The sequence below is a fragment of the Pseudoalteromonas luteoviolacea H33-S genome, assembly GCF_001625695.1.
GTDB lineage: Bacteria > Pseudomonadota > Gammaproteobacteria > Enterobacterales > Alteromonadaceae > Pseudoalteromonas > Pseudoalteromonas luteoviolacea_B.
This window is the reverse complement of the sequence record NZ_AUXY01000122.1, coordinates 57,672-173,014: the sequence shown is the minus strand read 5'-3', so window position 1 is coordinate 173,014 and position 115,343 is coordinate 57,672. Positions and strand designations below refer to the sequence as shown.

Annotated in this window: 94 protein-coding genes, 1 tRNA gene, 1 pseudogene and 1 riboswitch (2 of these 97 cut by a window edge); of the genes and pseudogenes, 76 read left to right on the top strand and 20 right to left on the bottom strand. The window is 40.5% G+C overall.

Features of this window, described 5'->3' with window-relative positions; all coding sequences use genetic code 11:
- From N477_RS23140 to lpxC, 11 genes are all read left to right on the top strand, one after another.
- Nucleotides 1-1,323, top strand: partial view of a UDP-N-acetylmuramoyl-tripeptide--D-alanyl-D-alanine ligase gene (locus N477_RS23140; RefSeq protein ID WP_063361407.1) — the 3' portion only. It extends 60 nt beyond the left edge of the window; only the last 1,323 of its 1,383 coding nucleotides appear in the window; its start codon lies off the left edge, out of view; its stop codon occupies nucleotides 1,321-1,323.
- Complete coding sequence (gene mraY / locus N477_RS23135; protein WP_063361408.1) at nucleotides 1,323-2,405, top strand: phospho-N-acetylmuramoyl-pentapeptide-transferase; 1,083 nt, start codon at nucleotides 1,323-1,325, stop codon at nucleotides 2,403-2,405. The genes N477_RS23140 and mraY overlap by 1 nt, the downstream gene beginning before the upstream one ends.
- On the top strand, nucleotides 2,406-3,725 hold the full coding sequence (murD, locus tag N477_RS23130; RefSeq protein ID WP_063361409.1) for a UDP-N-acetylmuramoyl-L-alanine--D-glutamate ligase: 1,320 nt from the start codon (nucleotides 2,406-2,408) through the stop codon (nucleotides 3,723-3,725).
- Entirely contained in the window at nucleotides 3,726-4,901 is a 1,176-nt protein-coding gene (gene ftsW, locus N477_RS23125; protein ID WP_063361410.1) for a cell division protein FtsW, read from the top strand.
- A complete protein-coding gene (gene murG / locus N477_RS23120; protein ID WP_063361411.1) occupies nucleotides 4,898-5,962 on the top strand; it encodes an undecaprenyldiphospho-muramoylpentapeptide beta-N-acetylglucosaminyltransferase in 1,065 nt (354 codons plus the stop codon). The genes ftsW and murG overlap by 4 nt, the downstream gene beginning before the upstream one ends.
- Before the next feature lie 37 nt (nucleotides 5,963-5,999).
- Nucleotides 6,000-7,409: a UDP-N-acetylmuramate--L-alanine ligase gene (murC, locus tag N477_RS23115; protein WP_063361539.1), complete on the top strand. Its 1,410-nt coding sequence runs from the start codon at nucleotides 6,000-6,002 to the stop codon at nucleotides 7,407-7,409.
- The gene (locus N477_RS23110; protein ID WP_063361412.1) at nucleotides 7,406-8,314 is read left to right on the top strand and encodes a D-alanine--D-alanine ligase; all 909 of its coding nucleotides are present in this window, start codon (nucleotides 7,406-7,408) and stop codon (nucleotides 8,312-8,314) included. Before murC ends, N477_RS23110 begins: the two co-directional genes overlap by 4 nt.
- A gap of 1 nt (nucleotide 8,315) precedes the next feature.
- Nucleotides 8,316-9,095 (top strand): cell division protein FtsQ/DivIB, encoded by a 780-nt coding sequence (locus N477_RS23105; RefSeq protein WP_063361413.1) that lies wholly within the window; start codon nucleotides 8,316-8,318, stop codon nucleotides 9,093-9,095.
- A complete protein-coding gene (ftsA, locus tag N477_RS23100) occupies nucleotides 9,092-10,324 on the top strand; it encodes a cell division protein FtsA (RefSeq protein WP_039608215.1) in 1,233 nt (410 codons plus the stop codon). Before N477_RS23105 ends, ftsA begins: the two co-directional genes overlap by 4 nt.
- 21 nt (nucleotides 10,325-10,345) lie before the next feature.
- Nucleotides 10,346-11,602 carry a cell division protein FtsZ gene (gene ftsZ / locus N477_RS23095; RefSeq protein WP_063361414.1) on the top strand — a complete coding sequence of 419 codons (1,257 nt, stop codon included), beginning with the start codon at nucleotides 10,346-10,348 and terminating at the stop codon, nucleotides 11,600-11,602.
- 77 nt (nucleotides 11,603-11,679) lie between these two features.
- Nucleotides 11,680-12,603, top strand: coding sequence for a UDP-3-O-acyl-N-acetylglucosamine deacetylase (lpxC, locus tag N477_RS23090; RefSeq protein ID WP_063361415.1), 924 nt, complete (start codon nucleotides 11,680-11,682; stop codon nucleotides 12,601-12,603).
- Between the two features lie 51 nt (nucleotides 12,604-12,654).
- On the opposite strand, the gene N477_RS23085 is transcribed toward lpxC, so the two are convergent.
- Nucleotides 12,655-13,128: a DUF721 domain-containing protein gene (locus tag N477_RS23085; RefSeq protein ID WP_063361416.1), complete on the bottom strand. Its 474-nt coding sequence runs from the start codon at nucleotides 13,126-13,128 to the stop codon at nucleotides 12,655-12,657.
- 482 nt (nucleotides 13,129-13,610) lie between these two features.
- On the opposite strand from N477_RS23085, the gene secA reads away from it, so the two are divergent.
- The 5 genes from secA to nagP all read left to right on the top strand — a co-directional run bounded on the left by secA (nucleotide 13,611) and on the right by nagP (nucleotide 23,288).
- Nucleotides 13,611-16,319, top strand: a complete 2,709-nt coding sequence (gene secA, locus N477_RS23080) for a preprotein translocase subunit SecA (RefSeq protein ID WP_063361417.1) — start codon at nucleotides 13,611-13,613, stop codon at nucleotides 16,317-16,319.
- A gap of 61 nt (nucleotides 16,320-16,380) precedes the next feature.
- Nucleotides 16,381-16,776, top strand: a complete 396-nt coding sequence (mutT, locus tag N477_RS23075) for an 8-oxo-dGTP diphosphatase MutT (protein ID WP_063361418.1) — start codon at nucleotides 16,381-16,383, stop codon at nucleotides 16,774-16,776.
- A gap of 87 nt (nucleotides 16,777-16,863) precedes the next feature.
- On the top strand, nucleotides 16,864-18,927 hold the full coding sequence (locus tag N477_RS23070; RefSeq protein WP_063361419.1) for a M13 family metallopeptidase: 2,064 nt from the start codon (nucleotides 16,864-16,866) through the stop codon (nucleotides 18,925-18,927).
- Between the two features lie 268 nt (nucleotides 18,928-19,195).
- Nucleotides 19,196-21,793, top strand: a complete 2,598-nt coding sequence (locus N477_RS23065; protein WP_063361420.1) for a family 20 glycosylhydrolase — start codon at nucleotides 19,196-19,198, stop codon at nucleotides 21,791-21,793.
- A gap of 208 nt (nucleotides 21,794-22,001) precedes the next feature.
- Complete coding sequence (gene nagP, locus N477_RS23060; protein WP_369122107.1) at nucleotides 22,002-23,288, top strand: N-acetylglucosamine MFS transporter NagP; 1,287 nt, start codon at nucleotides 22,002-22,004, stop codon at nucleotides 23,286-23,288.
- Nucleotides 23,289-24,316: 1,028 nt separating this feature from the next.
- Here nagP and N477_RS23055 read toward each other — a convergent pair.
- Nucleotides 24,317-24,392 (bottom strand) — tRNA-His (locus N477_RS23055).
- A gap of 184 nt (nucleotides 24,393-24,576) precedes the next feature.
- Here N477_RS23055 and N477_RS23050 point away from each other — a divergent pair.
- From N477_RS23050 to N477_RS22890, 33 genes are all read left to right on the top strand, one after another.
- Entirely contained in the window at nucleotides 24,577-25,398 is an 822-nt protein-coding gene (locus tag N477_RS23050; RefSeq protein ID WP_063361421.1) for a mechanosensitive ion channel domain-containing protein, read from the top strand.
- Nucleotides 25,399-25,411: 13 nt separating this feature from the next.
- Nucleotides 25,412-26,212: a DUF481 domain-containing protein gene (locus tag N477_RS23045; protein ID WP_063361422.1), complete on the top strand. Its 801-nt coding sequence runs from the start codon at nucleotides 25,412-25,414 to the stop codon at nucleotides 26,210-26,212.
- A 126-nt stretch (nucleotides 26,213-26,338) separates the two neighbouring features.
- The gene (locus N477_RS23040) at nucleotides 26,339-28,954 is read left to right on the top strand and encodes an SLBB domain-containing protein (RefSeq protein WP_063361423.1); all 2,616 of its coding nucleotides are present in this window, start codon (nucleotides 26,339-26,341) and stop codon (nucleotides 28,952-28,954) included.
- 14 nt (nucleotides 28,955-28,968) lie between these two features.
- Complete coding sequence (locus tag N477_RS23035; RefSeq protein WP_063361424.1) at nucleotides 28,969-29,889, top strand: Wzz/FepE/Etk N-terminal domain-containing protein; 921 nt, start codon at nucleotides 28,969-28,971, stop codon at nucleotides 29,887-29,889.
- Nucleotides 29,886-30,959 (top strand): UDP-N-acetylglucosamine--undecaprenyl-phosphate N-acetylglucosaminephosphotransferase, encoded by a 1,074-nt coding sequence (wecA, locus tag N477_RS23030; protein WP_063361425.1) that lies wholly within the window; start codon nucleotides 29,886-29,888, stop codon nucleotides 30,957-30,959. Before N477_RS23035 ends, wecA begins: the two co-directional genes overlap by 4 nt.
- Nucleotides 30,952-32,151 carry an oligosaccharide flippase family protein gene (locus N477_RS23025; RefSeq protein WP_063361426.1) on the top strand — a complete coding sequence of 400 codons (1,200 nt, stop codon included), beginning with the start codon at nucleotides 30,952-30,954 and terminating at the stop codon, nucleotides 32,149-32,151. Before wecA ends, N477_RS23025 begins: the two co-directional genes overlap by 8 nt.
- A 2-nt stretch (nucleotides 32,152-32,153) precedes the next feature.
- On the top strand, nucleotides 32,154-32,948 hold the full coding sequence (locus N477_RS23020; RefSeq protein WP_063361427.1) for a hypothetical protein: 795 nt from the start codon (nucleotides 32,154-32,156) through the stop codon (nucleotides 32,946-32,948).
- A gap of 5 nt (nucleotides 32,949-32,953) precedes the next feature.
- Nucleotides 32,954-34,084, top strand: coding sequence for a glycosyltransferase family 4 protein (locus N477_RS23015; RefSeq protein ID WP_063361428.1), 1,131 nt, complete (start codon nucleotides 32,954-32,956; stop codon nucleotides 34,082-34,084).
- Between the two features lie 248 nt (nucleotides 34,085-34,332).
- Nucleotides 34,333-35,496 carry a glycosyltransferase gene (locus tag N477_RS23010; RefSeq protein ID WP_063361429.1) on the top strand — a complete coding sequence of 388 codons (1,164 nt, stop codon included), beginning with the start codon at nucleotides 34,333-34,335 and terminating at the stop codon, nucleotides 35,494-35,496.
- The gene (locus N477_RS23005) at nucleotides 35,493-36,812 is read left to right on the top strand and encodes a hypothetical protein (protein ID WP_063361430.1); all 1,320 of its coding nucleotides are present in this window, start codon (nucleotides 35,493-35,495) and stop codon (nucleotides 36,810-36,812) included. Before N477_RS23010 ends, N477_RS23005 begins: the two co-directional genes overlap by 4 nt.
- Nucleotides 36,813-36,926: 114 nt before the next feature.
- On the top strand, nucleotides 36,927-38,099 hold the full coding sequence (locus N477_RS23000) for a glycosyltransferase family 4 protein (protein WP_063361431.1): 1,173 nt from the start codon (nucleotides 36,927-36,929) through the stop codon (nucleotides 38,097-38,099).
- Between the two features lie 13 nt (nucleotides 38,100-38,112).
- On the top strand, nucleotides 38,113-39,531 hold the full coding sequence (locus N477_RS22995; RefSeq protein WP_063361541.1) for a mannose-1-phosphate guanylyltransferase/mannose-6-phosphate isomerase: 1,419 nt from the start codon (nucleotides 38,113-38,115) through the stop codon (nucleotides 39,529-39,531).
- The gene (locus N477_RS22990; protein WP_081216419.1) at nucleotides 39,531-40,946 is read left to right on the top strand and encodes a phosphomannomutase; all 1,416 of its coding nucleotides are present in this window, start codon (nucleotides 39,531-39,533) and stop codon (nucleotides 40,944-40,946) included. Before N477_RS22995 ends, N477_RS22990 begins: the two co-directional genes overlap by 1 nt.
- A 364-nt stretch (nucleotides 40,947-41,310) precedes the next feature.
- A complete protein-coding gene (locus N477_RS22985; protein WP_063361433.1) occupies nucleotides 41,311-42,477 on the top strand; it encodes a nucleotide sugar dehydrogenase in 1,167 nt (388 codons plus the stop codon).
- Between the two features lie 833 nt (nucleotides 42,478-43,310).
- A complete protein-coding gene (locus N477_RS22980) occupies nucleotides 43,311-44,435 on the top strand; it encodes a polysaccharide export protein (RefSeq protein WP_063361434.1) in 1,125 nt (374 codons plus the stop codon).
- Nucleotides 44,436-44,446: 11 nt separating this feature from the next.
- On the top strand, nucleotides 44,447-44,881 hold the full coding sequence (locus tag N477_RS22975) for a low molecular weight protein-tyrosine-phosphatase (protein ID WP_063361435.1): 435 nt from the start codon (nucleotides 44,447-44,449) through the stop codon (nucleotides 44,879-44,881).
- 14 nt (nucleotides 44,882-44,895) lie between these two features.
- Nucleotides 44,896-47,133 (top strand): polysaccharide biosynthesis tyrosine autokinase, encoded by a 2,238-nt coding sequence (locus N477_RS22970; protein WP_063361436.1) that lies wholly within the window; start codon nucleotides 44,896-44,898, stop codon nucleotides 47,131-47,133.
- Between the two features lie 171 nt (nucleotides 47,134-47,304).
- On the top strand, nucleotides 47,305-48,423 hold the full coding sequence (gene wecB, locus N477_RS22965) for a non-hydrolyzing UDP-N-acetylglucosamine 2-epimerase (protein WP_269200119.1): 1,119 nt from the start codon (nucleotides 47,305-47,307) through the stop codon (nucleotides 48,421-48,423).
- Entirely contained in the window at nucleotides 48,420-49,367 is a 948-nt protein-coding gene (locus N477_RS22960; RefSeq protein ID WP_063361438.1) for a hypothetical protein, read from the top strand. The genes wecB and N477_RS22960 overlap by 4 nt, the downstream gene beginning before the upstream one ends.
- A 1-nt stretch (nucleotide 49,368) precedes the next feature.
- A complete protein-coding gene (locus N477_RS22955; RefSeq protein ID WP_063361439.1) occupies nucleotides 49,369-50,709 on the top strand; it encodes a hypothetical protein in 1,341 nt (446 codons plus the stop codon).
- On the top strand, nucleotides 50,710-51,606 hold the full coding sequence (locus tag N477_RS22950) for a glycosyltransferase (RefSeq protein WP_063361440.1): 897 nt from the start codon (nucleotides 50,710-50,712) through the stop codon (nucleotides 51,604-51,606).
- Between the two features lie 2 nt (nucleotides 51,607-51,608).
- Nucleotides 51,609-52,808 (top strand): hypothetical protein, encoded by a 1,200-nt coding sequence (locus N477_RS22945; RefSeq protein WP_063361441.1) that lies wholly within the window; start codon nucleotides 51,609-51,611, stop codon nucleotides 52,806-52,808.
- Nucleotides 52,805-53,917 (top strand): glycosyltransferase, encoded by a 1,113-nt coding sequence (locus N477_RS22940; protein WP_063361442.1) that lies wholly within the window; start codon nucleotides 52,805-52,807, stop codon nucleotides 53,915-53,917. The genes N477_RS22945 and N477_RS22940 overlap by 4 nt, the downstream gene beginning before the upstream one ends.
- On the top strand, nucleotides 53,907-55,028 hold the full coding sequence (gene gmd / locus N477_RS22935; RefSeq protein WP_063361443.1) for a GDP-mannose 4,6-dehydratase: 1,122 nt from the start codon (nucleotides 53,907-53,909) through the stop codon (nucleotides 55,026-55,028). The genes N477_RS22940 and gmd overlap by 11 nt, the downstream gene beginning before the upstream one ends.
- 8 nt (nucleotides 55,029-55,036) lie before the next feature.
- Nucleotides 55,037-55,963 carry a GDP-L-fucose synthase family protein gene (locus tag N477_RS22930; protein WP_063361444.1) on the top strand — a complete coding sequence of 309 codons (927 nt, stop codon included), beginning with the start codon at nucleotides 55,037-55,039 and terminating at the stop codon, nucleotides 55,961-55,963.
- On the top strand, nucleotides 55,956-57,128 hold the full coding sequence (locus N477_RS22925) for a DegT/DnrJ/EryC1/StrS family aminotransferase (RefSeq protein WP_063361445.1): 1,173 nt from the start codon (nucleotides 55,956-55,958) through the stop codon (nucleotides 57,126-57,128). The genes N477_RS22930 and N477_RS22925 overlap by 8 nt, the downstream gene beginning before the upstream one ends.
- Before the next feature lie 83 nt (nucleotides 57,129-57,211).
- A complete protein-coding gene (locus N477_RS22920; RefSeq protein WP_063361446.1) occupies nucleotides 57,212-57,685 on the top strand; it encodes a GDP-mannose mannosyl hydrolase in 474 nt (157 codons plus the stop codon).
- A 5-nt stretch (nucleotides 57,686-57,690) separates the two neighbouring features.
- Nucleotides 57,691-59,100 (top strand): mannose-1-phosphate guanylyltransferase/mannose-6-phosphate isomerase, encoded by a 1,410-nt coding sequence (locus N477_RS22915; protein WP_063361447.1) that lies wholly within the window; start codon nucleotides 57,691-57,693, stop codon nucleotides 59,098-59,100.
- Between the two features lie 3 nt (nucleotides 59,101-59,103).
- Nucleotides 59,104-60,522 carry a phosphomannomutase gene (locus tag N477_RS22910; RefSeq protein ID WP_063361448.1) on the top strand — a complete coding sequence of 473 codons (1,419 nt, stop codon included), beginning with the start codon at nucleotides 59,104-59,106 and terminating at the stop codon, nucleotides 60,520-60,522.
- Nucleotides 60,523-60,601: 79 nt separating this feature from the next.
- Nucleotides 60,602-61,828, top strand: a complete 1,227-nt coding sequence (locus N477_RS22905; protein WP_063361449.1) for a glycosyltransferase family 4 protein — start codon at nucleotides 60,602-60,604, stop codon at nucleotides 61,826-61,828.
- Nucleotides 61,821-62,420: a sugar transferase gene (locus N477_RS22900; protein ID WP_155732007.1), complete on the top strand. Its 600-nt coding sequence runs from the start codon at nucleotides 61,821-61,823 to the stop codon at nucleotides 62,418-62,420. Before N477_RS22905 ends, N477_RS22900 begins: the two co-directional genes overlap by 8 nt.
- Nucleotides 62,413-63,051, top strand: a complete 639-nt coding sequence (locus tag N477_RS22895) for an acetyltransferase (RefSeq protein ID WP_063361450.1) — start codon at nucleotides 62,413-62,415, stop codon at nucleotides 63,049-63,051. Before N477_RS22900 ends, N477_RS22895 begins: the two co-directional genes overlap by 8 nt.
- A 38-nt stretch (nucleotides 63,052-63,089) precedes the next feature.
- Complete coding sequence (locus N477_RS22890; RefSeq protein WP_063361451.1) at nucleotides 63,090-64,268, top strand: DegT/DnrJ/EryC1/StrS family aminotransferase; 1,179 nt, start codon at nucleotides 63,090-63,092, stop codon at nucleotides 64,266-64,268.
- Nucleotides 64,269-64,321: 53 nt separating this feature from the next.
- Here the strand turns inward: N477_RS22890 and N477_RS22885 are convergent, their stop codons facing one another.
- Complete coding sequence (locus N477_RS22885; RefSeq protein WP_063361452.1) at nucleotides 64,322-64,516, bottom strand: integrase core domain-containing protein; 195 nt, start codon at nucleotides 64,514-64,516, stop codon at nucleotides 64,322-64,324.
- Between the two features lie 557 nt (nucleotides 64,517-65,073).
- On the opposite strand from N477_RS22885, the gene N477_RS22880 reads away from it, so the two are divergent.
- The 4 genes from N477_RS22880 to N477_RS22865 all read left to right on the top strand — a co-directional run bounded on the left by N477_RS22880 (nucleotide 65,074) and on the right by N477_RS22865 (nucleotide 73,416).
- Nucleotides 65,074-67,032 carry a polysaccharide biosynthesis protein gene (locus N477_RS22880; RefSeq protein ID WP_063361453.1) on the top strand — a complete coding sequence of 653 codons (1,959 nt, stop codon included), beginning with the start codon at nucleotides 65,074-65,076 and terminating at the stop codon, nucleotides 67,030-67,032.
- Nucleotides 67,033-67,532: 500 nt separating this feature from the next.
- Nucleotides 67,533-68,696, top strand: a complete 1,164-nt coding sequence (locus N477_RS22875) for a nucleotide sugar dehydrogenase (protein ID WP_063361454.1) — start codon at nucleotides 67,533-67,535, stop codon at nucleotides 68,694-68,696.
- Nucleotides 68,697-69,147: 451 nt separating this feature from the next.
- Nucleotides 69,148-71,097 (top strand): polysaccharide biosynthesis protein, encoded by a 1,950-nt coding sequence (locus N477_RS22870; RefSeq protein ID WP_063361455.1) that lies wholly within the window; start codon nucleotides 69,148-69,150, stop codon nucleotides 71,095-71,097.
- Nucleotides 71,098-71,274: 177 nt separating this feature from the next.
- A complete protein-coding gene (locus N477_RS22865; protein ID WP_063361456.1) occupies nucleotides 71,275-73,416 on the top strand; it encodes a YjbH domain-containing protein in 2,142 nt (713 codons plus the stop codon).
- A 232-nt stretch (nucleotides 73,417-73,648) separates the two neighbouring features.
- On the opposite strand, the gene N477_RS25825 is transcribed toward N477_RS22865, so the two are convergent.
- From N477_RS25825 to N477_RS22850, 3 genes are all read right to left on the bottom strand, one after another.
- Entirely contained in the window at nucleotides 73,649-73,870 is a 222-nt protein-coding gene (locus N477_RS25825; protein ID WP_081216414.1) for an integrase core domain-containing protein, read from the bottom strand.
- Between the two features lie 694 nt (nucleotides 73,871-74,564).
- Nucleotides 74,565-76,487: a hypothetical protein gene (locus N477_RS22855; protein WP_063361457.1), complete on the bottom strand. Its 1,923-nt coding sequence runs from the start codon at nucleotides 76,485-76,487 to the stop codon at nucleotides 74,565-74,567.
- A 236-nt stretch (nucleotides 76,488-76,723) separates the two neighbouring features.
- Nucleotides 76,724-77,380 (bottom strand): Crp/Fnr family transcriptional regulator, encoded by a 657-nt coding sequence (locus N477_RS22850; protein ID WP_063361458.1) that lies wholly within the window; start codon nucleotides 77,378-77,380, stop codon nucleotides 76,724-76,726.
- A 316-nt stretch (nucleotides 77,381-77,696) separates the two neighbouring features.
- Here N477_RS22850 and N477_RS22845 point away from each other — a divergent pair, with 316 nt between their 5' ends.
- Nucleotides 77,697-77,915 (top strand): YgjV family protein, encoded by a 219-nt coding sequence (locus tag N477_RS22845; RefSeq protein ID WP_063361459.1) that lies wholly within the window; start codon nucleotides 77,697-77,699, stop codon nucleotides 77,913-77,915.
- On the opposite strand, the gene N477_RS22840 is transcribed toward N477_RS22845, so the two are convergent.
- Nucleotides 77,912-79,555 carry an amidohydrolase gene (locus N477_RS22840; RefSeq protein WP_063361460.1) on the bottom strand — a complete coding sequence of 548 codons (1,644 nt, stop codon included), beginning with the start codon at nucleotides 79,553-79,555 and terminating at the stop codon, nucleotides 77,912-77,914. The two genes, N477_RS22845 and N477_RS22840, sit on opposite strands and share 4 nt — an antisense overlap.
- A 124-nt stretch (nucleotides 79,556-79,679) precedes the next feature.
- The gene (locus tag N477_RS22835) at nucleotides 79,680-79,856 is read right to left on the bottom strand and encodes a hypothetical protein (RefSeq protein ID WP_419555252.1); all 177 of its coding nucleotides are present in this window, start codon (nucleotides 79,854-79,856) and stop codon (nucleotides 79,680-79,682) included.
- A 240-nt stretch (nucleotides 79,857-80,096) separates the two neighbouring features.
- Between N477_RS22835 and proB the strand changes: the two genes are divergently transcribed.
- The 4 genes from proB (at nucleotide 80,097) to gltX (ending at nucleotide 84,296) form a co-directional block, all read left to right on the top strand.
- On the top strand, nucleotides 80,097-81,215 hold the full coding sequence (gene proB, locus N477_RS22830) for a glutamate 5-kinase (protein WP_063361462.1): 1,119 nt from the start codon (nucleotides 80,097-80,099) through the stop codon (nucleotides 81,213-81,215).
- Nucleotides 81,216-81,263: 48 nt separating this feature from the next.
- Nucleotides 81,264-82,217, top strand: a complete 954-nt coding sequence (locus tag N477_RS22825) for a GGDEF domain-containing protein (RefSeq protein ID WP_081216415.1) — start codon at nucleotides 81,264-81,266, stop codon at nucleotides 82,215-82,217.
- Nucleotides 82,218-82,350: 133 nt separating this feature from the next.
- Nucleotides 82,351-82,716: a glutaredoxin family protein gene (locus tag N477_RS22820; RefSeq protein ID WP_063361463.1), complete on the top strand. Its 366-nt coding sequence runs from the start codon at nucleotides 82,351-82,353 to the stop codon at nucleotides 82,714-82,716.
- Between the two features lie 92 nt (nucleotides 82,717-82,808).
- The gene (gltX, locus tag N477_RS22815; RefSeq protein WP_063361464.1) at nucleotides 82,809-84,296 is read left to right on the top strand and encodes a glutamate--tRNA ligase; all 1,488 of its coding nucleotides are present in this window, start codon (nucleotides 82,809-82,811) and stop codon (nucleotides 84,294-84,296) included.
- A 22-nt stretch (nucleotides 84,297-84,318) separates the two neighbouring features.
- On the opposite strand, the gene N477_RS22810 is transcribed toward gltX, so the two are convergent.
- The 3 genes from N477_RS22810 to N477_RS22800 all read right to left on the bottom strand — a co-directional run bounded on the left by N477_RS22810 (nucleotide 84,319) and on the right by N477_RS22800 (nucleotide 86,316).
- Nucleotides 84,319-84,762, bottom strand: a complete 444-nt coding sequence (locus N477_RS22810; RefSeq protein ID WP_063361465.1) for a MarR family winged helix-turn-helix transcriptional regulator — start codon at nucleotides 84,760-84,762, stop codon at nucleotides 84,319-84,321.
- The gene (locus tag N477_RS22805; RefSeq protein WP_063361466.1) at nucleotides 84,759-85,241 is read right to left on the bottom strand and encodes a glutathione peroxidase; all 483 of its coding nucleotides are present in this window, start codon (nucleotides 85,239-85,241) and stop codon (nucleotides 84,759-84,761) included. Before N477_RS22805 ends, N477_RS22810 begins: the two co-directional genes overlap by 4 nt.
- Before the next feature lie 73 nt (nucleotides 85,242-85,314).
- Nucleotides 85,315-86,316, bottom strand: a complete 1,002-nt coding sequence (locus tag N477_RS22800; RefSeq protein WP_231098085.1) for a LysR family transcriptional regulator — start codon at nucleotides 86,314-86,316, stop codon at nucleotides 85,315-85,317.
- A 13-nt stretch (nucleotides 86,317-86,329) separates the two neighbouring features.
- Here N477_RS22800 and N477_RS22795 point away from each other — a divergent pair, with 13 nt between their 5' ends.
- The 3 genes from N477_RS22795 to N477_RS22785 all read left to right on the top strand — a co-directional run bounded on the left by N477_RS22795 (nucleotide 86,330) and on the right by N477_RS22785 (nucleotide 89,176).
- Nucleotides 86,330-87,484 (top strand): iron-containing alcohol dehydrogenase, encoded by a 1,155-nt coding sequence (locus N477_RS22795; RefSeq protein ID WP_063361467.1) that lies wholly within the window; start codon nucleotides 86,330-86,332, stop codon nucleotides 87,482-87,484.
- A gap of 170 nt (nucleotides 87,485-87,654) precedes the next feature.
- Entirely contained in the window at nucleotides 87,655-88,293 is a 639-nt protein-coding gene (locus N477_RS22790; RefSeq protein ID WP_063361468.1) for a cytochrome b/b6 domain-containing protein, read from the top strand.
- A 187-nt stretch (nucleotides 88,294-88,480) separates the two neighbouring features.
- The gene (locus N477_RS22785) at nucleotides 88,481-89,176 is read left to right on the top strand and encodes a DUF3581 family protein (RefSeq protein ID WP_063361469.1); all 696 of its coding nucleotides are present in this window, start codon (nucleotides 88,481-88,483) and stop codon (nucleotides 89,174-89,176) included.
- A gap of 15 nt (nucleotides 89,177-89,191) precedes the next feature.
- On the opposite strand, the gene argE is transcribed toward N477_RS22785, so the two are convergent.
- On the bottom strand, nucleotides 89,192-90,370 hold the full coding sequence (gene argE / locus N477_RS22780) for an acetylornithine deacetylase (RefSeq protein WP_063361470.1): 1,179 nt from the start codon (nucleotides 90,368-90,370) through the stop codon (nucleotides 89,192-89,194).
- Nucleotides 90,371-90,537: 167 nt separating this feature from the next.
- Here argE and argC point away from each other — a divergent pair, with 167 nt between their 5' ends.
- The 6 genes and pseudogenes from argC to N477_RS22750 all read left to right on the top strand — a co-directional run bounded on the left by argC (nucleotide 90,538) and on the right by N477_RS22750 (nucleotide 97,072).
- A complete protein-coding gene (argC, locus tag N477_RS22775; protein ID WP_063361471.1) occupies nucleotides 90,538-91,545 on the top strand; it encodes an N-acetyl-gamma-glutamyl-phosphate reductase in 1,008 nt (335 codons plus the stop codon).
- Nucleotides 91,542-92,330, top strand: coding sequence for a hypothetical protein (locus N477_RS22770; RefSeq protein WP_063361472.1), 789 nt, complete (start codon nucleotides 91,542-91,544; stop codon nucleotides 92,328-92,330). The genes argC and N477_RS22770 overlap by 4 nt, the downstream gene beginning before the upstream one ends.
- An 8-nt stretch (nucleotides 92,331-92,338) precedes the next feature.
- Complete coding sequence (locus N477_RS22765; RefSeq protein WP_063361473.1) at nucleotides 92,339-93,256, top strand: ornithine carbamoyltransferase; 918 nt, start codon at nucleotides 92,339-92,341, stop codon at nucleotides 93,254-93,256.
- 15 nt (nucleotides 93,257-93,271) lie between these two features.
- Complete coding sequence (locus tag N477_RS22760) at nucleotides 93,272-94,483, top strand: argininosuccinate synthase (protein WP_063361474.1); 1,212 nt, start codon at nucleotides 93,272-93,274, stop codon at nucleotides 94,481-94,483.
- A 21-nt stretch (nucleotides 94,484-94,504) separates the two neighbouring features.
- Nucleotides 94,505-95,863 (top strand): annotated as a pseudogene (argH, locus tag N477_RS22755) (argininosuccinate lyase); the annotation flags it as partial.
- A 744-nt stretch (nucleotides 95,864-96,607) separates the two neighbouring features.
- Nucleotides 96,608-97,072 carry a hypothetical protein gene (locus N477_RS22750; RefSeq protein WP_155732005.1) on the top strand — a complete coding sequence of 155 codons (465 nt, stop codon included), beginning with the start codon at nucleotides 96,608-96,610 and terminating at the stop codon, nucleotides 97,070-97,072.
- Between the two features lie 39 nt (nucleotides 97,073-97,111).
- Here the strand turns inward: N477_RS22750 and N477_RS22745 are convergent, their stop codons facing one another.
- Nucleotides 97,112-98,467, bottom strand: a complete 1,356-nt coding sequence (locus tag N477_RS22745; RefSeq protein WP_063361477.1) for a capsule assembly Wzi family protein — start codon at nucleotides 98,465-98,467, stop codon at nucleotides 97,112-97,114.
- Nucleotides 98,464-98,946 (bottom strand): pantetheine-phosphate adenylyltransferase, encoded by a 483-nt coding sequence (coaD, locus tag N477_RS22740; protein WP_063361478.1) that lies wholly within the window; start codon nucleotides 98,944-98,946, stop codon nucleotides 98,464-98,466. The genes N477_RS22745 and coaD overlap by 4 nt, the downstream gene beginning before the upstream one ends.
- Nucleotides 98,947-99,116: 170 nt before the next feature.
- Here coaD and N477_RS22735 point away from each other — a divergent pair, with 170 nt between their 5' ends.
- Both N477_RS22735 and thiI read left to right on the top strand, forming a co-directional pair.
- The gene (locus N477_RS22735) at nucleotides 99,117-99,773 is read left to right on the top strand and encodes a TetR/AcrR family transcriptional regulator (RefSeq protein WP_046355665.1); all 657 of its coding nucleotides are present in this window, start codon (nucleotides 99,117-99,119) and stop codon (nucleotides 99,771-99,773) included.
- A gap of 171 nt (nucleotides 99,774-99,944) precedes the next feature.
- Nucleotides 99,945-101,402 (top strand): tRNA uracil 4-sulfurtransferase ThiI, encoded by a 1,458-nt coding sequence (gene thiI, locus N477_RS22730; RefSeq protein ID WP_063361479.1) that lies wholly within the window; start codon nucleotides 99,945-99,947, stop codon nucleotides 101,400-101,402.
- A gap of 12 nt (nucleotides 101,403-101,414) precedes the next feature.
- Here the strand turns inward: thiI and N477_RS22725 are convergent, their stop codons facing one another.
- A complete protein-coding gene (locus N477_RS22725) occupies nucleotides 101,415-102,311 on the bottom strand; it encodes a ketopantoate reductase family protein (protein ID WP_063361480.1) in 897 nt (298 codons plus the stop codon).
- Complete coding sequence (locus N477_RS22720) at nucleotides 102,308-102,661, bottom strand: VanZ family protein (protein WP_063361481.1); 354 nt, start codon at nucleotides 102,659-102,661, stop codon at nucleotides 102,308-102,310. Before N477_RS22720 ends, N477_RS22725 begins: the two co-directional genes overlap by 4 nt.
- Before the next feature lie 203 nt (nucleotides 102,662-102,864).
- On the opposite strand from N477_RS22720, the gene N477_RS22715 reads away from it, so the two are divergent.
- Both N477_RS22715 and N477_RS22710 read left to right on the top strand, forming a co-directional pair.
- Nucleotides 102,865-103,347 (top strand): YajQ family cyclic di-GMP-binding protein, encoded by a 483-nt coding sequence (locus tag N477_RS22715; protein ID WP_063361482.1) that lies wholly within the window; start codon nucleotides 102,865-102,867, stop codon nucleotides 103,345-103,347.
- Between the two features lie 112 nt (nucleotides 103,348-103,459).
- Nucleotides 103,460-103,607, top strand: a riboswitch (cobalamin riboswitch).
- 38 nt (nucleotides 103,608-103,645) lie between these two features.
- The gene (locus N477_RS22710) at nucleotides 103,646-105,502 is read left to right on the top strand and encodes a TonB-dependent receptor domain-containing protein (protein WP_063361483.1); all 1,857 of its coding nucleotides are present in this window, start codon (nucleotides 103,646-103,648) and stop codon (nucleotides 105,500-105,502) included.
- A 41-nt stretch (nucleotides 105,503-105,543) separates the two neighbouring features.
- Here N477_RS22710 and msrA read toward each other — a convergent pair whose 3' ends face one another.
- From msrA to N477_RS22695, 3 genes are read right to left on the bottom strand one after another with little or no spacing between them, the layout of a single operon-like run.
- Entirely contained in the window at nucleotides 105,544-106,077 is a 534-nt protein-coding gene (msrA, locus tag N477_RS22705; RefSeq protein ID WP_063361484.1) for a peptide-methionine (S)-S-oxide reductase MsrA, read from the bottom strand.
- Nucleotides 106,074-109,184, bottom strand: coding sequence for an efflux RND transporter permease subunit (locus N477_RS22700; RefSeq protein WP_063361485.1), 3,111 nt, complete (start codon nucleotides 109,182-109,184; stop codon nucleotides 106,074-106,076). Before N477_RS22700 ends, msrA begins: the two co-directional genes overlap by 4 nt.
- A 3-nt stretch (nucleotides 109,185-109,187) precedes the next feature.
- Entirely contained in the window at nucleotides 109,188-110,237 is a 1,050-nt protein-coding gene (locus N477_RS22695) for an efflux RND transporter periplasmic adaptor subunit (protein ID WP_063361486.1), read from the bottom strand.
- A 228-nt stretch (nucleotides 110,238-110,465) separates the two neighbouring features.
- Between N477_RS22695 and N477_RS22690 the strand changes: the two genes are divergently transcribed.
- From N477_RS22690 to N477_RS22670, 5 genes are all read left to right on the top strand, one after another.
- Nucleotides 110,466-111,173, top strand: a complete 708-nt coding sequence (locus N477_RS22690; protein WP_063361487.1) for a DUF2982 domain-containing protein — start codon at nucleotides 110,466-110,468, stop codon at nucleotides 111,171-111,173.
- A 17-nt stretch (nucleotides 111,174-111,190) separates the two neighbouring features.
- A complete protein-coding gene (locus N477_RS22685; RefSeq protein WP_039608288.1) occupies nucleotides 111,191-111,523 on the top strand; it encodes a hypothetical protein in 333 nt (110 codons plus the stop codon).
- Nucleotides 111,524-111,555: 32 nt separating this feature from the next.
- Nucleotides 111,556-113,262, top strand: coding sequence for a DUF1566 domain-containing protein (locus N477_RS22680; RefSeq protein WP_063361488.1), 1,707 nt, complete (start codon nucleotides 111,556-111,558; stop codon nucleotides 113,260-113,262).
- Complete coding sequence (locus tag N477_RS22675; protein ID WP_063361489.1) at nucleotides 113,252-113,785, top strand: DUF1566 domain-containing protein; 534 nt, start codon at nucleotides 113,252-113,254, stop codon at nucleotides 113,783-113,785. The genes N477_RS22680 and N477_RS22675 overlap by 11 nt, the downstream gene beginning before the upstream one ends.
- A 106-nt stretch (nucleotides 113,786-113,891) precedes the next feature.
- Nucleotides 113,892-114,674: a YggN family protein gene (locus N477_RS22670; protein WP_063361490.1), complete on the top strand. Its 783-nt coding sequence runs from the start codon at nucleotides 113,892-113,894 to the stop codon at nucleotides 114,672-114,674.
- Here the strand turns inward: N477_RS22670 and N477_RS22665 are convergent.
- Nucleotides 114,671-115,343 carry the 3' portion of an amidohydrolase family protein gene (locus N477_RS22665; RefSeq protein WP_063361491.1) on the bottom strand. It continues 167 nt past the right edge of the window, so only the last 673 of its 840 coding nucleotides appear in the window; its start codon lies off the right edge, out of view; its stop codon occupies nucleotides 114,671-114,673. The two genes, N477_RS22670 and N477_RS22665, sit on opposite strands and share 4 nt — an antisense overlap.

Here is a 115,343-nt window from a genome sequence, read left to right as displayed (position 1 = left end):
AACTTGGCTGTTGCCAACATCAATACAGATACAAGAACAATAACCGACAATGAGGTTTTTTTAGCGCTTAAAGGTGCTAATTTCGATGGTCATAAATTTGTTGCGCAAGCAAAGCAAAAAGGAGCCATTGCCGCAATTGTTTCAGAGCCTGTCGATGTGGATATCGTGCAATTTGTTGTCGCAGACACACGCATTGCGCTAGGGCAGTTGGGGCAAGCGGTAATGCAGCATGTTGCCCCAAAAACAGTGGCGATCACCGGCAGTGTAGGCAAAACCACAGTAAAAGAGATGACCGCAGCTATTTTATCTAGACGCGGTAAAGTGTTAGCTACCAAAGGGAACTTCAATAATGACATTGGTGTGCCTTTGACATTACTTCGTTTATCAGAAGATGACGAATATGCGGTAATCGAATTGGGTGCAAACCACATTGGTGAAATTGCTTACACCAGCGGTTTAACGAAACCTGATGTCGCTGTTGTATGCAACGTAGCCCCGTCTCACTTAGAGGGGTTTGGCTCTATTGAAGGTATTGGCCAAGCAAAAGGCGAAATCTTTGGTGGGCTTAAAGACCAGGGGGTGGCGATTATAAACTGTGATAGCGAATTTGCGCCGATGTGGGAAGCGAGTTTGGGCGAGCAGTCTGTAAAACGCTTTTCAATGCAAGATAAATTGGATGTGTGGGCAGAAGACATTCAGTTAGATGAATTTGGTTGCGCTGAGTTTTCGCTCTGCACTGAGAAGGCAACTCAGCAAGTGAAATTGGCGTTACCTGGCAAGCACAACGTGATGAATGCCGTGATTGCCGCGTCACTGACTTTACCATTTGGCACTTCGTTGCAAGATATCGCTATTGCATTAAAGGATATGCCAGTTGTTAAAGGGCGTGTCAATGTGATTGATGTGTCCAGTACTTTGCGTGTGGTGGATGATACTTACAATGCCAATGTACGCTCAGTGAAAGCTGCAATTGAATTATTAAAAGACATGCCTGGTACTCGCGTATTAGCGCTAGGTGACATGGCTGAGTTGGGTGAAGAAGCAAGGGCTTACCATCAAGAAGTGGGAGAATTTGCCCAGCAGCAAGGTATTGATGCGGTGTTCACTTTAGGCGTATTGAGTCGCTATGCAAGTGAAGTATTTGAGCAGCCTAATCGTCACTTTTCAACACGTGAACATATGCTTGAGGTACTTTCCCAATTCATTGAAAACGAGACAGGTCAATGCACTTTGCTTGTAAAAGGATCGCGTAGTGCCCGTATGGAGCTATTGGTCGCTGATCTTATTTCAGCGCATACAAACTCAGAACGTGGGGACAGATAATGTTAGTTTGGTTAGCAGAGTATTTAACGCAATACTACAGTGGCTTTAATGTCTTCTCCTATTTGACCGTACGTGCCATTTTAGGGATTTTGACTGCCTTACTTATCTCGCTGTATTTTGGTCCAAAGCTTATTCGTGCTTTGCAACGCATGCAAATTGGGCAAACTGTGCGTGATGATGGTCCAGAATCTCACTTATCTAAATCTGGCACGCCAACCATGGGTGGTCTGCTTATTTTGGCAGCGATCTTCGTCAGTTCCTTGATGTGGGGCGATCTAAGCAATAAGTATGTGTGGGTAACCTTATTTGTTATCGGCTCTTTGGGTATTGTTGGGTTCGTTGATGATTACAGGAAAGTGATACGTAAAGACAGCAAAGGATTAATTGCTCGATGGAAGTACTTTTGGCAATCGGTTATTGCCATTTCGGTCGCGGCATTTTTATATTCAACCACCACGTCGCCTGAAGAAACGTCTTTGGTTGTGCCTTTTTTCAAAGATGTACTGCCACAGCTTGGGCTTTTTTATCTCGTCATGAGTTATTTTGTGATAGTGGGTACGTCTAACGCAGTGAATTTGACCGATGGCTTAGATGGATTGGCCATTGTACCGACTATTTTAGTTGCTGCAGCGCTGGCGATCATTGCCTATTTAACGGGTAATGTGAACTTCTCAAATTATCTCCACATTCCTCATTTACCATTGGCGAGCGAACTCGTTGTTGTGTGTACTGCCATTGTGGGCGCAGGACTTGGGTTTTTATGGTTTAACACTTATCCAGCTCAAGTTTTTATGGGTGATGTTGGTTCGTTAGCTCTAGGTGGTGCGCTTGGGATCATAGCAATTTTAGTTCGACAGGAGTTGGTGTTGGTGATTATGGGTGGTGTATTTGTAATGGAAGCGCTATCTGTGATTTTGCAAGTAGGGTCGTATAAGCTTCGAGGGCAACGTATTTTTAGAATGGCGCCAATACACCATCATTATGAACTTAAAGGTTGGCCAGAGCCACGTGTTATTGTGCGCTTTTGGATCATTTCTTTCATCTTAGTATTAGCTGGTTTGGCGACGTTAAAGATAAGATAAATGAGTTATTTAGATTCGTTGAAGCAAAAAACAGTGACAGTACTTGGGCTCGGTATATCGGGCTTGGGTACCGTACGCTTTTTACTACAGCATGACATTGTGCCAAAAGTCGTGGATACACGTGCTGTGCCGCCGGGTGCCGATTGGCTAGCACATAATGCCCCTGATTGTGAGGCGGTGTTTGGCCCGCTCGCAGAGGGTGCTTTAGTTGATACCGATGTGATCATTATTAGCCCTGGGATCCCGCTATATGATAGGTATGTCGCAGAAGCAATTGCACATGGCGCAGACGTCATCGGTGATGTGGAGCTGTTTGCTCGTTTAAACTCGACGCCGGTAGTTGCGGTAACAGGCTCAAATGGTAAATCAACGGTCGTCAGCCTTGCTCATGCAGTGTGCCAATCAGCAGGATTAAAAGTTGGCTTGGGTGGCAATATTGGTACTTCGGTATTAGAGCTGCTTGAGCGTGATCTTGATGTGATCATATTAGAGCTTTCTAGTTTTCAACTCGAAACAACTGATAGCCTGAGGTGTACCAGTGCGATGATCCTGAATATCACAGAAGATCATATGGATAGATATCCTGATTTTGATGCTTATTGTGCGGCGAAAAAGCGTATCTATCAGCAAACAGAGTGCTTAGTTTACAACAAGGAAGATGAAAAAACGTTTCTGCCACATGCACATGCAGTGAGCGTTGGGTTGGGCAATGCAGATTATTGTCTCACAGACACGCCACAGGGTTCTGTCTTTAGTGTGTATGGTCAACCGACTTTAGCCATTGAGCATTTGGCCCTGTCAGGAAAGCATAATCAATTTAATGCGCTGGCAGTCATGGCGCTATTGTCCCCATTTAAAATCAGTATCCAAGCCTTTGAGGATGCGTTTTCAAGTTTCACAGGTTTGTCGCATCGCTGTCAGTTAGTTGCAGAGGTTGCCGGGGTTAAATATTTTAATGATTCAAAAGCGACCAATGTCGGTGCCACGGTGAGTGCACTTGAAAGCTTAAATGCAGATGCCAACAAGATTATTTTGATTGTAGGCGGAGATGCTAAAGGCGCTGATGTGAGTCCACTTGGTCTGCCAATCCAAAAGTACTGTAGAGCAATTTATTGCTTTGGCAAAGACGGTGCTTTGTTTTCGTCTATGCACACGCACAGTCATCTTGTCACGTCTTTACATGAGGCTGTGAATGGCGCAAGTCAGTTGGCGCAAGCAGGCGATATTGTGCTACTAGCACCAGCTTGTGCAAGCATTGATATGTATCCAAATTACATGGCGCGCGGTGATGAGTTTTGCCAGTTGGTTGAGGAGCTATAGATGATTGCGACCATCAACCTGAAAGGCATTTTTGAGTTTAAAAAGTCAGATACTCTATTTGATTTACCTTTACTTTACGCCATGTTATGCCTTATCGGAGTTGGGTTTGTGATGGTCACAAGTGCCTCTATGCCAGTTGCTGAGCGCTTATTTGATAACCCTTATCACATCATAGTGCGTCACGGTATGTTCCTGTTTATGGGGATGATCTTATTTTGGTTAAGCACCTCTGTCTCCATGATGTGGTGGAAACGTTTTAACCCTTATTTGTTATTGCTCGGTGTATTGATGTTGATCTTGGTATTGATCATCGGCCGTGAAGCAAACGGAGCAAGACGGTGGATCCCGGTTGGCCCCGTAGGTATACAAGCTGCAGAAGTCGCAAAATTGTTTTTTATCAGTTACATCGCAGGCTACTTAGTACGTAAGCGTGACGAAGTACAAGAAAATATCAAAGGTTTTGCAAAGCCTATCGTGGTATTTGCTGTGTATGCTTTTCTTATTTTAATGCAGCCTGATTTGGGTACTGTGGTTGTTATTTTTGTGACTACCGTTGGCTTGTTATTTCTTGCTGGCGCAAAGCTTTGGCAGTTTTTTGTGTTGATGCTAACCGGGGTTTTTTTGGTGATCATGCTGATTATCTTTGAGCCTTATCGTATGGCTAGGGTTGTTGGTTTTCTAGAGCCTTGGAAAGATCCTTTTGGCAAAGGTTATCAACTTGTTCAGTCTTTGATGGCCTATGGGCAAGGGGGTTGGTTCGGCCAAGGCTTAGGTAACAGTGTGCAAAAGCTACAGTATCTGCCAGAAGCGCACAATGATTTCATTTTTGCCGTGATAGCTGAAGAGCTTGGTTTCATGGGCGTTGTTTGTGTGCTGTTAATGTTAGGGACCTTGGTTTTTAGAGCCCTTATCATCGGTCAGCAAGCACTGAAATCACAAAAAGAATATGAAGGCTATTTGGCGTTAGGAATTGGTATTTGGTTTGCATTTCAAACCTTGGTTAATGTGGGAGCCAGTGCGGGTATGCTACCGACCAAGGGGTTGACACTACCTTTTGTTTCTTATGGCGGATCGAGTTTACTGGTGATGACTATTGCCGCTGGATTATTACAGCGCATAGATTTTGAAACCAAAATGTCGACTAGGCAAGCAACATCGAGAGGCAATAAGCGATGAGCAAGCGATTATTAGTAGCGGCTGGCGGCACTGGTGGACATATTTTCCCAGGTATTGCTGTTGCACAAAAATTAAAACAACTGGGCTGGGAAGTTTCTTGGGTTGGCACTGAAGATAGAATGGAATCACAAGTGGTGCCAAAACACGGTATTGAAATTGATTATATAAAAGTAAAGGGGCTGAGAGGCAATGGCATCAAACGCCTCTTGAAAGCACCTTTGATGATATTCAAAGCCATTTATGCTGCGAGACAAATCATTAAAACTCAAAAGCCTGATGCGGTGCTCGCAATGGGGGGATATGTTACTGGTCCGGTTGGCATTGCAGCAAAAATGTCGGGCGTGCCGCTTATCATTCACGAGCAAAATGCAGTGGCAGGCTTGAGCAATCGTTTGCTCGCAAAGCTTGCAAGTCGGGTTTTGTGCGCATTTAACGACGCATTTGCTGGCAAGCAATATGATGTAGTGGGTAATCCAATTAGAGAGTCTGTCGCACAGATCCAAGTAAGGCCTGTTGCACAGCAAATTAATTGCTTAGTGGTAGGTGGCTCGCTTGGGGCTAAGGCGTTGAATGAAGCGCTGCCAAGTGTATTTTCATCCTTGAGTCAATCGACTGGCAGAGCATTGTCTGTTTGGCATCAAAGTGGTAAAGGCAATGGAGAGTCGGTGACCCAAAGTTATTCACAAGGTGAATTTACATATAAAGTCACTGAGTTTATCGAAAATATGGATCAGGCTTATGAATGGGCTGATATTATAATCTGCCGCGCTGGTGCTTTAACTGTCAGCGAAGTGGCTGCGGCAGGAAAAATGGCTGTGTTTGTGCCCTTGCCTCATGCTGTCGATGATCATCAGACATTAAATGCGCGGGCGCTAGTTGATGAACATGCGGCACTAATTATGCCGCAACAAGAATTAAATAAGACAAGTATGGTGACACTTTTAAAGCCATATTTTGACGAACCACACTTAATTGAAGAAAAAGCGAAGCGGGCTAAATCGTGCGCACAGCTCAATGCGACTAAGTCTGTGGTCGAAATCATTGAACAAGTTACAAGTTGAAGAGAAAGTTGTGAAAGAGAATAAATATCGCCGGGCTATGAGACGCATCAATACCATCCACTTCATTGGAATTGGTGGCGCGGGTATGGGCGGTATAGCAGAAGTATTAGCCTATGAAGGTTACCGGATCACAGGGTCTGACATCGCACAAAATGCGATGACTGAGCGTTTATTAAAAGTCGGAGCCGAGATTTTCATTGGCCATGATGCTGCTAATGTCACTGATGCCGATGTGGTGGTGGTTTCAAGCGCAATTGATACGACAAACCCAGAGATTGTTGCAGCACAACAAGCACGTATCCCTGTTGTAAGACGTGCAGAGATGCTAGCAGAGTTAATGCGTTTTAGGCACGGTATTGCGGTTGCTGGTACACATGGTAAAACGACAACGACAAGCCTGATTGCAAGTATTTTTGCTGAGGCAAAGCTTGACCCTACATTCATCATTGGTGGATTACTGAATAGTGCAGGTAGTAACGCCAAAGTCGGCAGCAGTGATGTGCTGATTGCTGAAGCGGATGAAAGTGATGCTTCGTTTCTTCACTTGCAGCCGATGGCATCTGTGATCACAAATATTGAAGCTGATCATATGGATACGTATGGCGGTGACTTTGAAAAGCTCAAAGATACCTATATCGACTTTATACATAATTTGCCTTTTTATGGGTTAGCAGTGGTATGCATTGACTCGCCTGTGGTGAGGGAGTTATTGCCTCGATTTGCAAGGCCAACCATTACCTATGGTGAAAGCGAAGATGCTGACTATCGCATGGTTGATTATGTACAGCATGTAGAAAGTTGTCGTTTTACAGTGATAAATAAATCGGGCTCTAGCATAGACATTACCTTGAATATGCCGGGTAAGCACAATGCATTGAATGCAACCGCGGCTATCGCGATTGCAAAAGATCATGATATTGAAAATACGGCGATACAAGTTGCATTAAAAGAGTTTGCAGGAATAGGGCGTCGTTTTCAGCACTATGGCACGTTTAATAATGACTCAGGGGAAGTCATGCTGGTGGATGATTATGGACATCATCCATCAGAAGTTGCAGTCACCATTCAAGCTGCGCGTGCAGGGTGGCCAGATAAACGATTAGTTATGCTGTACCAGCCACATAGGTATACACGAACGAGAGATTTGTATGAAGAGTTTGTGAAAGTGCTTAGTGAAGTTGATCAATTGATTTTATTGGACGTTTACTCAGCCGGTGAGTCGCCGATTGTCGGGGCGGATAGTAAAGCCTTATGTCGAAGTTTGAGACAGCGCGGAATTGAGCCGATCCATGTCGCAGAACATGCTGAATTGCAGGGCGTTTTAGGCGATGTGATTAAGGACAAAGATTTAGTGATAACTCAAGGTGCTGGTAATATTGGTCAGATTGTTAAGCAATTAGCTGCAACTGAGTTATCAAAGCAAAAGTTAAAAGCGGAGAATCAATGAGCAAATTTGGTAAAGTAGCCGTTTTACTTGGTGGCAATTCAGCAGAGCGTGAAGTGTCTTTAGCATCGGGAAAGGCCGTTGTAGACGCTCTGAAAAACCAAGGGGTTGATGTGATTGCATTTGATCCGGCTCAGCGCAGTATTTCTGAACTTACCTCACTGAATGTGAAACGTGTATTTATTGCTTTGCATGGTCGGGGGGGAGAAGATGGCACGGTGCAAGGCGCACTGGAGTTTATGGGTATCCCTTATACTGGCAGCGGTGTACTGGGCAGTGCCTTGGCTATGGATAAAATTCGCTGTAAGCATTTATTCGAGTCCGCCAAACTCAGTACGGCAAAATATGCTGTTGTAGATAAACACAGTGGTTTTGATGCCAAAGCAATTATTAATGAGCTTGGTGAGGTTATGGTAAAACCAAGCCATGAAGGCTCTAGTGTTGGCATGGCAAAAGCACATGATGAAAGCTCTTTGATTGCCGCATTGAATGATGCTTTTAAGTTCGACAACCAAGTGTTGGTCGAGCAATGGATTGAAGGGCGTGAATTTACGGTCAGTATTTTTGACGGGCAAGCACTGCCCGTGATCGAAATGCGCACACCACGCGGATTCTACGATTATCAGGCTAAGTATAAAGAAAATACAACAGAATACATTTGCCCAGCTGAATTAACACCTGCTTACACCGAGCAGCTTCAGGTGATGTCTTTACATGCATTTGAACTGGTTGGTGCAAGCGGCTGGGGACGAGTTGATGCCATGCAAGATGCAAATGGCCAATTTTATTTGTTGGAAGTAAATACGGTACCTGGGATGACAGAAACATCTTTAGTACCTAAAGCTGCTCAATCACAAGGCATTAACTTTGAGCAGTTAGTCGTTCGCATTTTGGAGCAAACGTTATAATATGCGCGCAAATATGAAAAAAGCGTTTACTGCGTTAAAAAGCCTGAATTGGCCACGCGCATTAGGGGTTAGCTTTTTTCTAGGCGTTGTACTGATGTTAGTGCAGAGTGTTTATTGGGTAAGTGATTGGCTGGTTGAGCACAGAGACGCACAAATTAAGACATTAACTGTGTTAGGAGATCCTCTTTACACCGAGGAGAGAGACATTGTTAATGCGATAAAAAAAACGGATTTAACCAGCTTTTTTCAATTGAATGTAAAAGCTGTTCAAGCTGCTGTGAGAGACTTACCTTGGGTTGCAAGTGTATCTGTACGTAAACAGTGGCCTGATACAATACAAGTTTATGTGGTAGAACATAAACCAGTTGCCTATTGGAATAGTGACTCCCTGTTAAATACAAATGGTACACTATTCCAAGCAGACAGTAATAAGTTGTCTGCGAGTTTACCTCAGCTCTATGGACCCGAGGGAAGCGAAGGTGAAGCTTGGGAAACGTTTTTACAATTAAAAGAGATGCTAGCGGTTAATTCATTTGAGTTAACCAGTTTGGCTTTATCTGAGCGCTTTGCTTGGCAGTTGTGGTTAAAAAATGGCATCAAGCTGAATTTAGGTAGAGAAGAAAAAGCCAAAAGAGTGCAAAGATTCATAGATGTGTATCCGTTGTTAAAAAGACCTGACGGAGCACTGCTTGATGTGATTGATTTGCGTTATGATACAGGGCTGGCGGTGAGCTGGAGATACCCTCAGGTACAAGAGAAAAAAGAAAAGAGTAAAGCATGACCAAGTCAGCAGAAAGAAACTTAGTGATAGGGCTTGATGTCGGCACTGCAAAAGTAGTGGCTACCGTCGGTGAGATCACATCTGATAATCAATTAAGTATTGTTGGCGTCGGCAACCAAGTTGCACACGGTATGGATAAAGGTGGTGTAAATGACCTTAACCTAGTATCTGACTCAATTAAGCGAGCGATTGATGAAGCTGAATTAATGGCCGATTGCAGGATCAGTTCAGTGTATTTGGGAATATCTGGTAAACATATTCAGTGTCAAAATGAGAGTGGTGTTGTTGCGATTAACAATGCAGAAGTGACAGATGATGATATTGCTAACGTGATCCATATTGCACGCTCTGTCCCAATCTCTGCAGAACGTAAAATGCTGCACTCTTTACCCCAAGAATACAGCATTGATATGCAAGAAGGAATTAAAAACCCACTCGGTATGAGCGGCGTGAGGATGGAAGCCAAAGCACATATCATTACTTGTTCAAATGATATGGCTAAGAATATCGAAAAATGTGTTGAACGATGCGGTTTAGAAGTTGATCAACTGACTTTTACAGCTTTAGCCTCCTGTTATTCAGTTTTAACTGAGGATGAAAAAGAGCTGGGTGCTGCCGTGGTTGATATCGGTGGTGGCACGATGGATATCGCGATTTATGTCAATGGTGCGTTACGTCACACCGCGGTGATCCCGGTTGCAGGCAATCAGGTTACTGGTGATATTGCAAAAATTTTTAGAACACCGCTCTCACATGCTGAGTCTTTGAAGGTACAATACGCATTTGCGAGCAGTCAAATGGCCAGTGTTGAGGAAACCATTGAAGTACCTAGTGTGGGGGGAAGACCTTCACGCATCATGTCGCGACATACATTGTCGGAAGTGGTTGAGCCAAGATTTAGAGAGCTATTTGAATTAGTTCAAGAAGAAATTCGCCGTTCAGGGTTTGAAGACCAAATTGCGGCTGGGGTTGTCATGACAGGTGGCAGCGCCAAAATGAAAGGGGCACTGGAAGTGGCAGAAGACATATTTCAGATGCCTGTAAGGATAGGAAAACCTGTTGGGATCACGGGATTAACAGATTATGTTGATGATCCGGCATATGCAACAGCGGTAGGTTTGTTACAATATGGCCGAACGCTGCAAGCCAAAAATGCACAAAAGGCGAAGGTAGATGCCGAAGATGGTTGGTGGAGCCGAGTAACTAAATGGTTCCAAGGTGAGTTTTAAAGCTCAAGTCGGAGAGTGAAGATGTTTGATATTATGGAGCAACACGGCGAAGAAGCCGTAATAAAAGTAATTGGTGTTGGCGGCGGCGGCGGTAACGCTGTTGAGCACATGGTAAAACAAGAAATTGAAGGTGTGCGCTTCATCGTCGCAAATACTGACGCACAAGCACTGAGAAAGTCATCAGCGGACGTAACAGTACAGTTAGGTACGCAAATTACACAAGGCTTAGGTGCAGGTGCAAACCCTGAAGTGGGCAAGAGTGCAGCTGAAGAAGATGTTGAAACAATCAAGGCAAGCCTTGAAGGTGCAGACATGGTCTTTATCGCAGCAGGTATGGGAGGCGGTACAGGTACAGGTGCTGCGCCTGTCGTTGCGCGTGTTGCGAAAGAATTGGGTATTTTGACTGTTGCTGTTGTTACGCGTCCATTTGACTTGGAAGGTAAAAAACGCATGGCAGCGGCCGATCATGGCATTGGTGAGTTGTCTGAAATTGTAGACTCGCTTATTACAATTCCTAACAACAAGTTACTGAAAGTACTTGGCAAAGGCACTACATTATTAGACGCATTTGCAAAAGCGAATGATGTTCTGTACGGCGCGGTACAAGGTATTGCAGAATTAATTACGCGTTCAGGTCTGATTAATGTCGACTTTGCTGATGTAAGAACAGTGATGTCGGCCATGGGCACTGCGATGATGGGGACGGCTGCGGCATCAGGCCCTGATAGAGCGCAAGAAGCAGCAGAGGCAGCAATCTCAAGTCCATTACTTGAAGATGTTGACCTGACCGGCGCTAAAGGGATCCTTGTAAATATCACAGCGGGTATGGACATCACTATCGAAGAATTTGAAGTGGTAGGTAATCACGTTAAAGCATTGGCATCTGAAAATGCGACAGTGGTGGTTGGTGCAGTGATTGACCCTGAAATGAGTGATGAGTTACGAGTGACTGTTGTTGCAACAGGCCTAGGTGGCGATCGCAAACCACAATTTGGCATAGTTGATAAAGGCATTCAAGGTCTTGCTGGTCAAGCGGCTACAGGCACGCATGGTCCAAGCCACACCAATGAAGACTTTGTTCCAAGTTTTGGTGGCGCAGGTAATAAACCTGTTGAAGCACAACCAACTAGTGATACCGCTGCTGGGTTTAATGTTGATACCAATACAGCTTCGGTAAAAGAAACGATTAAAACGGCTGAGCAACCAAAAGAGTCTGGTGAGAAAGAAAAAGGTGATTATTTCGATATTCCAGCGTTTTTGAGAAAACAGTCAGATTAGGATAAATATTGACCGATTGGCATGGGGTGTTAATTATGATACACTCCGCGGTCTATTAACTTAAAGTGGGCGAATATATGATTAAACAACGTACAATTGCTGAAGTTGTTAAAGCCACAGGTGTAGGTTTACACAAAGGTGAAAAGGTCACGATCACTCTCCGACCTGCGAGCGCAAATACGGGTATCGTGTTTCGTCGCGTAGATCTAGACCCTGTTGTCGATTTTGAGACAACCCCTGAAGCTGTGGGTGATACGCAATTATGTACTTGTTTAACAAACAAAGATGGTGTTCGTCTATCTACAACTGAGCATTTAATTGCGGCAGTTGCTGCTTTAGGTATCGATAATTTGATTGTTGAGCTCGATAGCGCCGAAGTACCAATTATGGACGGTAGTGCATTACCATTCATCTATTTGTTGCAAAAAGGCGGTATTGCCGAGCTAAATGTTGCCAAGCGTTTTATCCGTATTAAAGAGACGGTACGTGTTGAAGAGGGTGATAAGTGGGCTGAAATTGAACCATATGATGGTTTTCATATCGACTTTGAAATCGCTTTTGATCACCCAGCTATCAATGCCAGTCGCCAGCGTATTGGCTTAGACATTACAGCACAAAGCTTTACTGAAGAAATTAGCCGTGCACGTACTTTTGGTTTTATGAAAGACATTGAGTACATGCATGCGAACAATCTAGCACTTGGCGGTAGCATGGATAATGCGGTTGTGTTGGATGACTTCAAAGTGTTAAACCCTAACGGTTTACGTTATAAAGATGAGTTTGTTAAGCATAAGATTTTGGATTGTGTGGGCGACTTGTTTATGACGGGTCATAACATTTTGGGTAAAGTGACGTGTTATAAATCAGGTCATGGTTTGAATAATAAACTACTGCGTGAAGTAATGGCTAATGAGCACGCTTGGGAATGGGTGACCTTCGATGAACCTGTTACCATGCCAGCGCCAGGTTTGGAAGCTGCTCAACAGGTTACAGCAGGATAAGAAATGACGCGAAAGCGTCATTTTTTTTGTCTAATTGATAGTTTAAAGCCTCTATTTTTTTGCATGATTTGCCAATTTTAACAGCCTTTCTTTTAGCCCATCTGGCGCAGATTCCGCGAGCATCGTTAATTGCTCAGCCGTTGATTCACTGAGTTTGTGTTGCTTCTCTGGTTTTGATTGTGGGCTCTTTTGACGTTGGGACAAACGTTGCTGGGCTTCTGGGTTTGTGGTGATTTTTACCTGACTGCAATCGTGAAACCCCGATTGTCTGAATTCGGAGAGGATTTCCATTTTCAAATAACCAAGGCGAGTTGCAAGCGTTGCAGAGGCTGCTTCAATACATAAAGTACCTTGGTGGTAATTTGATACTCGGCATTTCTTACTTAAAATGGGCCCGAGTGCTTTGTTCAACGGGGCTTGCAGCGCGGCAATATCTTGTGCTTTTTCCACGTAGTTAGATAGTTTGTTTGACCATTTCGGCGCAAGCTCAGAAAGTGATTTAGGATCAAATCTATTTTTCGCCATGTTGAGACTCCATAAAGACGACCAGAGTAACCACGTTTGATCACGTTATTACGTTCATAAATACTATTTTAGCACTGCGTACAGTCTACCTTATTTTTTGTATTTGGTATTGCTTCACTCGCTGTAAGCTCGCTTGAAACTGGCAAGAAAAGCACAGGTTATACATTCTACTTGAAGTTTCCCTGTGTTATCCCCATATCTGCATAATTACCAAACAATACCGTCATATCCGAAGGGTAATATTTAAGTGATCATATGCGTTATTACGTGTATTCTTGAAACGCCTTTGCGACAGACATGTTATTAAATAGGAACAGTTTTCGCTTAGGTGGTTTGCAGATGCGCATAGTCTGGTATGATAGGTAGAAAATTAACTCGGCACACAGCACAAATTCGACTTTGTCGCCAACAGGACTTAGTAAGCCTTTTGGGAATACGCGAATGCACGGGGCTTACAAACATAAGATTGAAATGGTTTAAACATGATAACTAAAATTTTTACCAAGATTTTTGGTAGCCGTAACGACCGGATGATCAAAAATTTACGCAAAACGGTCGCTTTAGTTAATGCTTTAGAAGAGCAGTATAGCAAGCTATCTGATGAAGAACTAAAAGCAAAAACAGCAGAGTTTAGACAAAGATTTGAGCAAGGATCCAGCTTAGACGAATTACTTCCTGAAGCATTCGCTACAGTTCGTGAGGCCTCAAAACGCGTCTTTGAAATGCGTCATTTTGACGTGCAGATGATAGGTGGTATGGTACTACATCAAGGCCGTATTTCTGAGATGCGTACAGGTGAAGGTAAAACGCTTACTGCGACCTTGCCTGCTTATCTGAATGGCTTGACGGGCAAAGGTGTCCATGTAATTACAGTAAACGATTATCTAGCGAAGCGTGACGCTGAAAATAATCGCCCACTATTTGAATTTTTAGGCTTAAGTGTTGGATGTAACATCCCAGGCATGATGCCAGCACAAAAGAAAGAAGCTTACGCAGCGGATATCACTTACGGCACAAATAATGAGTTTGGATTCGACTACTTACGTGACAATATGGCGTTTAGTATCGAAGAGCGTGTGCAACGTCCATTACACTATGCGGTTGTGGATGAAGTTGATTCAATCTTAATTGACGAAGCAAGAACACCGCTGATTATTTCAGGCCCCGCAGAAGATAGCTCTGAGCTATACACACAGATCAACAAAATCGTCCCTGAGCTTGTTCAGCAAGAGAAAGAAGACGAAGAGGGCGTAGAAGGCGACGGTGACTACACGATTGATGAGAAGTCAAAGCAAGCGCACTTAACAGAGCGTGGTCAAGTGAATGTTGAAGAGCTCCTCATTAAGCATGGTCTAATTGAAGAAGAAGATTCATTATACTCAGCAGGTAATATTACGCTGTTGAGCCATGTCTATGCGGCATTACGAGCGCATAAGCTATATCAAAAAGACGTTGATTACGTTGTAAAAGACAATGAAGTTATCATCGTAGATGAGCACACTGGTCGTACAATGGAAGGTCGTCGTTGGTCTGAAGGTTTACACCAAGCTGTAGAAGCAAAAGAAGGTGTTCGCATTCAAAACGAAAACCAGACACTGGCTTCAATTACATTCCAGAACTACTTCCGTCTTTATGACAAACTATCAGGTATGACGGGTACTGCCGATACTGAAGCGTTTGAGTTCCAGTCAATCTACGGCCTTGATACTGTTGTTATTCCAACTAATAAGCCAATGATCCGTGACGATCGTGCAGATTTGGTTTATTTAACACAAGAAGAGAAGTTTGAAGCAATTCTGACAGACATCAGAGATTGTCAGAAGCGTGGTCAACCTGTATTGGTTGGTACTATCTCGATTGAAAGTTCTGAGTACTTATCTCACTTCTTACGTAAAGAAAAAATTGAACACAACGTACTGAACGCTAAGTTCCATGAGCAGGAAGCAGACATTATCGCAGATGCAGGTCTGCCAGGTAATGTGACGATTGCAACCAATATGGCAGGTCGTGGTACAGATATTGTGCTCGGCGGTAACTGGCAGAACGATATTGCAAAAATCGACAGCCCAACAGACGCGCAAATCGAGCAAGCGAAAGCGAAATGGAAAGAGCTTCATGACAAAGTACTTGAGGCGGGTGGTCTGCATATCATTGGTACAGAGCGCCATGAATCACGCCGTATAGATAACCAGTTACGCGGTCGTTCTGGTCGTCAGGGTGATGCAGGTTCGAGCCGTTTCTACTTGTCTATGGATGATGCGTTGATGCGCATTTTCGCTGGTGAGCGCATGACGACAATGATGCGCAAACTAGGTATGCAACGCGGTGAAGCCATTGAACACCCATGGGTAAATCGTGCGATTGAAAACGCGCAACGTAAAGTTGAAGCGCGTAACTTCGATATTCGTAAGCAGTTGCTTGAATATGATGATGTTGCTAACGATCAGCGTCGAGTTGTATACGAGCAGCGTAATGAGCTGCTTGAAGAAGGTGATATTTCAGAAACTGTGAATGCGATCCGTAGCGATGTGCTCAACGGCACGATTGATCGCTTTATTCCACCGCAAAGCTTGGCAGAGATGTGGGATATTCCTGGTCTTGAAGAGCGTTTGAAGTCTGATCTATTGTTAGACTTACCAATTGCTAAGTGGCTTGAAGACGATAGTAAACTATACGAAGAATCACTACGCGAACGCATTGTTGAAGAAGCTGAAAAGGCATACAAGCAAAAAGAAGAGCAAGTCGGTGTTGACGTCCTTCGTCATTTCGAAAAAGCCGTTATGCTACAAAGCTTAGATCAGCATTGGAAAGATCACTTAGCTGCGATGGACCATTTACGTCAAGGTATTCACCTACGCGGTTATGCACAAAAGAATCCTAAGCAAGAGTACAAGCGCGAGTCATTTGAACTGTTTTCTAACATGTTAGAGACGTTGAAAGTGGATGTGGTTGGTATCCTTAGCAAAGTTCAGGTGCGTGCTGAAGAAGACGTTGAAAAAGTTGAAGAACAACATCGTCGTAGTGAGCAAATGCCAAGGCAGTATCAGCATGAAGAAGCTGAAACAGTTGGTGGTGAAGCACCTCAAGGTGCTGCAATTGCCGCAAGAGCTGAGCCTAAGGTAGGCCGTAACGAGCCATGTCCTTGTGGCTCTGGTAAAAAATATAAGCAGTGCTGTGGCAAATTAAGCTAATTAGTACGCACGCTAGTAATTTAAAAGCGACCTCAGGTCGCTTTTTTTATGAGATGCAAAGATGAGTAAAAAAATAGTTAATGTAGCTGTTGGTGTCATAGTGAAGCAGGGTCAGTACTTTGTTTGTAAGCGCAGTGACGAGCAGCACCAAGGTGGCCTTTGGGAGTTTCCTGGTGGAAAAGTAGAAGCTGATGAGAGTGTAGAACAAGCATTAGCAAGAGAGTTGGCAGAGGAAATAGGTATTAATGTTAAAGGCTCTACGCATTTGCTGACGATTGAGCACGATTATGGCGATAAGCAAGTGCGCTTAGTTGTTCATACCGTGGAAGACTTTACAGGAGAGGCAAAAGGGCTTGAAGGACAACCTAGCCAGTGGGTCGATTTTGAAACACTTCGCACACTTGATTTTCCTGCTGCTAATGTGGCTATTATTGATGCGTTAGCTGTACAAAAATAACCCGTTACAATTGTTTTCTTGCTTTAGATTTTAATCTAATGTGCTGCGAGGTATGATTCATATATGTATTAAAAGGAGCCGACATATATGCGTAAGACATTCGCAGCAATTGGTGTAGCTTTGGCACTTGGCCTTGCTGGTTGCAGTGAGCAACCAAAAACTGAGAACACGAGCAAAGTTGTACAGCAACAAGTATTAAGTTCAGGTATTGAGCTTGATAACATTGACCAATCAATTCGCCCTCAAGATGACTTCTATCGTTATGTGAATGGGAAGTGGTTGGATAGGACTGAGATCCCTGCTGACAAATCAAATTACGGCTCTTTCACAGAACTCCATGAAAAATCTCAAGCTGCACTAAAAGTTATTTTAGAAAATGCTGCTAAAGATGTTTCGGCCGAATCCGGTAGTGATGAATATAAACTCGGTGCGTTTTATAAAAGTTATACGGATGAGTTAGCAAGAGAGGAAATTGGTGTTGCTGCAATGGAAGATTATCTGGCGCCGATAAAAGCGTTAACCAATAAATCCCAGTTGCCTGCACTGATTGCCAAATTACAGCTTCAAGGCGGAACGACTCCTTTTTCTTGGTATGTCTATAACGATGCTAAGAACTCGACAGTCAATGCATTATATTTATTCCAATCTGGTCTGGGGTTACCTGATCGTGACTTTTATTTGAAAGATACCGAAAAATTCAAAAATAACCGAGCTGCATACCAAACCTATATCACCAATATCTTGTTTGAATTTGGCTATGATGAAAAAGGCGCTGAGCAAGCTGCAAAAGATATACTCGCACTTGAGACACAGATCGCTCAAGCACAGTGGACCCGTGTAGATAGTCGGGATGCATCTAAAACTTACAATAAGCTCACTGTAAGTGATTTGAATAAGCAAATGTCTGGATTTGATATCTCAGAGTACTTTGCTGTCATAGGTGTTAACGTTGAAGATATTATCGTATCTCAACCGTCGTATTTTACGCAGCTTTCTAACATTGTGAATAACACGGATATTGATGCATGGCGTGCTTACCTCACGTTTCATTTGGTAAGTAATTATGCCGAGTTGCTTGAGCGCAAAATCGTCGACCTTCATTTTGGCTTTTATGGTAAAACGTTACGTGGACTTGAAGCACAATCCCCTATGTGGAAAAAAGCAGCGGATGCGAGCAACGATGTGTTGGGCGAACTGCTGGGCAAAATTTACGTTAAAGAGCATTTTCCGCCAGAAGCAAAAGCGCGTATGAGCAAAATGGTCGATAATTTGATCCTTGGTTTTGACAAGTCGATTGATGACCTAGAGTGGATGAGTGCACAGACAAAAGCGGCCGCTAAAGCTAAGCTGAAAAAATTTACGCCTAAAATTGGTTACCCTGATCAGTGGCGTGACTACTCAGCCCTTGAAATCAATGCGGATGATTTAGTGGGTAACTATGTTCGTTACAACGAATGGTCACATCGTTTAATGATCGAGGATTTAGGTAAACCTGTCGATCGTTCAAGATGGTATATGACGCCGCAAACGGTTAACGCCTATTATAATCCAGTAAATAATGAGATTGTATTCCCTGCTGCAATTTTGCAGCCACCATTTTTTAATTTAGATGCCGATGATGCGGTTAACTATGGTGCAATAGGTGCTGTCATCGGGCATGAAATTGGCCATGGGTTTGATGACCAAGGCGCTAAATATGATGGTGATGGCAACCTACGTAATTGGTGGACCGATAGTGACTTATCACAGTTTGAAGCAAGAGGTAAGCAGTTAATTCATCAGTTTAATGGCTTTAAACCGTTTGACGACGTACATGTCAATGGTGAGCTTACACTGGGCGAAAATATTGGTGATTTAGGTGGTTTAACGGTTGCTTATCAAGCTTATAAATTATCGCTTCAAGGTAAAGAAGCGCCATTAATTGATGGGTATACAGGTTCGCAACGTTTCTTTATGGGGTGGGGTCAAATTTGGCGTCGAGAGTATCGTGAGGAAGAGCTGAGAAATCGACTAATGACCGACTCGCATTCACCAAGTGAGTATCGCGTGATTGGTATTTTATCCAATATGCCACAATTCCATAATGCCTTTGATGTAAAGGAAGGTGATGGCATGTATAAAAAGCCAGAGGAAAGAGTAAAGATTTGGTGATCCTCAATTGAATCTGATTAGACCCGCTAAGACTTAATCTTGAGCGGGTTTTTTTGTGGAATAAACGGGCTTTTTGAAAATTTGATAGCGCTGTCATTTTTTCTTCTATATGATGAAAAGCTAACAATAAGTTGGTTAATGCTATTAATTTGGGTCACATATCTCCTAACGCTGCGCAATATCATAAATCGTATAATTCAGAATGCGCAACGCTTGAGAAAAGCTTTTGCTAAAATGTGATTTCAAGGAATAGCCTTTAGGAGCTAATATGAATCTACGAAAAAATATGCTTGCGCATATGTTTGCAACGACGCTGGTCACTGCCTCATGGGGCGCCAGTGCACTGCTTTCTCAACCTCAGCTAGACGCCTTTGCTAAAGATACACACCTCACTTTTGCTGTAGAAAATAACTTCCATGGTGCTGCTGGTAGTTTCATTGGCTCTATGTCATTAAAAAATAACTCTAATGTTGCTTTACCTAAGGGTGAAAGTGATTGGCAGATTTATATACACTCAGTTCGAAAAATAAAAACATTAGCTTCTGCAGGTTTACGCATAGAGCATGTTAATGGTGATTTACATCGTTTTGTCCCAACCCCTGAATTTGCCGGATTAGCAGCAAATGAATCGCTGAAAATTGAGTTTGAAGCTGCGGCGTGGATTGCAGCATATACAGATTTTATGCCGCGAGCATTTATCGTATCGGGTCAATCACTACCAGTGATTTTCGCAAATACAGATACTGAAGATATGCTGTCATTTGTGGCACCCATTGAGCGCGAAAATCAGCTTAAAAGGCACAATGAGCCACTAGACTACTCCCCATTAGCTAACGCTGCTTGGCGATATGAGCACAATGCCCATACTGTAAAAATTGACAAAGAAGCGGCGCTAAAACGTATTATTCCTAAACCGCAAAATGTAGACTTCAACCGTGGTGTCGCACAGTTGGATAATAAATGGCAAATCCGCTTTGCTGGGCGTTTGAAATCTGAAGTCGCTGTTTTCCAAGAGGACTTAAGCGAATTTGGTCTTACATTGGATGCAAAAGCAGATCATATTGCAGCTGGCAAAGTCCCGACGATTTTTTTAAAAGTTGAAGAGGAAGAAGGACGCTATACACGCCAATCAGGTAGCTACAAACTAGAAATTGACGACGATAAGATAGAGATTATCGGTGTTGATAACGCGGGTGTTTTCTACGGGATACAAAGCTTACTAGCACTGTTGACGAAAGTGCAAGATGGCAGTGTAGAAGCGCCTAACGTTGAAATTGACGATACACCGAGATACGGCTGGCGTGGTATGCATTATGACAATGCACGAAACTACCATGGTAAAGAAGCCTTGTTTAAGCTTGTCGAGCAAATGGCGCGCTACAAGTTAAATAAATTCCACTGGCACTTTTCAGATGATGAAGGCTGGCGTTTAGAGATCCCTGGTTTACCTGAATTATCGGAAATTGGTGGATATCGCTGTTTTGATTTAGAAGAGCGTACATGTTTGCTAACTCAGCTTGGGACTGGTCCATTTAAGTCTGGTTCAGGCAATGGTTACTTATCACGTGAAGATTTTGTTGAGCTACTTAAATTTGCCAAAGCCAGACACATAGATATCATTCCGGAAATTGAAGGTCCGGGTCATGCTCGCGCAGCCATCAAAGCGATGGAAGCCAGATATCACAGATTAATGGAGCAAGGCAAAGAAGCAGAAGCGCGCGCTTTCTTATTGAGTGATCCTGAAGATAAATCAGAATATTTGACGGTACAAAACTACACAGACAATTCATTCAATGTCTGTATGGACTCGACGTATGCGTTTGTCGAAAAGGTGACTTATGAACTGCAAGGCATGTATCGAGAAGCTGGCACACGATTAGAGAATCTACACTTTGGTGGTGATGAAGTGGGGGCGGGTTCTTGGACGCAATCGCCTGCATGTGATGCACTATTTAAAGAGGCGAACAATGGTATTGCAGGGCCTGCGGATCTGAAACCTTACTTCACGCAGCGCATCGCAAAAATATTTGCTAAACGCGGGATCGCACCAGGTGCTTGGGAAGATGGTTTGATGTATGACCGTGTGAACCCGTTTAAGCGTGATGAGTTCCCGAATCAAGTATTCACCGCTAACGTATGGGATAACATTTGGGAGTGGGGAGTCGCAGACAGGGCTTACCGTTTGGCCAATGATGGTTATCAGGTCGTGCTATCTCACGGCACACATTTGTACTTTGACCATCCTTATGAAGCACACCCAGCTGAACGTGGCTATTATTGGGCTGCAAGATATACAGATACTAAAAAAGCATTTAGCTATATGCCGGATGATGTCTATGCTAACGCAGATTTTACCCGTAATGGCGAAGCAATAGACAATTTAGAAGCGCTTGTTGGTCGACCGTTACCAAAGCTCGAAAAACCTGAAAATATCTTGGGTATGCAAGGGCAGGTATGGACTGAAACGATCCGTACTGAAGATCAGGTGATGGCAATGATGTTCCCACGTGTCTTGACCGTCGCTGAGCGTGCTTGGCATAAAGCAAGCTGGGAAGGTGAGCAGCCAAATGAAAAAGCACGCGCTGCTGACTGGCAAGAGTTTTCAGCAACACTGGCTTTAAAAGAGCTTAGTAGGCTAGTTACAGATGGTGTGAATGTGAACTTGCCTGTACCTGGCGCGGTAATGAAAGGTGGTCAGCTATTAGCTAATAGTGCATTCTCATTTTTGACGATTGAAGTAAGTCTGGATGCGGGTAAATCATGGCAGACCTATTCAGGTCCGATGACAGTGACTAACTCATCAGATGTCCGTTTGAGAACCACATTAGATGGTAAAAAGTACAGCCGTATTACAGGTTTAGAATAAACTAGCTGATAATTAAAAAATAAAATAGGGGCATATGCCCCTTTTTTAAATCCAGTTTAGTATAATTTCTAACTAGAAATACGTGTAAAATTAACGTAAAGTTAAATGTCAGCGCTGTCATTTTTGGCGGGCATGACGATTAGATGGTGATATGTAAATCGAAAGCACCGTCAAAAAACAATAAACTTTTAACAACGAGTAAAAATTTATGGAAGCCACTGTGTCGAATTCAACACCTCGAAGCAACGCCATACCTTTGGCCATAGTTGCTGCTATGTTTTTTATTTTGGGTTTTGTGACTTGGTTAAATGGGTCACTGATGCCTTACTTGCAGCAGTTATTTGATCTTAGTTCAGTTCAAGCTTCATTAGTTTTGTTTTCTTTTTATATTTCGGTGACGATTACAGCAATCCCGTCGGCAAAAGTTATCAAGAAAATTGGTTACAAAAATGGTATGGCATTATCTGTTGCCATGATGATGGGTAGTGCTTTGTTGTACATTCCAGCAGCGAAAGCGCAGCTTTTCATCTTGTTTATTATTGCACAATTCACCATGGGTATTGCTCAAACGTTACTACAGACGGCAGTAAACCCGTATATTGTTAGATTAGGCCCTGAAGAGTCGGCTGCGGCACGAGTCAGTTTGATGGGGATCCTAAATAAAACGGCAGGTGTGATCGCGCCAATCGTATTTACTGCATTAGTATTAGGTGGTTTTACTGAAGTTTCTGACACTGCGCTGACGCAAACAGAAAAAGATGCGATGGCTCAGAACCTAATATTACCATACCTTGGGTTAGCAGCCTTTATTGGCATGTTTGCATTAGCAATTAAATTTTCACCACTGCCTGAAATTACTGAAGAAGAAGAATCTGGAGCAAAAGGTACTGTTAGAGAAGCGCTTGCTCATCCAAATTTAGCTTTGGGTGTTGTTGCACTATTTTTGTATGTAGCTGTAGAAGTAATCGCAGGAGATACAATAGGCTCATTTGCGCTTGCTTTTGGCATGGATAATTACACTGTCATGACCTCATATACAATGGGCTTTATGGTATTTGGTTATGTCTTAGGTATTTTACTGATCCCTCGTGTTATTTCTCAACAAACTGCTTTAGCATCATCGGCTATTTTGGGGATGGTACTGTCTTTTGCGATTGCATTTTCAAATCCAGAAAGTACAATCAATGTAATATTTGCAGGTGAAATGCCGTTAGCAGTACTATTTTTAGCAATATGTGGTTTGGCAAATGCCATTATGTGGCCTGCAATTTGGCCTCTTGCACTATCAGGGCTTGGTAAATTGACTAGCGTTGGCTCTGGCCTGCTTGTTATGGGTATTGCTGGCGGTGCATTTGGTCCTTTATTCCTTGGTTTAGCTAAGGGGCCAGAAGCGACAGTTGCGTCAAGTCAAAGTGCGTATTTAATTTTATTTCCTTGTTACATCTTTATTCTTTTCTATGCACTGAAAGGTCACAAGATGAAAAGCTGGAAATAAATAAACAGAATTTCTATTTATAAGTAGAAATAATCCCGTGTGTAATGCCACCTAATTTAGGTGGCATTTTTTTTATACCTAATAAGATAAAATATGTGGCCTTATGGCGCAGATGAAAATTGTTTACCCCCACAATACTCTATTAGCCTTACTAATTTTCAGATGTATGCGACCGATTTATGATGATTTGATTCATTCTTAGCTGGCGCTTGTTGAGCGGCACTCTAGGTGGGTTATAACAAAGCTGCTTAAACGGCTTAGACATCAAGAAAGGTTGTATATGGAGTAAAAAGCGGCTCAGCGAGTGTATAACATGCTCAAACTTAACCTTAGACAAAAAACACCGTGTACTAACACGCATACCTGAGCCAATAAGTTCTCCGGTAAATATAATGACTTGTGGTCGATGGATTTTATGAGCGATACGCGCAATTACGGATATTGCTTTAGAACACAGAACGTACTGGATGATTACAATCACTAAGTGTTAGTGGTTGATGTTGATACAAGCATCATCGCTGTGCGAATGAGCCGAGAGTTGGAAAGGCTCACTGTATGGCGTGGAAAACCAAAACAAACTCGAGTTGATAATAATCCAGAATTTACATCAAATGCTTTTGGGAGTTGGGCTACTGAGAAACGAATGAAGGAAGGGTTGTTCAGTCTGTCAGTTCGGTAATGTTGATGGAGTTAATCGCAGTTATCAAGAAGAAGTATTGGATTTATAACTGTTTGAGCTATTTCAGCAGGTTTCTGATGCTACAGAAGAGTGGTTAGATATTTATGATTATGAACGTTCTCATGGTGAATAAGGAAAAGGGCTACATTGAAACAGTATAAAATTCGACTAAATATCTGTATTAAGCTAGGTGGAATTACATATTAGCTGTTCTAATTTATAGCTGAATCATATGATAAGAAAGGGTATACAGTTGAGTATTTGTAAATAAAAGAAATTAAAACAAGGAGTTGATTACGAACTTACTTTTAAAGGGGGTTATGAAAATTACACGAAGTTTAAGGGGAGATGGGGCGACTGATGGGGCTCGAACCCACGACAACCGGAATCACAATCCAGGGCTCTACCAACTGAGCTACAGCCGCCACAATGTTTCGTGTAACACCTCTTGGGTGTGGCGCGAATAATACAGCGTTTTACCGATAATGCAAAGCCTTTTTTTATTTTTTTGTCTATTTTAGTCTGTTTGGGGAAAATCTCCACAAAATGTCTAATATTTATACCTGTTGTAAATGATTATATTGATAACTCTCTGAAACAGGACGCTTTATGGACATCATACTAGATTGGTTCAATAACAATTCAGATTTTATTGTGCACTATGCGCTTCAGGCATTACTCGCCTTATTTATATTTTTGATTGGGCTAAAAGTAACACGCTTTTTATCTAACTTAACAGAAAAGGCCATTTGTAATCGCAAAGTGGATAAAGCAGTAGGTGTGTTTTTAGCAAACATCGTATATGCCTTGGGCTTTGTTGCGACATTACTCATGGCATTATCTCAGGTGGGTGTTGAGACAACCTCATTTATTGCCATTTTGGGTGCTGCAGGTCTCGCAGTCGGACTTGCTTTACAAGGTTCGTTGTCTAACTTTGCATCGGGCGTGTTAATTATTATACTGCGCCCATTTAAGTCTGGTGATTACATAGATGCAGGTGGGAAATCTGGCAGCGTACGCAAAATAGAGATATTTTCAACTGAACTGATTACGCCAGACAATAAAGTTATTATAATACCTAATTCCTCCATTATGTCTGGTGCGATAGTAAACTATTCACGTGAAAAGACGAGACGGATCGATTTAGTCATTGGTGTCGGTTATGAGTCAGATCTGAAAAGTACGAAGACAGTACTGGAGAGCGTCTTGAATAATGAAGCTCGCATCTTGAAAGAGCCTAATTATACTGTAGCAGTATTAGAACTAGGAGATTCGAGTGTGAACTTTGCCGTTAGGCCATGGGTTAATACAAGTGATTATTGGCCAACTTACTTTGATTTGCTAGAAAACATTAAAGTTGCATTGGATGATGCAAATATTAGTATTCCGTATCCGCAAATGGATGTGCACTTACAAAAAATTGAAAAATAAGGTTGATTTTAGAATGAAATTAAAATTGTTCTCTTTGTGTGCATTGATGACTATGTCATCACAACTCGCTGCAGAAGAAATTGTTGATAGCAGCATCCCCCCAGAAGAAAAAGAGTGGGATATTACCAGCGAGGTTGGTGCTATTATCACTAGCGGCAATACGGAAACGACTACCCTAAAGGGGGAAATAAAAGCTAAGCATCACCTAGATAATTGGCGTAATGAATATAAGATCGACGGTATTTTCAAAGAAGATGAAATTGAAAATGATAACGGCGAAAAAGTGAAAGAACGTACCAATGAAAAGTACTCTTTATCTGTACAGGGTAATTACAAGCTAATAGAGGATCATAGCCATCTATTTATTTTTGGCTCTTATGATTCTGATTATTTCGGGGCGTATAGAAGTGAGGCAGTATTGTCAGTTGGTTATGGTCACAGATTACTTAGCCGCCCGAATATGTACTTAGACTTTGAAATAGGACCCGGTGTTAAGCGCTTTGAATACCAAGATGACAGTACAGAAATGAAAGATGGACAGCTGCTTGCTGGAGAAACAGAGAGCGAAGCGATTGGTGTTGCTAAACTAGATTATGAGTGGGTTGTCTCTGAAAATGCAAAGTTTACACAAGTCGTTGCAATAGAGTATGGCGATACGAATACTAAGACGGAATCTGAGACTGCCTTGATGACGAAAGTAAATGGCTCATTACAGATGAAAGTGGCATATAAAATCACAAACAATTCAGAGGTTGACGAAGGAAAAGAAAAAACGGATACAGAAACTTCATTGACGCTTGTTTACAGTTTTTAACGAAATGAATCGATTATTCACAAACTTATGACAAAAAAAAGGGCCTAGGCCCTTTTTCTATTTCATTGTTATCGTGTAGAATGTGCAATCTTTTTTTGGTTATTGACTAGCGGGATACTGACTCTGATGTATTTTAAACATGTTTTAGCAATAGTTTTATTGGGCTTCAGTGCTTTTGCGAGCGCATTTACGCCTACGGCGCAGCAAATAGAACAGTTTAAAAAGTTGCCTCAGTCACAACAAGAAACGTTAGCTAAACAGTATGGTATTGATTTATCAAGCATTGGTGTGCAGAGTAATAATGAACCCCAAGGGCAAGCCAATGAAAAAAGCATATTGCCGCGAAAAGATAATTCAATTGAAGATACCCCGGATCCTCTTAAGCCGGAAGAAACAGAATTAAAACCATACGGCTATGAATTGTTTGCTGGAGAGCCAACAAGTTTTGCGCCGACTGAGCAGTTGTCAGTGCCTAATGACTATATTATCTCAAATGGAGACAGCTTCTCTGTAAGCCTTTATGGCAAAGACGCTGCAACACACCTTATTACTGTTGATCGTGAAGGTCGCTTAAATATCCCTGACTTTTCACCTATTTATGTCGCTGGTTTGGCATATGGCGAATTGAAAGAATTAATCGATGAAAAAATTTCTAATGAAGCGATAGGTCTAAAAGTTTTTGTCTCAATATCAGAACTAAGGAGCTTAAGAGTCTTAGTCGTCGGTGAAGCTCATAAACCTGGTAGTTACTCACTATCTCCATTGTCTACTGTCACTCACGCCTTATTCGCAAGTGGAGGTCTCTCTGAGATAGCTTCTCTGAGAAACATTCAAGTGAAAAGACGAGGGAAAATTATCTCTCAGCTAGATCTATATGATTTGCTACTGAAAGGGGACAGCTCTGGTGATGTAACGCTCCAATCTGGTGATGTTGTATTTATCCCGTCTGTAGGTCGGCAGGTTTCAGTTGAGGGTTTTGTTAAAAGGCCAGCAATTTTTGAGTTGAAAGATGGTGAGACAGCCAAGTCTTTAGTCAATATGTTTGGAGGGTTTAAAGAAAACGCGTTTCTTGAGCAAGTAGAAGTAAAGCGTGTTATTGAACATACCAAAAAGTCAGTTATTTCAGTCGATTTTACTCAAAACAAGACAGCCTACACCCCGCAAGGTGGAGATTATCTTAAGGTAAAGAGTGTTAATAGTGAGGTCATTGACTCTGTAACGCTGATCGGTGCGGTTTCACGGCCTGGTTATTATGAGTGGAAGAATGATATCACATTTGATCAATTGGTCAGTAATACAAAGACGGACTTGCTTCCTCAAGCTGATGTAGATTACGCACTTATTGTAAGAGAAATCACAGCGACGAATGAAATAGAAGTCATACAGTTTTCAATTGTTGAAGCATTGAAAACTAAAAACGTATTTTTAAATAAAAATGATGAGGTTTTTGTATTTAGTCGCTTTAATGATTTAGAAAAAGAAGAAGCTGCACTTAAAAATTTAGCCCTCACAGAAACAGAACAAGAGCTTCAAGAAAAAGTTAAATTGTGGCACTTATATGAGCGAAGACAGTTTGATCAAAAAGTGTTATTTGACATGGCTCTAAATGAGGCCTTGCTCGATGAAAGCGAAGAAGAAGTAGAAATTAAAGTTGAAGAGGAAATAACACCAACGACTTTCGGAAGAGAGACTTTACTCGCTCCAATTCTCGCTCAATTAGAATATCAAGCGACTGTTGGTAGTTCCAAAGCGACGTTTGAAGTCGATGGCCAAGTTAGGTTTCCTGGGGTATTTCCTTTAGCAAAAGGCCTTGATGTAAAAGCTGCTATTACAGCAGCAGGTGGGCTACTTGAATCTGCTTATGTAGATTTCGCAGAAGTGACCAGAGTATCTCCATCAGGTGATGTAACTTATATTAAAGTGACAGATATAGACAAAGAGTTATCTACAGATAGCATTTTATTGCAAGGGCGAGATACATTAAATATTTTGATGCAGCCAAATTGGCAAGAGAGCTATAAAGTACATTTGAAAGGAGAAGTTGTTTTTCCTGGAACTTATACGATTAAACGTGGTGATACTCTCCAAGAAGTGCTTGCTAGAGCAGGTGGGATAACTGGGTTTGCTGAACCTAAAGCCGCAATTTTCACTCGCGAGGCGATTAAAGAACAAGAACAGAAACAGCTGAAAAGATTATCTGAGGACCTTAGAAAAGACATTGCGTCAAAGAGTTTCCAGAAATCAATTGGTTCAAATACATCATTAACTTATGAAGAGACTAACAAGTTACTCAAAGATCTTGCCAGTGTCGAAGCTTTAGGTCGACTAGTCATTGACTTACCAAGCATTCTTGAAGAACGAACTGTATTGAGTTTACAAGATGGAGATACTTTGCATGTACCTGGTCGCCAAGACTCAATATCAATCATTGGTGAAGTCAATTACAGCTCATCTCACTTATTCAGGGAGGGGACTTCAATTGAGGACTATATCAATTTAAGTGGTGGGATGAGAGATAGAGCTGATGAAGAGAAAGTTTACGTTATCAAAGCAAATGGTGCCGTGTTTATACCGAATAGAAGCAGTTGGTTTGCGGTGAATAATACAATTCAGCTTGAAGCCGGAGATACCATTGTCGTTCCAATGGATGCATCTCATATGGATAGTTTAACTCTTTGGAGTACAGCAACACAGATCTTTTACCAACTAGGTGTTGGTATTGCTGCTATTGCTCGGATTTAAATTTAGGAATTGACATGAATCGTGAAAGCAATGAGAAAACTATCCACTTAAGTGAATTAGTGTCAGTTCTTTGGCAGAAAAAGTGGTGGGTCCTTATTCCTACTATTGTTAGTGCCATTATTAGTGTTTATCTTGCATTAGGTATGACTAATATATATCGGTCATCCGTGACATTAGCTCCGACAGAAAGCTTGATAGAAGGGCATGGTTCCAGTGGGTTTGGTGGCGGTCTTGGTGGTTTAGCGCAGCTTGCTGGTGTTGGTGGAGCGAACTCAAAAGTTGACAGAATAGATCTTGCAATTGAGATTATGAAAAGTAAGGCTTTTGTTTTTGAATTTATTCAATCCGAACTTGAGCTTGCGGAATTAATCGCTGTTAAGCATTGGCACAAAAACGACAATATAATAGAAATTGATAGCACGTATTTTGATGTCGAAACTGGAGACTGGAAAGAATCTCCATTCAATGACTCTCGCAAGGAGCCTGAAAAGCTTAATGTGTATAAGTACTTCATAGAGAATGTGCTCGATATCAATCAAGATAAATCCACAGGAATCATAACTGTTTCTATGGAGCATGAGTCTCCATATTACGCCAAATCTATGTTAGATAAGTTTATTGTTATGATTAATAATAAAATAAAAGACAATGATATTAGAGACGCTCAAGAAAGCTTATCATTTTTGGAAGCTAGGCTGGAAGTTACGAATGTTGCAACATTGCAAACAAGCTTGTACAGCCTTATGCATAAAGAGATGCAAACAATCATGCTTGCAAACTCAAAAGCTGAATACATCTTCAAAACAATAGATCCAGCTTTTGTTGATGAAAATAAAGTCGCACCAAGAAGAGCTTTTATTGTTATTCTTGCTGTATTTTTTACTTTTGTAGCTGCATCAACAATTCAGTTATTACGATTTTTCTGGAAAAAATGATGAATTTATATTCTGTAGTCATAGCATTCTTTTCATCTTTTTGCACTCTATACTTATTGAGCTCGATTGCAGCTCGAATAGGTTTGTTAGACAGGCCTTGTGAGAGAAAGCAGCATGTTGGTGCGATTCCTCTGATTGGAGGTATGAGTGTCTTTTTCGCGGTTTCACTAGCGCTTATTATACCGTTAGCACAAAATCAGAGCTTAACCCTTTTCTTAATTGCCGCTGGTGTTATTGTTTTTATAGGGGTTTTGGATGATAAATACAGCTTAAGTGTGCGCTCTCGTTTGATAGGTCAAACCCTAGTGTCCGCTATTTTGATTTTTGGCCTCGATCTGTATGTTGTATCTTTGGGTAATATCATCGGTTTTGGTGATTTCTACTTAGGTAGTGTGGGAAAAATATTTACTATAGTGGCTGTAATAGCAGCAATTAACGCGTTTAATATGATTGACGGAATTGACGCGCTGTTGGGTGGCACTGGTATTGTAGCATTTATTGCCTTAGGCTTGATGTCATACATGTCTGGAAACTTTTTGGTATCTTCTATCAGCTTTGCGTTTATCGCTGCTTTAATTCCGTATTTGCTTGCCAACCTAAATATGTTTCCATTTAGAGATAAAAAAGTGTTTATGGGTGATGCCGGTTCAATGTTTATTGGCTTAACGGTAATTTGGCTGGTTGTGTATTCTATTCAGGATACAAAATTTGGTGAAAGTGCATTTAGGCCTGTATTTGCTCTATATATTCTTGCTCTTCCTCTAATGGATATGGCTGCAATAATGTATAGACGGATAAAAAAAGGCAACTCTCCATTTTCACCAGATAGAGATCACATCCACCATATTTTCATGAGAGCGGGCTTTACTGCAAGGCAAGCAGCATTGATTCTAGTAATAGTGTCTTCATTGATAGCTGCTTTGGGACTAGTTTTTGAGCTAATGAATACACCTGATTACGTTATGTTATTCGTATTTCTAGGGATTTTTTGTTTATACTCATACTCGATACAGCACTCGTTTAGGCTAACTAAGTTTTTCAGACGCTTTTTAACAATGAAAAATGCGTAAAGATTTAATCGAAACGTCTTCTAGATTTGTAATTACAGCCATACTCCAGCTTTCGTGCTTTCTGGTAAGCTCCAAAGTCCTCAGCATTGAGGAGTTTGGAGTTCTCAGTATTGTTCTTGCGTATGCATTTATAGGCGCTAATATATCTGTTTCTGGCCTCCCTGCCTCTCTGGTATATTTTTTTACGAAAAACAATTATAAGTTAATAGTACTACATCTAACGGTAGTCCACAGTTTAGTTGTTATGAGTCTATTTTCGTTAGGGATATTTATTGCTTGGCAATTAGAGCTAGAAACATTTCTTTTCGCTTCTTTGATTGCTACCAGCCAGTTTTTATTTATTGTTGTTTCTGGGGTGTTGCAAGCATCTAATAAAATTAGATTATTGAATATATTTACATTAGCACAATGGGGAATGCTATCAGCTCTACTAGTTTACATGTACTTCTCAACTGCCAGCTTGTATGGCGTTGTAATCTCTTATGTCTTGTCTTTTGCAATACCCAGCGCCGTGGCTCTTTTAGTATTGAAAAGCAGTGTTATACGTTATTTAGGCACATTTTCATCTAAGAATCTCATAAAGAAGCGAAGAATAATACGTATTTACAAATATGGCTTTGTTTCATTCACAGGCTCTTTAATTGGGTTTCTGAATCATAGGTTAGATCTATTGATTGTAGGTGGCATACTCGGTACCCACATCGCTGGCCTGTATTCTTTTGCAATACAAATTGTAGAAAGGTTGTCTATTTTTTCTCAAGCATTTACTACAGTCTACTTTCCAAAGCTTCGTCGCTTGAATGGACGCCAGTCAAGGCTTAGTGAAATAAAGAAAGCAATTAAATATCTGATAATAATATTAATTCCAACATTTATAACTTTCTTTGTTTTTTATGAGGCTATTTTAAAACTTTTCTTTGATAGTAAATATGAAGATGCGTACAAAATTATCAATATTTTGGCCGTTGGTGTTTTTGTAGTTTCCATTAATCGGCTGCTCTTTATTTTTAATAGTGCAAATGGTGATATCACAGCAAACCTAAAAATTGGTTTGATGTCTCTAGGTACAAATGTAACTTTAAGCATAGCAGCAGTTTTTATTTATGGTGAGTCGGGTATTGCACTCGTAACCTGCGTAGTCGCATTTTTATCACAAATATTAGTTGTGAGATATATAAGAAAGAGTGATTAAATATGAAATATATAATTGCCTCGGGGTGGTGGTGTGATGATGATAAAGCGGATGACCGTGCTGCTAAATATGGAAATTCTGAATTAAGAAAAGTTGGTTTCTTTGATAAGTGGTATGAAGCAATCAGAAAAAATGCAAGTCCGCATCAAATCGTTGTAGTCGATAGTCACTCACCTGTAAAACCGGACTTGAGCAAATATGAGAATCTTGTTTGGTTAGAAAAAGACCGTAATGCTGGTCATTCAACCAAGCATAAAGGTAAGTATTGTGGTGTGACAATATCGTTTTTAACTAGTTTGATGCATGTATACTGCTCTGAAGCAGACTATTGGGTTTATATCGAGCAAGATGCGTTGATTAAGGGGCCGGGGATTATTGAGCATGCAATTCAAAAGATGACGAAGCCAATGATGTTTGGTGATGGCTGGGGGACTCCTCAACCTATGCAGCAGTCATTCATGATTATTAAGCGAGAATATATCCCTACATTCATTGCTCAATTATGTCGTATTTCAGCAAAAGATTGTGAAATTTCGCCTGAGTATAAGTTTGCTATTGCCTCTTCAAAAATATTATCTGTAATGCCTGAGTGTTTCTTTAAGGGTATCGAGAAAGGTACATTTCTACAGAAAGTGTTAGCCAAAATGACATTCTATTTTGCGAATACAGATTTTATGAGCGATTCATCATTACTTCCATTTGGCTACGGAAGGGCAAGGCCAATTAATTTTAATGATGACTATTTCTACTTTCAACACGGTGATGAGAGTGAATTGAATAATTACTCAGAAAAGTGAAATAAATGATATTACATTTAGTGCCAACTGCAGAAAAGTACTCTGAGACGTTTATTTGGAATTTGATTCGGTCTGTTTCTCAGACTACACGTTGCCGAGTCCTTTTTTCTGAAGGGAATTGCTCTCTACTTGATTCTCATCAAGTGACAGGCAAAGATACAAACCAGTTGCAAAAAGTACGTTTTAAGCTGCTAAGTTACTTTCATGGAGGCTCATTCTTCAATTTATCTCAATTAAATGAACATATTAAAAAAGCTGAACCTAAAGTAGTTCATGCCCACTTCGGCTATTTCATCAAGGATATTGCGTTTATTCGGAAGCATTACCCGAATATTAAATGTATCATGAGCTTTCATGGTACGGATATAAACTCTGTTATCCGCAGTTCAAAAGGGCTTAGAACGGCACTTCAAGAATTGTCGCAAGATGAGGGTGTAGTATTTACTTTTCCAAGTGAGTTCCTTAAGCGCGCTTTTTTAGAGATTATTAGCGACTCTCGTGCTCAGTTAAAGGTGATTTCTAACTCGGTTGAATCACGTTTTGTAAAGTGCTGGCAACCGACGGACAATACTGTTTTTTCCGTGCTGTCTGTCGCGCGATTGGAAGAAGTCAAAGGGATAAAGTACTTAATATCTGCAGCTAAACTGATTGCTGAGAGTAATATCTCCCTAAAAGTTCGTGTTGTTGGTGAGGGGTCTTGTCGTGCAGAATTAGAAGCTTTTATATCTCGCAGCGGGCTCAGAAATAGCTTCGAACTAGTTGGCAAGAAAAGCCGGGATGAGATCATTGATTACATCAGAACATCAGATGTTTATGTCCAGCCTTCGATTACGCTTGCTAATGGGCAGCAGGAGTCTTTTGGGGTTTCTGCGCTAGAGGCCGCTGTATCGGGTATCCCAATAATTGTTACGGATTCAGGGGGACTGTCGAATACAATTGAAGACAGCAATGATAATCACTTTATTGTACCTGAAAAAAGTGCGCAGGCTCTAGCCAATTTGATTATATCAATAATTCAAAACAATAAGTTTATAGAACCGTCTGATGAATATATCAATAGGTTCTCTGAAGAAAGTCTATTAAAGATCTGGCTTAGTCTTTATTGTCCAGAGAATCATAAATGTGGTGCTAATTAAATTATCCTCTCCACAGTTCAATTGCATGATGCATGTAAATATGAGTCAGTATACAATCACTACATTTATAGTGAAGGCATGGAAAAAACTATGTTGTTATAACGTCGGCACTGAACAATGTTTTGGAAGGTCGCTTTGAAAGTTACCCTGGGTATGAGAATGGCAATCGTAGAAGTCATTAATGCTCAAGTTTTTAAAAATTACCACGAAGTTGTAGGTGTCCCTTCAAAAATTATCTCGGAAAGAACATGAAAAAGGTCATTATTTTTACCAGCGATCTATATCAAGGTGGTGTCGCTGAATCTACAAGAAAAATTGTCAAAGTGCTCAGTGAGAGAGCTGATGTCACACTATGTAGTTATGACAGCTTACCTATCAATAAAGAGTTACCTGCGAGTGTAAACGTTAAAAGCTTCAACCTTCCATTATCTGTAGGCTTCAGAACCAGTGCTTTTGGAAGAAGTGTGACAAAAATCACGCGTTTTCTTGCATTGCCCATTGCTTTTTTAAAGTTACGAAAAGTAATTAAAGAAACCAATGCTGATGTAGTTTATTCAATGACCTACATCCCGAATATACTTAACGTATTGTGTTCAAAGTACTTCAATTACAAATGTATACTTTCGGAGAGGCAAGATCCAAGAGAAGATTTATCAACGGACAGCGTATTGGCTAAAGTTGTGAAAAAGCTATATCCATCTGCAGATGTTATTCATGTAAATTCCGAAGAAATGAATGGTGCAGTAAGCGAATTTTATGAAATAAGTGCTGAGAAACTGTTTCACTTTGATAATTTCTTTTTTGAAGCTGAGCTAAATGAACTTGCTAATCAACCAGCAGATCTTCCTATGGATAATAAGATTAAATTGGTGACATCGGGCAGGTTGAGCAAACAAAAGGGCCAGTGGCACTTAATTGAACTGGTTAAGGAATTAAGAAGCAGAGGCAAAGATGTCGGCCTGCTTATACTTGGGGAAGGAGAGTTAAGAGATGAGTTAATTCAACTTGCATGTGAGTATAATATTTCAGAGCACATTCATATGATTGGTAATGTTGACAATCCTCATAGCTACGTAAAACAATGTGATTTATTTATTTTTCCTTCTTTATGGGAAAGCTTTGGCAATACATTGGTTGAAGCGATGGCGCTGAAAGTTCCTGTTGCCTCAACCGTATGTAGAAGCGGCCCGAAACAAATCATTGAAGGTGGCAAATATGGTATGAGCTTGGGCTTACTTCCTTATCATGGAGAACAGTTGTCTAGTGAGCGAGTGAGTCTAGTGTGTGATAAGCTCGAAACTTTATTGGATAGTGAGCTTTCTAAATATGGTGAATTGAGCTATCAAGGTTATAGCAGGTTTGATGCACAATCCATTTCTAAGAAAATATACGCATTATTTTTAGACTCATGAATCAACTCAGCGTGACTAAAACTCTAGCCTTAGCAGTATTAATATTGTTACCTTTTTGGGCCCTACCGATATTACCGGGAACATTCAGACCTATTTCAATGTTTTTAACATTGCCCTTGGGTTTGATGTATTTACTAACAGCTATTCGAGAGGACAAATTAGAAAAAACAGAAGTGTTATTACTGATGTTTTTTTTAACCGCTCTATTTTTCTCTTGTGTACAGTTTGCTTTTTTAGGGGGGGGGGCTAGTACTTTTATTATCGGTAATTTTCTATTGGCATTGGGGATATTCGGATATTTTGGTTTTAGGTTTTGTTTAAGAGAGTTTGGGTTAACGAAAGTCCTAGGCTATGTGAAAGCTGCAATATATATTATTGTTGCGGTTGGCTGGTTTGATGTTTTAGGATGGCTTGGGATTATACCTGATGCGTTGAGGGGGATGGTCAATTACGCGATAGCAGGTAAATCATCTAGTAGGATTGTTTTAACAGTGTCTGAACCCGCTTGGGCGAGTAGATTGGCATTGTGCTTTTTACCCTTTGCATACTACTTCTGGTCGGTTGAGCGGACATTACTGAACAAATTTGCGCTAGGTTCTTTATTTATTTTCTTTTTGCTGTGCTTTTCATTGTCGGGCATTGTTGTTTTGCTTTCTGCAATTGGTCTTTACCTGATATCTCAAATTTCTATTAAGGTGATTTTCAAGACTTTTATTTTAATTGTCGTGCTATGTACATCATTATTTTTTGTTTTTGAAAAAATGAAAGAAGAAGGTGGTTACTTTGTATCTAGGTTTGACAAAATAGCCTCCATCGAATCGGTAGATTCATTGATGACGCTTGAAGCGCTGGCTGCTATTGATGGGTCTGCACTTATTCGCATAGGGTACCCTTGGATCGCCCTGCAAGTTGCATTTGATGAACCTTTGGGGATTGGAGTCGGCAGGTACCCAGAATATTTTAATGAGAAAATAACGCAATATGGCAAAATTGTGACTAACGACATTGCTGTTGCAGAGCATATTGCAAAAAAAAGTGCAGATCAAAGAAGTTATTTTATTAAGGTGTATTCTGAAACAGGCCTGTTATCGTTATTCCTTGTCTGTTTTTATGTCTCGATTCATCGAAAGCTTAAAGTACTTAAGCAAAAGTTCGAAGGTAAACATGTTCACTTGTATAAATTATGTATTGCACTACTTTTATCAATGTTTGTTTGTTACGGTAATATGATACAATTCGCGTCTTTTATCTTTCCATTTTACTGGTTTGCACCAGCAATGGTTAATTACCTTTATCTCAACGAAGAAAAAAGTTGATAATTGGTATTTTTTGTTTCCTATTTTGTATAAAGGTTTATGTATGCTTGCACGTGAACTTCGCCACTATCTATCGAGGCCTAGTTGAGTGTAATGTTGGTTTTAGGTATTTAAATGAAGAAAATAGTCGTTTTAACGTCTCGCTTTCCGTATCCAGTTATTGGGGGTGATAGGCTTAGGATTTATCAAATTTGTAAGGAACTGGCAAAAACTTATGAGTTACACCTTGTGAGTTTATGTGAGTCCAAACATGAATTAGACATGGAGGTAGCTGATAATGTCTTCCATAGTATTGATAGGGTTTATCAACCGAAGTGGCGCTCTTATATCAACTGTTTAGGAGCATTAGTAACACGAATACCACTTCAAGTTGCTTATTATTCTAATGGACAATTTGCAGCTTTGGTTAATCGGAAAGTAAAAGAGTGTGACTATGCTTTATCACACCTCGTGCGCACAGCGCGGTATTTGGATAATACTGAAATCCCAAAGGTGCTTGAAATGACAGACGCAATCTCTATGAATTACGAGCGAGTGTCTGCAAACGACAAAGGGGCAAGTATAAAAACACTTATTTATACATTAGAGCAAAGTCGACTAAATAAATTTGAATTAGAACAGATTGAGAGTTTTGATTATACGGCATTAGTGAGTCAGTACGACAAGGAGTATCTGCTAAAAGAGAGTGATAAGAACTATAATAAAGTGGTTGTTAGTTCAAACGGCGTTGATACAAACGCTCTAAAATATAACTATCACGGGGACTCAAAGCAATTAATATTCATCGGTAACTTGTTTTCTGTCCAAAATTTAGATGCAGCACTGTGGTTTGCGAAAAAAGTGATGCCGCTGTTACGTGAACACGATGAATACACTTTTAAAGTGATAGGACGAATTAAAGAACGAGATAAACAGAAGTTTAGTGGCTGTGAAGGGGTTGAATTAACAGGCTCTGTCGACAGCGTGGCGGATGCAGCTAGTCATTCTTTGGCTGGTATTTGTTCTGTTCGCCTTGCGGCTGGTGTTCAAAACAAAATATTAGAATACATGGCTTTGGGTGTGCCGTGTGTCAGTTCTTCTATAGGTTTAGAAGGGCTAGAAGCCAAGCCAAATACAGACATTCTCATTGCTGATGAGCCTGAAGAGTATGTAGATGCAATTATCAAATTGACTTCAAGTAAAGAAGTATCTGAAAAGATTGCAATTCATGGGCGTAATTATGTAGAGATTCATCACTCGTGGACATCAAAACTACATAATTTCATAGAAGTTTTCGGAAAATTTTAATATGAGCTATCACATGATTTTACCTGTCATTATGGCTGGGGGGTCTGGAAGTCGCCTTTGGCCTCTTTCTAGAGGAAATTACCCAAAGCAGTTTCTAAAATTAAATAGTGAGTTTTCTATGTTACAAGAAACTTGCTTAAGGTTGGAGGGGCTAAATCATTTACCACCTCTGCTTATTTGTAATGAAGAACACCGTTTCCTTGCAGCAGAACAAATCCGTTTACTCAAACAAGAACACAGTGGCATATTACTTGAACCATTTGGTCGTAATACAGCTCCTGCTGTTGCAATTGCTGCCATAAAAGCGCTTGACAGTGGTCAGGACCCATTGTTATTAGTTCTGGCCGCAGACCACGTAATTCAAAACCCCAATGCATTTAAAGAAAGTGTCTCACGTGCAAAGCCTCTTGCTGAAGCAGGTCAATTAGTGACATTTGGGATCGTTGGTGATAAGCCAGAAACAGGATATGGCTATATTCGTCGTGGCTCTCCATTGGAAAATCAACAAGGGTTTATTGTAGATCGTTTTGTTGAAAAACCGAGTTTGGAAATCGCTGAGCAATATATCGACAGTGGTGAATACTACTGGAACAGCGGCATGTTCCTTTTTAAAGCCAGCAAATATTTAAAAGAACTGAAACAGTTTCGAGCCGATATCTACGAAGCTTGTATTGCGTCTATGAATCAACAGTCTGTCGACTTTGACTTTATTAGACTCGACGAACGTGCATTTTCTGTTTGTCCCGATGAGTCGATAGATTACGCTGTTATGGAAAAAACTAAAGATGCAGTTGTTGTTCCAATGGATGCTGGTTGGAATGATGTAGGTGGATTTAAAGCTCTTTGGGAAACAGCGACTAAAGATGAACAAGGCAATGCATTTAGCGGAGATATTATTGCCATTGATACCGAAGATACATATGCATATAGCGACGATAAACTGATTGCCACTGTCGGAGTAAAAGACTTGGTTGTGGTTAGTACCAAAGATGCTGTCTTAGTTGCCCATAAAGAGCAAACTCAAAAAGTGAAATCAATAGTTCAAAAGCTCAAGAGTGAGCAAAGAAGTGAAGCTACCTTTCATCGTGAGGTTTATCGCCCATGGGGTAAATATGACTCGGTTGATAGTGGAGAGCGTTTCCAAGTTAAACGGATTACCGTAAAACCGGGTGCAAAACTATCAGTGCAAATGCACCACCACCGCGCTGAGCATTGGATTGTGGTATCTGGCACGGCGAAAGTGCAAATCGATGACACCGAGCAGTTTGTCACTGAAAATGAGTCTGTTTATATTCCAATTACCGCTGTTCATGCGCTTGAGAATCCAGGTAAAGTTGATCTGGAACTAATAGAGGTGCAATCAGGCTCGTATTTGGGGGAAGATGATATCGTTCGCTTTCAAGATCGCTATGGAAGAGTGACAGGTAAATGATGAATACGCAAACAATTATAAAAGACAGCGGAATTTCGTTTGGCACAAGTGGGGCAAGAGGACTTGTTGTAGACTTTACGCCAGAGGTGTGCGCTGCGTTTTCAATTGCGTTCATAGATAGTATAGGTGAACAATTCGAGTTTGATACGGTTGCGCTTGGGATTGATAATCGTCCAAGCAGTTTAGCGATTGCGAACGCTTGTGCTGCTGGACTAAAACAGTTAAATGTAAACGTTGTTTTTTATGGCGTGTTGCCGACACCAGCACTGGCGTATACAGCAATGAAAGATGGTATGCCTTCCATCATGGTAACAGGTAGCCATATTCCATTTGATCGAAATGGATTAAAATTTTATCGTCCTGATGGAGAAATAACGAAACAAGATGAATTGTCTATCTTGTCGTCAGATGTTGTGTTTTCAGCTATCAGCATTGATGATGTTGTCTTAGAAAGTAACTCTCGAGCTGTGGACTTATACGTATCACGTTATACCTCCTTATTTAGCTCAACGACTTTATCCGGTAAAAAAATAGGCATTTATGAACACTCAAGTGCCGGTAGAGAGATTTACAAAGCGCTTTTTGAGCAGCTTGGTGGTGAAGTGATCAGTTTAGGTCGAAGTGATCAGTTTATACCGATTGATACAGAAGCCGTATCTGATGAAGATAAAGAGAGAGCAAAAGCGTGGGTTAGTCAGCATAATTTAGATATGCTGTTTTCAACAGATGGAGATGGGGATAGGCCTCTTGTTGCTGGTGAAGATGGTATATGGCTAAAAGGTGATACTCTAGGGCTACTTTGCAGCCAAGCTCTCAAAATCGAAGCATTGGCAACACCTGTCAGTTGTAACACCGCTATTGAATTGTCAGAGTCCTTTAAAGAGGTAACGAGGACAAAAATTGGTTCACCTTATGTGATAGAAGCTTTTTCAAAGTTAGAGACTAAATACGATCGCATTGCGGGTTTTGAGGCAAACGGTGGATATTTGTTAGCGTCAAGCATTGAGGTTAACGAACAATTATTAGCAGCGTTACCGACCCGAGATGCTGTTTTGCCAGCTTTGATTTTGATTGCGCAGGATATACCAATTTCTCGTTTGCAAGAGTCACTGCCGCAACGTTTCACTGCAAGCGACCGGTTGAAAAATTTCGCAACTGAAAAAAGTAAAGCTTTGATACATGAGCTCAGTATAAACCCCAATAACCTTTTAGTTCATCTAGGTATAAAAGGGCTTAAAGTTAATACCGTTTGTCAGGTTGATGGGTTGCGCATCTATCTGAGCTCGGGTGATATTATTCACTTAAGACCGTCAGGTAATGCACCTGAACTAAGATGTTATGTTGAAACAAGTAGTCAGGAGCAAAGTCATATTTATTTAGACAGCTTCATTAATTTTTTCGGTGATGCGGCTTAAACATATCACTTAATTGAGTGACCTTTAGAATACAAGGTCACTCTTCCTCATTTCAAATCATTAATCTCTAATTGAAACTTTAGAACTTGTCGCCGATAGCTGTAATGGGAGTTGAAATGCCCCCCGTTGTGAAATGCATTATGGGATATTTTTATGACGAGTGTTTAACATTAAGTTACTTTGCACATTAATTTATGAACTAAATAGAGCTTTAGCGTTTGTATTGTTGTTGTGAAAGGTATATCAAGCAGCGCTAGGTTTGTTGTGCACTTTAGTGGATTACATGGTTTATTTTGTTTGCTACAATTCTAGTTTAGAACTGACGGTAATGTTGGTGAAGTTAATTTATGAGTAGGTTTTAAGAATGAAAATTACGGTCGTTGGTACTGGTTATGTTGGTTTGTCTAATGCACTATTATTATCTCAACATAATTCGGTAATAGCTTTAGACATAGATGCCGAAAAAGTCCAATTACTATGTAATCGACAGTCCCCAATAGAAGATAAGCACATCTCTGAGTATTTAAAGAATGAAGCGCTAGATTTTATGGCTACAACAGACAAGCTACAAGCATTGAAAGAAGCAGAGTTTGTCGTAATTGCAACACCTACTGACTATGACCCTGAAACCAATTATTTTAATACTGGTTCTGTTGAAAGTGTCATCCAAGATGTATTGGAGATAAATCCCGAAGCAGTAATGGTCATCAAGTCCACGGTGCCTGTGGGTTATACTGAATCTGTAAAAGCAAAGTTTAATAGTGACCAAATTATTTTTTCACCTGAGTTTCTACGTGAAGGCAACGCATTGTATGATAACTTGTATCCTTCAAGAATTATTGTCGGTGAAGAAAGTGATCGAGCAGAGACATTTGCAAACCTGCTTAAGCAAGGCGCTGAAAAAGATTCTATAGATATCTTGCTAACAAACTCTACTGAGGCTGAAGCGATAAAGCTATTCTCAAATACTTATCTAGCAATGCGCGTTGCGTATTTTAATGAGCTTGATAGCTACGCTGAAGCACATAATTTAGACACAAAGCAAATTATTGCAGGTGTAAGTTTAGATCCTCGCATCGGCGGACATTACAATAACCCATCATTTGGGTATGGTGGCTATTGTTTGCCGAAAGACACAAAACAGCTTCTAGCAAACTATAAAGATGTACCAAACAATATGATCAGAGCTATTGTTGATGCAAACGCTACGAGGAAAGACTTTATTGCGGACTCTATAGTAAATCGAAATCCAAAAGTGGTCGGTATATATAGACTTGTCATGAAAGCTGGGTCTGACAACTTTAGAGCTTCAGCAATTCAAGGAATTATGAAACGGATCAAAGCAAAAGGCATTGAAGTAGTGGTGTATGAGCCAACACTGCATGAAGAAACATTTTTTAATTCAAGGGTTGTTTCTAGTGTTGAAGAGTTAAAGTCTATATCGGATGTAATTGTTGCAAACAGAATGGATGATATGCTCATTGATGTGGCAAGCAAAGTGTATACCAGAGACTTATTTGGTAACGATTAGTCATCGTAACATTAAAAATGATTTTTCAGTTAGGGATAAAGCGGAATGTAGCTAACTGAAAAGTTTAAAATAGCCAGCAAAAAGTATAGGCGGCAAGTCTGTGATTTATTTTGGTAAACAAATTTGAAGATATTTATTAGCTAGGCCTTATTGACTAGACCTACTAGTAGTAACTATTTATCTTCGATAATGCTAAAATTTTTTGTTATTGCAAATAAGTACCTACGCCACATATTTCCCATATAGATGAATAACTCTCGAATTTCTTTCATCTTTAGCAGATAGTGAGGCTTGAAATTAAATTTGCTCAGTTAAAAGGGCAGATAAATTGGCCTAAAATTTTTTATATAGTATACTACAGCCATCATAAGGAGTGTGGTATTCCAAAGCACTGGAAGCTTGTATAGCTCAAGTCTGTTCGATTTTTCGAGTTCGTTTCTTAAAGTTGAGATGAGTAAAGTCACATTAGGCTTTTTCTTTGAAACTATCCAGTTACACAATGTAAAACCATCCCTTTTTTTACAATTATATATTCTCAATATCGAGATGAGGTTAATTTTTTTTACTTGTTTCGTAGTTGGGTAAACTTGTTACTTTTTAGTTCTTTACATAATGTTGTAATATGTAAAATTGAATGGAAAAAGAATTAGAATGAAACTAAAAGTTATTGCAACAAATCTTTAGTAAAACTCATGTAACATTAACGCAATGTAAACTTGCGATTGAGAACATCGCATGGTTTAATTAGCCATCGTATGAGTAGGACCCATGTTGTTAAGTAACCTCGAGCTTAGTAACGTAGAATAAGTATTAAAAATATTTAGGAAGATAAAATGGCCCAACGCTGTAAAAATTTCATTGCCATGTCTATAGCTTCAGCAGGTTTATTGGCGATGAGTGGCTGCACCTTGATCCCAGGTGGGCATTTTGAAGGAATTACATCAGGCGAAAAGACAGCAAGTTTGGAGCAGGAACTTTCAACAGTTAATATTCAAATAATTGACTCTGAAGTGATCAATAACCAGAAAAGTAAGAACAGAGTTGAGCGCATAAGTTCTGTTTCAGGCCTTGATGTCTCTGATTATGAATATCGTTTGGGGGTTGGGGACGTAATTACAATAGGCGTTTGGGATCATCCCGAATTAACTATCCCCGCTGCGGTTCAACGTACAGCAGAGTTTGACGGCTTTAGAGTGCAAGCAGATGGTACTATCACTTATGCTTATGCACCGAAAGTACTTGCTGCTGGCAAAACAGTTGTTGAGCTTAGAGAAGAGCTAGTTAATCGTCTAAGTCGCGTTATTGAAGACCCTCAGATAGACGTAAAAGTCGTAGGTTTTAAAAGTCAAAAAGTTTATGTTACAGGCGAAGTTAAGAGTCCTGGAGTTTATCCTGTTACAGAAACCCCGCTTACTTTAATCGATGCTATCAATCAAGCCGGTGGGTTGAATGAAAGAGCCGATTGGAAAACGGTCACATTTAGTCGCACAGATAAAGTAGAACATATTCAATTAGATGATTTCTATTCTAAAGGTGATATTTCACAAAATCGTATTCTAAAACATGGCGATGTCATCCATGTTGCACGCAATGATAAACGTAATGTCTATGTGATGGGAGATGTAAATAAGGTAGGAACAGTCGAAGTCAAGCGTTATGGTTTAAGTTTGGCGGAAGCTCTATCTGAGGTAGGCGGGATCAATGAGCGTAGTGCCAATGCAAATGGCATATTCGTGCTTAGAAAAAGAAATTTTGACACAGATGGTGTTGTTGCGGATGTGTATCAGCTACGGGCTAATAACATTGCGGCATTAATCTTTGCGGAACAGTTTGAATTGGAACCACAAGATATTGTTTATGTTACCAGCGCACCGATTGCTAGATGGAATAAAGTTATTAGCTTACTCCTACCTTCGCTTTCAACTGTAGATGCATTGCAAGATATAGATAATCAATAGGTATATAAATAATGTTTGATAGTATATTGGTTGTCTGTGCAGGCAATATCTGTAGAAGCCCCACAGCTGAATATGTATTAAAAAATAAGCTTATTAATACGCGCATTCACGTATCTTCAGCAGGCTTAACTGCACTAGAAGGAAAAGCTGCTGATGGCGTTGCTCAAGAGCTTGCTAGAGAGCATGGTATTGATATGGGACCACATAAAGGTCGTCAGCTCAATTCATCACTTGTCGCTCAAAACTCACTGATTTTGGTAATGGAACAAAGGCATGTGCAAGATTTGTGCGCGCGTTACCCTCAAGCGCGTGGTAAAACATTTTTGCTTGGTAAATGGCTAGGTGATAAAGAAGTACCTGATCCTTACAGGCAAAGTCGTGAGGCTTTTGAACATGTTTACGACTTAATCGATAGCGCGTGCAGCGCTTGGCAGAAGTATTTATAAGGATGAAAGAGTCAATGAATGCTCAATCAAACCTATTAAGTGGGTCGCAGCAAAAGCAATCCACAGAACAAGCGCAAGAAATCGATTTAATGGCCTTATTGGGCGCTTTTCTTGACCGCAAATGGTTTATTATCTCTGTAACAGCCCTATTTATGATTATTGGTGCTGCTGTCGCGATGTTTAGTACACCAATATACCAAGCGACATCCATGATACAGGTTGAAGAAAAAGGTGGGTCGGTTCCTGGCTTTGATGAACTTGGTGGTATGTTTGAGAGTACGTCAGCAGCAGTGACTGAAATTGAGTTGCTGAAGTCTCGTAGTATTATTGGTGAAGCTGTAGACAGCTTAAAGCTCGATATTGTTGCAGAGCCCAAACTATTCCCCATTATTGGCGGTAGAGCATTTCGTAAATTCACACCCACGCAAGATGGTGACTTAGCAGAACCAAGTTTTGGCGCATCCAGCTATGCATGGGGGGGCGAGAAAATTGAAATATTTAAATTTGAAGTTTCTCAAAACGCAATTGGCGTTGAGTTTACGCTAGTCGCATTGGCAAATAACCAATTTGAATTATTAACAGATAATGGCGATAGCATTTTAAAAGGTAAGGTTGGCGAAGAGGTGTCAAATGGCGCTTTTACATTAACCCTGAAAACGTTAATTGCTCGCCCAGATACGGAATTTAAATTAATAAAAAGAGATCGCTTAAATACCATTCTTGATTTGCAAACTGCTATTGGAGCAAGTGAGAAAGGAAAAGATTCGGGTATTATCAACCTGAGCCTACAAAATACCAATGCAGAATATGCAGAGTCGGTACTTAACAAAGTTGCTGGTATATATGTGCGCAGAAATGTAGAGCGTAACAGCGCTGAAGCTCAAAAGTCTTTGGAATTTTTAGAATATCAATTACCCCAAATTAAAAAGCAGTTAGAGTCAGCAGAACAACGCTTTAATGATTATCAAGTAAAGCAACAGTCAGTTGATATTAGTTTGGAAACAGAAGGTGTATTAAGGCAGCTTGTAAAACTCGAAACACAAGTACAAGAACTTGAACTTAAGAAGCTAGAACTTGGCCGTAAGTTCAAACAAACTCACCCAAGCTACCAAGCAGCTGTCGAGCAAATTGAAGCGGTAGAAAGTCAAAAACGCCGTTTAGCTGCTGAGGTGAAAGTATTGCCTGCAACGCAGCAAGAACTGTTACGTTTAACTCGTGACGTTGAAGTTAATAACGAAATTTACACACTGTTACTGGCAAAAACTCAAGAACTAGACATTGTACGTGCGGGTACTGTAGGTAATGTGCGCGTAATTGACCTTGCTGAAGTAAATACCTCCAAGCCAGTAAAACCTAAAAAAGCATTGATCGTTGTTATGGCAACCTTGCTGGGTGGTTTGTTGGCAGTTGCAATCGTGCTCATCCAAAAGGCAATTCATAAAGGCATTGAAGATCCTGCCGAAATTGAGGCGTTAGGTCTACCTGTTTACGCAAGTGTACCTTATTCGGAATATCAGGTTAAGTTAACGGGTTTTGCAAAAGCACGTAAAGGAAAAACCGCAAAAGCAAAATCAATACTTGCGATGGATAACCCGGCAGATCTTTCAATTGAGGCGTTAAGAAGTCTACGCACAAGCCTACATTTTGCGATGATGGAAGCGAAAAATAACATAATTGCCATTTCTGGACCAAGTCCAGGCGTTGGTAAATCATTTATCTCAGTAAATTTAGCAACTGTATTAGCGCAAAGTGATAAAAAAGTACTTATTATTGACGCAGACATGCGTAAAGGCTATTTACAAACACAGTTTGGTATGAAATGGGATAATGGACTCAGTGATTACCTTTCGGGTCGTATCAACCTAGAACAAGCAACCAAAGCAAGTCAGGTTGAGGGGCTGGATGTCATAACCCGTGGTCAAATACCGCCAAACCCTTCTGAACTACTCATGCATGAAAACTTCGCAAAATTAGTTGAAGAGGTGAGTGCGAAATACGATATAATCATAGTCGATACTCCGCCTATTTTAGCTGTAACTGACCCTGCAATTGTAAGTGCGCATGCAGGCAGTACATTACTAGTCACTCGATTTGGTCAAAACCATGTTAAAGAATTAGAGTTAACTCGTAATCGTTTTGATCAAAATGGTATTGACGTAAAAGGTGTGGTATTTAACGGCGTTGTGAAAAAAGCAAGCAATGCTTACGGTTACTACGGCTACTACAATTATGAATATAAATCAGATAAATAATCTATTGTAGATCGTCGAGCACAGTGTAAAAGATTGCGTGAATGTAAGTCGCCGTTTACGGCGACAAATAAAATTAAATATTCACTAGCTGCGAATTGTCGTCGCTAAAAAATTAATTGTCACCTTGGGTCAGTTTCAAGGGTAGAAATGAAAACTAATAAAGGAACACCTGTGAAAGTTCTTACAGTATTCGGCACAAGGCCAGAAGCAATCAAAATGGCACCTCTTGTTCATGCACTAGCAAAGGACGAGCGTTTTGATGCCAAAGTATGCGTTACAGCTCAGCATAGAGAAATGCTCGATCAGGTATTAGAACTTTTTAAAATTACACCAGACTATGACCTAAACCTAATGAAAGCAGGGCAAACTCTTCCAGAGGTTACAAGCCGAATTTTGTTAGAGTTAACACCAGTTTTAAAAGAGTTTAAACCTGATGTGGTTTTAGTGCACGGTGATACAGCCACTACTTTTGCAGCTAGCCTAGCTGCATACTATGAGAAAATTGCTGTTGGCCATGTTGAGGCTGGTTTACGCACAGGTAATATTTATTCACCATGGCCTGAAGAAGCAAACCGTAAACTAACCGGTGCACTGGCGAAGTACCATTTCGCACCTACTGAAACATCTAAACATAATTTATTATCTGAAAATTACAGCGATGAAAATATTTTCGTTACGGGTAATACTGTTATAGATGCACTATTAATGATTAAATCGAAAATTGAAAACGATGCTGATTTATCTTCTACACTTGCTGCACAATTTCCGTTCTTAGATGAATCAAAAAAACTCATTTTAGTTACAGGTCATCGACGTGAAAGTTTTGGCGGGGGCTTTGAGCGTATTTGCGAAGCATTAGCTCAAACAGCTAAAAAACACCCAGAAACACAAATTTTGTATCCAGTGCATTTAAACCCGAACGTTCAAGAGCCTGTAAAGCGTATACTGGCTGATGTCGATAATGTACATTTAATAGAGCCACAGCAATACCTACCTTTTGTGTATTTGATGAATCGTGCACATATCATTTTGACAGACTCTGGCGGTATTCAAGAAGAAGCTCCTAGTCTAGGTAAGCCTGTATTGGTCATGCGTGATACAACAGAAAGGCCTGAAGCCGTTGATGCAGGTACAGTTAAACTTGTAGGAACAGATGTTGATTTGATCAGCTCTTCCTTGACTGAACTACTTACGAATAAAAGTAGCTATATAAAAATGAGTCGAGCTCACAACCCATATGGTGATGGTAATGCTTGTTGTAGGATCATAGATAGGTTGCTAGGGCAATGAAAGAAAAACTGTTGTTGTTAAAGTGGGCTGAGTCTGATTTTGTCTTTGAAAATATTCTGAAAGAAAAATATACATGTAATGAGCGTAAAATAGCTCACCACGAAAGCTGGTTCTCCTCAAATAGAAGCGTGATTAAAGGATGCATTCATTTAGCGAAACAATTGTTGCCAGTTTTCTTTATCTCTATGTTCAGGAAAACTTTTGTTTTTGGTACTAACGTTTGTAGATTTTTATATATTCCCGCATTAATAAATAGGAAGGTAATATTGGTTTTTAATGAGATACCTAATTACTTTTCTTTTTTTGATAGGATATTTATTCGGTTAGTAAGAAAACAGATTTTTGTATCAAGCTCTGCTAGGGAAAGGTATTTTGAAGATAAGTTTAATATAAAAATCGGTGGGGTTTTACCTAATATTCCAGAGTTGAAAACTCATGATGCCAATATAAATAATAAAGACAAGAAAAAGTTAATTGTTTATGCTGGCCTTATAAACTCGAAAAGGATCTCTGAGAAGCTAATTAATGATTTGTCGAAGTCTGAGTTTAAACTCGATCTACTAGGTACGAATTTAAACTTTGATTTTAATAGACCTGGCTTGACTTATCTAGGGAAGAAAACTCAACTTGAAGCTCAGGAAATTCAACAAAGATATAGATATGCATTACTTAGTTACTCTACCGAAGACACTAACAATGACTTATGTGCACCAATAAAGATTTATGAATATGTCAATGCTAAGTGTGTATGTGTAATTGCAAACAAGAATTTGGGATTACTAGAGTATATCGAGAAATACCCCGCAATCTTTGTATATATAGAAAATTTAGAAAGTTATAGCTTTGATGAAGATGAATATCAAATAGAACGTGAGAAGTTCTTCAATGATGAAATGACTCAATTAGATAATAGTATGAGAAAATTTGCGGTTTTGTGGAATTAACATGCGAAGTTTTAGCTCTTTTCGAAGTGAGTATTTAGTATTAATATTTGTTTTTGTTTTCTTTAATGTTAACTACTTTATTCAAAACCAACAAAGTGAATTGGTGGTTATTTATTATCATTTATCTAACCTTTTTTATATATCAACTTTGTTATATTACAGGAAGAAAGATAATTTAAAATTTAGCTTTCTTTGCTTGCTTTATTTTATCGTCTTTCATCAGTATGGGTCTGATCCATACTCGGAAGAGTTTAGCAATTTTATGTCTGGACCTTATAAGTTCATAGTGTTTTTGCTATTCTTTTCTTCATTGGAGGTCGTTTCACTAAGGTGGCTTCCTTTTTATTTGCTTTTATTGTTGTCGACAATATACCAAATTATCTTTGGGGATAGATTTAGAGCTGAATATCTTTTTAATGATTTGGTGTTTTATATAGCAGTATTTCCAGTTTTAATGTCATCAAGAGATAGTATAAAATCTGTAGTCGATTTTAATAAGGTAGCATATCTGCTTTATGTTTTTTCATTGACTCTACCTATTTCATCTATGCTTGTTTATGCCTTGGATCTTTTTACAGTGCTTCATGGCTCTTATTACTTCTTTTATGGACATACAATATCATTTGTTTTTTTGTATTCAGTTGTATACTTTATTTCGATTGATAAAGAAAAGAATGCACTCAAGTTTTTATTATGTGCAGTTAATCTGTTAGTTATATTTCAGTCAGCTCAAACGGCTTACTATGTCATATTTATTTTGACTATTGTTGCTTATTGTATTTTCAATAGAAAGATTATTAACCTCTTATATGCGCCACTAGTGTTTTTTATTATATATCTGACAAACCTATCGGTTCCTGAAGATAGCTGGGTGTACCTCAAGACGGGGCAGCTTACTAGCTTATTTTTACTAGATGTAACCTCTATAGTTGAAAGCTCCAATTCCTTTGCTATCAGGGCATATGAATTGATAAATATAATTAATGTAAGTAATTATTTTGAGCTGTTTTTTGGCTCGGGTCTTGGTTCAGTTTATCACGATAACTTACATTTGTTTCATAGTTCAATGATTCACGAGGCGTCTTTTCCGAAGAAAGAAATATTATCTGGTGAGTTTCACTTAGTTCATGAAACATTAATCAGACTATTTTTTCATGTTGGTTTATTTGGGTTTTTGATTTTTTATGCTGTTTTTTACAAGAACTTAAAGGGCGGCTTGCAGTTTATTAATGTGTTTATATTTATATATTTTTCCTTTCTATGGCTAAGTAGTTTGCAAGCTGTTTTCTTTTTAACAATAATTATGACCATTATAAAAATGCGGGATATTGGAGAATATTGAATGAAACTCTCGTTAGTAATTACAACGTTTAACGAAGCTAAGACTATACGTGAATGGTGTAAGAGCCTAAAAAGTCAGACATTACAGCCTGATGAAGTCGTTGTCGTTGATTCTGATTCTTCAGATAGTACAGTGAATATTATAAAAGAAGAGCTATCAAACTTTTTAGATTTAAAGGTTATTGTAGAAAAGTGCAATATCTCTAGAGGAAGAAATTTAGCAATTAGTAATGCTTCACATGAGAATATTTTGATTACAGACGCTGGTGTAAAGTTGAGTTGTAACTGGGTTGAGCTTATGTCATCAGCTTTAAGTAATCATGATGCTGTGGCTGGCTATTATATGTACTCAGGTGATAATTCTCTTCAGAAGGCTTACAAAGAACTTTTTTATAAATCAGTTAAAGAGGTTGAACCTTCTGAATTTCTGCCATCTTCACGTTCTTTAGCCCTTAAGAAGCATGTTTGGTCGGATGTTGGGGGATACAATGAAGATTTTGATATTGGTGAAGATACTGAGTTTGATCTGAAAATTAAATCAGCTGGTTATACTTTTCATTTCTGCCCTGAAGCAATGGTTAGTTGGGATGTTAGAGAGTCTCTTTTCAAAACATATAAACAACACTACAACTATTCTCTGTGGGATGGCGTAATCGGGCAAAATCAGTTTGGTCATCTAAGACTTGGGTTAATCTTTTTATCTCAAATTATATTTGCTGCTTTGTTTTTCATTTACTTGGGCGTGTTTTCATTTTCTGTATTCTTTCTCCATTATTTTGTTAAGTTTTTTAAAGATGAAAATAGATTTAGACATATCAGGTATAAAGTAGCCTTAAGTGTAGGCATCCCTATTGTCAAAGCTGTTGCTTTTTGCTTTGGTAAAGCTAGAGGTAGCTAATTTTGTACTCGATTTTACAGCATTTGAAAGGTGGTTTAAGTAAAGAAGTTTCTTTAACATTGCTTACTCAATTTTTTTCTTTATTTACTCCCCTTTTATTGATGCTTTATATTGTCCAAGGATATGGTAAATCTGAAGTTGTCGTATTTGAAGCTATACTTTCCGTCACTGCCTTTATTGCTATATTGGTAGATTATGGAACGTCAACGTTTTATTCATTTCGAAATTTTAATAAGAAAGCTGCAGCCAAAGTAGCTACTACACTGTTTGTGTTAAAGCTGTTTGTTTCTTTAGTTGGGGGAATTATAGGTGCGGTCATATTCTATTTGTTTGACTTTGACCTTTTTGTCCTTGCTATCTCTATTTTGGTTCTTTTAGTTAGTTCTTTTGAGATCCCATATATTTACTTTGCAAATAATAAAACACATGTTTTTTCATTTATTCAATCGTTAAAGTACCCATTTTGTGTGTTATTTATTTTTGTTACAGATGAGCTTTATCTGTCATTAGTGTTAAGTTTTGTATTCGTTGCATTCATTAACTTAGTTTATGCTTCAAAGTGGTTCTCTTTTAACTTCTTTTTCTCATACAGAATATTTGGGTATACCTTAAGTAAATATAGAACTTACACCTTGACGGAGTTGCTTACTGGAATATTCTCTCAATTAGATGGGTTTATAGCTTCAGAATTGCTGCCTAAAGAACAAGCTTTCTTGTACGTTTTTCTTCGTAAGTTTGTTAGGGCTTCGAATGCATTGCTTAATTATGTCTATAGAATAGCTTTTACAAGAAAAATGAAAGGAGAAAATACTAATGACTCCTTAACTTCATTCTTACTGATAATAAACTTATTCGGTGCCGTTTCATTTTTCATTTTATCTTGGTTTTTGAAAAGCTACTACTCTGAGCTACATACTTATACTTCATTTGAGTACTATTTTGTTGTTTTTCTACAGTCTAGCCTACTTCTAGTCGGTTGCTTAAAAGTACTAACTAGAAATAACAAACTTTATACTAAGTATCTGTTTTCAATTCACTTCAAGGCGACGTTCATATCAGCAATTTCGTTCTGTATACCTATTTATTTCTTTTCATCATATTTAGATGCTATTCTACTTAGCTTTTTTAGGCTATTTGCTGATGTGCTATATATAATAGTGGTGTTTTTATGCTTAAAATTTGGGAAGGTAGCTAAGTCTTGAAAAAACTAACTCTATTTTCATTGACATATGAATGTCGAGGGCATGCAAAAGAGTATGCAAATAATTTTATCAAATATTCTGCGCTGAATGATTATGATATAACTCTTCTTCATCCTAATAATGAGCCTTTATCTTCTGATATTGGCCCTTTAGATTTAAAACCTAGCCAAAGGTTTGGGGCACATAGACGGATATTGAGGCGTTTTTTTATTACATTAAAATATAGCTTGCTGAATATCAAAAAATTTCGACTTTCAAATGCTGTTTACTTTCTCGATTATGAATACTTTTCATTGCTTTTGTCTTTGTTGATAACTAAAGGTGATAAATATGTTTTGATTCATTCGGCATCCATCGATAAAAGTGGCTTTTACAGGCTATATAAAAAAATTTTCTTTTTTTTTATAAAAAGAGTTAATGTCAAATGCTATTTTGTGACAGGTCAAAGCGCTAAAACGCAGCTGTTAAAGTTTTTACCTGATGCTAGAGTTGAGGTGGTTCAGTTTCCCTCAAAACTTGATTTGGCACCCATACCAAAGCTAAATGCGAAAGAAGCTTTATTCAGCAGAGATAAAAAAGTATTTTCATTAATTGGCATGATTCGACCAGATAAGAATTATGAATTCGCCATTAAGTGCTTCGCTGATTCTAATGCTTCAAATAATAATGATAATGTTTTGTATATAGCAGGCTCGCCTTCAGGTGTTTCTGAGGAACAACTATTAGGATGGCTAAAGAAGTATAAAGTTGAAAACTATAAACTTGATTTACGTTATTTAACAGAAGAAGATTTAAATCTTGCGTTTTCTGCATCAGATGTTCTTTTGGTACCTTATGGTGATACAGGCTCCTCCCAAAGCGGCCCTCTCTCGATGTGCAGAGAGTATGGGTTACCAGCAATAGTAAAAGGCGGTAGCGAGATTGGTAATTATGTTATGGCAAATAATGTAGGTGTTTGCTGTTTTGATGAAAGTACATTTATAGATTCTATAAATATAATGATAGATGCTGTCCCTGCAGACATTATTAGTTCATTAGCGGTGGCAAAAAAGCTGTATTCATGGGAATCAGCAATAAAAAAATATTTAGAGGTTTTCAATGGAAAATAAAAAAGCACTTATTACAGGAATAACGGGTCAAGATGGCTCTTATTTAGCTGAATTTTTATTAGAAAAGGGTTATGAAGTTCATGGAATTAAAAGAAGAGCCTCTTCCTTCAATACTGAGCGCGTAGATCATATTTTTCAAGATGTTCATGCTGATAATCCTAAGTTTTTCCTTCATTATGGCGACCTTACAGATACTTCGAACCTTACACGTATCTTGAAGGAAGTTCAGCCTGATGAAGTGTATAACCTAGGTGCGCAAAGTCATGTAGCAGTTTCTTTTGAAGCGCCCGAGTACACCGCTGATGTAGATGCTATCGGAACTTTACGACTTTTAGAGGCAATTCGTTTTCTGGGTTTAGAGAAAAAAACTAAATTCTATCAAGCATCTACTTCAGAACTTTATGGTGAAGTCAGGGAAGTCCCTCAAAAAGAGACGACGCCTTTCCATCCTCGTTCTCCATATGCAGTTGCAAAAATGTATGCTTATTGGATTGCGGTAAATTATCGAGAATCTTATGGGATGTATACTTGTAATGGTATCTTATTCAATCATGAGTCGCCTCGCAGAGGAGAGACTTTTGTAACTCGTAAAATCACTCGAGGGCTTGCAAATATTTCCCAAGGTCTTGAAAACTGCTTATACCTCGGAAATATGGACGCTTTGCGTGACTGGGGTCATGCTAAAGATTATGTTCGTATGCAATGGATGATGCTCCAGCAAGATGTTCCAGAAGATTTTGTAATTGCGACAGGTAAGCAAATCTCGGTTAGAGAATTTGTACAGCTGTCGGCTAAAGAGCTAGGTATAACGCTTAAGTTTAGTGGTACAGGTGTTGATGAAATCGCTACTGTTGCTGCAATTGAAGGCAGTGATGCTGAACATTTAAATGTTGGTGATGTTATTGTTCGAGTTGACCCTAGGTATTTTAGACCAGCAGAAGTTGAAACTTTGCTTGGTGACCCTTCAAAAGCAAAAGAAAAGCTTGGTTGGGAACCTGTAATTACAGTAGAAGAAATGTGTGCAGAAATGGTTCAGTCAGACCTTAAAGTTGCAAAACAACATGCTATTTTAAAGCAGCATGGTTACTCAAAGTCCATTTCTAAAGAGTAATTATACCAATGAAAATTCTTCTAACGGGTGCCAACGGGATGGTTGGCAAAAATATATTACGTTTAAGCACAAAGACACCGCATAAGTTTTTGGCTCCATCAAGTGCTGAGTTAAATTTACTGGATTCACACTCCGTACGTGAGTTTTTGCAAAATGAGAAGCCTGATATGGTGATTCATTGTGCTGGTGTAGTTGGTGGTATTCAGGCGAATATTGCTGATCCAGTAAAGTTTTTAGTTGATAACACTCAGATGGGTATTAATATCATTACGGCGTCATTAGACACTGGTGTACCTAATTTTATTAATCTAAGTAGTTCATGTATGTATCCTAGGGGAGCTCAAAACCCCTTGTCTGAAGAATTAATATTAACGGGTGAGCTTGAACCAACAAATGAAGGTTATGCACTTGCCAAAATTACTTCTACTAGGCTATGCGAATATATAAGCAATACACACTCTGGTTTATCTTATAAAACTGTCATTCCATGTAACCTATATGGTTATTATGACAAGTTTGATCCTAAACACTCACATATGATTCCAGCAGTAATAAAGAAGATACACGATGCTGTTATCAATAAAAGTTCGAGTATTGATATTTGGGGTGATGGTGAAGCCAGACGTGAATTTATGTTTGTTGAAGATTTAGCTGATTTTGTTGTTTATGCTATTGATAATATTAATAAAATGCCTCAAAACATCAATGTGGGTTTAGGTACTGATTATACAATTAATGAATATTACAAAGTAATTGCAGAAGTGATTGGCTTTGAAGGTGAGTTTATTCATGACTTAAGCAAACCTGTTGGGATGAAACAGAAATTAATCGACGATTCAAAGCTAGCAGAGTTTGGTTGGCGACATAAAACATCTTTAAAGGAAGGTGTTTTAAAAACATATAAACATTACTTAAGAGAAGATTACAATGACTAATTATTCTTTGGCTAGTAGCACTTGGGATGATAATGAACTTGACGCGATAAAGCGCGTTATCGAGTCAGATATGTTTACCATGGGTAAGGAAGTGGCAAAGTATGAGAAAGAGTTTGCTGACTTCTTTGGTTCTAAATATGCAGTAATGGTAAATTCAGGGTCAACAGCTAATTTACTTATGATAGCTGCCTTATTCTTTACCAAGAACCCAGAACTTAAACTACAACGTGGCGATGAGGTTATAGTTCCTGCTGTTTCATGGTCTACGACGTATTTTCCTCTTCAGCAATATGGCTTAAAGGTTAAGTTTGTTGATATTGATCGCAAAACTTTGAATATTGATCTTGATAAACTAGAAGACGCGATTACTCCGAAAACAAAAGCTATTTTTGCAGTAAACTTGCTTGGCAACCCAAATGACTTTGCGCGTTTAAATTCGATAATTGAAGAGCGCAATATTATCTTGTTAGAAGATAACTGTGAGTCAATGGGAGCTACATTTAATGGTAAGCAAGCAGGTACTTTTGGTATTATGGGATCTTACAGCTCTTTCTTTTCACATCATATAGCTACGATGGAAGGTGGCTGTATTACAACTGATGATGAAGAGCTTTATCATATTTTATTATGTATAAGAGCACATGGCTGGACACGAAACCTTCCAAAAGAAAATCTTGTTAGCGGCATCAAGAGTGACGACCCGTTTGAAGAGTCATTTAAATTCATGCTTCCGGGTTATAACGTTCGACCTTTAGAAATGAGTGGTGCTATAGGTATCGAGCAATTGAAGAAGTTACCTAGCTTTATTGAACAGAGAAGAAAAAATGCACACTTGTTTATCGAACTTTTTGGCTCTCACCCTTACATTGAGATTCAGCAAGAGGTAGGTGAGAGTAGTTGGTTTGGTTTTTCTCTAGTTCTCAAAGAAAACTCACCTATCACACGCGAGCAATTGATTACAGTATTGAGAGAGCACGGGATAGAGTGCAGACCAATTGTAACAGGTAATTTCTTGAAGAATAAAGAAGTCTTGGAATTCTTTGATTACGAGATTGGTAGTTCAATTGAGTGTGCGGAGTACATTGAAGAGCACGGTTTGTTTGTGGGGAATCACCAAGTAGATCTCACTGAGCAACTTACTTTACTTAGCAATGCTTTGCTTTAACTAAATTTGGGGCGATAACTTTACTGCATTAGAGTTAGCCCCAGTTTTTTATTTAGGTAACTTTTGAAGGAGCATACATAGTCGTGTTTTTAGATTACTCTACATTTTCAAAAGTGATAGATAGTGCTCCACTTGTTTCAATCGATTTGGTTATTTTGAATGAAAATAATCAAGCGCTACTGGGCGAGAGATTAAATAAACCAGCACAAGGGAGTTGGTTTGTACCAGGCGGACGTATTTTAAAGAATGAATCGCTTGCTAAGGCATTTGAAAGGCTAACTACAGAAGAGCTGGGTGAAGTTTTCACAATATCAGAAGCTACCCTGCTAGGGCCTTTTGATCATTTCTATGACGAAAATGTTTTTGGTGATAGCATTAGCACGCATTATGTAGCACTCGCTTATATTTTAAGGTTGAACAAACAGCTCACAGATTTACCTCATAATATCCAGCATGGTAAATACAAATGGTTCGACACCGAGAGCCTACTAATAGATAAAAAAGTCCATAAGCATACAAAATGGTACTTTGAAGCATTACAGAATACACAGGGATAACGATTATGATACTTCCAATCATCATGGCAGGCGGCTCAGGTACTCGCCTGTGGCCACTGTCACGTGGAAACTACCCAAAACAATTTTTAAAGTTACATGGTGAAAATACCATGCTTCAAGAGACAATTCTAAGATTAAATGGTCTTGAACATGCACCTGCAATGTTGATTTGCAACGAAGAGCACCGCTTTATTGCCGCAGAGCAAGTTCGTCAAATTGGAGCAGCACATAGCGGTATCTTTTTAGAGCCTGTAGGCCGTAATACCGCTCCAGCTATTGCATTGGCAGCCTTTAAAGCAATTGAAAACAACCAAGATGCATTATTGCTTGTACTAGCTGCTGACCATGTTATTGAAAACCAAACGGGATTCCAAGAAAGTGTCAACAAGGCAAAACTGTTAGCAGAGAAAGGTAAATTGGTGACTTTTGGCATCGTCGGTAACACCCCTGAAACTGGTTATGGTTATATCAAACGTGGAGCAGAAGTCGAGAACGGCTTTATCGTTGATAGCTTTGTAGAAAAGCCAAACCTTGAAACTGCACAAGGATATATTGCAAGTGGTGACTACTACTGGAATAGCGGTATGTTCTTATTCAAAGCAAGTCGTTATCTTGAAGAGCTAAAAGCATTTCGCCCAGACATTTACGAGGCGTGCGAAAAAGCAGTTCAAGTGCAAAATAATGATATGGACTTCGTACGTGTAGATAAAGAAGCATTTGAAGCCTGTCCAGATGAATCCGTTGATTATGCTGTGATGGAGCACACGATGGATGCAGTTGTGGTTCCGATGGATGCAAACTGGAATGATGTAGGTGGTTTTGCAGCATTGTGGGAGGTCTCTGAGCAAGATGAAAATGGCAATGCTTTCATCGGTGATGTTAAGTCGGTTGATACAAAAAATACCCTTGTGTTTGGTGAAAACAAGTTAGTTACCACTGTCGGTGTTGAAGACTTAGTCATTATCAATACTAAGGATGCTGTATTAGTTGCGCACAAAGACGAATCTCAAAAGGTAAAACAAATCGTTAGTCAGCTAAAAGCGGACGAGCGTTCAGAAGTGACATTCCACCGTGAAGTATATCGCCCTTGGGGTAAATACGATTCAGTAGATAATGGTGAACGCTTCCAAGTAAAACGTATTACAGTTAAACCAGGTGCAAAACTATCAGTGCAAATGCATCACCACAGAGCAGAGCATTGGATTGTGGTTTCTGGTACTGCAAAAGTACAAATTGATGATACAGAACAGTTTGTCACTGAAAATGAATCAGTATACATTCCAATTACAGCAGTTCATGCACTAGAAAACCCGGGTAAAGTTGATTTAGAGCTTATTGAAGTGCAGTCTGGTTCGTATTTAGGTGAAGATGATATTGTGCGCTTTGAAGACCGCTACGGAAGAGTGAAAGGTTAAGTCATGAATACAAAATCAGTGATTCAATCAAGTGGTATTGCATTTGGTACGAGTGGTGCTAGAGGTCTAGTCGTCGATTTTACACCTGAAGTTTGCGCGGCATTTTCAATCGCGTTTGCTCAGAGTATTAAAGACGAATTCGCATTTAATACGATGGCTATTGCTATTGATAATCGCCCGAGCAGCTTTGATATTGCCAAAGCCTGCGCAGCAGGTTTGAAGCAACTTAATATAGAGGTTGTTTATTACGGCGTGGTACCAACACCAGCACTTGCTTATACTGCGATGCAAGACAATATGCCTTGTATAATGGTTACAGGTAGCCATATTCCATTTGATAGAAATGGTTTAAAGTTCTACCGTCCTGATGGTGAAATCACCAAGCAAGATGAGAAAGCCATTTTGTCTGCTGATTTTGATTTTGCTGAATTGAACCTAACCGGTATCAGTTTGCCAACAAGTGATAAAGCAATAAACGTTTATACCGCTCGATATACAAATCTGTTTGATAGTGAAACGCTCGCCGGTAAAAAAGTGGGCATTTATGAGCACTCTAGTGCAGGTAGGGATATTTATAAATCACTATTTGAGCAATTGGGCGCAGAAGTTATTTGCCTAGGGCGCAGTGACGAATTTATCCCAATCGATACCGAAGCTGTATCTGAGGAAGATAAGCAAAGAGCCAAAGAGTGGGTGAGCGAATATCGTTTAGATATGCTGTTTTCAACTGACGGTGATGGTGACAGACCATTAGTTGCAGGTGAAGATGGTGAGTGGTTGAGGGGGGATATTTTAGGTTTGCTTTGTAGCCAAGCTCTCTCAATAGAAGCGCTTGCAACACCTGTTAGTTGCAATACAGCGATTGAGTTATCAGAAAGCTTTAAAGCAGTGAGCAGAACAAAGATTGGTTCGCCTTATGTAATAGCAGCCTTTGCTGAGTTGAATAAAAGCTATGCGCGAGTAGCGGGCTTTGAAGCAAATGGAGGCTATTTACTAGCAAGTGACTTTGAGTTTAATGGTAAAGCCCTTAAAGCGTTGCCAACAAGGGATGCTGTACTACCAGCACTGATTGTGGCCACAATGGGTAATAGTATAGCAAGCTTACTTACAGATTTACCGCAACGCTTTACTGTCAGCGATAGGCTGAAAGACTTTGCGACAGAAAAGAGCAAAGCGCTGATAGCTGAATTAAGTGAAAACCCCAATGCGCTTCTAAAGAATTTAGGGTTAGGTGAAGTGAAATCAGTATGTAAAACGGATGGCTTAAGATTGACTGCGGAAAATGGTGATATTGTTCACTTAAGGCCGTCAGGTAATGCCCCTGAACTTAGGTGTTACGTGGAAGCTGTAGACTCTACTATAGGGCGTAATTTGAATAAAAGCGTATTTGAATTTATAAAAACTTTTACTAAACGCTTTTGATATGTTGCTACAAAATATGCACATAAAAGATTGTAATTCTTTATAGAAAGAGAGCAGCAATAGATAGGTCACGCTACAAATGAACATATTATATTTACATCAATATTTTGCTACTCCGGCCTCTAATGCTGGAACTCGGTCATATGAAATGGCCAGGAGGTTAGTTAAAAATGGTCATAAAGTAACATTTGTTACAACATCAGCTTATTTGCCTGATGATTATAATTTTAGTGATGGGTGGAACTTTATTGAAGTGGAAGGTATTGGCTTACATGTTTTACACTTAAAATATTCAAATAAAGATGGCTTTTTTAAACGTATTTTGAAGTTCATTAACTTTTCTGTACGGTCGACTTTTAAATCACTTTCACTAAAAGCGGATGTTGTATTTGCTACTAGTACACCTCTAACAATTGCGATTCCTGGTTTAGTTTATTCTAAATTTAAAAAAGTTCCTCTGGTATTTGAGGTACGTGATCTTTGGCCTGAACTGCCAGTTGCAACTGGTGTTATTACCAATAAGTGGATTATTAAAATAGCAACATGGTTGGAGAAATATACTTATAAAAACTCTAAACGTTTAGTTGGTTTGTCACCTGGCATGTGTGAGGGAATCACAAAGCATGGTATTCCAGCAGAGTATGTAACTTTAGCGACAAATAGCTGTGATACCGCTTTATTTGATACGGATAAAAAAGTAGGTATTAACTATCTAAATACTAAACTTAGCTTTGTTAATGGCCGCAAGTTGATCACTTACACTGGTACTTTTGGCTTGATTAATAATGTTGGTTATATTGTTAAGCTTGCTAAAGCTGCTCAGGCGTTAGATCCTAATTTATGCTTTGTAGCTATTGGCGACGGGATGGAAAAGTCTCAAGTTATCGCTGATGCAGAAAAAGCAGGGGTTTTAAATAAAAACCTATATATACTCCCACCAGTTCCAAAGACTGAAATAGTTGATTTGTTATCTGCAGCAGATTTATCTTTATCTTTGTTTGGTCCAGTAAAAGAGATGTGGCATAACTCGGCAAATAAGTTATTTGATGCTTTAGCGTCACAAACTCCCATCGCAATTAATTACGGTGGTTGGCAAGAAGAGTTTATTAATGAGCACAGCTGTGGCTTGGTAATAGATGCAAATGATTTCAATAAGGCATCTGCAAGCATCTCTAGCTTCTTAAATGATGAAAGCAATTATGCTGCTGCGGTTCAAAGTTGTAAGGTTCTTTCGTATGAACATTTCTCAAGGGATATAATGGCTGCACGAATAGAAAAAACACTATTGGATTCAATTAATGATTAAGCGTAGTTTTGACGTGATAGTTAGTCTATCGTTGGTATTAACTGTTTTGCCTGTTTTTATTCTCGTTGCTTTACTTATCCGTATTAAACTTGGTTCGCCAATTTTATTTACTCAAGAGCGACCAGGATTAAACGGTAAAATTTTTAAAATGATGAAGTTTAGAACCATGCTGGATGGTAAGGACAAAGAAGGTAATTTGCTGCCAGACGAACAGCGAATGACTAAATTTGGCGCATTTTTACGATCAACTAGCCTTGATGAGTTACCCGGTTTATTTAATGTTCTAAAAGGTGATATGAGCTTGGTTGGGCCAAGGCCTTTATTGGTACAGTACCTACCTCTTTATAACAAAGAGCAATCTCGTAGGCATAACGTTCGTCCAGGTATAACTGGGTGGGCACAAGTTAATGGTCGTAATGCAATTAGTTGGGAAGAAAAGTTTAAATTAGACGTTTGGTATGTTGATAACCAAAGCTTTCTACTTGATTTCAAAATTCTACTTTTAACATTAAAGAAAGTGTTTGTGCGAGAAGGTATCAGTGCTGACGGTCATGTCACTATCGAACCTTTCAAAGGCAGTAACAATGACTAATGCCAACAAGCAGCTTGCAATTTTAGGTGCCAGTGGTCAAGGTAAAGTTGTAGCAGATTTGGCAGAGCAATTAGGTTATAAAATTCGCTTTTACGATGATGCTTATCCCTCAAAAACAAGGATCGAACATTGGTCAATTAGCGGCACCCTTGATGACTTATTAGAGTGTGACGTTAACACGTTTGAAGTAATAGTAGCGATAGGCAACAATGCTATTCGTAAAGAAAAGTCTTTGATACTTGAACAGAGCCAGTTTACTTTTGCTAAATTAATTCACCCATCAGCAGTAGTTAGTCAGTATGCAAAAATAAGTGTTGGCTCAGTGGTATTTGCTGGAGCAGTTATTAATGCTTTTGCCGAAATAGGTAAAGGTTGCATAATAAATACGGCGTCAATTGTAGAGCATGACACTAAGGTGGGCGATTTTTCTCACATTTGCCCTAACACTGCGCTTGCTGGTGCTGTTAAAATTGGTGAATGTTGTTGGGTTGGTATAGGTAGCCAAGTTAAACAGATGATAACAGTGGGTGAACACACCTTAATCGGTGCAGGTAGTGTTGTGGTGAAAAGCTTACCAGCTAATGTTACCGCTTATGGAATACCTGCGGTTATAATTAAAAGTGACAACTGAACGACAGTTATTCACATTAATACGGACTTAGTTTATAAATGTTAAATACTCCTTTTTCTCCATGGCCTAGTTTTACTCAGCAAGAAGCTGATGCAGTGAGTCGTGTTGTATTATCAAATAAAGTAAATTATTGGACTGGTACTGAAGGTCGTGAGTTTGAAAAAGAATTTGCGGCTTGGGCTGGCAGTGAGTATGCAGTTGCATTAGGAAACGGTACGCTTGCGCTTGATATTGCTTTAAAAGCGTTATGTGTGGGTGATGGCGATGAAGTGATAACGACTCCTCGTACATTTTTAGCATCAGCAAGTAGCATAGTAACAGCTGGTGCAGCACCAGTTTTTGCCGATGTGGACTTAAATAGTCAAGCAATTACTGCTGAGTCTATTAAAGCAGTACTTACACCTAAAACCAAGGCTGTAATTGTTGTTCATTTAGCAGGTATGCCTGCTGAAATGGATGATATTATGGCGTTAAGTGAAAAGCATGGATTTTATGTTATTGAAGACTGTGCTCAGGCTCATGGTGCTAAGTATAAGGGGAAACCTGTCGGTTCTATCGGTCATGTAGGGGCTTGGAGTTTCTGCCAAGACAAAATTATGACCACAGGTGGTGAAGGTGGCATGGTGACTACTAATTCTAAAGAGTTATGGTCAAAAATGTGGAGCTATAAAGATCACGGAAAGAGCTTTGAAGCGATTTATAACCGTGCTCATCCTCCAGGTTTTAGATGGCTGCACGAAAGCTTTGGCACGAACTGGCGTATGACGGAAATGCAAGCTGCAATAGGACGGATTCAATTAACTCGTATGAGTGATTGGACTGCTAAGCGTCAGGCTCACGGTACTAATCTTGATAAAGCAGCGAGTGAGTTTAATTGTGTCCGTTTGGTGGAAGTACCAAAGTATGTTGAGCATGCAGAGTACAAGCATTATATGTTTGTTAAACCTGAACAGTTAGCAGATGAATGGAATAGAGATAGAATCGTTAATGAAATAGTTGAACGTGGCGTACCTTGTTTTCAAGGCAGCTGTTCAGAGGTTTATCTAGAAAAGGCTTTTGACAATACTCCATGGCGCCCAGACGAACGTTTGAAAAATGCAGTCGAGCTAGGTGAAACATCATTAATGTTTTTGGTTCATCCTACTTTGACAGAAGCTGAAATAAATAAAACTTGTTCAGTAATTAATGAAGTTTTTACTTTGGCTCAGAAAATCTAGTATCTGGCTGTGCTAAAGCACAATCAGCTTTAGTACATATTTCACTAGTAGAATTATGCTGCCTCAAGATAGCCCGTCGGAGCTAACTCTCCTCGAGCATTGTGAGGCAGCCTATTATTAGAAATATCTAACCATTCACCAATAATGTTAGGAACCTGCTGAAGTAACTCAAACAGATATAAATCCAATACTTCTTTTCGAGAGCGCTGATTAAATCGCTCAACAAGGCGTCTGCAAGAATCAATCACATCATCATCGGGCGTTCGCCTGCATCTAAGTAATAAACGCTAGGACTCAAGCCAGCTACGTCACAAGAAATGCCATACTGCCTCAAATCTCACAGGTAAGTGCTCGACCTAAGCCCTGCCTCTACTTGTTTTTTAAACTCTTTTTTTGAGATGATTCCCTCGTACATAGTGTGTTTTAAACTTAGAGTGACAAATATATATTTTAGCTTGTGATTTTTACCTTCAAGTTCTTTTAAAAGTTCAACGTAGAACCATATTTAGAACGTAACATTGTAAAAAGTACTTTGGCCAACACCATGTTTACGGTATGTTTCTATTACAGGAATGCTAGATTTAGCTTCTTTGATCGTGCCCATGATATGTGTTTCGGTGAATTTACTTTTTTGTATCGTAAAATTACTTCTTACGTGGATAGGCACTTTACTCATGAATGGTTTCGGTTTCAGAGAGAGTTATACTAAAACTGAAATGACAGTTGTTGATTTTTGTGTATATTTGTAGTCTATAGCAAAATAATTAGTCTATTTGATTGAAGTTTTTCAGTTCAAGGATTTACAGTGGATAGTTGGTTCCAGTCTCTTCTTAATTCATCGCGTTCGAAAAAGCGTCTTTTTACGCTATTAATCGACTCAATTTTTATTTTTAGTGCTTTTTGGTTGGCATTAATAGTAAGGCTAGATAGCGTATCGCCTTTTTTGGAATTTAATAACTGGCTGATTCTTTCTTTAGTATTACCGATAAGCTTATTTGTATTTATTAACCTGGGGCTGTACCGAGCTGTTCTCAGGTACGTCGGTGCCCATGCAATTGGAGCAATTTTAATAGGTACAGCGATTAGCACTGTTTTACTTGTGTTGTCTTCTTTTTTCACACAAGTATCGATACCTCGTACTATGCCAATTATTTACGCTTGGCTTTTAATACTTTCTGTAGGTGGCTCTCGTATTATGGTTCGTGCCATGGTAGGGCGTTTATCATCAGTAAATAAAACGCCTGTGGTGATTTATGGGGCCGGTTCAGCAGGGCGTCAGTTAGCGCCAGCAATTGGCGCCGGTGAAGAGTACTATGTCAGTGCTTTTATCGACGATGATAAGTCTAAGCAAGGAGCCATTTTACAAGGTATTCCTGTCATTGCATTCAATGGTATTTTTAGCTTAATAGAACGAAAAAAAGTAAAAAAAATTTTACTAGCTATGCCGAGTGAAAGTCGGGCTCGTCGCAAAGAAATCCTTGCACAGCTAGAAAACTTGCCAATAGAAGTAATGACCATTCCCGGTATGGTCGATATTGTTGAAGGTCGAGCTACGCTAGATGAAATAAAAGACGTCGACATTGAAGATTTATTAGGGCGAGACCCCGTTGCGCCTAAACAAGATTTATTGAATGCTAATATTAAAAGCAAATCAGTCATGGTTACTGGTGCCGGTGGCTCAATTGGCTCTGAGTTATGCCGTCAAATTATTAAACAAGGACCTACTAAACTTGTTTTATTTGAGTTAACTGAATTTGCGCTTTATTCAATTGAAAAAGAATTGAACGAAACAATTAAAGCACAAGGTTTAGACATCGAGTTAATCCCTATTATGGGGTCTGTGCAACATATTAATCGTTTAGAAACCTGCATGATTGCATTTGGTGTCCAAACGGTGTATCACGCTGCGGCATACAAGCATGTGCCTCTGGTTGAGCATAATGTTGTAGAAGGTGTTCGTAATAATGTTTTTGGCACTTATTATTCTGCAAAAGCTGCTATCAACGCTAAGGTTGAAACCTTTGTTTTAGTAAGCACAGACAAAGCAGTGCGTCCAACAAACGTGATGGGGACATCAAAACGTATGGCAGAGCTTTGTTTGCAGGGTTTGGCTCAGAACAAGGACAAGGGGGTGCATAAAACTCGTTTCTGTATGGTACGTTTTGGGAATGTTCTGGGTTCATCTGGTTCGGTTGTGCCATTATTTAGACGACAAATTAAAGAAGGGGGTCCAATAACACTTACTCATCCTGATATTACACGTTTCTTTATGACAATCCCGGAAGCAGCTCAGCTTGTTATTCAAGCGGGTGCTATGGGTAAAGGCGGTGATGTATTTGTGCTCGATATGGGTGAATCAGTAAAGATTAAAGATTTAGCTACTAAGATGGTTCATTTATCGGGTCTTGAGGTTAAAACCGAGTCCAATCCCCATGGCGATATCGAGATTAAATGCACGGGTTTACGCCCTGGTGAAAAGCTTTATGAAGAGTTACTCATTGGAGACAACGTTGAAAATACAACACATGAACGAATCATGACGGCTAAAGAGGTTATGCTTCCCCTTGCTGAGCTAAATGTATTTTTAGAAGCACTTGATATTGCTTGTCATAACTTTGAACATGAGGAAATTCGTCAGCTATTGTTAGATGCACCGACAGGCTTTAACCCCACAGATGGTATTTGTGATTTGGTATGGAATGCGAAAGCTACAACAATAGGAGCAGAAAATGTTGATGATAGAAAGGTTGTTAGTTTTAAATGAGCGTAAGCTATAAGCTGACAGTAACCTAAGGAGTTGGTTTTGAATTTTGAGCATTTAGGAGAATGGAAGCTGCCGATATTTATACAGCTAAATTAGCTCTAAAGGATTATGGTTTTAGTGCAGTTTACTCGCTTTTGTTTATCACCCTTACTGAGGTATAGTCCGATCAGGGAGAAAGAGAAGCGGAGATTTCTAGACATAGCTGACTATTCTCTAGCAGAAGTTAATACTCAAAATTTATATAAGGGTTGCGATTGTAGGTCATCATTTATGGCGACGGGTTTAGTTAGTTTGTTGTGCTAAAGCATGACTTACAAATGATTTGGTTCAGTGTTTCGCAGGTTGTCATTCATAGCGGCAAATTTAAAGGTTATTACTAGCAAATTAATTATCATATAATATGAGACTTTTCATGTGTTAAAGTATCGATAGGCGGTTTGAAGTCCTCGCCTTATGCTGTAATATTATTTCGCTTTTTAAACTTTAAATATGGAACTTTAATGAAAATTACAATAGTTGGTACAGGTTACGTTGGTCTTTCGAATGCTTTATTGCTTGCTCAACATAACAAGGTAGTTGCTTTAGATATTGACGAAAATAAAGTCCAGCTATTAAAAGATAAAAAATCACCAATTATTGATGCTGAAATTTCTCATTTTTTATCTAATGAGCCTGTGAATTTTACAGCTACAACGAATAAAGAATCTGCTTTGCAAGGCGCTGATTTTGTAGTGATTGCAACACCCACTGACTATGACCCAGAAACAAATTACTTCAATACAAGTAGTGTTGAATCAGTGATCGCAGATGTATTAAAAATAAACCCAAGTGCAACTATGGTAATTAAATCAACGGTTCCAGTAGGTTACACAAAGTCTGTGAATGAGAAATTTGGTGTTGATAACGTTATTTTTTCACCTGAGTTTTTAAGGGAAGGTAAGGCGCTATACGATAACCTCCACCCGTCAAGAATTATTGTTGGAGAGCAAAGTGAGAGAGCCGAAATTTTCGCTAACTTACTAAAACAAGGTGCGAGGAAAGAAGAGGTAGAAGTGTTATTCACCGACTCTACAGAAGCAGAGGCAATCAAACTGTTTTCAAATACCTACCTTGCTATGCGTGTGGCGTATTTTAATGAGCTAGATAGTTATGCTGAAGCTCATGGTCTTGACTCGAGGCAAATTATTCAGGGGGTAGGGTTAGACCCTCGTATTGGTAGTCATTACAACAATCCGTCTTTCGGTTATGGTGGCTATTGTTTACCAAAAGATACGAAGCAGTTGTTGGCAAACTATAAATATGTGCCAAATAATATGATCAGAGCCATTGTTGACGCTAATACTACACGCAAAGACTTCATAGCGGATTCAATTATGAAAAGATCACCAAAAGTGGTTGGTATTTATAGGCTTGTGATGAAATCTGGGTCTGATAATTTTAGAGCATCTGCAATTCAAGGCATCATGAAGCGTATTAAGGCGAAGGGTATTGAAGTAATCGTTTATGAGCCTTCTTTTGACGGTGACTCTTTCTTCAACTCAAAAGTGGTTAAGTCATTAGAAGAGCTTAAATGTACCGATGTGATCATTTCTAACCGCATGCATGAAGAATTATCTGATGTTGTAGAAAAAGTTTATACCCGAGATTTATTCGGTAGCGATTAATTGCAGCTGTGAGCAATATTAACATTAAAAAGCGTTGGTTTATCCAGCGCTTTTTTTGTATGTTTGTTGTTGTCGCTGACGTGCCTGCAAGTTTGCTTGAACCTTATGCATTATGTGACACCTCAGGAAGCGCTTGGAGAATGGCGAGACATCTCTAATGTCACCTTAATGTAAGCTATGGAGGCTATGTGGACAAAACCTTATTAGTAACCTCTGAAGTCTTTTCCAAAGCATAAATCTAATAATAGCGCCGACTTAGTTGAGTATTAGGCACATTGACGTTAACTTTGTGCCTCATATTGCACTAAAACGCTAGTGTTATTGATGACTTTATGGGTATTATGATTGGATTTTTGATTCAAATATGACATCTGTTACAAGCTTGTGTATATTTATACCCTAATTAAAAGTCATTCAATTGTGAAAGTGAACTTTAGCTCAAGGATTTACAGTGGATAGTTTTTTCCGTTCATTATTAAATGCGTCTCGCTCTACGAAACGTATATATACTCTATTAATAGACTCTATTTTTATTTTTAGTGCATTTTGGCTGGCACTGATTGTCAGGCTCGACAGCCTATCACCATTTTTTGATGTCAAAAATTGGTTCTTGTTGGCGCTGATATTACCTGTGAGTTTGTTTGCTTTCGTAAATTTAGGATTGTATCGAGCCGTTTTAAGGTATGTTGGTGCACATGCTGTTGGAGCAATTGTGGTGGGCACGATTGTTAGTACAATTGTCCTTGTATTGGCTTCTTTCTTTACTCACGTTACGATCCCTAGAACTATGCCAGTTATTTATGCATGGTTGTTGATACTTTCTGTAGGTGGCTCTCGAATCATGGTAAGAGCTATGGTAGGGCGCCTTGCTACAATTAATAAAGTGCCTGTTGCAATATACGGTGCAGGTTCGGCAGGGAGACAATTAGCACCAGCTATCGCCGCAGGTGATGAATATTATGTAAGTGTATTTATCGACGATGATACATCAAAGCAAGACGCTATTTTGCAAGGCATCCCTGTTGTTGCTTTCAGTAACTTATTGAGTCTAATCGAACGCAAGAAGGTTCGGAAAATATTACTGGCAATGCCGAGTGAAAGCCGAGCTCGTCGTAAAGAGATCCTATCTCAGTTGGAAAATTTACCAGTTGAAGTGATGACAATACCTGGCATGGCTGATGTTGTTGAAGGTCGAGCGACTTTAGACGAAATAAAAGATGTTGAAATTGAAGATTTGCTGGGCCGTGATCCTGTAACCCCTAGACAAGAGCTATTAGATGCAAATATCAAGGGTAAGTCTGTCATGGTTACGGGAGCTGGTGGCTCTATTGGATCTGAACTATGCCGCCAAATTATCAAACAAGCGCCAAAAAAACTTGTCCTGTTTGAACTAACTGAGTTTGCGCTTTATTCAATTGAAAAAGAACTGAGTGAAATAATCCAGTCTAAAGGTTTGGGGATTGAATTGATCCCAATTATTGGTTCTGTTCAGCATATAAATAGGCTTGAAACGTGCATGATGGCATTTGGTGTTCAAACCGTTTATCACGCTGCAGCATACAAACATGTTCCACTTGTTGAACATAATGTTGTTGAAGGTGTTCGTAATAATGTTTTTGGCACTTATTATTCAGCTAAAGCTGCCATTAACGCAAAAGTAGAAACTTTTGTACTTGTGAGCACTGATAAGGCGGTAAGACCAACTAATGTGATGGGAACAACTAAGCGAATGGCTGAACTTTGCTTGCAAGGGTTAGCTCAAGATAAAGATAACGGTAAGCATAAAACTCGCTTTTGTATGGTAAGGTTTGGCAATGTGCTGGGCTCATCTGGTTCTGTGGTGCCATTGTTTCGCAGACAGATTAAAGAGGGGGGGCCTATTACTCTTACTCATCCAGAGATCACGCGCTTCTTCATGACAATTCCTGAAGCTGCACAGCTAGTAATACAAGCGGGAGCGATGGGTAAAGGTGGAGATGTATTTGTGCTTGACATGGGGGAGTCCATAAAGATTATAGATCTGGCAACCAAAATGATTCATTTATCAGGGTTAGAAATAAAAAGCGATGCAAACCCTCATGGAGATATACAAATTCAGTGCACAGGTCTTCGTCCCGGAGAGAAACTATACGAAGAGTTACTTATTGGAGATAATGTAGACCAAACAAGTCACCCTCGAATAATGACTGCAAAAGAGTCTATGCTACCGCTACACGAACTTATCGTCTTCTTAGACTCCTTGGATTTAGCGTGTCATAATTTTGAGCATGAAAAAATACGTCAGCTGCTTTTGGAGGCACCAACTGGATTTAACCCAACAGATGGAATATGTGATTTGGTTTGGAATGCGAAGAAAGAAGTAACGATTTTCAACGACGATAAAATTGTCAGTTTTAAATAAAGATCCCTTTAAGTAACAAGGAAAGTTTCTGATCGGCCCAGGGGATAATTAAGAGTTACATTTATTTTAATCTAATTATGTTAAGCTTTGGTTCGTCCTATAGGAGCTTATAGGGCTGTGTGTACTCACTTACTTTCGTTGAATGATAAACAATAATAATCTATCGGATCCTAGAAAATGTCTAAATTTTTTCCTCCTTTAATGTTTGGTTTGACCATTGCTTCCACATCTAGCTTTTCTAACGATGAACTTGATACATATCGCTCCTTTACTGGGTTCACGGGGCTAATCAATACAACAAATGCTGAAGTTCTAGAGTCAGGGTTATGGGATATTGGTTATAATAATATGCTCGACAACTATACTCATAGTTACGTTGATGGTCATAATTTTATTTTTTCAGCTGGCATATTTGAAGGGCTGGAAGTAAGTGGCCAGATAACATCTAGTACTATGCATGATAATATCTTCTTTACTTCTGTTGATGGTGATAATCAAATAAGGGATTTATCTTTTAACGCAAAGTATCAATTGCCAATTATTCCTGAAGAATGGTTTAGCTTAAGTATTGGCTCAAAAGATATAGGTGGTGCAGCTAATAAATATGAGACGCATTTTATAGTTGCTTCAAAAGAATGGCGTAATTTTCGGTTTTCACTGGGTGCTTCTCAAAGTGAACATCAAACGGGTATGATGAACGGCCCGTTTGGTGGTATAGAGTGGATGCCTGTGGACTGGTTTGCATTTCAAGTAGAGTATGACGCTGAGGCTATTAATAGTGCTGCGAGAGTTGTTATACCTAAAGAGTGGCTTTTCGACTTAGGTGAGTTATCTTTGACGAGTAGGTTTTACTCTAGCACAGATTTTGATGAAGATGATATTTACTGGGGAGTAAACTTCAAAGCGCCATTCTCTAAGTTGGCCCGAACGTCTAAATCGCATGTCGAGGCTGCGCCACAACCGAGTTTACTCACACCTTTGAGCTCACAAAACACGGCAAGAATAGAGCATAGACAATTAGACTCTTTAGAAACTGAGAGATTCGATATAAAGAGCTCATCTCATACGGATAGCGAGAAGAGTAATGAGCATATACTGCAGAAAAAAGAGCTAAACAATTTGGCTCGTGAGCTAAGAAATAGGCTCATTGATGACGGATTTGAGTCTGTAAGAGTTGGCTTTACTGCACACCCAATAATCATTGTAACACTTGAAAATGCAACTTTTAATCATAATGAAGTTGATGCATTAGGGCTAGCGGTTGGACGTATTACTGAAATATTCTCAGGCACATCTGCGAAGTTTGTGCTTGAATTGCAAAACCATAGCATCCCTATGGTTGCACTATCAGGTGATGTGGCGAATTACGAACGCTTTTTGAGTGATAATGTTGAGCCTGATATCCATATTAAAATGGGGGCGATGCGTAATGTTGCAGGAATTTCTTGGGTTGGCCTAGAAAATGCCAATCAGCGATGGTTTAAGCCTAGAGTGACAATTAGTCCAGAAGTTAATTCTACGCATGCTACAGAGTTTGGGGTGTTGGACTATTCTTTAGCGCTAAAAGCTGATGTTAATTTACCCCTTTGGAAAGGTGCAGGATTTAACCTTTCAGCACAAACGCTTGTATCTGAGAGTGATGACTTTAAAGAAAAGCGGATTTTTGATGATTTATCAGAAGATAATGGTGTAAGAAGTGCTTTCTTCTATCAGACGTATCAACTTCCGTGGGGACTCTATAATCAAACTAAAATCGGTTTCTTTAGAGAGTTTCATAATTATAATGGCATTATTAATGAAACAGCATGGGTAAGTGCAGATGGAAGTCATAAGTTTACAAACACTTACGGCTATTTTGAATATCAAGATCACGACGCAGATAGGGATTACCATACGATAGATTATCAATATTATTGGAGTGAAAAGGATGTTAGCTTTCATGTAACCGGCGGGAAGTTCTGGCGAAAAGACAGTGGTGTTAAAGTGGAAACGAGGTTCTGGTTTGGTGATAGCTATGTCGCATTATTTGGTGAGGATACTAATGCAAAAGTAGCGGGTATAGCTCTTAACATTCCATTGTCTAAACGTAAAAGCATGAATGTAACTCAGTACGGACAAGTTAAAGGGAGTAGCGGATGGCGACATCAGATCGGAACGCGTATTGGAGAGTCGGCTAATCACCTAGTATATCAACAAGCATATCAGCCTAGAGTACCTGTTAGTTTAAACAAAACATTCTTTAATAGAGGTCGAAGCTCCGTTCATTATATTAATAATAACTTATCAAGGTTGCGTGAAGCTTACTTAACCTATAAGTAATTGCCCTTCTTCATGCCTGTTTCGATAAACTTCGGTATCGAAACAGGCATGATAAATCTAGCCTCGTATTATAGTCATTATGCAACTGTAACTACCCCAGCTTTAGTACAGTTCATTAGTAACTCAAGAAGCTCACTGGAGTTTAATTTATTAGTGCACCGTGAGGCTGTTCATACTTATAAATACCTAACTATTTGTAACTACTCAGCTTTAGTACAGTTCATTAGTAGAATCATGCTGTCTCAAGATAGTTCATTGGAGTTTGATTTTCTAGTGCATCGTGAGGTTGTTCATAATTATAAATATCTGGACATTCATCTGTGATTTCACGAACTTGCTGATGTGACTCAAACAGATATAAATCCAATGCCTCTTCTCGGTAGCTTCGATTGAATTGCTCAACAAAACCGTTCTGATATGGACTACCTGGTTTAATAAACTCAATTTTAAACATTTTTCAGCAGCTAACTTTCATACTTGATGTGAATTCAGGACCATTATCCACTCGAATTTGCTTTGGTTTTTCACGTCGTGTACGAAGTCGTTCCTGCTTTAGGTGTACTTGCTCAGCGCAGAGGCTTGTATCGACCTCAACCGCTAATGCTTAGAGGTGATAATTGCTCTGTGTGCTTAACGGCTAAGGTTTAGTTGGAGCATGTTATACACTCGCTCAACGCGCTTCTTTATTCCATACTTTGCCTTGATGCCTAAGTCGTTTAACTAGCTTTGGCACGCCTCTCCTAGGATGCCGTTCAACAAGCGTCTGCAAAGAATTAATCACATCATCATTGGACAGGTCGCTTACATCTATTAGTAAATACGGCGACTCAAACCAGCTACATCACATGTAAATGCTACACTGGCCTCAAATCTCACACCTAAGTAGTCTAACCAAGCTTTGCGTTTACTTGCTTTAACAGCTTTTTTGAGATGATTTCCTCAAGCATTGAGTGTTTTAGGTAGGGCTCCCACCAAGAGGTATTTAAAATCTTACCTTATTTTAGATATAAGTGGTGTGGCTAATATGAATTTCACTTTATTAGGCTTTTGTATAAATTTATGGTGGAATTTTAGGTTTTTATTTTTATTAAATTAATTAAAAAAGCCGCGATCTATCGCGGCTTTACGTTTCAGTTTACTCAGTAAAATTAGTTACCGCCAGTTACACCTGTAACTGTTTGTGTATCACATTGGGTAAGCATATTGAGTGATAGCGCGTCAGTGCTACCAGTTTCTACTTGCGTTTCCCATGTGTTAGTGAAGGTATTGAAGAATCTGAATGTATATTCTACACCTGAATCTAGTTCAATGTTGAACTCACTACCATAGTAGCTGTCTTGCAAGTTATTTGCTAAAACTGCACCACGGTATAACTGAACTGTAGTTGGGCTCAGTACTGGATCTGCACCTTGGTCTGCATCATCATTGTTGCTACATACTGCAAATGTAGATACTGGCTTAGTTACAACTTCAACGTTTTCAGTTGGTGTAAGTTGTAATGTTAGGCCATTTAAGTCACAAAGCGCACCAGAGTATACCGCAGCTGTGTTATCGACAGCAGGACCTGTATCACCTTGAACACCATCAAGTACGTTTACATTGTTTTCAAGTACACGTACTTCTACATCGAAACGAGGAGGGTTACGGAATGTTGCACGGTTTAGTGCAGCACGGTTCCAAGGCTGTGCATCAAATCTGTAGCTGTTTGTTAATAGCTGAACTGATGTAAAGCGTGTGCTAGGTTCACCATCACTATCAACAATGTTGAACGAAGAAATATTACAACCACGCTGTGCGAAGAAATCAAGGTTCCAGTATGATAAGTGGTCTACCTCTACTTCTACGTTGTACGTTGTGCTGTCTGCATTGCCGTCATCAGCAACTACACCGAAGCTTTCAAATGACCACTGACCATTTGATTCTTCGTAGCTCCATACTGGGAAAATTTGACCAACTTGAACTAGTGCAGGTTCGTTTACTAGAGCTGATTCTTTACATACACCAGCTTCTGTGAAGCCTCTGTTTGCCGCATCAGCAATACTTTCGCCGTCTTGTTGGATAGTAGGACATGGCGTACGTGTAGTTTTATCAACCTTCATAGCTACTTTGATTGATTTGCCTTCACCGAAAGACTTTACTTTTTCGCCTTGTTCGTTTACTAGCTCGATAGCAACAAAACCACCAGTAGTGAAGTTACCTTCAACTGACTCACCACCATCTGCAACAGCTAGGTTTAAACCACCTGGGAATGCATCTAATGAAGATGTTTGGTCAGTTGCAGCACTATCAGCTCCACCTTCAACTGCAGTTGCTTCGTTTGCGAAGTATGCCACGGTTAGTGCTGGTGCAGATTGTAGAGGTTCACCGTTTGCTTGAACGAACTCAGTACCATTTGGAAGAATTACTTCTGCGCCACCTACCGCTTTTTCTGCCTGCTCTGAACCTACATTCACTGGAAGTGTGATTTCAGTTGCATCGCCAAGGTCAAGACCACCAGTTGCGCTATATTCAACAGTAACATCAGCATTTAACTCAGCAAGCGCTTTTGTTTCTGCGACAACTGGGATATCAGTACTTGTGAAGTTACGGGCAGTTAGTCGAACGACTTCTGTTAGAGTTTCACCAGAGCCGATGCTAACTTCAGCTGTATTTGATAGGAAATCAGCTGATTGAACTGTAAATGAAAAAGTCTTTGTAGTGTCTGCTGCAATTCCATCAACAGTGTATGAGAATGAGCCAGTAGTATTCGTGTTGTATGGGTCATTGGCAGTGTTTGTAACAGCAATAGCAGTACCTGAAGCTGTTTGTAACCCATCTACTGAAGAGTTGAAGATGACTTCAACTGATGTGCCGTCTGGTAATGGAGCGCCAAGTGAGTCTGTTACAGTAATAACGAAACCACCGTCAGCTAATTCAACTGCAGTTGGAGGAACAACAACCGTTTGCTCTCCGCCTGGGTCTGGCGGAGTGATTGTAACATCGTTATCGTTATCGCTGAAACAACCTGTTAAACCAACTGTTAAACCCAATGCAAGGGCAAGTTTAGTTAGCTTCAAATTTTTATTTCCCATGATTTTTACCTTTTCCTTTAAATACAAGTAAACTGAGATTTTTGACCAATTAAGTGCAGATGTAAGAAAGCCTTGCCCTGCATGCAAATTAGTGAATTAGAGAATAAGCGTACATTAAATGTTCGTCAAGTGAACAGGCCTAACTTTATCCAAAAATTCACGTTTAATAATAACACACTGATCTAGAATTGGGATCTGAACTTCATAATGTTAATGAAATTATAATATATCAAAATTTAGAGCTGCGAAAAACTGTCTACAAAATCGTTAAGTGCGTTTAAGTCAATGGGCTTCAAGCCTGCATTTGTTCTTTCTATTAAGCCTTTTTGAACTAGCTCACTAACAACGCGTCGGTATGCTCGTTCGGTTGTCGCAAACCTTTCCGCTTCGGCACTGACAGTTGAATAGGCACGGAGTAATGTAGAGTGCTTATCCTCTGCTCTTAACAAGCAATCTTTGGCGATATTGTAGCTCAGAGGCAGTAGCAATTTATCAAGATTTATTTTTTGGTTCTCGGTAAATTTAGCGGCAATAGTTTGAGCGGTATATAAACTTAGCTCTGGTTGCTCTAATAGAAGCTGTCGCCAGTGCTTTAGCTCGATCAAATTATATTGCACATCACTTAAACAGGTTACAGTATATATGCAAGGTTGATTATTAAGCGCTTCTATTTCGCCGATCAAAGTGTTGTTACAGTCTAACTGTCCAAGAAGTAAGCGTCTTCCATTACCGACATCGTAACTGAAAGAAACAGTACCACTTCTGACCAAGATCAATTTACTAAGCGGTTCATCTTGGTGGATTAAGATTTCTTTTTTTCTATGCTGAAAACTATTACCCGCAAAACTGAGTAGTTGCTCGACCAAAGTGGTTGAAAAGTGATATTGGAACATCTGGTTAGCTCTCGGACAATTGTCCTATTTATTAAATTAGTATAAAGATAGCATGAACTGAGTTATTCCAAGCTATACACGTGACTTCTTTTAAGACTTTATTCTCGCTTATCCTTAACTAAGTGAATTAATTACTCTGCAGTATGAGTGTGGGCTAAACTATTCATAAATCTACTGATTTATCTAGTAGTTGTGTAGAAAACTAACGTACACATATGCAGTTTAGGCTTACTTAAATGAGGCCTGTAATTATCCTTAAAATGACTTGAATATCGTTTTAACCGACAATGCTAACCTAACTGAGAGGAGAGAACAAATGACTTGGGAATATTTAGGCTACCTGGCTTCTGTCTTTTTGGTTGTGTCTCTGATGATGACTAACGTCACCAAGCTACGCTGGTTTAATTTAGCTGGCTGTATTTGCTTTACCATTTACGGCACCATGATCAGTGCGTGGCCTGTTGTTTTGACCAACGGATTACTCGCATTGGTCAATATTTATCATCTGTTTAAACTCGGTAAATCAAAAGATTAATTTCGTTTATACTTTAGTTTTCCCGCGATCCATGTCTGTTCAACTTGAATGTTGTATAACTGATTACTGTCGATCTCAAAGTAATCACGATCAATTAAAATAAAGTCAGCCCACTTTCCGTGCTCTAAGCTTCCTATTTTAAATTCTTGAAATGCAGCATAAGCTGCATCTAAGGTGAATGCTTGTAGCGCTTGCTGCTTGCTTAGACGCTCCTCTTTTCGCCAGCCTTCTTGTGGATGCTGAGACTTATCCATTCGTGTTACAGCAGCGTAAAGACCGTCAAATGGATTCGCAAGTTCGACGGGAAAATCAGATCCGGCCGCAACTTTAATCCCTTGCTTAAGGAAAGTTTGCCATGCATAAGCGCCTTCAAGTTGAGATTCTCTTAGGCGCTTTTGTGCCATATGCATATCTGAGGTCGCATGCACAGGTTGCATTGAGGGGATGATTTTTAACTGTTTAAAACGTGCGATATCTGCAACATCAACGATTTGTGCGTGTTCGATACGATTTCTGAGTAATTTACCGCCAGTATTTTTAAAGACATTTTGATAGCTGTCTAAGACAATGCGATTTGCACGATCTCCAATGGCATGGGTATGCGCACTAAAGCCATGTTTTACGCTTAATCGTATCAAGGATTCCAGTGCTGGCTGTTGCTCAAGCATTAAACCCTTATGTCCAGGTCGGTCTTTATAATCTTTTAACAGGGCTGCGCCACGGCTACCAAGCGCGCCATCCGCATAGATTTTAACACTGCGTATGGTTAGATAATCAGTTTGCTCTTTGACTATACCTACTTTTAGCATCTCTTCTAGATGAGGGTCAGCCGCGCTGAGCATGGCATAAATCCTAAGAGGCATAGTGTGTTGCTGCGATCTGGTTTTATATAGTTGCCAGGTTGCCTTATCAATACCTGCATCATGTACTGATGTGATCCCTAAACTCAGTAAGTGCGCGGATGCTTTGTCTAATGCTTTGTTGAGTTGAGCGTTTGAGCGTTTAGGTATTTTTTGTAGGATAAGCTGTTCTGCTTTATCGATAAACACACCACTAGGCTGCTGATTGGTTAAACGAAGGATCTCGCCACCTTCAGGAGACTGCGTGTGTTGGCTGATATTTGCCAGTTGCATTGCTTGAGAGTTTACCCAAATCGCATGTCCGTCTACCCGGGTTAATACGACGGGGCGATCTGCAACATATTTATCTAAGTCTGCTGCTGTTGGAAAAGTGCTTGGTGTCCATTTAGTTTGATCCCAACCTCGGCCAATTATCCATCCTGAAGGATTGTTTTTGGCATAGCGTTTAAGCAGCTCTCCAACTTCAGAGATCGACTTCGTGCTGCGAAGATTCAGCCGAGATAAATTGTCACCTAGACCAATGACATGCCCATGTGCATCTATGAGCCCAGGTAGCATGGTTAAGCCGTTACCATCTATGGTTGTAGATTGGGGATATTGCTTGATGGTGTCCTTATCGCCTGTCTTTACGACTTTACCGTCTTTGATGACGAGCGTACTAAATTGAGTAATTTCACCAGCGCGGTTGGGGGTATAGCCATTCACATTGTGTATCACGGTAAATTGTGCGTGACTCCAGTGGCTTACTAGACATAAGCAAAGTAAGAGTAGTTTTTTCACAGCAATGCCTTTGTTGTTATATTTTATAAGCTCTATAAATTAAATATTTTTTATTTGATATCAAGTACAAAAAATTAATTTTTTAGAGTGCAAGTCATACACGTGATGAGGGCGTGAAACAGGCTTACTCTTCTTTATCGGCTTTAATTGCGATTTTGATGGCAATGATCACAATCGCAAACATTAAAAATGGCAATGCTGCGAGGCTATACTCAGCCCAATGATTATTTTGGTAGCTCGGCTGCAAGATAAAATGCCCTCCAATGCACAATGCGATACTGATCAACAGTAGGGGAAGCATTATTAACTCCTTTTTGTAATTTGGCTTTTTCATAGGCACCTCCTCGAATAGTAGTATACATCTCGTTTGTATAAGTAGAGCTTGATATTGATCATAATCCACATGTGAGTTATTTGAAATGTGTCATGCAATGAGATTGAAGGCATTGAAATAAATTTCATTAGGTTGTTTGTTTAGTATCCAATTTGGCATGTGCATGTTATAAAAATACTCTGTTTTGAGAAGTTTGGATGTAAGTAGATGGCTAATCGTAAAGTCATTGTTGTAAAGCTGGGCACTAGTGTGCTCACAGCTGGAGGAGCACTGTTAAATAAAGCTCGGCTAGTTGATTTGGCAAGCCAGTGTGTCGAGTTAAGAAAGGCTGGCTGGCAGGTTATTCTTGTTTCCAGTGGAGCTGTTGCTGCAGGGCGTGCTGCGTTAGATAAGGATATTGGTAACTCAATTGCTGAAAAGCAAATGTTAGCCGCGATAGGGCAGGGGCAATTAATCCACTTATGGCAAAGCCTGTTCTCGATTTTTGATGTGTCCGTCGCGCAGTTATTGTTGACCCGAGCTGATGTAGAGGATCGCGCGCGGTATTTAAACGCCAGAGATACATTAACACAGTTGCTACGTCATGATGTAGTGCCCATTATTAATGAAAATGACGCTGTGGCAACCAGCGAAATTAAGGTGGGAGATAACGATAATTTATCTGCGATGGTGGCAATATTGGCCAATGCAGACAGACTTTTACTCCTCACAGATCAGTCGGGCTTATTTACAGCCGATCCAAGACAAAACCCAGATGCGAGCCTTATTGAAACAGTGGGAGAAATAGATGAGCAAATCATAGCACTTGCTGGTGGTGCAGGCACCTCACTGGGCACTGGTGGCATGGCGACTAAATTACAAGCTGCTCAAATTGCGCAGCGTGCGGGGATTGAAACCGTAATAGCAAAAGGTAGTGAGTCTAATGTCATTGTTAATATTCATTCTGGTTTAGCAAAAAGTACAAAGTTTATTCGTTTTAATGCGCCATTAGATGGGCGAAAAAAGTGGTTGTTATCAGGCCCTAGGTGCAGTGGTGCGTTGATCTGTGATGCTGGTGCTATCAATGCGGTTTGCTCACAGGGGGCAAGTCTTTTGGCTAAGGGCATAACAGATGTGAGCGGACAATTTCAACGTGGTGATTTGATAGAGCTTAAGAGCATTCAGGGCAAAGTGATCGCAAAGGGATTAGTGGCCTTTGACAGCCAGGAACTTCAGCAGATCAAAGGATTACATAGTGCAAAGATCAACGAGGTACTGGGCTATCAAGGCGCAAATGTGGTTGTTCACAGAGATGACCTTGTCTTACTTGAGCACGTTGCAACCTAACTAGGAGGGGCTAAGCTATACTGTGTGAGGATTTTTGGAGGCTTCAGTGTGGATATATCGCCATGCGGACATGAATTTGCAATTAGCTTGTTGCAGATGCAAAGTGAAAATGACTTGTATAAGCGTATTCAGACAATCCTTACTGAGCTGCTTCCAGATATACCCATGGCCATGTACCTCGCTCCAAGCTTATCTGACAAAGAACGTTTAAAGCTATTAGCTTTGTCATCCTCTAAAACACCGCCAGATTTGGAGTATTTATTAGCTCGGGCTGAGACACTTAAGCACCAGCATATTCTATTTGGTGATAACCATCTTTGTATTGTATTGAGAAGTAACAAAGCCATTATGGGCTTATTATGGATTGGTGAGAAACTGCCCACGGCTCGTAGCTATTTGATTGGACATTTGATTAACGTGTTCTATCACCAACTCAATACCCTCGCACTGAGCCGCATAGATCCACTCACACAACTTTTAAATCGGCAAACATTTGATGACAAAGTGATAGAGATCACCACGGGTGAAGGGTTTGTCATTGAGCGGGAGCAGCAAGGGGTTCGGAAATGGTACTTAGCGCTGTTTGATATTGATCACTTTAAAATTGTAAATGATAATTTTGGTCATGTTATTGGCGATGAAGTGTTATTATTGGTTGCACAGCAGCTTAAAGATAACTTCCGCGCAGAAGATTTTGTTTTTCGCTATGGTGGTGAAGAGTTTGCTGTGTTATTTCAAGCTCATGACAGGAGTGAAGCCAGATCTCTATTGAATCGCGTGCGCAAAGTCATCGCAGCATTCAATTTCCCTCAAGTTAAAAAGCTCACCATCAGTATTGGTTACACAGTATTAGAAGAAATTGCTCAGGTGTCTGAGTTGGTTCATGAGGCTGATCTGGCGCTTTATTACGCTAAGAAGCATGGCCGGGATCAGGTTGTGGATTTTGAAGAATTAGGGATCGCCGGTCAAGCAAAAGCGGAAACAGACATTGAACTTTTTTAAGCCACTTTAAAGAGAAATACAGCCGTATTTGGTTTGATCTTCCGGTTACGAAATATACTTTTATAGGAACTTTTGCGCGTATGTTGCGCAGCTTTATGGTATTCTAGCGCCGATTTTGACTGGGAGAATATTCATGAAACTGATCCGTTGGTTGCTTGGCCGTCTTATCTTATTATTCGACTTTGTTTTTACACCAAGAAGTAAAAAACGCTCGGCACAAGCACAGCAGCAACTCGACACCATTACGCAAAACCTAAAACTATATCAGTTTAAGGCTTGCCCTTTTTGCGTCAAAGTGAGACGTGCTGCAAAACGTGAAGGCTTAAAGCTAGAAACTCGTGATGCCAAAAGCAATGCAGCATACCGCCAAGAGTTACTCGAACAGGGCGGAAAGGTTAAAGTGCCTTGTCTGAGAATTGAAGAGCAAGGGCAAGTAACTTGGCTTTATGAATCCAGTGACATTGTGAGCTATTTACAAGGGCTAGAGCGCTCAGCTTAATGCACAGTCAATGATGCTAGCTATTTTCCCTATGCTGAGGCTGTGCTAGCATCTCAATTATTATTTTAAGTAACAAATTTAAGAGACATATCATGACAATCCGTACACGTGTTGCGCCCTCTCCGACAGGTGATCCGCATTTAGGTACTGCTTATATCGCCCTATTTAACTACTGCTTTGCAAAACAACAAGGTGGTGAGTTTGTGTTGCGTATAGAAGATACCGATCAAGTAAGAAGCACGCCTGAATCTGAGCAAGCTATTATGGACAGCTTACGTTGGTTAGGTCTTAACTGGGACCATGGTCCAGACGTTGGCGGTGAGTTTGGTCCATACCGCCAGTCAGAGCGCACAGAGTTATATCAAAAGTTTGCTCACCAGTTAGTTGAAGAGGGCAAAGCATTCTACTGTTTTGCTACCGCAGAAGAGCTTGACCAAATGCGTGAAGAGCAAATGGCTGAAGGCCTTCGTCCTAAATATGATGGTCGTGGTTTACGTCTAAGCAAAGAAGAAATTCAAGCAAATTTAGACGCAGGCAAACCTTACGTGATCCGCATGACTATTCCTGAGGAAGGCACGTTTAAGTTTAACGATTACCTTCGTGGTGAGATTGAGATCCCTTGGGAAAACGTAGACATGCAAGTGCTGTTGAAAGCGGATGGTTTTCCAACATACTTCATGGCGAACGTTGTGGATGATCATCACATGCAGATCAGCCACATTTTCCGTGGTGAAGAGTGGATCAACTCTGCGCCTAAGCTGTTAAAGCTGTATGAAGATCTTGGTTGGGAGGCACCTGTACTAGGTCACTTGCCTTTATTACGTAACCCAGATAAATCTAAGCTTTCAAAGCGTAAGAACCCGACTTCTATCAATTATTATAAAGAAATGGGTTTCTTACCTGAAGCTGTACTTAACTACTTAGGTCGCATGGGCTGGTCAATGCCAGATGAGCGTGAAAAGTTCACCTTAGCTGAGATGATCGAACATTTTGATATGAAACGTGTATCACTGGGCGGACCGGTATTCGATGTTGATAAGTTAAGCTGGTTAAACGGTTTATGGATCCGTGAAAACTTATCTGATGAAGAGTTAATTCAGCGCTTTGTTGATTGGAAATTCAATGCGCAGACGCTGGCGCGAGTATTACCTGAAGCAAAAGCACGTATTAATACGTTATCAGATCTGGTAGATCTTGCTGGTCACTTTGTTGGTGGCATACCAAGTTATGATCCTGCACTATTAACTGCTGGTAAAGCTGATGATGCAGTGACCACCCAAGCACTTCAGTTCTTTATCTGGGAATTGGAAAAGCTTCGCAGCTGGAATAAGTCTGAGATCTTTGCGATTGCGAAAAGTGTTGCGACGTTCCATGAACTAAAGATCAAAGAATTCTTGGAGCCGATTTTTGTTGCGATCACCGGTAAGACTTCGTCAACATCTGTGGTGGATGCGATGGAAGTACTGGGCTCAGATCTGTCTCGTGCACGTCTACGCGTGGCGCTTAACCACATCGGCGTGTCAAAAAAACAGGCTAAAAAGCTAGAAAAGGCATACCGAGAGTATCCAACAATCGGATAACCTGTAACGCATGGTAAGTGTCTTACTTACCATGCACTTCTGTGACCATCAGCTGGTCAAGCAGTTGTTTGAGCTCAATGAGCTTTTCTACTGGTATCTCAGTTTGCTTTAGCATTTGAGAGGGAATGCAAGCACATAAACTTTCTAAGTTTTTACCTTGCTCAGTCAGATACACATAACACTGTCTTTCATCTTCACTGTCCCTTTGACGTGTCACTAATCCGTTTTGCTCTAACCTTTTTAACAAAGGGGTTAGCGTATTGCTCTTGAGCTGTGCACGCTCCCCAATGTCTTTGACTAACATGCCATCTTTTTGCCATAAGATCAGCAGCACAATGTACTGTGGGTAGGTTAAGTTATGCTGTTTCAGCATGGGCTGATACAAGCGTGTTATGTGTCTTGAGGCTGCATATAAGCTAAAGCAAAGCTGATTATCTAAGTTTAATTCAGGGTGCTTGTCGCTCATGAAGTGTGTCCAAGCGCATTGATGATATCTGCTTTAATTTTTTCAGGCTTCGTGGTGGGCGCATAACGTTTAAGAGGTTGCCCATCTTTGCCAATTAAAAACTTGGTAAAGTTCCACTTGATGTTGTTGGTTAATATCCCAGGCAGTGCTGATTTGAGATATTGATAAAGCGGATGTGCCTGAGTGCCGTTGACTTCAATTTTTTCCATCATGGTAAAGTCGACACCATAGTTGATTAAGCAGCCTTGTTGGATCTCTGACGCACTACCTGGTTCCTGTTTACCAAATTGATTACATGGGAAACCGATGATCTCAAGCCCTTCAGTGTGCAGTTCTTTATGAAGCTGTTGAAGTCCTTCATATTGCGGTGTCAAACCACATTGACTCGCCGTATTCACGACAAGGACAACTTTCCCTTTTAAATTTGAAAAGTCATAGGTATGGCCCTGTAGGGTATTGGCAGTAAATTCGTAAAGCATTTATATCTCCAGTGATTTAATCGTGCGCGATTTAAATGTTAGGCTAAACTTACGGTGTTCGCAATAGAAAAGATCACTTTATGTGTGCAAGTAAAAAGTCGATCAGGAGTCGAACACGCAGTGGCATTAAGTCTTTTCGGGGATAAACCAGCCAACTGGCATTATCATTGACCTGATGCTCATCAAGTAATGACACGAGCTCACCACTTGCAAGGCTTTGCTCGGCAATGTCCTCAGCTAGATGGGCGATCCCAAGACCTGAACGACAAGCATGTAGGATCGCTTGTGGGTTGTTACTTCGCCAATTACCAGAGACTTTGATCTCATCGATGCCTTCATCGCCAAGGAATCGCCAGCGATTAGAAATCGCAATCAGGCAATTATGCTGGGGCAAATCTTGTGGAGATCTTAATGCTGGTGCTTTTGCTAAATAATCAGGGCTTGCTAATAACTTCATGTAGCGTGTACTGAGCTTACGGGCGATGAGTCTGGAGTCTTGCAGGCGTCCAAAGCGAATCGCTAAATCAAAGCCATCCTCGATTAAATCAACATTACGCGCATTGAAGTCTAGATGCACGTCGACCTCTGGATAAAGTTGGCAAAACTGAACAATGACAGGGGCAACTCGATTTGCAACGAAGTCACCTGCCCCCGTGATTCTGATCGGTCCTTTGGGGGTGTGCTGGACGCCTTGTAGCTCATTATTGGCATCTAGTAATGCGTGCTGAATGTCTTTCAATTTGGCTGCATAGGCGAGTCCTTCTTCAGTCAGCTTTATACTGCGAGTCGTGCGCTGCAGTAATACCGTGCCCAATCTGGACTCTAACTGCTGTATCTGACGACTCACATGGGAGGTGGACACATCCAAAGCATTGGCTGCTTTGCTAAAACTACCATGCTCCACAACTGCTAAAAAAATATCTAACCCTTGCCACATACCCTGTATCACCTGTGCAAATATGAGGGTGAATAATACTTCATTATTGCAACTGAGCAAAAGTGAATTGTCTTTTGAATAATGATCTTCGTTATGCATACCATTAAACTGTCTCGCAATTAAATAACATACCGTCATTGCAGGAGCAGTTATGCTTAACTTTAATTTTTACAACCCGACTGAGATCTTTTTTGGTGAAGGACAGGTAGCTGAAATAACCAAGGCTATCCCGAGTGAAGCAAAAGTATTGGTGGTTTATGGTGGGGGCAGCATCCATAAAAATGGTATTTATGAGCAAGTCAGTGCCGCTTTGAACGAATTTAACTGGGGTGAGTTTGCTGGTATTGAGCCTAACCCGACTTATCAAACTTGCATGCAAGCTGTTGAAAAAATTAAGGCTGAAGAGTTTAACTATATTCTTGCTGTAGGTGGCGGTTCAGTGATTGATGGCAGTAAATTCATTGCTGCGGCTGCCAACTTTGAAGGCGAGCCTTGGGATATCCTGAGCAAAGGCGCAGAAGTCAAATCTGCATTGCCAATTGGTGTGGTATTAACGCTACCTGCAACGGGATCAGAATCAAACAGCTTTAGCGTAGTGTCAAATAGCGAAACACATGACAAACTGCCATTTGCTTCAATCCTTGTCCAACCTAAATTTGCAGTACTTGATCCAAAAGTGATGGAAACGCTCCCAACGAGACAATTAACTAATGGCGTTGTGGATGCATTTGTTCACACCATGGAGCAATACCTGACATATCCTGTTGATGCGAAGGTACAAGATCGATTCGCTGAGGGCCTATTGATGACATTGATGGAAGAGGGTCCAAAGCTGCTGTCAGATGACGTGGATTATAAAGTACGCGCCAATGTGATGTGGTCGGCAACCATGGCGCTTAATGGTCTCATTGGTGCGGGCGTACCACAGGATTGGGCAACGCACATGATTGGCCATGAGATCACGGCGGTTTACGGTTTAGATCATGCCCAGACGCTCGCAGTTATTTTACCAAGAATGATGTCAGAGCAAGCAGAGCACAAACGAGAGAAACTACTGCAATATGCAGAGCGTGTTTTAGGACTGGATACCTCAGATGAAGCGCAAGCAATCGCATCGGCAATTGAATTGACAGAGCAGTTTTTCCACCGCGTTGATATGAAAACACGCTTAAGTGATTATGGTGTTGGTGAAGAGGCAGTGGATAAGATCACGGCTCAATTGGAGCGCCATGGTATGACAGCACTGGGTGAACAACAGGCTGTTACACTGGATAAAAGCCGTCAGATCATTGCTGCGAGCTTATAAGCTATTAGCTGAGTTGGGCGTCAGATCGGCGCCCTTATTCATAATGATAAGTTTTATTCTCTTACCTTTTGTCCTGCCGCAAAATTTCTACGTTTTATAACGCAAAACCATCGTTTTTGTTTATGCCCTCAGGTACTCTTTACAATCACACAAAAATAGTAGGGGCAATTATGATCAAAGTGTGGGATGGATTTATTCGCGGGTTTCACTGGCTACTCGTCATTGGCATTGCTGTTTTATATGTATCGGGAGACGAAGGTTGGCTTGATCTGCACTTTGTGACTGGGTATGTGTTATTAGCATTGATGATCACGCGAGTGGTATGGGGTGTATTTGGTAGCGATACCGCCAAACTAAAAGCATTATTTCATTATCCAAAAGCGGTGGTTAAAGCACTTAAAAGCAAACGCGCGCACATTGGGCATAACCCTGCGGGCAGCATGATGGTGCTGTTTTTCTTTGTGGTTATTTTTGTCCAACTGATATCTGGGTTAATGACGACGGATGATATTTTGATGGATGGACCGCTAGTGAGCTATGTAAGCTACGATTGGGTAGAGCTTGCGGGTAGTATTCACAAGACCAATATTGATATTTTATTGGTCGGCATCGGTGTGCATATCATTGCCATTTTACTGTACCGCATTAAAGGTATTAATCTGCTGAGAACTTTGCTGACAGGAAAAATGGCGTCATCAGATAAGGCGCCTGCCATTAAAAATGGTTTATGGGCATATGTTTTATTTATTTTAGCCGCGAGTGGTATTTTGGTTTTATGGGGAGGAGAGCCTCTCAGTGCGCTGTTGTAGTTTCAACATTGTCCTTCGTCTTGCAGTGACACGCTTTTGTTATGTTCGTTCTGTCAATGTATTCAGATAGCACACATAAAAAATGCAGGCGACATCAAAAGTTACAACATTTAGCATAGAGATATGACCTCTCTATGCTTATTTTCTGCTAATATAGCGCGATTTTCATGCAAGAAAGAAGTTAACTATGCTTACACCCTATTACCAACAAGAAACCAATAAACTCGTGATCAACCGTGAACAAGGCAGTCAATTTGCAAAGCAGGTGGCTGATGACTTCAACCCTTTGCACGATATTGATGCAAAGAAATTCTGTGTTCCTGGTGACTTACTGTTTTCATTGGTCCTTGATAAGTATGGTGTGAGTGAAAATATGCACTTCACCTTTGCTGGCATGGTTGATGAGACATCAGTGTTAGAGTTTCCTGAAGGTAGTGACGAGTTTGATATTGTTTCAAATGAAAAAACCATGTTGTCTGTGAAGCGCTCAGGCCAAAAGAAGCAATGTACTCAACTTGTAGAGAGCCTAATTAAAAACTATGTCGCTTTCTCTGGCAAAGCCTTCCCACATGTGATCATTCCGCTGATGGGTCAGCAAGAGGTGATGATCAATCCGGCGCGCCCTATGGTGATCTATGAGTCAATGTCTATTCATTTGGATACATTGGACATTGAAGAGGTTACACTGGAAGCTGCAACGCCAGATTTTAGTTATGAAGGTAAACGTGGCAAGATCATTCTGCGCTTTGAACTATTAAGTAATGGTGAAAAAGTTGGCTTTGGTGAAAAGCATATGCTTGTATCTGGTATTAAAGAATACTGCCAGCAGGCAATCGATGATTTGATTGCCTACTACAATGAGCGAAAAGTCACATTAAAGTAAGCAAAGAGCCAGCAATTAGCTGGCTTTTTCTTTATTGAAGCAACACTTTTCAATTAAATCTAGAATCACATTCTGGCTTGGTGTGATTTTATCCATGTCTAAGTGCTCGTCCGGCTGGTGGGCTTGATTAATTGATCCTGGACCCATGACAATGGTTTCACACCCTAACTGCTGTAAAAAGGGCGCTTCTGTGCAGTAATTGACGGCAATGGCTTTTTGACGTGAGAGCTTTTCAGCTAACTTTACGAGCCCTGAATCTGTACGGCCACTAAATGCAGGTATTGGGTCGTGAAGCGCTATGACATCGACACAGCCGGGAAGTTGCTCGTTGATCGGCTGAATGGCATTTAAGAGCATCTGTTCAAGTTCAGTGATACTCAAACCTGGCAGTGGCCGAATATCAATATGCAGCTCGCAACATCCGCAAATGCGATTAGCATTGTCGCCACCATGAATATGACCTAGGTTCAAAGTTGGGTGCGGTACAGCGAAGTGCTCAATTGAATATTTATTCTTTAATTCTTCTTTTAAATGTAACAATCTTGAGATCACTTGTTGCATCACTTCGATGGCATTGAGGCCTCTGTCTGGATCAGAACTATGTCCTGATCTTCCTGTTACACGGATAGCGCTACTCATATGACCTTTGTGTGTAAACACGGGCACCATGTCTGTGGGTTCACCAATGACACAGTATTTTGGTTTGAGGGAAGTGTGCTGGGCAACTTGCTGCGCGCCTGCCATGGTGGTTTCCTCATCAGCTGTGGCGAGGATCATCAAGGGTGCATTTTGATATTTGCGATCAAGTTGCGATATCGCCGTGATCACAAACGCAAAAAAGCCCTTCATATCAATGCTACCAAGCCCAAATAACTTATTGTCTTTTTCTGTCAATTCAAACGGGTTTGAATTCCAACGGGCGTCGTCAAAAGGCACTGTATCTGTGTGGCCTGCGAGCATTAACCCACCATGATTTTTACTACTATTAAGTGGCTCTCTTCGGGCTAATAAATTGTATTTTCCCGGCGCATGTGTGAGCTCGGTGATCTCCACCTCAAACTCGAGATCGCGACACCAGTTAGCGAGTACATCGATAACGGCTTTGTTACTCAGATCTAAAGACTCATCAATGGCGCTAATTGATGGCTTCGCAATGAGCGTTTTATACATGTCGAGAAAATCTGGTACTGACATAATACTCCAAAATATTTATTCAAAGATGTTGCATAAAAATTTATATATGTTTAGTATGAATATCAATTCATTTTTAAAGAATAATTATTTTAGGGGTGGCGATGCGAAGAACATGACATCTATAGCAAGTGTGACTCCCCAATCAACTAACTAAAAAAGAGTTATCGATGTTAAATGTTTCTATTATCGGCGCCAGTGGATATAGTGGTGCAGAATTAGCCAAATTACTAGCAAATCATCCTGAATTTAATTTGATCAGCTGCTATGTGTCTGAGCAAAGCTTAGACAAAGGTAAGTTGCTGAGCGCGTTATATCCCGAACATAGCGGTTTACTGGATATCGAATTATCTCCACTCACAGAGCAAGCCTTCGCACAAATTGCTGCGCAGTCGGATTACGTTTGCCTTTGTACTGACCATAAAGTAAGTGTATCCCTGGCCCCTAAATTTCTCGAATTAGGGTTAAAAGTTTTTGACTTGTCAGGGGGCTTTCGCCTAGCTGATGCCTCTCAATACCAAGCATTTTATGGATTTGAACATCCATATCAGGCACTGCTAGATGAAGCTCAATATGGCTTGGCCGAGTGGTGCTCTACTGCGATTAAAGATGCACGGTTGGTTGCTGTTGCAGGGTGTTATCCAACCGCAGCGTTAAATGCATTAAAACCACTTAAAAATGCTGGGTTACTCACTGAATCGCCCATTATTATCAATGCGGTTTCTGGTGTTACAGGGGCGGGCAGAAAAGCATCTTTGGCTACGCAGTTTTGTGAAGTGTCTTTATCTCCTTATGGTTTATTTAACCATCGTCATGGCCCCGAAATCACTCAGTATCTGGATCACCCAGTTCTATTTACACCACATTTAGGTAATTTTGCACGCGGGATCTTGGAAACTATCTATGTGCAGTTAAAAGAAGGCGTGACACCTCATGAGGTTGAATCTGCTTACCAGTGCCTTGCAGATGAACCGCTTATTCGCCTCAAAGGTAGCAGTATGCCATCTATTAAAGGGGCGGCGAATACCCCGTTTGTAGATATAGGTTGGCAGCAACAAGGCCAGCAGTTAATCGTGGTTGTCGCAATTGATAATTTACTGAAAGGCGCTGCGGGCCAAGCACTTCAATGTATGAATATTGTCAGTGAGTTTTCACCTACTTTGGGGTTAAAAGGATGAATCAAGTAGCAAAAAAAACTTGGGTGATCAAAGTAGGTGGGGCTGTATTGAATACCGAGCAAGCTGCACTTTCGCTATTTCAGGTTTTACACGACCTGAGTAAAGATCAAGACAAGCAGTTTGTACTCGTACACGGTGGTGGCGCACTGGTTGATCGCTGGCTAGAAGATGCTGGCTTTGCAACAGCTAAACATCAAGGCTTACGGATAAGCCCTAAAGAGCAATTACCCTACATAGTCGGCGCTTTGGCGGGATGTGCTAACAAACAGCTTATGTCACAAGCTATTGTTGCGGGACTCAAGCCTGTTGGCACTTGCTTGTATGAGGCGGGGTTTCTAGCTAAGCAAAAACTCAAGGCGCTCGGGCAGGTCGGTACTTGTGTTGCTGAAGAAGGACTTGGGCTTTTAGATAACTTATTAGCGCTTGGACGTATTCCTTTAGTGAGTTCTGTTGGGATAGGTCAAGATGGTGGTTTGTATAATATCAATGCTGATGAGGCAGCCGCCGCAATAGCACAAAACATTGGCGCTGAATTGGTGTTCATGACTGATGTAGAAGCGGTGTTAGATGCTCAAAAACAGCCTCTGCATTCATTAGATGCAGCGCAAATCGATAAGTTAATACAGCAGAAGGTGATTGTGGGCGGGATGGAGGTCAAAGTTAAGACCAGTCTTCACGCTGCCCAACATTTACGACGTGGTGTGTATATCTCAAGTTGGCAAAAGCCAGAAAATTTAATTGCCTTATTAAAAGGCGACCATGTCGGAACAAAAATTTTACCTTAGGATATAACATGACGCAGTCATTCATTACGGGCCTAGAGCTCGACCAAGCAGCACTATTAAAGCTATTCAATCTTGCGCACCAGATCAAAGCGCAGCCACAGGATTTTTCGCAGGCTTTGGCTGGGCAATCGATAGTTACTTTATTTGAAAAACCAAGCTTACGGACTCGCTTATCATTCGATATTGGGATCAATAAACTTGGTGGCCATGCTGTGTATTTAGATCAGCAAAATGGTGCAATGGGTAGTCGTGAGTCGGTAAAGGACTTTGCACTGAATATTTCCACTTGGGCTGATGCCATTGTCGCCCGCGTTAACCAACATAGCACGCTATCAACACTTACAGAATTTGCCAATGTCCCCGTAGTGAATAGCTTATGTGATCTGTATCACCCGTGTCAGGCTTTGGCTGATTTTATGACATTGCAAGAAGTGTATGGTGATGTGAGCGGCTTGAAGTTGGCATATTTGGGTGAGGGGAATAACGTGACGCATTCACTCATGTTGTTGGCTGCGAGTTTAGGCACTGATTTTGTTGCAGTATGCCCTAAAGGTCATTCACCCGATGCGCAAATCGTTAAGCAAGCAGAGCAGATGGCTGCCGTAAACGGCGCCAGTATTTTGATCAGTGATCGGGTAGAAGCGGCAGCTGGGGCAAATGTGTTGTATACAGACACTTGGGTGTCAATGGGTTCGAATGTTTCATTAGAGCAAGCAAAAGATACATTCATGCCATATCAAATTAATACTCAGCTGTTAGAACAGACTGGGGCACAAACTGTATTACATTGCCAGCCTGCGCATAGAGAGTATGAAATTACGTCTGCGGTAATGGATGGCGACAATTCAAAAATTATTCAACAAGCTGAGAACCGGATGCATGCCCAGAATGCGCTACTGGTCACTTTGTTAAGCAAGCAATTTTAAAAGGGTTAAAAAAAGATGAGTGAAGTAAAGAAGGTTGTTTTGGCGTATTCTGGTGGATTAGACACGTCTGCCATCGTACCGTGGTTAAAAGAAAACTACGGGTGTGAAGTAGTCGCCTTCGTTGCAGATGTTGGTCAAGGTGAAGAAGAGCTCGCAGGTGTAGAAGAAAAAGCCATTGCCTCTGGTGCCAGTGAATGTTATGTCGTTGACTTAAAAGAAGAGTTGGTGAGTGAGTATATTTACCCGACATTGCAAACTGGTGCTATTTATGAAGGCACATACTTACTAGGGACATCGATGGCACGTCCTATCATTGCCAAAGCACAAGTGGAAGTGGCACGTAAAGTCGGTGCTGATGCGCTATCTCATGGCTGTACCGGTAAAGGTAATGATCAAGTTCGCTTTGAGTCTTGTTTTGCTGCTTTAGCACCTGATCTAAAAGTGATTGCACCTTGGCGAGAGTGGACCTTATCTAGTCGTGAGTCTTTGTTGGATTACTTAGCACAAAGAGATATTCCGTGTGCCGCATCAGCAACAAAAATATACAGCCGCGATGCCAATATTTGGCATATTTCTCACGAGGGGGGAGAGCTTGAAAACCCTTGGAATCAGCCAAGCAATCAAGTGTGGACTTGGACCTCATCGCCTGAGCAAGCGCCCGATAAACCTGAATTTGTTTCTGTTTTAGTGGAGCAAGGTCAAGTCGTTGCTGTCAATGGTGAACGATACAGTCCTTACCAATGCTTAGTGACGCTCAATGATATTGCAGCCAAACACGGTGTTGGCCGTGTTGATATCGTAGAAAACCGTCTTGTCGGGATGAAGTCTCGTGGCTGTTATGAAACACCGGGAGGTACGGTGATCATGGCTGCGCTACAAGCGATTGATGAGTTGGTACTAGATAAATCAAGCCGCAAATGGAAAGAAACGTATGCCAGCGAGTTTTCACATCTGGTTTATGATGGCCGTTGGTTTACACCACTCAAAGACTCTATTTTGGCAGCTGCACAGGCATTAGCAGACTGCGCAACGGGTGAAGTGGTGCTAAAGCTATATAAAGGACAAGTTGTTGCCGTTCAAAAGCAATCCGTGAATAGCCTATATAGCGAAGACTTTGCCACATTTGGTGAAGATGATGTATATGACCAGTCTCACGCAGAAGGGTTTATTCGTTTGTTCTCGCTTTCAAGTCGAATTGCGGCTTTGAATAAGCAAAAACAGTCCTAGTTGGTAAAGGAGTTATACGTTATGGCACTATGGGGCGGACGATTTTCTTCAGGTCCAGATCAAGCATTTAAGCAATTTAATGACTCATTACCATTTGATTATCAGTTGGTTGAGCAAGATATTGTCGGTTCAATTGCATGGGCTGGCGCACTTGAGCAAGTCGGAGTTTTGACAAAAGAAGAGTGTGGGCAGCTTGTCGCTGCTCTAAATTCACTGCTAGAAGAGTCCGTGCAAGATAGGGCGTCAATAGCATGCAGTGGCTACGAAGATATTCACTCTTATGTAGAAGCAAAGCTGATAGAAAAAGTGGGAGATTTAGGTAAAAAGCTACATACGGGCCGCAGTCGCAACGATCAGGTTTCTACGGATTTTCGCTTGTGGTCACGTCAAACCGCTGAGCAAATTGTCACGGCAATTAAGTCACTGCAATGTGCGCTTGTGCAGCTGGCTGAGCGAGAGTTAGAGACTATTTTACCTGGTTATACTCATTTGCAGCGTGCGCAACCTGTGCTGTTTAGCCATTGGTGCATGGCGTATGTAGAGATGTTAACCAGAGATGTTTCACGCTTGAATGATGCCATTGAACGTCTCAATGAATGTCCCTTGGGCTCGGGAGCATTGGCTGGTACGGCTTACGCCATTGATAGAGAACACTTAGCGACACAGTTAGGGTTTAAAAGTGCGACGCGTAACAGTTTAGATGCCGTCTCTGATAGAGACTTTGTGGTAGAACTACTAAGCTGTGCGTCTATTTCAATGATGCACCTCTCGCGTCTTGCTGAAGACATGATCTTTTATAACAGTGGCGAGTCAGGTTTTATTGAATTGGCAGATAACGTGACGTCTGGCTCATCCTTAATGCCGCAGAAGAAAAACCCAGATGCACTGGAGTTAATTCGAGGCAAAACAGGACGTGTTTTTGGCGCATTTAGCGCCATGATGATGACACTTAAAGCACTACCTTTGGCCTATAACAAAGATATGCAAGAAGATAAAGAAGGTCTTTTTGATGCTCTACCAACGTGGATCGCATGTATTCATATGGCGGAATCTTGTATTAAAGGGGTGAAAGTGAATGCTGAAGCGACCTTAAAGGCTGCGCAGGGCGGGCACGCTAATGCAACTGAACTTGCAGATTATCTTGTCGCCAAAGGCGTGCCTTTTAGAGAAGGGCATCACATAGTTGGACAATTGGTGCAAATCGCCATTGAGCAGGGCAAGAATTTAGAAGAGCTTGCTTTGGATGAGTTTAAACTCGTATGCCCAAAAATTGACAGTGATGTTTATCCACGGTTAGAAATTGCCGCTTGTATTGCCGCAAGGCAAGCTTTGGGTGGCACCTCTTTGCCGCAAGTGATGGCTGCAATTAATCACTTTAAAGGCGCTATCGAAAAATAAGTACCTTATATCCTCAATTGAGAGAGGTATTTTTTATACCTCGCTCAAAAAAATTGTGTTTACATGATTTTTTCACTGTTGCGTACGTTAACCTTTTTTGTCCCTTTTATGTGCTTTATTTTCCCTACTACTAATCTGCATGTTCCTTTCTTTCATATCTATTTAATCTTATGTGATTACACAAGGTTATGATTTAATTCATATTTACTTCCCTTTTTTGGGGCGTATGAATGTGAATTGTTTACAAAGTACTTTGTTAATAAAATGAAATGTTGCAAATTTCATCTTTATTCATGTGGTTATAGTTGTTATAAAGAAAATAATTTTATTGTTCATATAAAAATCATGAGGTTAATTATTGTCCATATTAGTTTGTCGTAAATTTTTTGTTTTGTTTTTGTTTTTAATTGGCCTGCTTGTTGCTTATATATGAGTTCTAGAGTTTTAGCTTTTCATTTTGTTGTGATAGCTGAAATGAATAAATTCATATAGAGGGAAAGCAATGTTTAACTTAACTATCGAAAATTTCGACTCATCTAAAAAGTCTGGAAAAACAAAGACAACTTCTGTTAATGTAATTACATCTTTGGAAAACTTGAAAGCAGTTTCTGGTGGGCGTGCTAGCGGTAATTATCCTAAAAGGCGCTTTTCATATACTCAACGTAGATAATGGCATTTGACTATTTCGGATTAAGTATCGGAGCCCTTGTAATTTGGGGCTTTTTTATGGCCAGTTTACTTCATGTATCTTTTTACATACTGGCCGTTAATAAAAATGTGCAAGCTTTAGCATGCGCATCTATTTTAGCTGTTTCATATAGCTTGAGTGATTTAACTACACCTGCAAACTTTGAATCTTTCGATTTTGCCATCTATTTTCTTTACGACGTCGTGACACTAGCTGCGATAGTACTTGCCAAATATCTTTTATTTAGAAATGCACAAAAGCAATCATGTTATGTTTATTGTTGTACTGGATTGGCCATTAACGCGATACTATTTCTAGTTATGTTTATCGACTCGCATTTACTTGGGACAAAAGAACCTTGGGCTCTATGGTACTTCTACTCATCTGCAGTGAACATTGTCGATCTAATTATGGTGAGTGTTGTGATCCTTAACCGAGACTTTTTAGGTTTGCAATTAATGACTCGTAAGCTCTCAAAAGATCCAGTTTCAGCTAAGGTTTAGGCTGTTATTAATGTGATACTAATAACAGCACGAGTTGCGTTAGTATTGGTATTCCCAGCTTAAGCCTAATGATTGATGAGTATCATCTTGCAGGTCCGTTTCATCTTTCCAGATTGTGAAATTAGTTTTGAACAAACCTGCCCACAGTGCTTGTTGATAACCTACTTCAATTAAAGTGCGATCCATTTGTATTGAGTCAAACTCAGAGAGTTTTAGCTTTGCATAACCCCCAGTTCCCTCAATTTGGAAATAATCTGCAGCGACTGTAATGCTCTTAGCTTGTGGGCCGATCCCCGCACCAAGCCATAAGTCATATTCTTTGTAATCAGAGCCTTTACCTGCCTGCTGGAAGTTACATTGAAAGCTTGCGGATTCTGCCAAGCAGTCTGTTGTTGTATCACTATATTCAATAAAGCCTTTAACTCTGTAATCTTCATAGGACCAATAGGTCTCTACACCTGCTGTAAATAGCGCTTCATCAGGCATAACACCTGTATCATTATCCCCACTATATTCAGCATAAATTGCAACAGGCAGTTGGTTCAAAATAGAGGAGTATTTAAAGTCGATACTGGTTATGCGACGCTTATCTATTTCGGTGGTGGCGTCGAGTTGGGTGAAGATGAAATCGCTTCCCGTTGTCGCGAAGCCAAGCTCTAAACCTTGGATTGGGGTTGCTGAAAAACGTGCCCCCCAAAAGTCACCCTCTTTGTTATGAGGCTTTTGTTTGGCGGCAATAGCGGTGATTTGCCATGGTCCAATAAATGATAAAAACTGTGGACCACTGTAGTTTGTATTTGCGCGACTCAATCGCACTGCTTTCATCGGTGTGGCGTTATTTGAAAGAAGTAAGGCTGTCTCATTACCTGGGCCCCACCAATAATCTAACCTCTCAGCACTGAGTGACCAATCCCCCAACAGTATTGCGAGGTGGCTACCATGGTGATTAACATATTTTCCATCTAAAGCGTCGTCAGCATAGTTAACTTGAACGCGAGCACTGACATTGCTGCCTGTGATCTGTCCAAAAGTTGTTAATCCAGACTTTTCCCTCGGGTTTTCTCCCACCCCAGAGCTGGTTTCTGGATGTTCTCTAAAGTGAGCTTTGATACCAGAAGTCGCTGTACGTTTTGCATACTGTAAAGCATGGCGCAGGTGACTGACTGCAAAAGCGGTTTCATTATTTAACTGAGAAGACTTTATTTGCTTTAGGTCAGATGTAATGCCTTGCCATAATAATGGATATTGGTTTACGGGGCGATTGATTAAGCCGTGGCTGACTAATAGGTCAATAGAGTGCTTCAGTGTGCTATCTTCTGCGGATATCCAAGGTGATGCATCGCTGTGAAAAGAGATGGCGCAGAGACTGATTGCACAAAGTTGTTTTAATTTCATTTATGTAATTTCTCCATTAGAGCCTTTGCAACAATAGGGTCGACAAACTCACTGACATCACCATGATGAAGTGCGACTTCTTTCACTAAGGTTGAAGAAATGAAAGAGTTCTTTTCTGAAGGCGTAAGGAACACACTTTCTAACTCTGGGTAAAGTCTACGGTTCATATTGGCAAGTTGAAATTCATAGTCGAAGTCAGAAACCGCCCTAATGCCTCTGATTAACACATTGGCACCCTGTGCTTTGGCTAAGTCTACCAATAGCCCTGTAAAACCAATAACTTTGACATTGGGGATGTCGGTGAGAATTTGCTCTGCCAATTCGACACGCTCTTCTAGTGTAAAGCATGGTTTTTTAGTTGGGTTATGAGCAATAGCAAGCACAACCGTATCGAACATTTTGGCAGCGCGTTTAATGAGGTCTGAATGGCCGTTAGTCAAAGGGTCAAATGTACCTGGATATAGGGCGATAACTTTCATGGGATTGTTGCAACACAAAAAATTTTTGCTATGTTAGCAAGCTTCTGAAGCAAATTCACTGGTCTGCTTTCAAATTTGCTCATTTAACCTTGTATATGTTTAGTGCTATTTTCAATTAACCAAGTGGCCGTAAGCCATTACTTCAATTAAGCGTGTAAAGAGAGTTGGATATGAATACCAAGGAAAAAATAATTCGTACGAGTATTGCCTTGTTTAATCTTCATGGCGAGCGAGCGATCACTACGAATCATATAGCATCAAATATGGGGATAAGCCCAGGAAATTTGTATTATCACTTCAAAAATAAAGAAGATATTATTAGGCATATTTTCTCTCTCTACAGTGAGCATTTGAGCACGCATTTCAAACCATTGAGTATTGAGCATGAGCCACTTGAGCAGCTAACTCAGTATTTGGACTCGCTGTTTGAATTGATGTGGCGATACCATTTTTTTTACGACAACCTTACTGATATTTTGGCGCGTGATAAGGGCTTAAAAAAGGATTACATTGAATTTCAGTCTCAATTATTCGAACAGGTAAAAGCTGTGGTCATTGGCCTGCGCAGTGCTGGAGTGATTGATATTGAAGATTATGATGTCGATGAGCTTGCGCATATGCTTAAAATGGTTGTGAGTTTCTGGACGCCTTATGTTAAAGCAAGAAGATTAACCGGGGTGTTGGAGCAAAAAGATATTTACAATGGTATCGTCAAGGTATTGATGTTATTTAAGCCTTATGCGACCCAAATGAGCAGTGAAAAAATCGCACAGCTGCGTGATTATTATCAAGAACAAGCAGATACTAGCTTGCCGAGTATTGCATAACCTTTTATCTATCAAGCTGCCAGTTATGGCTGGCAGCTAGCCTTATTATTTATACAAGTTGCCAATCACCCTGATTATTTCCTAGTCTTTAATAAGTTTGCTATAATCCCGCGCCTTAAAATGATTCAACGTCTTATGCGTTTATAGTTTCACACCAGCGAGTAACTTCATATGCTTAAATTTATCGTCAAGCTGCATCCTGAGATCGTCATCAAAAGTAAATCAGTGCGCAAGCGTTTTACTAAAATCTTAGAAAAAAACATCAAGCTTTTGCTCGGTCGAGTTGATGAAAAGGTTTTTGTGAAAAACAATTGGGATAACATTACGGTTGTTAGTCAGCTTTGCGATGATACAACACGATTAGCACTTATTGATGGCCTTAAACGTGTACCTGGTGTGACGTTATTTTTAGAAGTACAAGAAGTCAGCTTTGAAACGCTGGATGATATATATCAACATACTTTGCCGTTGGTGCGTGAGCAAATTGAAAATAAGACGTTTTGTGTACGAGTGAAGCGCCAAGGCAAGCATGATTTTACTTCAAGTGATGTTGAGCGTTATGTCGGCGGTGGTTTAAATCAAAACGTTGAAACGGCAAGTGTAAAGTTAACTCGCCCAGAAGAAACCGTAAAAATTGAAATTAAAGATCAATTTGCCTATATCGTACGTGCACAATATCGTGGATTAGGTGGCTTCCCTTTACCAACGCAAGAAGATGTACTGTCTCTAATGTCAGGTGGGTTTGACTCTGGTGTTGCCAGTTATCAAATGATCAGAAAAGGGGCGCGTACGCACTTCTTGTTCTTTAACCTAGGCGGTGCCGCGCACGAAATTGGTGTAAAGCAAGTGAGCCATTATCTGTGGAAGCAATACAGTTCAACGCATAAGGTGAAGTTCATTACCGTTGACTTTGAACCTGTTGTTGCGGAAATACTAGAAAATGTAGAAAACAGCCAAATGGGTGTGATCTTAAAGCGTATGATGATGCGTGCTGGCAGTGCAGTTGCCCAAAAGTTAGGTATTCAAGCATTAGTAACGGGTGAAAGTATCGGTCAAGTATCGAGTCAGACTCTGGCCAATTTAAGTGTGATTGACCGTGTGACTGAAACTTTGATTTTAAGGCCGCTTATCCAAAACGACAAAGAAGAGATCATTCGAATTGCACGTGAAATTGGTACTTGTGAAATGGCAGAAGCAATGCCAGAGTACTGTGGTGTTATCTCTAAAAAGCCGACAGTTAAAGCGGTACTGGAAAAAATTGAAGCTGAAGAAGCGAATTTCGATTTTGATGTACTGAATACAGTTGTTGATAATGCGGTGATTAAAGATATTCGTGACATTGAGGTGGAAGCGAAAGAAGAAGTCAAAGAAGCTGAAAATGTGAAAGAGCTTCCTGAAAATGCCGTCGTTGTTGATATTCGCTCTCCAGAAGAAGAAGATGCCGATCCGCTGGAAATTGAGGGAATTGAAGTTATCCACCTGCCATTTTTCCGTTTAGCAACCAAGTTTGGCGACTTACCTCAAGATAAAGATTATTATTTGTATTGTAGTAAAGGGGTTATGAGTCAGTTACAAGCACTCATTTTACATGAAAATGGCTTTACTAAAGTCAAAGTTTATCGCCCATAAATAAGAGCAGGTTTAAACCTGCTCTTTTTGTTTTATTTGCTGCCAAAGACGCTCATTTTGGGGAGCTTGGCGGCTATGCCTTTTCGCCATGGTGGCAACAAACCCACAAATTGCATCTATTTCAGAGCGTCTATTTAGTTTGATATCTTGTGCCATGGATGAGGTGTTTTTTGCGGTCAATGTCATGACATGATAGACACGTGTTAGCTCTTCACTCAATTGCAATTCAACGCCTTCTAGCCTTGCGATTTCACATGTTTCATTAAGTAAGTTCAACACTTTGCGTGCATATTTGGGGGCTCTTAAGGCGCCGTTTTGGCATTGGTATAATGCCGTTAACGGGTTGATAGCAATGTTGACGCATAACTTTTGCCACCTGATCAAATTAATATCGTCGACCACTTCAATCGGGTCAAAATGCGTTGCAAACCACGTTTGATACAGTGTATTTAGTCGTTTTTTTGCGATCTGATTACACGCGCCAAGTTGCGAGAGGCCATGTCCTTTAAATATCACTGAATTTGGGGTTGGTTTCATGCCTCCCATGGAAGTACTGAAGAAAAAGAGGGCATGTTTTGGTGCGAGCTGTGTTTGAATACTCAGAAGATCATGCATACCGTTGTGGCTGAGAATGAGATTTGCATTATCACTTAAGTGGGGGGTTATGTCAGAGATGGCTTGCTCAATTTGGTATGCTTTGACGGGAATAATGCAGGTATGAATTTTTTCACTGAGCTGATCTAAAGTAGTCACCTTTATATCAAGGTGAGTTTGCTCTTTACCTTGAACAAACAAAAACGCTTGGTAGGATAAATTACGCGTGATAAGTGTGACAGAATGCTCTTTTGCAAGCTTTTCTGCTAGTAATAGTCCAACAGCGCCGCAACCAAGTATATAGACCTGACTCATGATGCTGCTCGTCTCTGCTTATATTTATCAAGCAGCCAGATAGCGATAAAATAGCTCATTGCGCCGCTGACATCCGCAATAAAGTCGCCAAGGGAAGCCTGCCTATATGGCAGCGTAGATTGCATCCATTCAACCGCAGCGCCATAGCTTGTCAGTAAAATCATATGAAACCAGATCTTAAATTTAAACGCTCGATGCGAAAAAAACGCCAACGCGAAAAATACCCCAAAGTGCACCACCTTATCCAGGTGTGCAATCCTAATCGTATGATTGTTAACTTCTTTTGCAAAGAGGTATGTTACGACGATCAAAAATAACAGTAGCAATGCTCGGTATAATTTTCTTGTCACATGCACTCCAACTTCAATGTGATGAAAAATCAGTATAACACCGAAATATTAAAAGTGGCTTAATAGTAAATGCTTGAATACTCATGGGCATACAAGAACATATTCAATGATCCGATGAAGCCATGTGCATATGCAAAAAAGTATATCGTATTGCTGTTGAGCATTGTTATAATTGCCTACAAATTTGTTTTGAGGAGAGAGCAATGCCTTCTTTTGATATTGTATCTGAAATAGAAATGACGGAAGCGAAAAACACCGTTGATAATGCTAACCGTGAATTGGAAACGCGCTATGACTTTAGAGGTGTTGAAGCATCTATTGAGCTGAAAGAGGAAGTTATCCAGTTAAAGTCCGAATCTGAACAGCAGGTCATGCAGTTATTTGACATGGTTGTTGGTAAAGCGGCAAAACGCGGTCTAGATGTAGGGTGTTTTGAATTAAAAGACGTGGAGCGCAGTGGTAAAACGTTTGCTCGTAAGGTGGCTTTAAAGCAAGGTATTGATAAGGATATGGCTAAGAAAGTCGTAAAGCTTATCAAGGATTCAAAGCTCAAAGTGCAAGCGGCTATTCAAGGCGAAGAAGTACGTGTTACTGGAAAAAAACGTGATGATTTGCAAGAAGTTATGCAGCTAATTCGCACATCTGATCTGGGCCAACCATTCCAGTTTAAAAACTTCAGAGACTAATCGGTCTTTAAGTAGCGGGGTTCCAGATCAATAAATGGTACTGGAACTCTGGACGTCCATTGACAATCCCCCCTCTAATCTCAGACAATACGCGCGGAATTTCGAGGTGCCAAACAACGCTGGTGGACAGCGTGTGTATGGGATAATCGGGAAGTTGGTGCGCAGAATTTGAATTTGGCAATCCCAACACTGCCCCCGCAACGGTAAAACTATAGTGATGTGGTTGAGTCCGGAGACCGGCCTTGAATTTGACTCATTTGATGAACTTTGTGCGGTGGGTACAAAGTAGGGGATCTTCATGTTAAAAATATCTGCGCTAAGTGCTGCTGTATTAGCAGCGGTTTCATTTCACACATCTGCGACTCAAGAAATAGAGCATATTACAGTCACTGCAAATAAATTTGAGCAGCCGATAAAAAATACACTAGCAAGTGTTTCAGTGCTTGAACGGGATCAAATCGACCAATTAAATGTAAGAGATATTCCATCTTTATTGAACACTTTACCTGGTGTTGACGTGGTGAGAAGTGGTGGATTAGGACAGATTGCGAGTGTTTTTGTTCGTGGCGCATCCATTCAACATACGCTTGTACTCATTGACGGTGTGCGTGTTAGTGATGCTAACTCTGGCAATGTTTCGTTTACTAACATACCAGTAAACAGCATTGAAAGAATTGAGGTGGTGAGAGGCGCTCGTGCGGCTATTTATGGCTCTGATGCAGTATCTGGTGTGATTAATATTATTACGCGTGAAGCACAGACACATGAAGTCACTCTGACATCAGGCAGTCACAATTATGTTGAAGTGCAAGCTGCTGGTAGACTCAAAGTAGAAAAGTTGAGCTTGGGCTACAACTTCGGCATTGAACAAACTGATGGGTACGATGTCATCGAAAAAGATCCAAGTGCACCTATTGGTAAAGACCACGATCAAGACGGATACGAGAACAAAAACTTTGGATTCAACCTCGCTTATGACTTTGAACAATATGGTGAGTTATCTGCGATTACCCAATTTAGTGAAGGTACTGGTGAGTACGATAATCCGTGGGGTAATGATGAATATGACTTCGAGAATTATACTGCTAAACTCGCTTGGGTTAAGCGCACTGACGCGTTAACGCAAAATGCCGCATTGAATGTATCGCAAGAAGAAAATGTGCATACAGGTTCCGAAAAAGAAGATATTTATAGCACTGAACGCCGTGAGTTGGAGTACCAAGCACGTTTTAAAGTGTTAGAGACACTTCAGGCTACTGCGGGTATTTCACACCTAAACGAAGATGTTTCAAAATCCACCGCAAAGTTTACAGAGTCACAAAGAGATAACACAGCTATCTTTGCTGGTGCGTTTTACGATGATGAGAAGTTTCTAGCAAATTTATCTGTGCGTTCAGATGACTATGATTTTCATGGTCGTGCCAATACCTATACAACAGGGTTTGGTGTAAAAGCGCATAAGAATGCAACATTTAGAATAAATCATGGCACGTCATTCCGCGCACCAACATTAAGCAACGCGTTTGTAGCTGATAGCCCTTGGTATGCGCCTAATGGCGAGATAAAGCCAGAAGAAGCAGAAAACAATGAAATAGGTTTAACATTAACGTCATCATGGGGTCGTTATGACGTGGCGGTGTTTGAAAACCGAATTACAAACTTGATTTCAAACATTCAAGACCCAGAAACTAAACTGTTTGTGGCGCAAAATATTAACAAAGCGACGATGAAGGGTGTTGAGCTTAGTGCTCAGTTTGAAGCGCTTGGCTTTGAACACTCTGCAAACCTAACTTTACTTGATGCAAAAGATAACTCAACGGGCACGTCGACGGATCTTCCGCGTAGACCTTCTAAAGCATTCAATTATACCTTGACTAAACAATGGGAAAAGTTGAATGTGAATTTGACTATGCTGTATCGCTCAGACAGACCGACTATTGCATTTTATAACTCAAAGTTAAGTGCTTACACTGTGTTTAATTTATCAGCGAACTACGAACTGTTAGATGGCATGGAGCTAAATGCGCGAATGGAAAACCTAACTGATAAAGAGTACTTTACGTCAGGGGCTGGTTTTACAGCTGACGGTAGCAGGCTGCTAGGCTATAAGCCATTAGGGCGTCAGCTATATGTTGGTGCTAAGATTGAATTTTAATTCGAATGATAAAAGAGCTAGTATTTACTAGCTCTTTGCTTTTAATTTAATTCTTTAGAAAATAGCTGTTCAAACTTAGCCACTTTGGGCGCAATCATAATGCTGCAATACCCTTGATTGGGGTTCTCATCGAAGTAGTTTTGATGATACTGTTCTGCATCATAAAACGTTTCGACTTCACTCAGTTCCGTGACAATAACATCTTGTAGTTGAGGTTGAAGCTTTGTTATATAGGCTTGAGCCAGCTGCAATTGCTCATCAGAATGATAAAAAATCACGCTACGATACTGGGTACCAATGTCATTACCCTGACGATTAAGCTGTGTGGGATCGTGAAGTGTAAAAAACATCTCAAGTAGTTTTTCAAATGACACCACATCAGGGTCAAATGCCAACTGTACTACTTCAGCATGGCCGCTAGCACCTGAGCAAATTTCTTTATATGTCGGATTGAGCGTACTGCCACCGCTGTAGCCAGATGTCACTTGTGTGACACCTTTTACTCTGCGAAATGCGGCATCGATACACCAAAAGCACCCACCACCAAACGTGGCCAATTGTGATTGACTCATTATTCAATTCCTTCGTTTTGCTCACGATGAGGATACGTTTGTTGCTGTTTTGTGAGCTCAACAGCAGTATGCTCAGGTGAGCGGGTTCGTTTAGCAAGTATGCCATAGGCTGTTGGAATAACAAACAAGGTAAGAATAGTTGCTAGACTGACACCTGCAAATACTACAACGCCAATCACCATTCTGCTTTCCGCGCCTGGACCTGTTGCCAATACCAGAGGAATGGCACTCATTACCGTAGTCAATGAAGTCATGATGATTGGGCGTAAACGCTGCGTTGCGGCGCTAATAATCGCTTGCTCAAATGCCATGCCTTTATCCCGTAATTGGTTGGCAAATTCCACAATCAAAATACCATTTTTAGCACTGAGCCCTATCAACATGACGATGCCAATTTGGCTGTAAATGTTGATCGAACTGTCACTGAAGTATAAGCCCAGCATCGCCCCAATTAAACCAAGCGGCACGGTTAGCATGATCACAAATGGGTGCACAAAGCTTTCAAATTGCGCAGCCAAGACTAAGAAGGTGACGGTTAACGCAAGAATAAAGACATATGTCATTGCTGATGCGCCCTCATAAAAGAGCTGTGACTCGCCTTTATAATCTATTGCGCCATCGGTGTGATTTTCCTCGCTGGCCACGGTATTCAGGAAATCCAGTGCTTGCTCTAGCGTATAACCCTCAGCTAAATTAGCCGAAATAGTGATTGCTCGCATGCGGTTGTAGCGATTTAATCGGGCGGCTGTCGCTTCTTCTTTGATCGTAATAAGGCTGTCTAACGGAATAAGTTGCCCCGTACGAGAGGTGACATACACATTATTGATATCTGTGGGAGCAGCGAAATCAGCCTTGGTGCCTTTGAGGATAACATCATACTCTTCACCTCTGTCGATAAAAGTGGTGACTCGACGCTGGCCCAACATGGTTTCTAACGTACGGCCGATGTCGCTGGTCGACACACCTAAATCAGCAGCTTTAAGTTTGTCTATGCTGATTAAAAACTGAGGGAACGTTTCTTTGTAGTCATGATCGAGTCTGATTAATCCTGGATTGCTGCGAGCACGTTCAAAAATACGGTCGCGCCAAGCGGCGAGCTCTTGATAATCATTACCTTGTAATACAAATTCAATGGGTCGAGATGAACCTCCACCCCCAATGCCTCTGCGCATGATGGCAAATGCTCTGACGTCAGTAACCTGTTGCATTTTACCGCTGATCTCAGACATGACTTGCCAAGTAGAGCGCTTTCGTTCATCCCAGTCAGGCATACCAACAATGGCAACACCACCCATACTTCCCCAACCTGGAACACGGATCAGTACGCGGCTGAGTTCATTATTTTCAACATATGGCATTAGATGTTGCTCAATTTGTGCCATGTTTGCCGCGTTATTCTCATAACTAGCCCCTTCAGGGCCACTCATCATAAGGAAGAAGGTACCGCGGTCTTCTTTGGGCGTGAGCTCCGATGGGATCTGTTTAAATAAGCCATAACTGGCAGCCAGTGACAGGGTGAGCACTAAGATCAAGCCATAGCGGCTGTTTACGTTGCGTCTTAATACGTTTTGATAGCGCAGCTCTAACTGACCAAATTGATGATTCATCCATTTCGAGAAACGCCCCTCTTGTTCCTGCTTGAGCACTTTTGAGCACAGAGCTGGTGACAAGGTCAGTGCGGTGATACTTGAGAAAATAACGGCTGCACTAACCGCAAGGGCAAACTCCGTAAATAGCGCACCGATGCGTCCATCCATAAAGATCAATGGCACAAACACAGACACTAGGACGAGCGTTGTAGCGATGATGGCAAAGCCGACTTCTCTGGCTCCCCGGTATGCCGCAAGCAGCCTTGGCTCTCCTTGCTCAATGCGTCGGTGAATATTTTCTAACATTACGATGGCATCATCTACAACAAGGCCGATGGCTAATACGAGTGCAAGTAGGGTGAGCAGGTTAATGGAATACCCCATGGCCAATAAAAACATAAAAGTTGCTATGAGTGCCACAGGCACCGTGACTGCGGGGATAAGCGTTGCACGAATGTTACCTAAAAAGATAAAGATGATGAGAACCACTAAGCCCATGGCGATGGCGAGTGTGCGATAAACTTCAGAAATCGATTCACGAATGAAAATAGACGAGTCGTAACTGTCCTCTATTTTTGTTCCTTCAGGTAAGTTTCGCTTTATCGAAATAAGTTCTTTACGAACATTATCAACCACGTCTAACGTATTCGCTTTGGCCTGTTTAACGATACCAAGGCCTATCATGTTTTTACCATTGCCACGGAAGGTGCTTTCTTCATCTTGTGCTTCTAACGACACCTTGGCGACTTCACCAAGGCGAACTAGATAACCGTTATCACCGCGCTTGACAACCAGTTCTGAAAAGTCGCGTTGCGAGGTGTAACTACGAGCAATGCGGACGGCAAAATCACGGTCTAAAGATTCAATTTCCCCAGCAGGTAATTCAACATTTTCGCGACGTAAGACATTTTCAATATCACTGCTGGTTACGCCTCTGGCAGCCATAGCTTGGCGATCAAGCCAGATCTTCATAGCATAGCGACGCTCGCCGCCGATTTGTACCCGTGATACGCCATCAACCACAGCCAAGCGATCAACCACGTAGCGCTGAGCATAATCAGATAGCTGTAACGTATCCATTGAGGTACTGTTTAAAACAAACCAAGCAATGGCATTTTCATCATCACTCGATTTAGAAACTTCCGGTGGTCGAACTTGCTCGGGTAATCGGTCTAATGCCCGTGAAACACGTTCTCTGACATCATTGGCGGCAGCATCAATATCCCTGTCGACGTTAAATTCGATGGTAATGTTTGAGCGGCCATTGCGGCTTGAAGAATTAATACTTTTAATGCCCTCAATACCTGAAATGCGATTTTCTAGTACTTGAGTGATTTTGGCCTCAACCACCGCGGCTGATGCGCCAGTGTAATCTGTGCTGACATTGACAATCGGCGTTTCGATATCCGGATACTCACGCAGCGGTAACATAGTAAATGCAACAATCCCGAAGGTAAGTAATAGTAAATTGATTACAATAGCAAAAATTGGCCTTTTTACGGCTGTATCGGTGATCTTCACTGCTTACCCCTTTACAGATACTTGGCTGCCACTGCGTATTTTGGTCGTACCTTCAGTGACGACCAGTGCGCCAGAATTTAGCCCTGTCACAGCAACCCAACCTGGAAAGCGATTGAGTAAGGTAATTTGTTGTTGCTGCACTTTATTATCTTTGACGACATAGACAAAATGCTTGTCTTGCCTCGGGATCAGGCTCTTTTCCGGTACCATTAAAGCATCGAGCTGTTGTAATTGTACTGCGACATTTAAGAGCATGCCGGGGCGCAATAAGTGCTCACTGTTGTCAAAGCTGGCAGTGACTTGGATACTACGAGTCGACTCATCAATACGTGGATCAATATGAGAGATCTGCCCCATAAACTGTTGTGCTTTGTAGGCATCGCTGGTCACACGGGCTTTCATTCCCAGTGCGATTTTTGCTAAGTATTTTTCTGGTAATTGGAAATCAACTTTAATGGTACCAATATCATCAAGTGTCGTAAGCGGGGTGTTGTCTTTTACATAACTGCCTATCGACACTAAGCGTTTACCAAGCACACCATCAAAAGGCGCATGTATGCTCATTTCAGACAATTTCAGTTTGGTGGTTTGCAGTTGCGTTTTTAGCGCATCAACTGAAGAACGCTGGGCATCTAATTGTGAGCGTGCCGCTGATTGTGTTTTTGCTAACTCGGTAAGTCGCGAGAGTTGTCTTTGTTGTTCTGCTAGATTGATCGTCAACTCTTTGACTGCCAGTAACTCTTCTTTATTGTTAAGTTGAGCCAGCTTTTGACCCTGTGATACGGTTTGACCATCAATAAACAAAATGTCGCTGATGTAATCGCTATGCGAACTCGTAATATCTATTGCTTGGTTTGCTCGAGCTGAGCCGATGGCTTGTGCTGTAATGGCACGGTTTTCGGTGATAACTTCATGAACTGATACTTCCACAGCTCGGTTTGGACGGTTTGATTGCTCTCCTTGTGACGCGGGAAAATAGAGATAGCCGCACAATGCGATTAGCATTAAAATAAGAGTAGGAAAAAGGGCTTTGCCCGACTGATTTGCACGCATAATTTCATCTCACTATTTGTAGATGGTTAGTGTACAAAAATTCTTATGAGAGAAAATCACGGATATCTTGTATATTTGTGTATTAAACGAAAATATAACAGAACTTATTACTGTGTACCTAAAAGGTTACTGAAATGGGTAAACTAAAACCCTGTAAAAGGTGCTTACAATTAAGAAAGTTATTCTTATGGCTAATCGCCATGCTGATATTTTATTGGTGGTTTTATTATGCATAAAGTGTCGTTGCGTGCGTCAGCTAACCGCCACAGCATAGAGTTTATGCTCGCTGGTGGGATTTGCTTAGGGGTGATTATTTTATTTGTGACATTGCGCGCTACGCCACCGACAATTTTAGAGTTAGCCTTGGCAGCAGCAGCTATCTGCTCGATATTACTTGGTTTTTTAAAGAGTCAGCAACCATACTACAGCATTGAATTGAGTACTTTAGCATTGAACTATGTGCATAAGTTTGGGGTTTTGCATGTAACACACCGAAATTTTCATTCAAGTGGTGTCCCTTTTGTGACTCAAGGAGTTGAAAACCTTGAGTTAAATGCTGTAGGTATTAAACTAAACAATATTGATGAGTTTTTAGTAGAACTTACCCCCCGTTTGGCTGGGAAGTTACTAATAGAACAACGGCATGTTTTTTTACAAGCTGTTAAAATACATTGCGCAAATGGCAATTGTCCATCAGAATGGCTGGTTGAAGAAACCTGTTATGAATCGCCGCAGGGGCGCTCATATACAGGCCTAATGGCCATGTTTGCAAACCGGATGCAAAATTTGAAGACGGTAACAGGGTACGACTTGATATTACCTGCGAATGTTTTAGATAGGGATATATGGCAATTTGCTACTATTTTAAACCACTGGAAATTAAATCCAGAAAAGGTGGTCAAAGATTTGCATGAGCAAATAGCCACCGCTAGATGAAGTAACAGGATATATACATGAGCTTCGATAAAGCCTTTATTAAAAGTGGTCGTAATACCATCATCCATAAAGATAAAAAGCTCGATTTAGTGATCGTAAATGGGGAAGCCCATCCGAGGATTAAAGTAACTGCTACTGGTTTGATACCGTTTAAAGAAGAGTTACCGAGAAATCGCCGGGAAGCTAAAGAGCGTTATTTAGAGGTGGTGCAAATATCCAGTCCGGATGTGTTCAGTGAAGTGAAGCGACTGCTGTTCATTCAGTCATTAGATGGTCGTGAATACAAGGTGGATTACAGTAAAATCGGTACTAAGTTATTTGTTCGTATACATCAAGATAGCTACCTCTAACATGACTCGGAGGTAGTCAGTTAGGAGTTGTAATGCTAAAAAAATCGCTTACCATTGCGGCCGTCTCAGCGATATTGAGTGGGTGTGGTGGTTCAGGTGGCTCAGATGAAGAAGTTGTCAGAGCCAGTATCAATGCAGGACAAGATGTCACTGTTATAGAAAAAAACGAATTTACACTCAAAGCGATGGCCTCCCCAACTGGAGGAACATTTAACTGGCAGGTGACCTCCGGGCCATCAATTGATGGTTTTCCACAAACCGGTGAAGAGCTGACGGTTACCGCGCCGGATGTGAAAGGCGACAGCACCGCTGTACTGAAAGTCGATTACCTTTCACCTTCTGGTGAACTGGTTTCTGATACACTCAATGTCAATATTACCTCTAATAACCAACTTCCAGTTGCTAAGGTAACGCAAACAGGCCCAGCAACATTACCTTCTAAATATTTAGACACCGTCATTTTATCTGCGGTGGATTCAACTGATCCGGACGATAATGGCCAAGTTGTCGGGTATAAATGGGAACTGATATCTGGTCCAAGTAATATTGTCGTCGAAGACAGTGGTAGCATGACATTGAGCTTTGTGCACCCGCTACTGGCCGACACTCAAACAGCTGTTTGGCGTTTAACGGTCACAGATGATGAAGGCGGAAGTACAACAACGGATTTTAGTGTAGCATTAGCCAAAAATGATAAGGTGGTACTTGCAAATGCAGGAGAAGATCAGGAAGTTTTAGAATTCGATACCGTTACCTTAGATGCATCTAAAAGTGTGACTGTAGATGGTCAATATATTTGTACTTGGCAGCAATCGAGCACTGGCGACGCGATTGCATTAGCGGATAGCAGTGCCTGTAAAACAACTTTCCAAGCCCCAGATAAAGACGATAAAACCTTTGCGACTTTTAAGGTGACAGTGACTGATTCAGCTAACCGAAGCGGAGATGATGAGGTACGTATTGATATCTTACCAAAACCGTTGAGTAAGCTTAATGACAGTGGCTCGAGCGCTTGTTATAACAACTCAGCCAAAATCGATTGCGCAAACACTGAGTTTCCACGACAAGACGCAGAGCTAGGTAGAGACAGTGTTGCCGCACTTATCTCCAAAGAAGGGTCCGGTGATCTTGCTTTTGACTTCACTAAACTCGATTCTGATGGGAAGGAGCTGAGTAATGATGCGTCGAGCTTTAGCTGTGTGCGAGACAATATTACAGGCCTAGTTTGGGAAGTAAAAGAAGCCACGGCGGGGACGTTACCTAATACATCAACTCGCAATGCGCAAAATCACTATACTTGGGCTCTAAATCCTGAAGGCGCAGAATTAATTGGCAGTCAGTACCCTGTAATAGACCCTGCTCCTTGTCCCCACATTAGCGATACATACCGGTGTGGCGTACAAGCGTTTATCAATCGTGTAAATAGTGAATCAGGTGGCTACTGTGGCGGTAATACTTGGAGGCTACCAAGTTATACCGAGTTAATGAGTATTGCTGATTTTGGTCGCGTTGGAGTGCATATCCTCGACCCTGCTTTTTTCCCAAATATGCCAGCAACCTCACTACAAGGTCACTTGTACTACTGGACCAGCCAAACCGCGGTTGGTGGGACTAATGGCGTAGGCGCTAATCTTACCAGAGCGTATGTGGTTGATATGGAAACAGGTAATGATATCCCAAGGGCCAAAGCACAAACTGCATATGTGAGATTAGTACGAGGTGATAGCAATGAAAATTAAACTAATGGTGTTAGCCTCAATTTTTAGCCCTATTGTATTTGCTCAGCAATGCGCTGATGCGGGGTCTGTTCCGCTTTCAACTCCTGAGGATCGCTTTGTCATCAACTCCGATGGTACCGTTTGTGATACTAAAACTGATATTATGTGGCAACGTTGCACATTTGGGTTTGTGTATAACGCAGAAACTGAAAGTTGCGATAACAAAGAGCAACAGCTTAGCTGGCAGCAGGCGCTCACTGCTGCGAATAACAGCCGATTAGGGGGACACGATGACTGGCAGCTACCTAATGTCAAAGAGTTGGCGACAATAGTCGAGCGAAGTTGCGAAGATCCAGCGATTAATGAAACGGTTTTTCTTGGTAACCATAGCGGTAATTACTGGACTAGTACCACAAATGTTAAAGACATATCTCGTGCTTGGACTTATCAATTTGCAGATGGTTTGAACGATAGTACCAGCGGTAAAACATCAGACGCTTTTGTGCGATTGATGCGATATACATTTTGCCCAGCGGCAGAATAGCACTTAAATCTTCAGAACTTTATTTGTACTTGGCCCTGAAATTAAAAAATAAGTTTGGTTAAAAAATAAAATTTGCTACCCTCATGCTATTACGTATGGGGGTAGTATGAAGTTATCTATAGCTAGCGCTAAATCTGTTTTTTTCTCATTATTGCTGGGGACATCTCTGGTTACTCAGGCCGATGACAAATGTGATGTTGAGTTAGGGCACGGTTTAATTATCACAGACTCTGTGATCCGAATACTAGATAACGGTCAAACTCGCGTACAAATTAATAATGATAATCAGTTGCTTGTACGTGGTATGTGGGTTGAGCTCAATGAGCAAGAAACACAAGTGCTTCAAGAGTATGCGAAAGGGATCCGTGATACGGTACCGGAGTTAGTTAATTTGGCAACTGATGGTGTGAATTTAGGATTAAGTGCAATCGAGCAAGTCGTAGAAGGCATGTCTGATAACAACCCTGAAGTGCTTAAAACACAGCTGCAATATGTGGAGCGTGCTTTAATGGATAAGTTTAAGCGCGGTGAAGATTTTTACTATATAGCACCTCAATCCCTCTCAAAGATAGATGATTTTTTCACCAAAGAGATCAGTGGTAAAATTCACTCTGCAGTGCACGGCTCTCTCGGGGCAATTCTCGTTTCAGTTGGCGACGCATTCAAATCTAGAGAAGGGAATATCGAAAGCCGTTTTTCTGATATGGGTCAGCGAATGGAGATCATCTCTAAAGAGATAGATAAGTCTTTACAACAAAAAGCAGCGCAACTTGAAGTGAAAGCCAATGAGTACTGTGAATGCCTCAACACACTAGATGAGACAGAAAAGCGCCTACAAGTGATTGTACCCAGCTTGGCCGCGTTCGATCTGGTACAGATCCGCTCTTAAACCGTCAGTTGATAGACTCGCTTAGCGTTTTCAAAGCTAAGTTGCTGCCATACACTGCCATCTAGATGCTGAACCAATTCATAATATTGTTGCCACTGGGCTTGATAGTCACGTTTTATTAGGCAAACAGGGTGATTGGATGCAAGCATGATACGCTCGGGTCCAAAATAAGTTAATAGCTCACTGAGCTGATCCTGCGCGCTCAACGGTGTCTCTAACAACTCATGTCCTGAAAACTTAATAAAGCAGTTTTTTATTTGAGATAACAACTCAATACTCTCTTGCCACTCACAGCCCTCCATCATGAAACCAGCATGGTTGATCACTAAAGTAGCTGCTTGTCGCTCTTTATAAATTTCATATATATGGCGGCTTATCGCAGTGTTATGTACTTCAAATTGTGCTTCAAAGTGTATGTTTAGATCCGCTAAATAGAGGAGGTTTTGCTTTGTATTTTCGCACAGTAGTCGCTGAGCATCATCGCCTTCAGTGATGTCTCTAATTGCAATTAAGCTTGGATGTTGAAGTTGTTCCAATGCGGCACGAAACTGTTTAGGCGAGCTATCTATTTGGGCATAAGCGACGGCTTTGTAGGGAAGAGGTGGCACAATATCGGCCAGCCAATGTAGCTCATTTATTGGATGATTATTATCGAACCCAGCTTCCACA

Coding starts and splice junctions, on each gene's coding strand:
- N477_RS22835 (WP_419555252.1), bottom strand. CDS start 79,856: ATGCTTCCCCTACTGTTGATCAGTATCGCATTGTGCATTGGAGGGCAT.
- N477_RS22675 (WP_063361489.1), top strand. CDS start 113,252: ATGAAAATTAAACTAATGGTGTTAGCCTCAATTTTTAGCCCTATTGTA.
- N477_RS22690 (WP_063361487.1), top strand. CDS start 110,466: ATGCATAAAGTGTCGTTGCGTGCGTCAGCTAACCGCCACAGCATAGAG.
- argC (WP_063361471.1), top strand. CDS start 90,538: ATGTTAAATGTTTCTATTATCGGCGCCAGTGGATATAGTGGTGCAGAA.
- N477_RS22695 (WP_063361486.1), bottom strand. CDS start 110,237: ATGCGTGCAAATCAGTCGGGCAAAGCCCTTTTTCCTACTCTTATTTTA.
- N477_RS22960 (WP_063361438.1), top strand. CDS start 48,420: ATGAAAGAAAAACTGTTGTTGTTAAAGTGGGCTGAGTCTGATTTTGTC.
- secA (WP_063361417.1), top strand. CDS start 13,611: ATGATAACTAAAATTTTTACCAAGATTTTTGGTAGCCGTAACGACCGG.
- N477_RS22790 (WP_063361468.1), top strand. CDS start 87,655: ATGATCAAAGTGTGGGATGGATTTATTCGCGGGTTTCACTGGCTACTC.
- N477_RS22915 (WP_063361447.1), top strand. CDS start 57,691: ATGATACTTCCAATCATCATGGCAGGCGGCTCAGGTACTCGCCTGTGG.
- N477_RS22895 (WP_063361450.1), top strand. CDS start 62,413: ATGACTAATGCCAACAAGCAGCTTGCAATTTTAGGTGCCAGTGGTCAA.
- gmd (WP_063361443.1), top strand. CDS start 53,907: ATGGAAAATAAAAAAGCACTTATTACAGGAATAACGGGTCAAGATGGC.
- N477_RS23005 (WP_063361430.1), top strand. CDS start 35,493: ATGAATCAACTCAGCGTGACTAAAACTCTAGCCTTAGCAGTATTAATA.
- N477_RS23105 (WP_063361413.1), top strand. CDS start 8,316: ATGCGCGCAAATATGAAAAAAGCGTTTACTGCGTTAAAAAGCCTGAAT.
- N477_RS22970 (WP_063361436.1), top strand. CDS start 44,896: ATGAATGCTCAATCAAACCTATTAAGTGGGTCGCAGCAAAAGCAATCC.
- N477_RS22715 (WP_063361482.1), top strand. CDS start 102,865: ATGCCTTCTTTTGATATTGTATCTGAAATAGAAATGACGGAAGCGAAA.
- N477_RS22685 (WP_039608288.1), top strand. CDS start 111,191: ATGAGCTTCGATAAAGCCTTTATTAAAAGTGGTCGTAATACCATCATC.
- N477_RS23015 (WP_063361428.1), top strand. CDS start 32,954: ATGATATTACATTTAGTGCCAACTGCAGAAAAGTACTCTGAGACGTTT.
- N477_RS23025 (WP_063361426.1), top strand. CDS start 30,952: ATGCGTAAAGATTTAATCGAAACGTCTTCTAGATTTGTAATTACAGCC.
- gltX (WP_063361464.1), top strand. CDS start 82,809: ATGACAATCCGTACACGTGTTGCGCCCTCTCCGACAGGTGATCCGCAT.
- thiI (WP_063361479.1), top strand. CDS start 99,945: ATGCTTAAATTTATCGTCAAGCTGCATCCTGAGATCGTCATCAAAAGT.
- N477_RS22760 (WP_063361474.1), top strand. CDS start 93,272: ATGAGTGAAGTAAAGAAGGTTGTTTTGGCGTATTCTGGTGGATTAGAC.
- N477_RS22810 (WP_063361465.1), bottom strand. CDS start 84,762: ATGAGCGACAAGCACCCTGAATTAAACTTAGATAATCAGCTTTGCTTT.
- argE (WP_063361470.1), bottom strand. CDS start 90,370: ATGTCAGTACCAGATTTTCTCGACATGTATAAAACGCTCATTGCGAAG.
- ftsW (WP_063361410.1), top strand. CDS start 3,726: ATGATTGCGACCATCAACCTGAAAGGCATTTTTGAGTTTAAAAAGTCA.
- N477_RS22750 (WP_155732005.1), top strand. CDS start 96,608: ATGGCCAGTTTACTTCATGTATCTTTTTACATACTGGCCGTTAATAAA.
- N477_RS25825 (WP_081216414.1), bottom strand. CDS start 73,870: ATGTTTAAAATTGAGTTTATTAAACCAGGTAGTCCATATCAGAACGGT.
- N477_RS22855 (WP_063361457.1), bottom strand. CDS start 76,487: ATGGGAAATAAAAATTTGAAGCTAACTAAACTTGCCCTTGCATTGGGT.
- ftsZ (WP_063361414.1), top strand. CDS start 10,346: ATGTTTGATATTATGGAGCAACACGGCGAAGAAGCCGTAATAAAAGTA.
- N477_RS22670 (WP_063361490.1), top strand. CDS start 113,892: ATGAAGTTATCTATAGCTAGCGCTAAATCTGTTTTTTTCTCATTATTG.
- N477_RS23020 (WP_063361427.1), top strand. CDS start 32,154: ATGAAATATATAATTGCCTCGGGGTGGTGGTGTGATGATGATAAAGCG.
- N477_RS23000 (WP_063361431.1), top strand. CDS start 36,927: ATGAAGAAAATAGTCGTTTTAACGTCTCGCTTTCCGTATCCAGTTATT.
- N477_RS22795 (WP_063361467.1), top strand. CDS start 86,330: ATGCTTAACTTTAATTTTTACAACCCGACTGAGATCTTTTTTGGTGAA.
- N477_RS22710 (WP_063361483.1), top strand. CDS start 103,646: ATGTTAAAAATATCTGCGCTAAGTGCTGCTGTATTAGCAGCGGTTTCA.
- proB (WP_063361462.1), top strand. CDS start 80,097: ATGGCTAATCGTAAAGTCATTGTTGTAAAGCTGGGCACTAGTGTGCTC.
- N477_RS22975 (WP_063361435.1), top strand. CDS start 44,447: ATGTTTGATAGTATATTGGTTGTCTGTGCAGGCAATATCTGTAGAAGC.
- N477_RS22890 (WP_063361451.1), top strand. CDS start 63,090: ATGTTAAATACTCCTTTTTCTCCATGGCCTAGTTTTACTCAGCAAGAA.
- N477_RS22785 (WP_063361469.1), top strand. CDS start 88,481: ATGCTTACACCCTATTACCAACAAGAAACCAATAAACTCGTGATCAAC.
- N477_RS22990 (WP_081216419.1), top strand. CDS start 39,531: ATGAATACGCAAACAATTATAAAAGACAGCGGAATTTCGTTTGGCACA.
- ftsA (WP_039608215.1), top strand. CDS start 9,092: ATGACCAAGTCAGCAGAAAGAAACTTAGTGATAGGGCTTGATGTCGGC.
- N477_RS22770 (WP_063361472.1), top strand. CDS start 91,542: ATGAATCAAGTAGCAAAAAAAACTTGGGTGATCAAAGTAGGTGGGGCT.
- N477_RS22980 (WP_063361434.1), top strand. CDS start 43,311: ATGGCCCAACGCTGTAAAAATTTCATTGCCATGTCTATAGCTTCAGCA.
- N477_RS22925 (WP_063361445.1), top strand. CDS start 55,956: ATGACTAATTATTCTTTGGCTAGTAGCACTTGGGATGATAATGAACTT.
- murG (WP_063361411.1), top strand. CDS start 4,898: ATGAGCAAGCGATTATTAGTAGCGGCTGGCGGCACTGGTGGACATATT.
- N477_RS22995 (WP_063361541.1), top strand. CDS start 38,113: ATGATTTTACCTGTCATTATGGCTGGGGGGTCTGGAAGTCGCCTTTGG.
- N477_RS22875 (WP_063361454.1), top strand. CDS start 67,533: ATGAAAATTACAATAGTTGGTACAGGTTACGTTGGTCTTTCGAATGCT.
- mraY (WP_063361408.1), top strand. CDS start 1,323: ATGTTAGTTTGGTTAGCAGAGTATTTAACGCAATACTACAGTGGCTTT.
- N477_RS22680 (WP_063361488.1), top strand. CDS start 111,556: ATGCTAAAAAAATCGCTTACCATTGCGGCCGTCTCAGCGATATTGAGT.
- N477_RS22725 (WP_063361480.1), bottom strand. CDS start 102,311: ATGAGTCAGGTCTATATACTTGGTTGCGGCGCTGTTGGACTATTACTA.
- N477_RS22950 (WP_063361440.1), top strand. CDS start 50,710: ATGAAACTCTCGTTAGTAATTACAACGTTTAACGAAGCTAAGACTATA.
- coaD (WP_063361478.1), bottom strand. CDS start 98,946: ATGAAAGTTATCGCCCTATATCCAGGTACATTTGACCCTTTGACTAAC.
- N477_RS23050 (WP_063361421.1), top strand. CDS start 24,577: ATGGACATCATACTAGATTGGTTCAATAACAATTCAGATTTTATTGTG.
- N477_RS22765 (WP_063361473.1), top strand. CDS start 92,339: ATGACGCAGTCATTCATTACGGGCCTAGAGCTCGACCAAGCAGCACTA.
- N477_RS23070 (WP_063361419.1), top strand. CDS start 16,864: ATGCGTAAGACATTCGCAGCAATTGGTGTAGCTTTGGCACTTGGCCTT.
- N477_RS22735 (WP_046355665.1), top strand. CDS start 99,117: ATGAATACCAAGGAAAAAATAATTCGTACGAGTATTGCCTTGTTTAAT.
- N477_RS23010 (WP_063361429.1), top strand. CDS start 34,333: ATGAAAAAGGTCATTATTTTTACCAGCGATCTATATCAAGGTGGTGTC.
- N477_RS22985 (WP_063361433.1), top strand. CDS start 41,311: ATGAAAATTACGGTCGTTGGTACTGGTTATGTTGGTTTGTCTAATGCA.
- N477_RS22955 (WP_063361439.1), top strand. CDS start 49,369: ATGCGAAGTTTTAGCTCTTTTCGAAGTGAGTATTTAGTATTAATATTT.
- N477_RS23035 (WP_063361424.1), top strand. CDS start 28,969: ATGAATCGTGAAAGCAATGAGAAAACTATCCACTTAAGTGAATTAGTG.
- N477_RS22905 (WP_063361449.1), top strand. CDS start 60,602: ATGAACATATTATATTTACATCAATATTTTGCTACTCCGGCCTCTAAT.
- murD (WP_063361409.1), top strand. CDS start 2,406: ATGAGTTATTTAGATTCGTTGAAGCAAAAAACAGTGACAGTACTTGGG.
- N477_RS22800 (WP_231098085.1), bottom strand. CDS start 86,316: ATGACGGTATGTTATTTAATTGCGAGACAGTTTAATGGTATGCATAAC.
- mutT (WP_063361418.1), top strand. CDS start 16,381: ATGAGTAAAAAAATAGTTAATGTAGCTGTTGGTGTCATAGTGAAGCAG.
- N477_RS23065 (WP_063361420.1), top strand. CDS start 19,196: ATGAATCTACGAAAAAATATGCTTGCGCATATGTTTGCAACGACGCTG.
- N477_RS23040 (WP_063361423.1), top strand. CDS start 26,339: ATGTATTTTAAACATGTTTTAGCAATAGTTTTATTGGGCTTCAGTGCT.
- murC (WP_063361539.1), top strand. CDS start 6,000: ATGAGACGCATCAATACCATCCACTTCATTGGAATTGGTGGCGCGGGT.
- nagP (WP_369122107.1), top strand. CDS start 22,002: ATGGAAGCCACTGTGTCGAATTCAACACCTCGAAGCAACGCCATACCT.
- lpxC (WP_063361415.1), top strand. CDS start 11,680: ATGATTAAACAACGTACAATTGCTGAAGTTGTTAAAGCCACAGGTGTA.
- wecA (WP_063361425.1), top strand. CDS start 29,886: ATGATGAATTTATATTCTGTAGTCATAGCATTCTTTTCATCTTTTTGC.
- N477_RS22900 (WP_155732007.1), top strand. CDS start 61,821: ATGATTAAGCGTAGTTTTGACGTGATAGTTAGTCTATCGTTGGTATTA.
- N477_RS22820 (WP_063361463.1), top strand. CDS start 82,351: ATGAAACTGATCCGTTGGTTGCTTGGCCGTCTTATCTTATTATTCGAC.
- N477_RS22910 (WP_063361448.1), top strand. CDS start 59,104: ATGAATACAAAATCAGTGATTCAATCAAGTGGTATTGCATTTGGTACG.
- N477_RS22930 (WP_063361444.1), top strand. CDS start 55,037: ATGAAAATTCTTCTAACGGGTGCCAACGGGATGGTTGGCAAAAATATA.
- N477_RS22850 (WP_063361458.1), bottom strand. CDS start 77,380: ATGTTCCAATATCACTTTTCAACCACTTTGGTCGAGCAACTACTCAGT.
- N477_RS23045 (WP_063361422.1), top strand. CDS start 25,412: ATGAAATTAAAATTGTTCTCTTTGTGTGCATTGATGACTATGTCATCA.
- N477_RS23110 (WP_063361412.1), top strand. CDS start 7,406: ATGAGCAAATTTGGTAAAGTAGCCGTTTTACTTGGTGGCAATTCAGCA.
- N477_RS22745 (WP_063361477.1), bottom strand. CDS start 98,467: ATGAAATTAAAACAACTTTGTGCAATCAGTCTCTGCGCCATCTCTTTT.
- N477_RS22845 (WP_063361459.1), top strand. CDS start 77,697: ATGACTTGGGAATATTTAGGCTACCTGGCTTCTGTCTTTTTGGTTGTG.
- N477_RS23085 (WP_063361416.1), bottom strand. CDS start 13,128: ATGGCGAAAAATAGATTTGATCCTAAATCACTTTCTGAGCTTGCGCCG.
- N477_RS22805 (WP_063361466.1), bottom strand. CDS start 85,241: ATGCTTTACGAATTTACTGCCAATACCCTACAGGGCCATACCTATGAC.
- N477_RS22865 (WP_063361456.1), top strand. CDS start 71,275: ATGTCTAAATTTTTTCCTCCTTTAATGTTTGGTTTGACCATTGCTTCC.